Raw genomic sequence first — 113399 nt, 5'->3', positions numbered from 1 at the left:
TCATGGAGCGCGACATCATCCGCGCCTCGGGCGCGACCCAGCCGATCACGACGAACTTCATGGGCGCGTTCCCGCCGGCCGACTACTGGAAGTGGGCGGCCGAGGTCGACGTGATCAGCGACGACAACTACCCCGACCCCAACGACCCCGAGTCGTTCCGCGGGGCGGCGTTCGCCCGCGAGCTGATGCGCGGCCTGAAGCCCGGTGTGCCGTGGATCCTCACCGAGCAGTCGACGAACGCCCTGAACTGGCGACCGACCAACGCTCCGAAGGCCCCTGGCCAGATGGCGGCGATCAGCGCCCAGGCGGTCGGCCGCGGCGCCGACGGCATCATGTTCTTCCAGTGGCGGCAGTCGCGTCGGGGCAGCGAGAAGTTCCACTCGGCGATGGTGCCGCAGGCAGGGCTCGACACCCGCACCTGGCGAGAGGTCACAGAACTCGGCGAGCAGCTCGCCCAGCTGCCCGAGATGCCGGACGTCTCGTCGGGCGCGAAGATCGCGCTCGTCTTCGACTGGGAGAACTGGTGGGCCATCGACGGCCGCGACCACCCGATCGTGCTCGACTACCTGACGCTCGCGCACCGCTGGTACGCGGCGCTGCACCGGCAGAACCTCGCCGTCGACATCGTGAACACCACCAGCGATCTCAGCGCCTACTCGCTCGTCGTCGCACCGCAGCAGTACCTGCTCGGCGACGAAGGTGCGGCGAACCTCTCGGCCTATGTCGAACGGGGCGGAAACCTGTTCGTCTCGGCGTTCAGCGACGTCGTCGATCAAGACGACGCGTTCCGCGAGGGCGGTTTCATCGTCTCGCTGCGGGGTGTTCTCGGAGTAGCTCTCGAGGACTTCGGGGCGCTGGTGCCGCCCGAGTCCGTGCGCTCGGCCGATTCGGCCGGAGAGGTCGCGAGCCACGCCGTGCCCGATGGACCCGGCCAGTCGGAGGCACCGCTCGACGGACCCGCGGGCCGCATCGTCGGACAGTACTTCGCCGAGGAGCTTCTCGTGCAGGATGCCGAGGTGCTCGGCCGCTTCACCGAGGGGCGCACCGCGGGGCGTGCGGCCTTCACGCGCAAGGCCCTCGGCGCAGGACGCGGGTACTACCTCGCGACGATCCCCGACGACGACGGCATGCGCGCGGTGCTGCGCTGGCTCGCCGCCGAAGCCGGGGTGACGGCCGAGATCGAGGGACTGCCCGAGCACGTCGAGATCGCGCGCCGCGGCAGCATCCTCACCGTCATCAACCACAGCGCCGAGCCGATCGCCGTCGACGTGCCGGGAACCGATCTGCTCACGGCGTCGACCGACGCGCACCGCGAGCTCGGCGCGTACGGGTGGGCGTTCATCGACACGAGCGACTCGCCGTCATCGCAGCACTCACAGAAGGAGAACAGCTGATGCAGTACACACGTCTCGGACGAGCGGGGGCGCGCGTGAGCCGCCTGGCTCTCGGCACCATGAACTTCGGTCCGGTGATCGACGAGGACGCCTCGCGCGCCATCCTCGACCGCGCGACCGACGCCGGTATCGACTTCATCGACACGGCCGACGTCTACGGCGGCGGTCGGTGGGGCGACCACCCCGGACAGTCGGAGGAGATCGTCGGACGCTGGATGAACGACCGCGGCAACCGCGACGACCTGATCGTCGCGACCAAGGTGTTCGGCGTGATGGGCCCTCGATCGAACGACCGCGGGCTGTCGGCGGTGCACATCCGCGCATCGGTCGATGCCTCGCTCCGTCGCCTCGGCACCGACCACATCGACCTGTATCAGATGCATCACATCGACCGCGATGTCCCTCTCGACGAGACGCTCAGCGCCTTCGCGACGCTGCGCGAGCAGGGCAAGATCATCTACCTCGGCAGCTCGAACTTCGCCGGCTGGCACCTTGCGCGCGTGCACGAGATCGCCGCGGCCGCGGGCTATCCGGCCCCGGTCACAGAGCAGTCGCTGTACAACCTCACCGAGCGCACCGTCGAGCTCGAGGTCGTGCCCGCCGCGGAGCAGTACGGCATGGGGCTGCTGCCCTGGTCGCCGCTCGCCAGCGGACAGCTCGGCGGCGTGCTGCAGAAGACCGATCGCTCGCGGTCGAGCCTCGACGCGCTCGGCGACCGTCGTCCTGCGATCGAGCGCTACGAGGCGTTCTGTGCCGAGCTCGGCATCCGCCCCGGTGTCGTCGCGATCACCTGGCTGCTGCACCAGCCGGCGGTGACGGCTCCGGTGATCGGCCCGCGGACGATCGACCAGCTCGACTCGGCCGTCGAGGCGCTCGAGGTGACGCTGGACGCCGACACTCTCGCCGAGCTCGACCGCATCTGGCCGGGCCCCGGCGGCACAGCCCCCGAGGCCTACGCCTGGTAGCGAGCCCGCAACGAAGACCGGATGCCGGGGACATGCGCCCCGGCATCCGGTCTCTTCGTTCTAGTAGACGATCACGGGCAGACTGCGCGGGCCGCGGGAGTCCTGCCACGGCTCCGTGCCGTCGAACCGCACCGTGAGCAGGTGAATACCACGACCGAGCTTCGGCACCGAGACCGTGACCCTGCCCTTGTCCGCCGGCGTCAGCTCGACCGTCGCGACGACCTTGCCGCGGTCGTGCACCGTCACGGTGCCCACCGGGGCCGTGTCGTCGTCGGCGGTGACCGTCACCTTCACGGTCGCGCTCTTGCCCGCCTTCACGAGGACGTCCGACGTAGCTCGCACCCGGGTGTCGATCGGCTGCACCTGGTCGTCGACGAGCACGGCGACCGAACGGGCGGGGATCGTCACGGTGCCGGTCGCGGCATCCCAGGTGGTGGTCTTGACCACGGCATCCGCTCCGTTCGCCTGGGCCGGCGGCAGCGCGAGCGAGCGCCCGGCCAGGCCCGCAACCGTCTGCGTGACCGGCGTGGGTGACGAGTTGAACGCGACGAGTGCTCCGTCGAGCTCGGCGTCGGCATCGGGACCCGCCAGGTCGTCGATCTGCATGAGGATCACGCCCGGCGCTGCGGCCTCTCCGCCGTTCGGGAAGGTGACCTTCTGCTGGATCAGCTCGGCGGAGCCGAGACGCAGCAGGTCGACCTCTTCGCGCACCCGCAGCAGATCGAGGGCGGATGCCTCGGCTGCCGCCATGTCGGCGGGAGCCGGCTTGAGCGCGGGGTCGGCGAGCAGCGGCGCCATGATCGGCCACTTCTCGTCATTGTCGGCCGCGGCCGGAAGCCCGGAGCCGAACGTCGACTCCTGCCCCGTCCAGTCGATGCGGTTGAACCAGTCCCCGGCGTTGTAGCTGTTGCGGTCGAGAGACTTCGAGCGCAGCAGCTCGGTGCCGGCGTGCCAGAACGAGGGCGACTGCGAGAGCGTCACGGTCGCCAGCGACAGTGTGTTCATGCGTACGCGGTCGGCCATCGGAGTGTCCGCGGGCAGCTTGAGCACCGAGAGATCGTAGAGCGTCTCGTTGTCGTGCGCGTCGACGTAGTTGATCACCTCGTCGGGCTGGTCGGCATAGCCGGCCGCCGAGCCGCGGTAGTCGATGCCGTCGCCCGCCGTCACCGCGCCGTCGCTCGTGGTGAACGAGAAGTCGCGCAGGTTGCCTGCGAGCCCGAGCTTGACCAGATCGGTCTCGTGTCCGAGGTCGGCGAGCGCCTGCTCGACGGTGCCGTTGATCGGGTCGCCGTTCGGATCGGTGCCGAGACCGGTGCCGAAACCCTGGCGGAACGTCGACGACGAGTCGACCGGGCTGCCGCCGTGCACGGCATCGCGCAGCCGATCGTTGAACGTCCCGATGCCGGTGCCGCCGAGCTGGCCCTGCGTGGCCTGCTCGAACAGGGCGTTGTCGGCGACCTCGCCGAAGTTCCAGCCCTCGCCGTACAGGTGGATCGCGGATCCGTCGACGCCGTCCTTCTTGAGGGTCAGCGCGTCGAGCGCGTCACGGATCGCCTGCATGTTCGTCGTCGAATGGTGCCCCATGAGGTCGAACCGGAAGCCGTCGACCTTGTAGTCACGCGCCCAGGTCACGACCGAGTCGACCATGAGCTTCTCGGCGGCGAGGTGCTCGGTCGCGACGTTCTGGCAGCACGTCGAGGTCTCGACGCCACCTGCTGCGTTGAGCCGGTGGTAGTAGCCGGGAACCACCTGGTCGAGCACCGACTTCTCGGCCTGACCGGATGCAGCGGTGTGGTTGAACACCTGGTCGAGCACGACCTGCAGGTCCATGTCGTGCAGCGCACCGACCATCGACCGGAACTCGCTCACCCGGGCGCCGCCCTCGGCGTCGACCGCGTACGAGCCCTCGGGGGTCGAGAAGTGGTACGGGTCGTAGCCCCAGTTGAACGCATCGGCATCGGCGACGGCCTGGATGCACGCCTGCTGCGCCGAGTCGGCGGGACCGAACGACGCGAGGTCGCAGTCGGGCACGGCCTGTGCCGCTCTGTCTTCCTCGATCGACGCGATGTCGAAGGAGGGCAGCAGATGCACGGTGTTGATGCCGGCATCCGCGAGCTGCCTCAGCTGGTCGGTGCCCGCACTGTCACGCGCGAATGCGAGGTAGGTGCCGCGCTCCTCGGCCGGAACCGTCTCGTCGCTGATCGAGAAGTCGCGGATGTGCAGCTCGTAGATGGCGCGGTCGACCGCGCGCTCGACGACCGGCGCCTCGGCCTTCTGCCACTGCTTCGGCTGCCAGGCCTTGTCGTCGAGATCGATGGCGACCGAACGCTGCGAGTTCAGCGTGAGGGCGGTCGAGTAGGGGTCGGTGACCGGGTTGGTCTCGATCGCGCCGGTGGTCGGAGCGTAGACGACGACCTCCCAGAGGTACTCGTCACCCTTGAGATCCTTCTTGCCCTTGACCGACCAGACACCGGATGCGGAATCCCACGTGGCCTCGTGGTGCACGGGGTCGCCCTCTGCACCCTCGTTCCAGGTGAGCAGCGTCGCGCTCTGCGCGGTCGGCGCCCACAGCCGGAATGTCGGGTTCTTGCCCGAGAACGTCACACCGAGCTCGACGTCGGCGAGGGCAGCGGCGTAGAGGTCGTCGAGCACTCCCGCGATCTGCACTCCGGTGAACGCCGTGAGCGTGCCCGCCTCGTCGCGCTGGGCGACCGCGAGCTGCGTGCGCAGCAGCGCGGGAGCATCCGCATCGGTCACGCGCAGCGCGAGGTAGCCGTCGAGCGCCGGGAATCGGGCGAGCTGCTCGTCGCTCATGCCGCCCTCGATCACCTCGAGCGCGATCGGCTCTGCTCCGGCGACCTCGCCGTCGGCCACGACGAGCGATGCGTCAGCCGAGGAGTGCAGCTGGTAGGCAGCCCTGTCGACCGACCCGAGGGTCGCCGGCCACGCGATCGTCTCGGCATCGACCCAGTGCGCGCGCTGTTCGCCGGCGCCGGGAAGCTGCGGGGTGTCGCTGCCGACCTCGAGGACGTGCGTCGCCAGCGTGTAGCGGAACGACGTCACCGTGCCCTCGGTGGCGCTGAACGAGATGTTCGCGCCGCCCGGCACTCCGTCGGCACCATAGTTCTCGGCCCAGCTCAGGCCGTGCGCGACTTTGAGCTCATAGGCGCCGGTCGGCAGATCCGCGGTCGAGAACTCGTACACGCCGTCACGGTCGCCGTCGGCCATCAGCGTGCCGAGGCAGTCGGGCGACCAGTCGGCTGCGCACCCGAGCTCGTCCTGCAGGGATCCGGGCAGCGTCACGATGGGGCCGTCTGCCGTGGACTGCACGATGTTCGTGCGCGGGTCGAAGTAGAAGGTGATCTGTCCGCCCGCGTGGGTGAGCGTGACGTTCGCACCGTCGGGCACACCGTTCGCTCCGTAGTTGATCGCCCAGCTGCCGTTCACCGCGGCCTTGTACTCGTAGTCGCCGGCAGGCAGGTCGAACGTTCCCGCCCACACTCCGTCGGCACGCAGGGTCAGCTTGGCCTTCTCGCATGCCGGGTCCCAGTCGCCCGCGCAACCCATCTCGGAGTTGAGGCTGCCCGGAACCGTCAGCATGTCGATGGGCGACTCGGGCTCCTCGCCGACCTCGAGCGTCACGGCATTGCCGACCGACGCGTAGGTCGAGGCGGCGGCGTGATTGCCGGCGGCATCCGTCGTCACTGCCCGATACTCGATCAGCGTGCCGTTCGCGAGATCGCGTGTGTCGTGGAAGACCCGGGGATCCGTGTCCTCCGCAGTGCCGAGGGCCTGCCACTCGTCAGAGCCGACGACGCGCCAGGCGAAGCTGGTCTGCGCCCACTGATCGGCGATGTCGGCCTGCACGGCGGACTGCCCGGTGACACCGGCTCCGGCGGTCGGCACGGCTACCTCGACGGATGCCGCCTCGGTCGGCGCCGTGACGGTCGAGTCGGCCTTCCACACCACGGCCGACAGAGCGGGCACCGTGATCGAGGCAGCCGCACCGGCATCCGTCGTGAGGGGTGCAGCGTCGCCGTAGAGCACCTCATACGACGCATCGGCGGTGAGCGTCGCGAGGTCGACCGTCTGCGCGGTCGCGGCGTTGTTCACCGCGACCAGGTACTCGACCTTGTCGTCGGCATCGACCCGAGAGAAGGCGTAGACGCCGGCGCCGGCCGCCGCGTAGCGTTCGATCTGCGCGCCCTCGCCGAGCGCCGGGTTCGCCTCACGGAGTTCGGAGAGCGCGGCGATGTGCTCGTAGAGCGCAGCATCCGTCGCGTAGCGGTCGACGGAGCCGGCCTGCTCGCCGGTGATCAGGTTCTGGTCGGCGTACTCGGCGACCTGAGTGGCGAACAGCGACTGCCTGGCGTTCTTGTCGCCGCCGGCGCCCGTGAAGCCCTGCTCGTCGCCGTAGTAGACGACGGGCTGGCCGCGAGTGAGGAACATGAGCTCGTGCGCGAGCTCGTCGCGCTGCAGCGGAGCATCCGTCGACTGCAGGAAGGAACCGACTCGACCCATGTCGTGGTTGCCGAGGAACGTGGGCAGGGCTGTCGACGACGAATCGGGCGTCGTGTAGCGGTCGTCGCCCGCGAACAGCGACTGCAGCCCCTTGGCCGAGTTGCCCGACGCGTAGCTGACGGCGGAGGACTGGAAGGTGAAGTCGAGGATCGAGTTCATGTCGGTGTCTCGCACGTACGGCGCGAGCTTGACCGGATCGGCGTCGTAGACCTCGCCGAACATGAAGAAGTCGTCGTTGCCCTGCTCGTGGGCGTAGTCGAGGACGTCTGCGGTCCACTTCTCCCAGAACTCGAAGTTCACGTGCTTGACCGTGTCGATGCGGAAGCCGTCGATGCCGAGATCGATCCACTGGTTGTACACCTCGACGAAGCCGTTGACGACCGTCGGGTGCTCGGTCATCAGATCGTCGAGCCCATCGAAGTCGCCGTACGTGACCGACTCGCCCGACCAGGTCGAGTTGCCGCGGTTGTGGTACAGCGTGGGGTCGTTCAGCCAGGCGGGGACCTTGACGTCGGCCTCGCTATCGGCGACCACCGGCGTGTAGGGGAAGCTCGTGGCCGGGTCGAGCTCGGGGAAGCCGTCGGTGCCCGCGTGGTCGGCCGGATCGAACGCCGCGCCCGCGGCATCCGTGTAGGGGCTCGTCGCCTGGTCGATGTAGGAGTACTGACCCTCGGTGTAGTCGATCACGTCGGCCGTGTGGTTCGTGATGATGTCGAAGTACACCTTGATGCCGCGGTCGTGGGCCTCGGCGATCAGCGCCTGCAGCTCTTCGTTCGTGCCGAGGTGCGGGTCGATGCGCGTGAAGTCGGTGATCCAGTAGCCGTGGTACCCGGCCGAGGCGTTCGCCCCCTCGCCCTGCACCGGCTTGTTGGCGAAGCTCGGAGTCAACCAGATGGCCGACGTGCCGAGGCCCTCGATGTAGTCGAGGTTGTCGCGGATGCCGGCGATGTCGCCGCCCTGGTAGAAGCCCTTGTCTGTGGGGTCGAACCCGGTGGTGAGCCTGTCGCCCTCGAGGCCGCCGGTGTCGTTGGAGGTGTCGCCGTTCGCGAAGCGGTCGGTCATCACGAAGTAGAACTGCTCACCGGCCCCGGCCTGGCGCACCGGGCTCGCGATCAGCGCGTCGTCGTCTGCCGTGTAGCCGTCACGCAGGTCGGTCGCCTCCAGGCCGACCCGCTTGAGGGTGTCGTCGTACGTGAAGCGCAGGGTCGTGGGGCCCGCGACCGTGAGGGGGATGTCGTCGGCGCCGCCGTCGAGGCCATACGCCTCGTCCCAACCGTCGTTCAGCGCGACCTTGTACTCGTAGCTGCCCGCCGGTACCTCGAACTCGGCCGAGTAGATGCCCTCGGCGCCCGTGGGCTCGAGCTCGGTCTCGGCGCAGTCGGGGGCCCAGTCGGCAGCGCAGCCGAGCTCGGACTGCAGCGAGCCCACGAGGGCCACGGTGCGATCGGCGGCGGAAGCGGGCGGCGTGCCGAGGATGCCGGCCGTGCCGAACCCCGAGACGACGAGCGCGGTGGCGGCGAGGAGGGCGAGCGGACGTGAAGCGGTCGTCTTCGACCGAGCCGGCTTGAACAAGAGATGCTCCCTGGATGGCGGGCGGACACGACGACGTGTCCGAAGGCTTGCGAGTGAAGCTAGCAGGGCGTCGTTACAGACTGCAAGCGCTTGCAGGGATGCTTTAGCGAAAAGTCATGGGCGGCTGCGACAGCGCTGGCCGAAAGTCGCAAGCGCTTCCAGAGCCCTGAAGTCTGGAGAACGCGGATTTCTCGCCGCGTTCACCACACGGACACCTTCGCCGACTAGAACTGCACATGCGCGGACACAGACTCAGACCGGATCGGGTAGTCACGTCATCCGCGCCTACGGTGAGCGTCTGCTCCCGAAGAGACCCCCGCCGAATCGGGTCGGCGGGGGTCTTCTCTGTCCTGTCTGCTTCGGGTGCGCGCGCTTGGTGAGTCCGTGTGCGCTCCGCAAGTCTGGATTCTCCGGATTCGGACTCTGCTGGCGCACATCGACTCGCCAGGCGTACGCCGGATGCCGGATGCCGGGCCGGATGCCGGTGCGGGTTCGGCGACGGCTGCCGGAGGAGGGTGCGGATGCCGCGGCTACAGGCGTTCTATGATCGTCGCGTTCGCCATGCCGCCGCCCTCGCACGTGGTCTGCAGGCCGAATCGCCCTCCGACCGCGTCGAGCTGGTCGATGAGGGTTCCGAGCAGGCGGGTGCCCGACGATCCGAGAGCGTGCCCCAGGGCGATCGCCCCTCCGCGGGGGTTGAGCTTCGCGGCATCCGCTCCGACCTCGGCGGCCCACGCCAGCGGCACCGATGCGAAGGCCTCGTTGACCTCGTAGGCGTCGAGGTCGTCGATCGTGAGTCCGGTGCGCTCGAGGATTCGCCGCGTGGCGGGGATCGGCCCGGTGAGCATCATGAGCGGGTCGTCGCCGACCACCGAGAACGCATGGAATCTCGCCCGCGGCGTGAGGCCGAGCGCATCGGCCCGCTCGGCGCTCATCAGCAGAGCGGCAGAGGCTCCGTCGGTGAGCGGTGAGGAGTTGCCGGGCGTGATCCGCCAATCGACCTCGGGGAAGCGAGCGGCGAGCGCGTCGGTGCGGAACGCCGGATTCAGCCCCGCGAGCCCCTCGGCCGTCGTGCCGGTGCGGACGGTCTCGTCGGCAACGGCATCCGGTGCCTCTGCGACCGGGATGACGGTGCGGTCGAAGAACCCCTCGGCCCAGGCATCCGCCGCACGGCGATGCGACTCGGCGGCGTACTCGTCGAGCACGGCACGATCGAGGCCCCAGCGCGCGGCGATGAGCTCGGCCGAGACGCCCTGGTTCACGAGGCCTTCGGGGTAGCGCTCACGCAGTCGCGGCGACATCGGGCTTCCGCCGGCTGCCGACGATCCGAGCGGCACCCGGCTCATCGACTCGACACCGCCCACGATGACCGCGTCATATGCCCCGGCCATGATCCCCTGCGCCGCGAAGTGCACCGCCTGCTGGCTCGACCCGCACTGACGGTCGATCGTCGTGGCGGGGATGGTCTCGTCGAAGCCAGCCGCGAGCACGGCCTGACGGGCGATGTTCGACGACTGATCGCCCACCTGGCTCACACAGCCGAGGATCACGTCATCTATCTGCCGCGAGTCGAGACCGTTGCGTTCGAGGATCGCGGCGAGCGCACCAGCAGCCAGATCGACGGGATGCACGCCCGACAGGGCACCCCCCGGTTTACCCCGCCCGACGGGGGTGCGGACGATATCGACCAGGACGGCTTCGCTGCGCGTGCTCATGCGTCCTATTCTCACCCTGTCGTGGGGTTGGGGGCGGATGCCGCTTCGCTGCCCTGCACCGGTCTCGGCCTTGCACATCTGCGAAGGCCGAACTTCCGGCATCCGGCCGTCGCAGGCGCATTCGGCCTCCCGAAGCACCCGGCCTCAGGCATCCGGCCAGAGCCTCGGGATGCCGGCTTCGCGCGCCGCGAAAACGGGCGGTGGCCACCGGCATCCGAAATACAATCGATGGTGCGCCCGCACCCTGGCGCATCCCCCACCGTCGAGGCGCCCGTGACCCGGGCGACCGCACTTTCTGAGGACCCACCATGTCCAGCGAACCCATCACCGTCTCCATCCGCCGAGAGCTCGACCCCGAGCACGTGGCCGAGGCCACTGCCTGGGTGCAGACCGGCGTGAATCTCGCCCACCGGTACCCGGGGTTCCTCGGATCCGGGTGGGTGCGCGACGGCGAGGATTCGCACGTCTGGCACATGCTCTACCGGTTCTCCGACGAGAAGTCGCTCGTCGCCTGGGAGCAGTCCGGCGAGCGCGAGTGGTGGAAGTCGACCGGCGAGCAGTTCGTGCGCAGCGAGCGCGTGCGCCGCCGCAGCGGCATCGAGGGCTGGTTCGACGAGCCGACCACCGACACCATCACCCTCCCTCGGGCCGACGGCTCGACGACCACCGTGGCGATGGTCAGCACTCCCCCGCGCTGGAAGCAGGCCGTGTCGATCTGGCTCGGGTTCTTCCCCCTCAACCTCGCCTTCACCTATGCGATGAGTCCGATCCCCGGCTGGAACGAGCTGCCGATCTGGCTGCGCGTGCTCGCCACGACGGTGGTGCTGACCCCGATCATGACCTACTGGGTGCTGCCCTGGGTCACGCGTTCGCTGCGGAACTGGCTCAACCGCTGAGGCGTCGGCCGGCTTGGCTCGGCTCGGCTCGGCTCGGCTCGCGGCAGGGTGCGGGGGTCGGGTGGTCGGCGCGCTTCGGGGCCAAAAACGCACCGGAAACCGCCGTTTCGGATGCACTTTTGACCACGCACCCCGCCGCGCGAGCTGAGCGCGGGCAGATCAGAGACCGGCGACGGCGGCGCGCAGCGCCTGCTCGACGACAGCGACCCCCTCGGCCAGCGGCCCAGGTCGGCGAACGAGGTGCAGAGTGTTGATCGGCGGGTCCTCGGTCGGCCGCAGGTCGACGAGTCTCCCGTCGGCGAGCTCGTCGGCGATCAGGTAGGTCGGCAGTGCCGTGACACCCGCTCCGGCCACGGCAGCGGCGGCGAGCGCACGCAGATCAGGGAAGACGAGAGCGGGCTCCCGATCGAGACGGATGCCGAAGACGTGCCGCCAGTAGCGCCGCACGATCGGCACGTCGCGGTCGTAGGACAGCAGGGGCACCTCTGCGAGTGAATACGGTGCAAGGCTCGGTGATGGTTCGATGCCCAGCGACGGAGAGGCGACGAGCGCGAACTCCTCGTCGAAGAGCGGCGTGCTCGGCCGCGTGCGCCCTCTCGGACGCACCGCCGAGACCACCAGGTCGAGGCTGCCGACCCTGAGCTGCTCGAGCAGGTCGTCGGCCAGGCCGGTGGTCACCGCGAGCCGCAGCCCGTCGGCGACCGCGGGGGCGAGGGCGGGAGCTGCGACGCGGGCCAGGAACTCCGCGGCGCCCCCCACGCGCACGATCGGCGATTCGGCGGCGGGGCGGGTGCCGAGAGCATCCGCCAGCGCGTCGAGAGGACCGGAGAGCCGAGCGGCGACCTCGTCGGCCCGCGGGGTCGGACGGATGCCGCGCGCATGACGCACGAACAGCGGCTCGCCGACGCTCGTCTCCAGCGCCTGCAGCTGCGACGTCACCGATGACTGCGCGAGTCCCAGTGTGCGCGCGGCCGCCGACACCGAGCCGGACCGGTGCGCGGCGAGGAAGGTGCGCCACAGTCCGAGGTCCCGCAACCCATCGGAATTCCGATTGCTCATATCGGCAATCTATCGGAATCGCTGCCCTACGCTCACGGTTGTCCCGAACATCGCATCCGCACGGCATCCGTCGTCCGATCCCTCTGGAGCAATCATGTCATCCGTCCTCTTCGTCGTCACCGGCGCCCGCACCTGGACCCTCACCGACGGCACCGAGCACCCCACCGGCTACTGGGCCGAAGAGCTGCTCGCCCCATACCGCCTGCTCACCGCAGCGGGCCACGACGTCGTGTTCGCGACTCCGGGCGGCGTCGAGCCGGTCGCCGATGCAGGAAGCCTGGGAGACGGTGATGCCGCTGCGCTCGCGCAGATCCCGGGGCTCTCCACTCCTCTCGTGCTCGCCGACGTCGACGCCGCCGACTACGCGGCTGTCTACTACCCCGGCGGTCACGGCCCCATGCAGGACCTCGCAGTGGATGCCGACTCGGCGGCGCTCATCTCGGCGACCGTCGCCGCCGGCCACCCGCTGGCTGCCGTATGCCACGGTCTCGCCGCTCTGCTTCCGGCGCTCGATTCCACTGGTGAGCCCCTTGTCGCCGGACGCCGCATCACCGGCTTCTCCGACGAGGAGGAGCGCATCGGCGGGCTCGCCGACCGCGCCCCGTTCCTGCTCGAGACGTCGCTGCGCGACCTCGGAGCCGACGTCGATGTGACCGACCCCTGGAGCGATCACACCATCGTCGACGGACAGCTCATCACCGGACAGAACCCGCAGTCGTCGGCATCCGCCGCCCGGGCGCTGATCGCGGCTCTCGCCTGACGCATCGCCGGCGCGGCTCTGGCGCCGCGCCGTACGGGGTCTGTGCGGGGAAGTTTCGCACCGGGGTCTCGGTGCGGGGTCAGTTGCGCACCCAGCGTTAGCTGCGGGGTCAGTTGCGCACCGGAAACGTGCGATCCGGATGCGCTTGTGACCCCGCATGCTGCGGCATCCGCGGCTCACGCCGGCCGCACCCACGCGGGGCCAGTTGCGCACCGGACCCACGCGGGGTCAATTACGCACCGGAAACGTCTGATCCCGGTGCAAAACTGACCCCGCTCCGGACTTCCGATGCAAAACTGACCCCGCACCGGACGTAGGGTGCGAAATCGACCCCGCACCGCCCCGCGCCCAGGCCACGGCACGGCACGGCAGGCCACGGCACGGCACGGCACGGCACGGCACGGCACGGCACGGTATCGCACCTCAGGCGACGCGCCTCAGACGGCGGAGATCCTCCAGGATGCCGCGTGCGTCGCGCCGGGTTCGAGCACGACGAGGTCCGTTCCCGAGTTGAAGGCGTCGGGTGGGCAGGTCATGGGCTCGACCGCGAGTCCGATGCGGTGGATCGCATCGATCCCCGGGTTGTCGGCCGTGTGCACCTGCACCCACGGGCAGCGCTCATCGAACGTCATCGCGACGCCCACTCCGGCATCCGTCACCATACGCACCTCGGCGACACCGCCGTCACGAGCAAGACCCGTGAACGCGTGATCGATGAAGACGTCGCCGATCGGGCGCGCAGCGCGGAAGTCCCACTCCGGATGCTCCGACACCGCCTCGAGACCCACGGGGCTCAACCGGTCGGGGGTGACCGTGAGCACCTCGGATGCCGGCAGAGTCAGCGTCCAGTCGTCCACGCGGCCGTCGGTGCCTGCGACGAGATACGGATGCGGTCCGGTGCCCCAGGGCGCAGCATCCGCCCCGAGGTTGCGCGCCGTGACCGTCTGACGCAGCCCGTCGACGTCGATGCGGTACTCGGTCTCGACCTCGACGCGGAACGGGTAGCCTGTCTGCGGCTCGATCACGGCCGCGAGCACGACGCGGTCGTCGAGCACGAGGCGATCCTCGAACTCGGCCCACGCGAGAAGCCCGTGCAGCGCCTGGCCGCGGGCCGGTTCTGTGAGAGCCAGCTGATGTTCGACGCCGCCGAACGTGTACTTCCCGTCGACGATGCGGTTGGGCCACGGTGCGAGGGTGGTGCCGCGGTACCCGGGCCTGACCTCGTCGGCGTCGAACGGCACGACGAGGTCGCGCCCGTCGAACGTGAGCGCGCGCAGCGAGGCGCCGACGCTCGCGATGACAGCCTCATAGCCGTGCCCCGCGATGCGCAGCTGTCGACCGGAGCGCGGCCGCGCGGCCGTCGCGAGATCCACGGCGGCAGCAGAACCCTGAGTCATCACAGCCCCTGCGCGAGTCGGTAGTAGGCCTGGTTCCACCGGACCTGCTTCTGGAACTCGGGCAGCGTGGTCGCCTCGTCGATCACGAGCAGCTCGACCTCGGCCATCTCGGCGAAGTCGCGGAAGGCCTCGAGGCCGACGGCCGTCGACATGACGGTGTGGTGCGCAGCCCCGGCGGTCAGCCACGCGGCAGCCGAGGTGTTGAAGTCGGGCTGCGGCTTCCACACGGCGCGACCGACGGGCAGCTTCGGCAGCGACTGACGCGGCGGCACGTTCTCGACGACGTTCGCGGTGAGGCGGAACCGGTCGCGCATGTCGCTGAGCGCGACGACGATGGCGGGGCCGGGGTCGGCGGTGAAGACCAGTCGCACCGGGTCGTCCTTGCCGCCGATGCCCAGCGGGTGGATCTCGAGCGTCGGCTTCGCGGTGGTGAGTGACGGCGAGACCTCGAGCATGTGCGCGCCGAGGATCAGCTCGTCGCCCGGCGTCATGTCGTAGGTGTAGTCCTCCATGAGGCTCGCACCACCAGGCAGTCCCGCACCCATCACGTTGGCGACGCGCACGAGGATCGCCGTCTTCCAGTCACCCTCGGCACCGAAACCGTAGCCCTCGGCCATCAGGCGCTGCACGGCGAGACCGGGCAGCTGCTTGAGCGCACCGAGGTCTTCGAACGAGGTCGTGAAGGCGCCGAAGCCGCCCTCTTCGAGGAACGACCGCAGACCGATCTCGATCGCGGCACCGTCACGCAGCGACTGGTGGCGATCGCCTCCGCGACGCAGCTCGGGCACGACCTCGTAGAGCTCTTCGTACTCGGCCACGAGGGCGTCGATCTCGGACTCGGATGCCGCGGCGACGGCATCCGCCAGGTCGTTCACGCCCCAGGTGTTGACCTGCACGCCGAAGCGCAGCTCGGCCTCGGTCTTGTCGCCCTCGGTGACGGCGACGAAGCGCATGTTGTCGCCGAAGCGGGCGAGCTTGAGCGAACGGGATGCCGCGAGGCCGGCGGCCGCACGCTGCCAGGTCGCGATCTCCTGGCGCACGCGCGGGTCGCTCGCGTGACCGACGACGGTCTTGCGCGGCACGCCGAGACGCGTCTGGATGTACCCGAACTCGCGGTCGCCGTGCGCCGCCTGGTTCAGGTTCATGAAGTCGAAGTCGATGTCGGCCCAGGGCAGCTCGACGTTGGCCTGCGTGTGCAGGTGCGCGAGCGGCTTCTGCAGCGCGTCGAGACCGGCGATCCACATCTTCGCGGGGCTGAAGGTGTGCATCCACGCGATCAGGCCGATGACCCGGTCGTCCGCATTGGCCTCGAGCGCGGTGCGCTTGATGGCGGCGGAATCCGTGAGCACGGGCTTCCAGACGATCTTCACCGGAACCTCGCCGGCATCGTCGAGGATGCGAGCGATCTGCTGCGACTGCTCGGCGACCTGCGCGAGCGTCTCGGGGCCGTAGAGGTGCTGGCTGCCGGTGAGGAACCAGACCTCGTAGCCGTCGAGCGAGGTGGAGAGCCTGTTGCGGGTCATGAGTGGCCTTTCATAGTCGGTCGTTGAGCGAGGAGCGAAGCACCGAGACGAAACGTGGTGCGGTGTGCGCTTCGCCTCGCTGCTCTCGCTCAGCGACCGGGAGGGAGAGCGGTGGTCGCGGCGGCTTCGATGGCGAGGCCTGCGCGGTAGTGGTCGAGGTAGTCGGTGAAGCCGGCGACGTCGGCGGGGTCGGGGTCGGCGACCGAGAGGGATGCCGACGCGAACACGTCCTGTTCGAGGTACTCCCCCAACGAGATCGTCTCGGCGTGCGCGAGGTACGACGCGAGCACGGCGATGCCCCACGCCCCACCCTCGGAGGCGAGTTCACCCACTGCGACGGGAGCACCGAGCGCTCCGGCGAGGAAGCGCTGCGCGACCCCGGCGGTGCGGAACATGCCCCCGTGGGCGAACATGCGGTCGAGCTCGACACCCTCTGCGGCGAGCACCTGCATGCCGAGCGCGAGCGTGCCGAACACGCCGTAGAGCTGCGAGCGCATGAAGTTCGCGAGCGTGAAGGCGCTGTCGGGCGTGCGCACGAACAGCGGGCGCCCCTCGGTGAGCCCGGCGATCGGCTCACCGGCGAGGTGGTTGTAGGCGAGCAGACCACCGGCATCCGCCTCTCCGTCGAGAGCCTCACGGAAGAGCGCGTCGAAGACGGCGTCGTCGCTCAACGGCTGCCCGGCGGCGGCCGAGAAGCGCGTGAAGAGACCGGCCCAGGCGGCGAGCTCGCTCGCGCCGTTGTTGCAGTGCACCATCGCGACGGCGTCACCCGCGGGAGTCGTCACGAGGTCGAGTTCGTGATGCACCTCGGCCAGCGGATGCTCGAGCACGACCATCGCGAAGATGCTCGTGCCGGCCGAGACGTTGCCCGTGCGCGGAGACACCGAGTTGGTCGCCACCATGCCGGTGCCGGCGTCGCCCTCGGGCGGGCACAGCGGGATGCCGGGCTGCAGCGCGCCTGTCGGGTCGAGGAGCCTCGCACCCTCCACCGTGAGAGATCCTGCGGCGGCGCCGGCGGGGAGGACTTTCGGGAGCAGGTCTTCGGCGGTCGTCGGAAGGCGATCGGCGACGAGGGAGTCGTACGCCTGCAGCATCCGCTCGTCGTAGTCGCCGGTGGCCGAGTCGATCGGGAACATGCCGGAGGCATCGCCGACGCCGAGGACTCGCTCGCCCGTGAGCTTCGCGTGGACGTACCCGGCGAGGGTCGTGACTGCGTCGAGCCGGGCCACGTGCCCCTCGCCGTCGACGACCGCCTGGTGCAGGTGGGCGATCGACCAGCGCAGCGGGATGTTGACGCCGAGCAGATCGGTCAGCTCCGCCGCCGCCGCACCCGTGTTGGTGTTGCGCCAGGTGCGGAACGGCACGAGCAGCTCACCCTGCGCGTCGAACGCGAGGTAGCCGTGCATCATGGCCGAGATGCCGATCGCGCCGAAGGTCTCGGGGCGCACGCCGTGGTGCTCGTGCGCGTCGGCGATGAGCTCGGCGTAGGCGGCCTGGAGGCCCGTCCAGACCTCGTCGATCGAGTAGGTCCAGAGACCGTCTTCGAGTCGGTTCTCCCACGCGAACGATCCGGTGGCGAGCACCTCGGTGGCATCCGAACCGATCAGGCAGGCCTTGATGCGCGTGGAGCCGAGCTCGATGCCGAGGCTCGTGCGGGCGGCGAGGATGTCGTCGCGGGCCGTGGTCGCATCTGCCGTGTCGCTCATCGTCGGGCGTCCGAGTTCTGTCCGTAGACGTTCTGGTAGCGGTGGAAGAGGCTGTCGATCGCCTCCTGCGGAATCGGGATGAGCGGGCCGGCCTCGCGGGCGTGGTGCACGGTGCGGGCCACGTCCTCGACCATGACGGCTGCCTTCACGGCATCCTTCGCGTCGACTCCGATCGTGAACGGGCCGTGGTTCTGCATGAGCACGGCCCGGCTGCGGTGTCCACTGAGGGTCTGGACGATGCCGCGGCCGATCGAGTCGTCGCCGATGATCGCGAAAGGGCCGACCGGAATCGGACCGCCGAACTCATCGGCCATGGCGGTGATGACGCACGGGATCTCTTCGCCGCGAGCAGCCCACGCGACCGCGAAGGTCGAGTGCGTGTGCACGACTCCGCCGACGGTGGGCATGTGACGGTAGACGTAGGCGTGGGCTGCGGTGTCGCTCGAGGGCGAGCGGTCGCTGCCCGGCGTGCCCGGGATCACGGCGCCGTCGAGGTCGCACAGGATCATGTTCTCGGGGGCGAGGTCGTCGTAGCTCACGCCCGAGGGCTTGATGACGAACAGATCGGCGCCGGGGACACGGCCTGAGACATTGCCGCCGGTCCACACGACGAGGCCGTAGCGCACCAGTTCGGCGTGCAGACGGGCGACGTCCTCGCGGACGGCCTGGATCGATGCGTCGATCTCAGGGGAGAAGACGGGGGCTTCGTTGCTCACGGGTACCTCAGGGTCGTCGGTGGTCACTGTGACCGGTCACAGCAGTGTGTCACGGGGTTCGGCGGGCCGTCAAGATGCGAGTCACAGCGGTCGGCCGTTCACAATTCAGCATGATCGGATCGCTCGCGGTGCCTGCCACCCGGAATCTCGCGGGTTCGGCTGTCGAACGGAGCCGTTCATGCTGACTTGTGCACGCGGCGCGTCACCGCCACCGCATCTCGTGCGGGTCACTTTTGCATCTCCCGCCCCGTGCGGGGTCACTTTCGCATCGGAAACGGCGTGCTCACGTGCGAAAGTGACCCCGCACCTCGCGGGGCGTGCGAGATCGACCCTGCACCCTGGGCGGCCCTCAGCGGGGCGGCGCGATCGACGCCCGGGTCACCAGCACGGGCGCCACGGGTGGAAGGTCGGATGCCGTCGCACCCGCGGCGCCGGCGAGCACCGCAGCGACCGCGCGGCGGGCCAGTTCGCTGAAGTCCTGCCGCACGGTCGTGAGCTTCGGCCAGTAGTAGGCGGCATCGGGGGTGTCGTCGAAGCCGACCACGCTGATGTCGCCAGGCACCGAGAGCCCGGCCTCGTGCAAGCCGCCGAGCAGCCCGAGCGCCATCTGGTCGTTCGCCGCGAACACCGCCGTCACTCCCGACGAGCGGACGGCGTCGACCGCCGCGTAGCCCGAGCCAGCGGTCCAGTCGCCCTCGAACACGGGTCCGGCGGCGAGTCCACGAGCGGCGAGCTCGTCTGCGAATCCCTGAGTGCGGGACTCGGCTTCGAGCCAGTCGGCGGGTCCGGCCAGGTGTGCGATGCGCGTGTGCCCGGCGTCGGCGAGCGCCGCGACGGCGAGCCTCGCTCCGGCCGCCTGGTCGACCGAGAGGCCGCGGGCTCCCCGGTCGGCCGCATGCAGGGTCACGACCGGCACGCCGATGCGCACCTTGTCGAGCGCTTCGAGGGTACGGGCATGCGGTGCGACGACGACGATGCCCTCGACGCCCTGCATCACGAGGTGGTCGACCGCGGCTACCACGGCATCCGCATCCCCCGCATCAGCGAAGGCCGCACTCAGCCAGTACCCCGCCTCGCGAGCCGACGCCTCGAGCGCGGCGATGCTGCGCGAGGGACCGTAGTGCAGCGCGTCTGTGGCGAGCACGCCGAGCGTGCGGGAGCGCCGCGTGCCCAGTGCCCTGGCGGCGTTGTTCATGCGGTAGCCGAGCTCGGTCATCGCGGCGAGCACGCGCTCGCGGGTCTCAGCGGCGACCTCGGGGTGGTCGTTCAGCACCCTCGACACGGTCTGCCGCGAGACCCCGGCGAGCACGGCGACGTCGCGCACTCCGACGGTGCGACGGGACTCGCTGCTCGTGTCACTCACGCCGACGAGTGTATGCCGAGCGGCCCCGGCGCCTCTGCTTCGTGCCACTCTGGTGACATGCGCATCGCACTCACCGGATCATCGGGCAAGCTCGGCAGCGTCGTCGCGAGGGAGCTCCGCGCCCACGGATACGACGTCATAGGCATGGACGTCGCAGGCACTCGCGGCCCCGACTTCGTGCAGGTCGATCTGACGGACTATGGCCAGGTGGTGGATGCTTTCACTGCGGTCGGCGACCGGCACGACGGCATCGACGCCGTGGTGCATCTCGGCGCGATTCCCGCCCCCGGCATCCGCAGCGATGTCGCGACCTTCCACAACAACATGCCCGCGACGTTCAACGTCTTCTGGGCCGCAGTGCGCCTCGGCATCCGGCGCGTCGTCTACGCGTCGAGCGAGACCGTCCTCGGGCTGCCGTTCGATGTGCCACCGCCCTACGTGCCGGTCGACGAGGACTACCCCGCTCGCCCCGAGTCGGTCTATTCGCTGGTCAAGACGCTCGAGGAGCACCTGGCGACCGAGCTCGTGCGCTGGCACCCCGATCTGTCGATCACCGCGCTGCGGTTCTCGAACGTGATGAACCCCGAGGACTACGCAGAGTTCCCCGACTTCGACGCCGACGCGCTGCGCCGCAAGTGGAACCTCTGGGGCTACATCGATGCCCGCGACGGTGCCCAGGCCGTGCAGCGAGCGCTCGAGGTCGCGGCTCCAGGGTTCGACAACTTCATCATCGCGGCCGCAGACACCGTGATGACGCGCCCCAACGCCGAGCTGCTCGCCGAGGTCTTCCCCGACGTGCCGGTCGCCCGCGAGTTCGGCCCGCACGAGACACTGCTGTCGATCGACAAGGCGCGGCGCGTGTTGGGCTTCGACCCGCAGTACTCCTGGCGCGACCACGTCTGAGCCGGCGCGCAGCAGGTTCGAGAGCCGCAGTACAAAGGGATGCTGGTATGCCGGGTCGCTGCCGGTAGCCTCCTCCCATGAAACGGTGTGGTTTCCGCAGAATCGGTCTTCTCTCAGCTCCGGTGCTGGCACTGCTGCTGAGCTCGTGTGCCATGTCACCCGGAACGCACCCAGCACCGGTATCTGTCGCGCAGGAAGCAACACGATCTGATGCCGCTGAGATCCTTCTGTCTCTCGATATCAGTGCTGTCTCGACCATCGTCTTCCAGAACACGACAGACCTCGGCCAACGCTCCGCGGCTGTGGTGACCGGTACCGTGCACCGCTGGCTCGCGGGAGACAAGGTCACCACCGCCGCCGGAACACCCGTCGGTGCAGCCCTCCTCGCCGAAGTCGAGGTCACCGAGGTCACTGTGAAGGACGAGACATCGCTGCAGCCGGGGGACATCGTCTACATTCCCGTGATCTCTCCGTCGTCGGAGCCTCAAGAGGTCGCCGATGCGTTGCCCCGAGACCTCGACGTGGTGGCATATCTCGACGACGAGTTGACCCCAGAACAGCTGCAGGTGTCCGAGGAGTATCGAGTCGAGACAGGCGACGCTGAGGCGGCAGGCAAACCCCGATGGCACCTCGTGAGCCCCCAGGGGTTCATCGTCACCAACCCATCCGACCCTGGCGAACAGATCTGGCCGTTCTTGGGATCGCGCGCAACCGGGGAACTCACCGACGTTCTCCCCGGAGGGCGGTTGGATGGCCTGACTGACGAGCAACGCAAGCTCATCATCGGCTGACGGACGGCGCGGCAGGACCTGACTACACCCGAGAGAGCGCCTCAGCGCCGGGCGATGGTCGATCCGCGGATCACGAGCCGCACCGGCAGGTGGTGCGACCCCTCGCCGATGTCGATGCCGTCGATCGCGTCGAATACCCGTAGCGCGGCCTGACGTCCGAGTTGCTGCAGGTTGGCGTCGATGCTGGTGAGCTCGGGCCTCGCGTTGGTCGCGAGCACCTCCCAGTTGTCGTAGCCGATCACCGCGAGGTCATCGGGCACGGTGCGGCCGAGATCCCGCGCCGAGTCGAGCACGCCGCGGGCGATCTGGTCCGACCCGCAGAACACGGCATCGATGTCGGGATGCCGTTGCAGCAGCATCGCGGCGGCATCACGGCCCCAGTGCTCCGTCCACTCCGAGAACATCGGCTCGCCGACGAGCTCGAGTCCTGCTTCGCCGAGCGCGGCTCTCGCCCCCGCGAGTCGGTCTTGAGCTGCTGCATAGGTCGGGTCGCCCGAGATGTGCGCGATGCGCCGCCGCCCGCAGGCGAGCAAGTGCTCGATCGCGAGACGCCCTCCTGCGTAGTTGTCGGGGGTCAGCGAGAGGTCGCGCGGGTCGTCTGACGGCGCGTACGCGTAGACGACCGGCACGGGGATCTCCTGCCCGAGCGACGGCCGCGGGTCGGTCTGCCGGCCGACCACGATGATGCCGTCGACGCGGCGGCTCAGCAGCTCGCGTAGGTGGTGCTGCTCGCGGATCGCGTCGCCGCGAGCATCGCACAGGAACACGTTGATGCGACCGGCGCCGAAGGCGTCCTCGGCCCCCATCAGAATCGGCAGCATGAAGCGACCCTCGAGATCGCTCGTGAGCAAGCCGACGGTGCCGGTGCGCCCCGCGAGCAGGCCGCGGGCCATCGCGTTCGGCGTGAAGGACAGCTCTTCGGCGATCGACCGCACCTTGGCGCGGGTCGCCGCCGAGACATCACCCCGGTCGTTCAGGGCCTTGGAGGCCGTCGAGATCGACACTCCGGCGCGCGCGGCGACATCGCCGAGGGTCACCGCCCGTGCTGCAGTCGCGTCGCTCATCCCACTCCCTGTTGCTGAAAGGTTATCGGAACGAGGGTTGACGCCCCCGCTGAAACCACGCTATACCTTTTCGAAAGGGTTTTCGTAGATTTCGAAGGACCTGATCTCCACACCACCTCCACACCGGCGCTGCAGTGACGAAGCGCCATATCGCATCCGCTCGAAGACGAGCCCAGAGGAGTCCCCCACCATGATCACCACCCGCACTCACGCCGTGCGCCGAGCATTCGCCGCGGTCATCGCAGCCGGCCTGCTCGTCGGCGGCCTCGCCGCCTGCGCACCCGCCGCCGACGAGGCGTCGAACGAACCCATCCCCGCCGAAGGCACCGACGACGGCACGACCCTGACGCTGTGGACCCGCGCTCCGATCGAGCGCCAGGCCAAGCTGCTGGTCGACGCCTACAACGAGAGCCACGAGAACCAGGTCGAGCTGACGGTCGTCCCCAACGACGACTACGTCGCCAAGGTCGGCGCCGCTGCGGGGTCGGGCGGTCTGCCCGATCTCTTCGCCGCCGACATCGTCTACGTGCCCAACTGGGCGCAGCAGGGCCTGTTCCAGGACATGTCCGAGCAGATCGACGGCCTCGACTTCAAGGACGAGATCAACCCCGGCCATCTTTCGGCCGGCACCGTCGACGGCGCCGAGTACGTGCTGCCGTTCGCGCTCGACCTTTCAATGCTGTTCTGGAACAAGGAGCTGTTCGCCGAGGCGGGCCTCGATCCCGAGAAGGCGCCGGCCACACTCGAGGAGTTCGCCGAGGCGGCCATGGCCGTGCAGGCGCTGAACAAGCCGGACACTTACGGCACCGCGACCGGCCTCAACTGCGGCGGCTGCCTGGTGTTCACCTGGTTCCCCTCGATCTGGGCTTCGGGTGACGAGGTCATGAGCGACGACGGCACCGAATCACTGCTCGACGGAGACTCGGCACAGGCCGTCTACGACACCTGGGCCGAGCTGCAGGATGCCGGGGCGATCCTCCCCAGCTCGACGGACGAGGCCGGCCCCACCTGGACCGCAGCGTTCAGCGAGGGCAAGGTCGGCGTGATGCCGTTCCCGGCAACGCTGCTCCCCTCCCTCGAGTTCGACGCAGGAGTCGCCGGCATCCCCGGTGTCGACGGCGGCGCCTCGACCTTCGTCGGCGGCGACGGCATCGGCATCTCGAAGGACTCTGAGAAGGCCGCGCAGGCCTGGAACTTCCTCGACTGGATGATGTCGGAGGAGGCGCAGGTCGAGGTGCTCGCGAAGGACGGCAACGCCGTCTCGCGCGGCGACCTCGCCGACAACGAGTACGCGGCCGCCGACCCTCGGCTGGTCACTATCAACGAGGTCGCCGCTCAGGGCGACACCCCGGTGGCACTGAACTTCCAGCAGGCGTTCAACGCACCGGGCAGCCCGTGGCTCACGCTCGTGCGCAACGCGGTGCTGGACGGCGAGGATGCCGTGCCGGCCGACAACGAGGAGATCACCGCGATCCTGTCGCAGTGACCCGCCGCGGGGGCGGCGCCGCGCGCCGCCCCCGCATCCACCTCGTCAGTACCCCCGATCGAAAGAGAACGAGATGACCTCGACCGCACCCCCGCTGCGTCGCCGCAGGCCGCGCACCGCATTCGGCGGCCCGGTGCAGGGCTGGCTCTACGCCGCCCCGACGGCGATCTTCGTCGCCCTGCTGTTCATCGTCCCGCTGGTGCTGGTGGTGCAGATGTCGGCATCCGACTGGCCGCTGCTGAGCGGCAATCAGGGCATCAACTTCCCGGAGAACTACACGGATGCGGTGACCCACCGCCTCTTCTGGGACTCGATCCGCTTCACCCTGCTCTACACGCTCATCACAACCGTCATCCTGATCGGCCTGGGGCTGGGTCTCGCCCTGCTGGTGCAGGAGTCGACGCGGTGGAAGGGCTTCCTGCGTACCGCGTTCCTGATCCCGAGCGCCCTGGGCCTGGCATCCGCGTCGCTTCTGTTCTACGTGCTGTACTCCCCCATCGCCGGCCCGTTCGCGAACCTGATGAAGTCATGGGGAATCACCTTCCTCGGCACTCCCGAAGGTGCGCTGTGGTCGACGATCTTCCTGATCGTCTGGCGCTATGCAGGCTTCTACATGCTGCTGATGCTGGTGGGCCTGCAGGGCATCCCCGACGATGTCTACGAGGCCGCGCGCATCGACGGCGCGAACCGCTGGCAGACGTTCCGAGACATCACGGTTCCGCTGCTCAAACCGACCTTCGCCCTGACGACCGTGATGTGCGTGACCGGATCTCTGCTGGCGTTCGAGCAGTTCTACATCCTCACCAAGGGCGGGCCCGACAACAGCACCATGACGGTCGTGCAGCTGATCTACAACGTGGCCTTCCAGGGGCAGAACAGCCTCGGCATCGCCGGCGCCCTCTCGGTGATCGTGCTGCTCGCCCTCATCGTCATCAACGTCTTCCAGCTGCGCGCGTTCCGCCGCACGGATGAGAGCTGAGAATCATGTCCCAGACCCTGACCCGCACGATCGTCGCGCCGAATCATCAGCCCACCGCGCCGCGGTACCGCTCGAAGGCCGCACGCGTCGTCTTCGGCATCCCCTACTGGGTGTTCACGACGGCCCTCGCGGTGATCTTCCTCTATCCCCTGATCTGGACCGGCGTCTCGTCGGTGAGCCCGATGGCGGGCACCAGCCAGACCGACGGCTGGGGCTTCGGCAACTACGCCGCCCTCGGCGAATACCAGGCGGGCATCTGGGTGTACCTCGGCAATTCGCTGTTCGTCTCGGTGCTCACCGTGGCCCTCACGCTGTTCATCTCGCTGCTGGGCGGCTATGCGTTCGCCCGATTCTCGTTCCCCGGCAAGAACGCGCTCTTCCTGCTCACCCTCGCGATCCTGATGGTGCCGTATGCGACCCTCCTGATCCCGCTCTACGTGATCCTCAACGCGGTCGGCCTGCAGAACTCGCTCGTCGGTGTGGCGCTCGTGATCACGATGTTCCAGCTGCCGTTCTCGATGTTCATGATGCGCATCTCGTTCGAGTCGATCCCGCGCGAGATGGACGAGGCCGCGATGGTCGACGGATGCTCCAGCTGGGGCGCCCTATGGCGAGTGCTGCTCCCAGCGGTCAAGCCAGGACTCGTCACGGTCGGGCTGTTCGCTTTCCTCACGGCGTGGAACGACTTCATGGCTCCGCTCATCCTCATCAACGACACGAACCGCATGACACTGCCGCTCGCGGTCGCCAACCTCCGTGGGCAGGTGCAGGGCGTCGTCGACTACGGCGCCACCGAGGCGGGGGTCGTCGTGCTGGCGCTCCCCTGCATCCTGCTCTTCCTGATCCTGCAACGACACTACGTGCGCGGCTTCATGTCCGGCGCTTTCAAGGGATGACCATGTTCGACACCACAACACCTGCCGCTCCCGTGGTCCCCACACGCGGCCGCCTGCGCCCTCTCGGCCTCGACGAGGTGCGCATCACCGAAGGATTCTGGGGTGACCGCCAGGCCGTGAACGGCTCTGCCACGCTCACGCACATCGAATCGCGCCTCGAGTCGGAGGGGTGGCTGCCGAACTTCGACCTCGCCGCCGCCGGCACCCTTCCGGAGGGGCGCCGCGGGCGCGAGTTCGCCGACTCCGAGATCTACAAGTTCCTCGAGGCGATGGCGTGGGAGATCGGGAGGACGGATGCCGCGCCCGATGGCGACCTCGAGCAGCGCCTCCGCCGCGTGGTCGACCGCGTCGCCGCCGCGCAGGAACATGACGGCTACCTCAACACCATGTTCGGGCGTACCGGTCAGCGCGAGCGGTGGGCGGACCTCGAATGGGGGCACGAGCTGTATTGCCTCGGGCACCTGTTCCAGGCGGCCGTCGCCCGGGTGCGCACGAGGCCGGATGCCGACGATGGGCTCGTCGCCATCGCGCGTCGCGCCGCCGACCTCGTGTGCCGCGAGTTCGGCGCTGACGGGCGCGACGCCATCTGCGGGCATGCCGAGGTCGAGGTCGGCCTCGCGGAGCTCGGCCGAGCGCTCGGCGAGCAGCGCTACGTCGACCAGGCTGCGCTCTTCGTCGAGCGACACGGCCGAGGGTCGCTGGGCGAGATCGAGTGGGGGCAGGAGTACTTCCAAGACGACGTGCCTGTGCGCGACGCCGAGGCGCTTCGTGGCCACGCGGTGCGCGCCAACTACCTCGCGTCCGGGGCGACCGACGTCGCGATCGAGAAGTCCGATGCCGAGCTGCTCGGCGCCCTGCGCGGTCAGTGGGATCGCACGATCGAGCGACGCACGTACGTGACCGGCGGCCAGGGGTCGCACCACCAGGACGAGGCGTTCGGCGACGACTGGGAGCTGCCGCCTGACCGCGCCTACTCCGAGACCTGCGCCGGGATCGGCTCGATCATGTTCTCGTGGCGTCTGCTGCTCGCGACCGGTGATGTCAGGCATGCCGACCTCATCGAACGCACCCTGTTCAACGTGGTCGCCACGTCACCGGCCGACGACGGCCGCGCGTTCTTCTACGCGAACACCCTGCATCAGCGCACGCCGGGAACGCCAGCGGATCCGGATGCCACGTCGCCACGCGCCTCGTCGTCGCTGCGCGCCCCGTGGTTCGAGGTGTCGTGCTGCCCGCCGAACGTGGCGCGTACCTTCGCGAGCCTCGGTGCGTATGTCGCCACAGCCGACGACCACGGCGTGCAGTTGCAGCAGTACGCGCCGTCATCCGTGCGCACCATACTGCCCGACGGGCGGATCGTGGCCTTCGACGTGTCGACGAACTACCCCGCCGACGGCGATGTGCGGGTCACGATCGCCGAGGATGCCGAGTTCACGCTCACGCTGCGAGTGCCCTCGTGGGCCGTCGGCGCCGTCGTGCGAGTGCGCTCGGGCGACGGCGAGTCGTCGGAGCGCGCCTCGGTGGGTTCCGTGTCGGTGACGCGAGCGTTCCGCACCGGCGACGTCGTCGAGCTCAGCCTGCCGATCACGGCAAGGGCCACGACACCGCATCCGATGGTGGACGCCGTGCGCGGCAGCATCGCGATCGAGCGCGGCCCCGAGGTCCTGGTCGTGGAGTCGATCGATCTCGGAGCAGATGTCGGCGATGTGGTCGTCGCCGGGGACCCGATCGAGCGAGACGGCAGGGTCGTGCTGCCCGTGCGGCGCCGGTCGACCGATGAGGTCAGCGAGGTTGCTCTCGTCCCGTACCATGACTGGGCTCAGCGCGGTCCGTCGACCATGCGGGTGTGGATCCCGACGACCTGATGACCTTCAGGGGGAGGGTCAGCTCCAGAGGCTGGCGACGCGCGCTTCGGCATCGCGGGTGCGGGCTTGAGCGCGGGCAGCGGCGGTCGCGGCGCTGGTGAGAGCGGTCTGCATGGCGTCGGCGCACTCGGTCCATTCGCGTTGAGCGCGGGAGTACGCCTCTTGGGCGTGCCCGGTCCACAGCTGTCTCAGCCCGGAGGCCTCAGAGTCGAGTTCGTCGAGCAGACCGCGAATCCGATCTGCGGTGTCAGCGAGAACCGCGATCGACTGTGCGAGCGGTTCGTGCTCGACGCGGATGCGCATCAGCTGGCATCCGCTTCAGGCTCGGCCTTCGGCCAGCTCAGGTGGAGATCGCGGAGCTCGTAGGGCTGAGACACCTCGTTCGTGAGGAAGTAGGTATAGAAGACCACGGCTGCTTCGTCGGCAGTAAACACCTCGTGAGGGTAGACCGTGGTGCTGTGGCGACCATTGTCGAAATGGATCACTTCGGTGGGCTCCCCTGTGCGGTCACCGCCGGGCTTGCCGATCGCGTATTGGTGGGCGGTGCCGTCAGGGTCGAGGCGACGCACCTCGAGGGCCAGTGCCTCGGCAGTGCCGGCGCACTGCATGTACTCGTCCCTGAATGGGATGTCCTCGAGGAGGTCCGCACCTTCGGGCGCACGCCACAGACTGTAGGACCAGAACGTGGATCCGTTCATACCCTTCAGCGACGCCCGCAGTTGCTCCGGGTACGGGCGGACGTAGTCAACGAAAGGGCCACGGCTCTCACCATTGATCTGGTCGATATGCGTAGGTGTGCTCATTTCACAGTCTCCAGGACCACTCGGGTGATCTGTATCGTCTTGCCGTTGAGGGTAGCGGTCGCGGGGCGTTCGGGACTGACCGTGCTGTCGAATCCTTTTTGGGCTGCGTCACGGCTGCCGGTGCCGCCCTTGACCTCGATGCCGGTGTAGGTCCCATCGGCATTCTCGTAGAGGCCGTCGTAGTAGCGGCGTTGATCTGACGCCGCGTCGGGCTTGTGACGGTACCCCTCGATGGTCGCACGAACTTTGTCGTGGATGACCTCGACGCTGCGTCTGTCGGCGACTCGATCCAGCCCGATCTTCTCGGTATCGACCCAGGGTCGCTGGCCGTCGCCGTTCCAGTGGCCCTTGATGTCGCGACCCCCGTGTTCGGGGTGCGGTGGCGGACGCTCCACGATGCGGGTGGCATCGTCACCGGTCGCCTCGTTCATCCAGCGGGTGCTGGCGTGCCCGGCCGCTGCGAGGCCCGCTCCGGCGACCCCCACCCCGGCCCACGCGACGCCGCCACCGGGTGCAGCGCCCACCCCGGTGAGGGCGAGGGCGCCTCCGCCGCCGATCATCGTGCCGCCGCCGACGACGAGGGCGACTCCGCCGAGGAGTTCGAGAAGGATGTCGGGGTGGTTGATGAGCGCGTTGCCCATCGAGGCGATGAAGTTCAACTGCTCGATCGCCGGGTTGAGCACGGCGGTCTCGAACATGACCGTGCCGATCGCCCCCGCGACCGCCCAGTTCTTCGCGCTCTCCGCCTGCTTCGGCGCCTCCAGGGGCGCCGCGTCCACCGCCTCATGGATCGCGTTCGCGGCATCCACGGCGTAGCGATCCAGCACGCCCCGCGCGTTGGTCAAGACCTCCACGGCCTGCGCGCGCAGGTCCGCCCCGCCATCGACGAACGGCACGTCCAACTCGACGTGACGCAGGCCGAGGTCGCGCTCCAGCTCCCGCACCTTCACCCGGTGCTCCTGGTGCGAGGCGACCGTCGCGGTCTCCGCCTGCTCCCACAGGTCGATCGCCCGCGCGGCCTCCTCCTGCGCCCACCGCAGAGCATCTCCGTAGGCCGACAGGGCCGCTGCGCCGCTCATCAGGTGCTCGCCGCACCTCTGCCATGACGACCGCACGTACTCGGCCCGCTCGAGGTACTTCTCGTACGGGTACCCCGTCCACGCGGACTCGACCTCAATGCCCCGCAGCCCATCCCGAAGCGTCGTGGCAGCATCGGACCGAGACCGCCACGCCGACGCGACCGTGTGCGCCGCGGCATACGAGCCCGGGATCAATGCGACCGGGTCCTTCGTCATCCCCAACTCGGGCATCAGTAGTCGCTCTCGGCCCAGATCATCTGGTCGAGTTCGCTGCTCGACGCCTCGTCTCCCCGGTCGAACACCTCAGCCGTCTGCCGCAGATTCTCCGCCAGCATGTCGACATCATCGAGACGCCGCCCCAGCGCCGTCGACCAGGTGTCGCCGAACCGGGCCACCGCCGCATCGACCCAGTCCCCGCCCAGCCCCGACGACTGCGCGACCACGGGCGATCCGAAGTCGCCCCGCACCTCCGCGGCCTTCGTCGCGAAAGCTCGGAGCTCGTCCGTCTCCACATCTGCCATCGCACCCCCGGTATGTCCCGAATGACAACTTTACGTCGTCATATGGGGCGCTTTAGGGACGAAGAGTGCTACATACCGGTGTTCAGGGATGCTGCGCGATCGAAGCTCCCCAGCTGCCCGAGATCCCCCGCCGGACCGCGGTCGTCTACCGCTCCCCCAGGCACACAAAGGACCCCCTGTCCACCGGACAGGGGGTCCTTCACGCGATCCGAACCGACAGCTACTCGCGTTTTCGGGTGACCGCCCGCTGCAGCAGCACGAACACGAGCAGGATGCCGCCGGTGATGATCGTGGTCATCTCGGGTGGGATCCCGCCGTCGCGAGTGATCAGCACGTTCATGAGTCCGAGCACCAACGCTCCGATGACCGAGCCGAGCACGTAGCCGTACGCACCGGTCAGCACGGTGCCGCCGATGACCGCTGCGGCGATCGCGTCGAGCTCCCACCCGATGCCGGTGATGTTCTGCGCGGTTCCGAGTCGTGCGGTGTACAGCACCGCCGCAAGGCCGGCCAGGCCACCACTGATCACGTAGACCAGCACCTTGGTGCGCTGCACGGGAAGCCCCATCAGCAGAGCGGAGCTCTCGGAGCCGCCGATCGCGTAGACCGTCCGCCCCGTGCGGGTGCGGTGCAGCACGAAGAACGCGGCGGCCACGACGATCACCGCGACGAGCACCGCGGGGGTGATCACGAGGTCGTTGACCTTGGGGCCGTCGATGATCTTCAGCTGCGTGCCGATCCAGCGGATCGGTGAGTCCTCGCCGAGCCGCTCCGGCTTGGTGCTGAGCAGCGACGCGAGGCCGCGCCCGAGGAACATCATCGCCAGCGTCGCGATGAACGGCTGCACGTTGAAGTACCTGATCAGCACGCCCGAGACGATGCCGAAGAGCATGCCGATGCCGATCATCGCGATGATCACGGCGAACGCGTTCCAGCCGGCGTTCGAGAGCATCACCCCGGCGACCGACGAGACCGCGATGATCGAGCCGACCGACAGGTCGATGCCTCCGGTGAGGATCACGAACGTCAGCGCGACGGCGAGCACGATGAGGTGCGCGTTGTTGATGAGCAGGTTCGACAGCGTGTTGAACTGCAGGATGCGGCCGTAGGCCACCTCCCCGAAGATCACCATGCCGACGAAGATGACGACGGAGGCGATCGTCGGCAGCACGGACGGGTTCGCCGTGATCATGCGGCGCACGCGGTCGACGATGGTCTCGGTCGCCTGCGGAGCGGGGGTGGCGGTCGCGATGCTCATGCGGACACCTCTTCCTTGGCGATGATCTGTTCGACCGGTCGAGCCTTGCGACGTGAGCGGAACCAGCTGCGCACCCGCTGCGACTGCAGCAGGCACAGCGCGACGATGACGATGGCCTTGAACGCCGGCGTCGCCGACGACGAGACGCCGAGATACAGCACGGTCTTGTCGAGTGTGGCGATGAGCAGCGCTCCGACGAACGCGCCGCTGAGCGAGAACTTGCCGCCGGCCAGCGATGCGCCGCCGATGACGACCGCGAGGATCGCGTCGAGCTCGAGCTGATACCCGGTGCGCGAGATGTCGACCGTCATGACGCTGCCGACCGACATGATCCCCGCGATTCCCGCGAGGATGCCGCTCATGATGTATGCCGTGAGCAGCAGGCCCTTCGGCTTGATGCCGGCCATGCGACTGGCCCGGGGGTTGATGCCGATCGCCTCGATCATGAGCCCCAGGGCGCTGCGCCTGACGACCCAGCCGACGGCGATCACGATGAGCACGGCGAGGATGAACACCACGGGGATGCCGATCACGAAGCCGTTCGCGATCCACCGGAACGAGTCGTTCGACGCCGTGGTGTTCTGCCCGCCCGTGATCACCTTGGCGATGCCGCGGCCCGCGAGCATGAGCACGAGTGTCGCGATGAACGGCTGCAGCCCGACATACGCGACGAGCAGACCGTTGACCGCCCCGAGGATGCCGGTGATGACCAGCGCGAGTCCGATCGCGGCGAGCGCTGCGCCGAAGGAGTCGCCCGCGGCGCTGAGGAACTCCATCGAGACAGCCCCGGCGACGGCCATCAGCGAGCCGACCGAGAGGTCGATGCCGCCGGTGGCGATCACGAGCGACATCCCGATCGCGATCATCATGATCGGCGCCGCCTGGCGCAGGATGTCGATGAGGTTGCCGACGAGGTTGCCGTTGTTGGGGTTGATCGAGAGCGCGAGGTAGGTCGGGTCCTTGATGACGTTCAGGGCGAGCAGCGCGAGGATCGCGACGATGCCCCAGAAGAACGGCTTGTGGATCAGATTCCGCCAGATGGTGGTGCCGGCTGACGCGGTCATCGCGCTGCCTCCTTGTCGGTCGTGGGGGCGATGCTATCGGGCACGGCGCCGTCTGTGTCGTCGAGCGTCTCGGCCGCGGCCTTCACTCCGTGAGCGGCGATCACATCGACGATCACCTGCGCGGTGACGTCAGGACCGTTCTGGATCTCGCCGATCTTGCGGTGGTCCTTCAGCACGACGATCCGCTCGGAGAGACGCACGACCTCTTCGAGCTCGGACGAGATGAACACCACGGCGACGCCGTCTTCGGCGAGCTCGGCCACCGCTTCCTGGATCTCAGCCTTCGCGCCCACGTCGATGCCACGGGTCGGCTCGTCGAGGATCAGCAGCTCGGGCTGTGTGGCGAGCCAGCGCCCGAGCAGCACCTTCTGCTGGTTGCCGCCGGAGAGGTTCTTGATCATCCGGTCGGGATCGGCGGGACGCACGTTGAACTGCTCGACATAGCGGTCGACGATCGCATCCTGCTCCTTGCGGCTCATGGGCCGCGCCCAGCCGCGCTCGGCCTGCACCGCGAGGATGATGTTCTCGCGCACGGTCAGGTCTCCGATGATCCCCTCGTCGCGGCGGTTCTCGGTCGAGAAGGCGATGCGGCGAGGCAGCGCGTCGGCGGGTGATCTGAGGTCGACCCGCTGTCCGTGCAGCTCGATCGTGCCCTCGTCGGCGCGATCCGCTCCATAGAGCAGTCGGGCGAGCTCGGTGCGCCCGGAGCCCAGCAGGCCGGCGAAGCCGATCACCTCGCCGGGGCGGATGTCGAGGTCGGTCGCCTCGACCGCGCCTCGTCGCGCGATGCCGGATGCCGCGAGCAGCGGCTTCTCGTCGGCGTCGCGCGGTGCCCGGCGACGGTTGCCGCCCAGCGACTTCAGCGCGTCGAGGTCCTTGCCGATCATCTTCGAGATGAGGGCATGGCGGTCGAGGTCTCGAGTGAGGTACTCGCCCTCGTAGTGGCCGTTGCGCAGCACCGTCAGTCGGTCGCTGATCGCGTAGACCTGATCGAGGAAGTGCGAGACGAAGAGGATCGCGACGCCCTGGTCGCGCAGAGCCCGGATCACGGTGAAGAGACCCTCGACCTCGGCGGCGTCGAGACTGGAGGTCGGCTCATCGAGGATGAGCACCTTGGCCTTGATCGCCATCGCGCGACTGATGGCGACGAGCTGCTGCAGCGCGATCGAGAGCGTCGACAGCGGCTTGCGGGTGTCGAGGTGACCGAGGCCGAGCCGTTCGAGTGCCTCGGTCGCCGCTCGGTGCGTGGCCGTCCAGTTGATGCCGAAGACTCCGCGCGACTCGTGACCGAGCATCACGTTCTCGCCGATCGAGAGGTTCGGGGCGAGGTTGACCTCTTGGTAGACCGTCGAGATCCCGGCATACTGCGCGTCGCCGGCGCCGCCGAAGCTGCGCTCCTGCCCTGCGACGATGATCGACCCGGAGTCGATCCGGTAGACACCGGTCAGTGCTTTGATCAGGGTCGACTTTCCGGCGCCGTTCTCTCCCATGAGCGCGTGGACCTCGCCCTGGAACAGCCGGAAATCGACCCCGTCGAGGGCTTTCACGCCCGGGAACTCGATAGAGATCCCGCGCATCTCGACGATGGGCAGTGCTTCGTTCATCGCTGTCTCTCCGTCCGCAGAGCCCGGGTGGCGCGGTGCTCCTGCCCCACCCGGGCTCGCTGCCTGATCACTCCGGCGTCGGGTTCGGTGCTCGGTCAGTACTTGCGGTCGGCGAGCACGGCCTGCGCCGCCTCGGCGGAGTCGAACGCCTCGCTGGGCACGACGATGTACGAGTCGACGTCCTCGCCCGCGAGGGCCTTCTCGACGACCTCGAGCGCGGTCTCACCGAACAGCGGGTTGTACTCGTGCACGTAGCTGAGCTGGCCGTCGGCGAGCGCCTGCATGGCGTTCTTGGTGCCGTCGATCGTGGCGATCTTGACGTCCTCGCCGACGACGAGGCCGGCCTCCTCGGCAGCCTGAGCCGCACCGAGACCCATCTCGTCGTTCTGTGCGAACACGAGCTGGATGTCGTTGTTCGAGGACTTCAGCATCGTCTCGAAGACGCTCTTGCCCTCTTCCGCCGACCAGTTGGCGGTCTGCGCGTCGAGCTTGGTCAGCGACGAGTCGCCGAGGCCCTCGTCGAAGCCCGTGTTGCGCTCGTTCACGACACCCACACCGGCCGGGCCCTCGAGCACGACGTAGTTGCCGCCGTCGGGGAACGTGGCCGCAGCCCAGGTGCCGACCTCCTTGGCGACCTCGACGTTGTCGGGGGCGATGCGCGTGACGTAGAGGCTGTCGTCGTCGGGCTCGATGCCGCGGTCGAGCAGGATGACGGGGATCTCCGCCTCCTGTGCGCGCTTGAGCGAGTCCTCCCAGCCGGAGGCCTCCGTGGCCGACAGCAGGATGACGTCGACACCCTCATCGACGAACGACGTGAAGGCGTCGATCTGCGATTTCTGGTCGAGGTTGGTGGCGGGGGCGTATTTGAGCTCGTATCCGGCTTCCTCGGTGAAGGTGTCCTGGATGTTCGACTCGTTCGCCTCGCGCCAAGCGCCTTCGGGGCCGACGGCCACGAACCCGACGGTGGTGATCTCCTCCGAGCCTCCGCCGCCGTCGGCGCCGGAATCGCCGGTCGAGCAGGCCGCAAGGCCGATGGTGAGTGCGCCGACTGCTGCCAGGCCGAACGCGACGCGGATGCGCTTCTTCGCGGACATTGTTTCTCCTCTTTGAGATGCCGGTGGTCACTCCGGCAGTGGCGGACCAGTCATGGTCCTGTCGTGATTGCAGGACAGCTGCTTCGCATGTCCTGCGGTGATGTTACCGGGAACATTTTCTGTAACACAAGAGTTCTTTAACAAATCGGCTCAATCAGGACCGAGCAGGATTGTTACCGATCACAGTTCTGCGCTGTGACTCAGTTCGGCCGCGATCATCTCGACCACCGTGTCGACGGTCACGCCCGGACCGTTGCTGAGCTCGCCGATCTTCTCGCGGTCCTTCAGCACGATGATGCGATCGCTCAGCCTCACGACCTCTTCGAGCTCGGACGAGATGAACACGACGGCCACTCCGTCTCCGGCGAGCTGACTGATGCGGCGCTGCACCTCGACCTTCGCCGCGATGTCGATCCCCCGGGTCGGCTCGTCGAGGATCAGCACATGGGGGCGCACCGCCAGCGCCCTGGCGAGAAGCACCTTCTGCTGCGTTCCCCCCGACAGGAGACCGACGGGACGGTCGAGGTCCGCGGGGTCGAGGTGCAGCGCCTCGACGTACGTCTCCACGAGACCTCTCGACTCAGCGTGCGAGAGGGGACGAGTCCATCCACGCAGCGCCTGCAGGGAGAGGATGATGTTCTCGCGTGCCGTGAGCTCGCCGATGATGCCCTGCGTTCCCCGGTTCTCGGCCGACAGCGCGATGCGGTGCCGCAGTGCGGCCGAGGGACTCCGCAGCTGCACCCGTTCGCCGTCGACCCAGAGCTCCCCGCTGTCGGTGCGCACCGAACCGCTGAGCAACGAGGCGAGCTCGGTGCGACCAGACCCCCGGAGTCCCGCGAGCCCCACGATCTCACCCCGCTGGATCTCGACGTCCATCCGCTCCAGTTCGCCGCGTCGCCCCACACCGGACGCCTGCATGGCAGGCTCTCCGTCGTACGCGTAGTGATGGGCCTTGCGCTCGGAGCCGAGCGCTCTCAGGCTGTCGATGTCCTTGCCGAGCATCTTCGAGATCAGATCGGCTCGGTCGAGGTCGCGCGTCGCGTACTCGCCCACGCGTCGTCCACCGCGCAGCACCGTCATGCGGTCGCTGATCGCGAACGCCTGCTCGAGGAAGTGCGAGATGAACAGGATCGCGACCCCCCGTCGGCGCAGGCCCCGGATGACCCGCATCAGAGTGGCGACCTCGGCGACGTCGAGGCTCGAGGTGGGTTCGTCGAGGATCAGCACCCGCGGATCGTCGACGACCGCGCGAGCGAGTGCGACAAGCTGCTTCTGCGCCGGCGTCAGCATCGACAGCGGCGTCTTCGGGTCGAGGTCGTCGAGCCCGAGCCTGGCCAGCGCCTCGGCGGCATCCGCCCTGGTCCTGCGCCAGTCGATGCCGAACCGACCCCGACGCTCTCGCCCGAGCATCACGTTCTCCGCCACGCTGAGGTTCGGGCTCAGCTGGGCCTCCTGGAACACCGTCGCGATGCCGGCTGCCCGGCTGTCGGCGACTCCCGAGAAGCGACGCGGCTCGCCGTCGACGCACACCACGCCCTCGTCGGGAGAGAGCGTGCCGGTGATCACCGCGACGAGCGTCGACTTGCCCGCGGCGTTCTCGCCCATCACGGCGTGCACCTCGCCGGGGAACAGGCGGAAGTCGACGCCGTCGAGCGCGCGCACGCCGGGGAACTCGACCGTGATGCCCTCGAGCCGCACCACCGGCTCGGGACCACGGTCGGATGTCATCGCACCTCCCTGGGTGCGGCCGACGAAGCTCGGGCGACGAGCTCGGTCGGGATGCGGGTGAGCGCCGGGATGTCACGACCCTCGATCGCCGCACGCAGCATCTCGACCACCGCCACGCCCAGCGCCCCGAAGTCCTGGCGCACCGTCGTGAGCGGAGGGATGAAGTGCCGCGCGAGCGGGATGTCGTCGAACCCGACCACGCTGAGGTCCCTCGGCACCTCGAAGCCCCTGTCGTGCAGGCCGTGGATCAGGCCCATGGCCATGTCGTCGTTGGCGGCGAAGATCGCCGTGTAGTCCGGCAGCCGCGTGAGGCCCTTCGCGAAGTCGTAGGCGAAGTCGGCCGACCAGTCCCCGACGACGATCGGCCGTTCGCGGATGCCCCACGACTTGGCCCTCGTGTGGAAGGCACGCTCCCTCGCACGCGCGTCGAGCCAGTCGAGCGGGCCGGAGAGGTGCAGGATGTCGCGGTGCCCGAGCGCGACGAGGTGGTCGACCACTGACGTCGTGCCGGCGTGCTGGTCGATCGAGACCGTGAGGAAGGTCGGGTCGGCGTCGGCCTTGACGACGAGCATGGGCACCGTGATCGCGATGCGCCGCAGAGCAGCCACGGACGACGAGCGGGGCGCGATCACGCACAGCGCATCGACCCCCTGCGTCACGAGGTGGTCGACCGCCTCCTGGGGAGACAGCGCATCGCCCTCGTGCAGAGCGATCGGGGTGACCGAGTATCCGGTGGCACGCGCCGACAGCTCGACGGCCCGCAGGATGCTGGTGGGCCCGTGCGCCACCGCGCTCTCGACGATCACGCCGATGCGCCGGGTGCGCTGGGTGGCGAGCGCCCTGGCGACGAGATTCGGGCGGTAGTCGAGCTCCTCGATCGCCTCGAGGACGCGGCGCTTCGTGTCGGGCTTGATGTTCGGGTGATCGTTGAGAACACGCGACACCGTCATGTGCGAGACGCCCGCGATGGTCGCGACCTGACGGATGTTGGGCTTGTCTGAGCCGACGTTCGCCATGCACACCTCCGTCGGCCGAGCCTCGGAGAATGTTACCGAGAACAACCGGGGTGGTGCAATGGATCCCGCTACAGCCCCAGGCGCTCGAGGTACGGGTTCACGAGTCGGCGCTCGGGGTCGAACCGCCGCGCGAGCGCGGCGAAGTCGTCCCACCGCGAGTAGCGCGAGCGCACCTCTGCGGCATCGAGAGCGAAGACCTTGCCCCAGTGCGGGCGGGCGGTCTCGGGCAGTGCCGCCTCGAGCGTCGGCAGGAAGGCGCGCACGGCCGCCTCGTCGGGCTTCCAGGTGAAGTGGATGCCGACGGCATCCGTGCCCTGCGACGAGCTCAACCAGAGATAGTCGGGGGCGACCGTGCGGATCTCGTTCACGAGCAGCAGCGGCGCGATCTGACCGGCGAGTGTGCGAACCGCCTGGATGGCGGCGACCGCGTCGGCACGGGGCACGAGGTACTCGCTCTGGATCTCGGCACCGGCCGACGGAGTGAACTCGAGCTTGAAGTGCGCGAGGCGCTCGAACCACGGCCCGGGCTGGCCGAGCTGCTCGGTGCACGCGACAGGATCGACGCCGATGATCGGATGCCGCTTGGCGGTCGCCGGTTCTGCCCCAAGTCGGGCGAAGAGGTCGGCACGGGTGTTCTCGCGCGCCTCCGGCTGGCGCTGCTTGACCCAGATCTGGTCGGCGAAGTCGGTGTGCTCCCAGCGCGAGAAGATGCTGACGCTCGTGCCGATGCTCGTCACCTCGTCGAAGTCGGCGAGGATCGCATCCCACGACGGCTGCTCGAACACGTGCTGGGCGACCTCGTAGGACGGCTCGATGTCGAGCGTGAGGTCGACGACGGCGCCCAGCGCACCGAGGCTGACGACAGCGCCCTCGAAGTCGCCATCACCGCGGGCGAGGGTGCGCGTCTCCCCCGCAGGGGTGATGATGGTCAGCGCGCGCACCGCCGAGGCCAGCGAGCCGATAGCGTCGCCCGACCCGTGCGTGCCGGTGGCGACCGCGCCGGCGATCGAGATGTGGGGCAGCGAGGCGAGGTTCGCGAGCGCGAGCCCCTCGGCGTCGAGCAGTGGAGCGAGGTCGCCGTAGCGCAGCCCGCCCGAGACGCGCACTGCGTCACGCGCATCGTTCACCTCGAACACGACGGGCAGCCGATCGAGGGCGATGAGCACGCCGTCTGTGTCGGCGATGTCGTTGAAGCAGTGCCTCGAACCGAGGATGCGCACTGCGCCGCCCCGGGCGAGCAGATGCCGCAGCTCGTCGATCGAGCCGGGGTGCTCGACGGCGGATGCACGGTAGGTGAGGTTGCCGGCCCAGTTGCGTTCGATGGTCATCGGGCCATAGTAGTCAGCGCATGCGGACACAGGACGATGCGGTGGGCTCGCGGGCGAGGCGATGGATAGGCTGACCTGATGACAGCGATGCCACCGCCGCGCGCGACGATGAAAGACGTCGCCGCGCTCGCGGGCGTCTCGCCCAAGACGGTCTCGAACGTCGTCACCGGCACCGTCGCGGTGCGCGAGGAGACCAGACTTCGGGTCGAGGCGGCGATGACGCAGCTCGACTTCGTGCCGAACCTCAACGCCCGTGGGCTCCGCAAGGGCCGCTCGGGCATCATCGCGGTGGCCCTGCCCGACCTCGCCACCGCCTTCTCGGCCGAGCTCATGCATCGCATCGTCGACGCCGCGCATGACCGCGGCCTCGCCGTGCAGATCGAGGAGACCGCGACCGACCCCGAACGCGAGAGGGAGCTCGTCTCCCGGGCTCGCGCGCACCTGGTCGACGGCCTGATCCTGAACCCCATCCGCCTCGAAGACAGCGTGCTGAAGTACGCCGACCGGCTGCCCCCGCTCGTCGTGCTGGGCGAGGTCGAGCAGAACAGAGCCGACCATGTGCGCATCGACAGCCGACGAGCCGCGGCCGATGTGACCAGGCACGTGCTGTCTCGCGGAGCGACGCGCATCGCCGTGATCGGCGCCGACGACGACCCTTCGGTCGCGACGGCGACGGGTCGTCTGCGACTCGAGGGCGTGCACGATGCACTTCGAGAGGCCGGCATCCCCCGCGACTCCGCCCTGGAGATCAATCCGATGCCGTGGTCGATGACGGGTGGGGCGGATGGCGTGCAGACGCTGTTCCGTCGGGGCGTGGCATTCGACGCGATCATCGCCTTCACCGACTCGCTCGCGCTCGGCGCGCTGCACGCCCTGCACGACCACGGCGTGAACGTGCCGGACGACGTCATCGTGACGGGCTTCGACGACGTCGAGTTCTCGCGTTACACGTCGCCGTCGCTCACGACGATCGCCTTCGACCGCCGAGCCTTCGCCGATGCGGCCCTCAGCCTGCTCGAGTCGCGCATGGATGACCGCGCCACCCCGCCGCGGGCGCTCACCCTCTCGCACCATCTTCTCGAGCGCGACAGCACACGGGGCCGCCCGCGCGGCCATCGCCCCTGACGCGCGCCCCCGCGGAGCATCCTGCGCTGGTCGGCCCCACGTCGCACGCGGGTTACAGACCTCGCTCTTGCGTCCTCGATTACATCGATGTAATGATGTACCCCGACCCCGCCCGCTGTCACGAAGGAGTGACGATGACGCCCCCGCTCGATCTGTCTCGGCGGCAGTTCCTGACTGCCGCCTCCGTCACGGCCGCCGCGGCGCTGCTCGCCTGCTGCGCCCCTGGCACCGTCCCCGGTTCGAACACCACGACCCTGCAGTTCTGGCATCTGCTGTCCGGTGGCGACGGCGTGACCATGTCGCAGCTGCTCGACACCGCCAACGAGGCGCAGAGCGCGTACCGCATCCGCCCCACCGTGCTCGCGTGGGGCACGCCGTACTACACGAAGCTCGCCATGGCCGGCGCGGGCGGCCGGGCTCCCGACGTAGCGATCATGCACGCGACCCGCACGGTCGGCTGGGCACCCGGTGGCCTGCTCGACACCTGGGACCTCGACCGACTCGCAGACCTCGGCGTCGACGCCTCGACGTTCCCGAAGCCGATCTGGGAGAAGGGCTTCGTCGGCGAGAACATGTACAGCATCGCGCTCGACGCCCACCCGTTCGTCGCGATGTTCAACACCGACATCTGCGACGCCGCGGGTGTGCTCGACAGCGACGGACGCCTGCAGGAGACATCGTCTCCTGACGAGTTCCTCGACCAGCTGCGCGCCATCGGCGGCCAGGCCGAGGGGCACGCGCTGTCGTACGGCTACCTCGGCGACGGCGCCCAGATGTGGCGCCTCTTCTATACGTTCTATTCGCAGCACGGTGCGGCGATGGAGCTGCCGGCCGGCGGCAAGGCCGTGATCGACAAGGATGCCGCGGTCGAGTCGCTCACCCTCATGCGCACCCTCCTCGACGGCGAGATCGCGCTCGCCCAGGCCGACTACGGCAGCGCGGTGGCCGAGTTCGCGACCGGCAAGAGCGGGATGCTGTTCACCGGCGTCTGGGAGCTGCGCACCATGCAGGCGGCCGAGCTGCCCCTCGATGCCACGATGATCCCCACGCTGTTCGGCACGCCGGCGGTCTATGCCGACTCGCACTCGTTCGTGCTGCCCCACCAGACCAACGCCGATCCCGCGAAGCGCGACCTGACCTACCGGTTCGTCGCCGATATGCTCAAGGGCTCGTTCGGCTGGGCCGAGGCCGGGCACATCCCCGCGTTCCTCCCCGTCACCGAGTCGCCCGAGTACGGCGACCTGATTCCGCAGGCCAACTACGCCGAGGCCGCGCAGCACGTCGTCTACGACCCGACCGCGTGGTTCACCGGCTCGGGATCGAACTTCCAGGCAGAGTTCGGCGCCGCCGTGCAGGGAGTGCTGCTCTCGGGCGACGACCCCGCCGCAGCCATCGACCGGTTCGAGGCTCGCGTGAACACGCTCCTCCGGCAGCCCAACCCGGCCGACCCCGAGGGGACGTTCGCATCATGACCACGGCAACCGACTCCACGCGCACGATCGTCACCGGCTCCAAGGCGGCCGTCCCCGCCCGCCGCGCCGGCTCCCGCAACCGCGAGCAGCTCATCAGCTGGGCGTTCCTCGCTCCCTTCCTCATCGCCTTCGTGCTGTTCCTCGCCTGGCCGATCGTGCACGGCATCATCCTCAGCTTCACCGACCAGTCGCTCACCGGGGCAGGCGGGTCGTTCATCGGCTTCGCGAACTATGCCGAGGCGCTCACCGACCCCAAGATGTGGCAGTCGATGGGCAACACGGTGTGGTTCACGCTGCTGTCGACCGTGCCGCTCGTCGTGATCGCCCTGCTCATGGCGGCGCTCGTCGACCGCGGGCTGCCGGGCCAGTGGCTGTGGCGGCTGTCGTTCTTCATGCCGTATCTGCTCGCCTCGACCGTGATCTCGCAGATCTGGGTCTGGATCTTCAACCCGCAGATCGGCGCGGCCAACAACATCCTCGAGTTCTTCGGCCTCGAGCCGCTCGCGTGGCTGCAGAACCCCGAGACCAACATGCTGTCGATCGTCATCGCCACCGTCTGGTGGACGGTGGGATTCAACTTCCTTCTCTACCTCGCCGCGATGCAGAACATCCCGCCGCAGCAGTACGAGGCGGCATCGCTCGACGGCGCAGGCCCGTGGCGTCAGTTCTGGTCGATCACGCTCCCCCAGCTCGGCCCCGCGACCGTGCTGATCCTCATCCTGCAGATCCTGGCGTCCCTGAAGCTGTTCGACCAGGCCTATCAGATGCTCGGTGGCGTCGCGAGCGACACCACCCGCTCGATCGTCCAGTACATCTACGAAGCCGGATTCGTCAGCTACCGATTCGGCTACTCGGCCGCGATCTCTTACGTGTTCTTCGCTCTCATCGTCATCATCGGCGTCGCGCAGGCTCTGATCATGCGCCGTCGGAAGGAGTCGCAGCTGTGATGTCCACCGCCACACTCACCGAGACCATCACCACGACCAAGCCGCCGCGCGCGCGCCGCTCGCACCTGCCCGGCCAGAAGCCGTTCGGCGCGCTGCGCATCAGCGCCCTCGTCGTCCTGATCATCCTCGCGATCGGCTGGCTGCTGCCGTTCCTCTGGGCGGTCGCCACGGCGTTCAAGACCGAGACGGATGCCGCCAGCGGTGACCCGTCGTGGATCGGCGCGTCCGGGCCGACCATCGAAGCCTTCACGGCGATCCTGTCGCAGGGGAATGTCTACACGTGGGCGTTCAACAGCCTGTGGACCTCGGTCGCCGTGACGCTGATCACGCTGACGATCTCCGCCCTCGCCGCCTATGCGTTCTCGCGCCTCGACTTCACCGGCCGCAAGTGGCTGTTCGTCGTCATCATCGCCTCGATCGTCGTGCCGCCGCAGGTGCTGATCATCCCCCTGTTCTACGAGATGCTCGCGTTCAACATGATCGACACCTACTGGGGTCTGATCCTGCCGCAGGTCGTGGCCCCCGCGATGGTGTTCATCCTCAAGCGCTTCTTCGACGCCATCCCGATCGAGCTCGAAGACGCGGCCCGCGTCGACGGCGCCGGCCGCCTGCGCATCTTCTGGTCGATCGTGCTGCCGCTGTCGCGGCCGATCCTGGCATCCGTCGCGATCTTCGTGTTCATCGGAGCGTGGAACAACTTCCTCTGGCCGTTCCTCGTCATCAACGACACCACGCTGATGACCCTGCCGGTCGGACTCCAGACGGTGATCAGCGCCTACGGCGTGCAGTACGCGCAGGTCATGGCGCAGGCCGTGCTCGCGGCGCTGCCGCTGATCATCGTGTTCATCATCTTCCAGAAGCAGATCGTCAAGGGCGTCGCGACCAGCGGCTTCGGCGGTCAGTAATCCCCCACCCGGCTCGAGAGCCAGAAATCTAGGAGAGCAATGTCTCAGGCCCGCATCACCATCGACCGCGACTTCACCATCGCCGACGTCCCCCGGAGGCTCTTCGGATCGTTCGTCGAGCACATGGGGCGCTGCGTGTACACCGGCATCTACGAGCCGGGGCACCCGCAGGCCGACGAGCGCGGCTTCCGCCAAGACGTGCTCGCCCTGGTGAAGGAGATGGGTCCGACCGTCGTCCGCTACCCCGGAGGCAACTTCGTCTCGGGCTACCGCTGGGAAGACGGCGTGGGCCCGGTCGAGGACCGCCCCGTGCGCATCGACGGCGCATGGCACACCATCGAGACCAACGCGTTCGGTCTGCACGAGTTCATGGACTGGGCCAAGGAGGCCGACGTCGAGGTCATGGAGGCCATCAACCTCGGCACGCGCGGTGTCGAAGAGGCTCGTTCGCTCGTCGAGTACGCGAACCACCCGAGCGGCACCTATTGGTCTGACCTGCGTCGCAAGAACGGCGCGGAGCAGCCGTTCGACATCAAGCTGTGGTGCCTGGGCAACGAGCTCGACGGCCCGTGGCAGATCGGCGGCAAGACCGCGACCGAGTACGGGCGTCTGGCGCAGGAGTCGGCCAAGGCTATGAAGCTGGTCGACCCCACGATCGAGCTCGTCGCGGTCGGTTCGTCGGGCCGGTCGATGCCGACGTTCGGCTCCTGGGAGCACACGGTGCTCACGCATGCGTACGACGAGGTCGACTTCATCTCGATGCACGCCTACTACCAGGAGCACGACGGCGACGCCGAGTCGTTCCTCGCCGAGTCGGTCGACATGGATGCGTTCATCGACGGCGTCATCGCGACGATCGACGCTGTGAAGGCCGCGGGCAAGCACACCAAGCAGGTCGACATCTCGTTCGACGAGTGGAACGTGTGGGACCAGGTGAAGTTCAACGACGTCGAATCGGTCGAGATCGCGAAGGCGGGATGGAAGAAGCATCCGCGCGTGATCGAGGACACCTACAACGTGACGGATGCCGTCGTCGTGGGCACGCTGCTCAACAGCCTGCTGCGCCACGGCGACCGGGTGAAGATCGCCAACCAGGCGCAGCTCGTCAACGTCATCGCGCCGATCCGCTCGGAGGAGAACGGTCCGGCCTGGCGCCAGACGAGCTTCTGGCCCTTCGAGCGCATGGCCCGTCTCGCGAAGGGCCGCATCCTGCGACTCGCGGTGTCGGCTCCGCAGATCGAGACGAAGCGCTACGGCGGCGTCGACTCGGTCGATGCGGCGGCGACGTGGGATGAGGAGACCGGACGCGTCGTGGTGTTCGTCGCCAACCGCTCGCTCGACGAGGAGAGCGACCTGACGGTCGAGCTGCGCGGCCTCACCGGCCTGCGCGTCGTCAACGCCGAGACGCTGACGATCCCCGAGGGCGGAGACCGCCACACCGCGAACCTCGAGACCACGCAGGATGCCGTGCACATGGTGCCGCTCACGGCCGCCGAGGGGGTCGACGGCGCGGTACGCGCGACGCTGCCGCCGTTCTCATGGTCGGTGATCGAACTCGCCTGAGGCTCGCCTCGACCGCAGAAGGCCCGACACCGGACTCCGATGCCGGGCCTTCTTCTGTGTCCACGGCAGACGCGAAGAAGCCCGGTATCGATCCGATACCGGGCTTCTCGGCGAGGGGTTCACGGCCGGGCCGGTCACACCCTCAAGAGGTGATCAGTGTGTTCAGCTCTCGATGAGCTGGCGACGACGGAAGACCAGCAGCAGTCCACCCGACAGCAGCGCGAGCGCGATGGCTGCAGCTGAGAGCGGCACGAGCATGTCGGCACCGGTCACGGCGAGTCCGCCGTCACCGGGTGCGGCTGCACCACCCTCACCGGGAGCAGCTCCGCCACCACCGGCGACCGGTGCGGCGAGAACGGCGAACGCCAGGTCGGTCGGAGCCGACGAGACGCCGTCGATGGCCTGCGTGGCCGAGACCGTGTAGGTACCCGGCTCGAGAGCCGCGCCGAAGTCGACGCTCCATGCGCCGTCCTCGACCGTGGCCGTGAACGTGCCACTCGCTGCGGCGAAGGCGCCCGCGAGAGCAGCCGTGTTCGCCGACGTCGGCTCCGCACCGTTGAGCTTCACGGTGACGGTCGCGCCGTCGATGCCCGAGCCGGCGAGTCCGGAAGGACCGTCGTTGTGGGCGAACTCCGCGCCGTTCGCGACCGAGGTCACGGCCGGCGAGACGGGGCGGACAGCGAACAGTGAGGTGGCCTCAGGTGAGACCTCTTCTTCGCCGTCGATCGTGCGGGTCTGCGTCACGACGACGCTGTGCTCGCCGTACTCGAAGGAGAGTCCGTCGACGGTCCAGGAACCGTCTGCGGCGACCTCGGTCGTGCCGAGCACGTCGCCCTGGTCGTCCGCCACCGTCACGGTGGTGGTCGGCAGGCCGGTACCGCTGACCGCGGTGACGGTCTCGGTGACCGTCGAGCGGTCAGCCGGCGAGGTGATGACAGGCGCGACCAGCGGAGCCGGCACGACGGTCACGTCGATCGTCGTGCTGTCGGAGGAGCTGAGGCCGTTGCGCGCGGTGACCGTGATGGTCTGTGCACCGAGCTCGACGGGTCCGACGAACGAGAAGGCGCCGTCGACGACATCGACCGTCTGGTCGGCGCCGAAGCCGCTGACCGTGACCTCGGTCGCTCCGGGGGCGGTTCCGGTGACTGCCGTTCCCGGCTGCACCTCTGCGTTATCGGTCGGGCTCGTGATGACCGGCGCGTCGAGGTCGAGTGCGACCTCGTAGCCACCCGTCTTGGGGAGCGCTGTCGTGAGCGATGCCGACCAGGTCCACTGCTCCTGCCCTGGCCCAGCCTCGATACCACCCGAGATGAGGCCGACTGCGGTGTTGCCCTGGATGACGGCTCCACCCGAGTCACCGGGACCCGCTTCTGTATTGCTGGAGAAGCCCTGCACCCAGCGGTCCTCGATCTGCAACCACCCATCGACGATGTCGTTGTCATCGATCGCACCGGTCGTGAAACCGGTCGTGCGACCGCTCTTCGACACGGCGCCAGGAACCACGGCGCCGACTGCCTTGACCGAAACTCCGCTGTCTGCGAGCGAGTCATAGGCCGTGGTGGCCGTGGTCCAGTCCGTGACGAATGGGAGCGGGTTCGTACCGGCTACGACATCGATCACCGAGATGTCGGTCGCATTCGTGTCGCCGTTGGAACCCGGAGCGTTGTTCGTGCTGCCGAACTGAGCGAAGCTGAAGGTGCCGAGAACCCTGGGGGTCGCGGGCAGCTCGTCGTCTCCGCCGGCTGCGGGCTGCTCGCTCGGAACGCTCCAGAAGGTTCCGACCATCGTGTTGTTGTCGTCGTCGAGCGCGCAGTGTCCTGCACTCAGCAGCGCCGGGTCACCCTGCGGGCTCCAGGCGGCGAAGCCGACGGAGCAGTTGTACAGGAAGTCGTCCTGATCCAGGCTCAGGTAGCCCTGTCCACCGACGATGTCGCCGTCGTCAAACGCCTTCGGAGTTCCAGCGACCGTCACGACAGTTCCTGTCGGGATGTCAGCCTCAGACGCGAAAGCCTTGACAGCGGCGTCATCGGTCGCGCCATCCTCGGAGATGACGGTGATCTTCCCACCGTCAGCGCCTGTACCGCTGGCCACGAACTCGACGCCATGGTCGTCTGCGGCCTCCGCGATCTTCACGACGTCGGCCGGAGGAGCATCCTGAGTTTCGACGGCAGGAGCCTCGGTCTCGACCGGTGCATTCGTCTCCGACGTCGTGGTCGGAGAGGGCGTCGGGGTCGGCTCTACGCCATCCTCGGCGTATGCCGGTCCCGCCACGAGCAGGCCCGAGAGGGCGATCGTCGTCGCGGCGGTCAACGCGAGTGCGCGCCGCCCCGTGGTTCTGGGCTTCATGTGATGTATGTCCTTGCTGGTCACGGATCGTCAGTCAGTTTCATATCCGGCAGTGTGCGTTGCACACAGAACCGGTCGCCTCCCGGTGGAGGCGTGAACTACGACGCTGGCCCCCCGACAAGCAGGATCCTGTCCGTCGGAACGAACAGGAATCTCTAGAAGAGTACCCAGTAAATCCACAGAATGGGGAAATTGTTTACCGGAATTTCACCCCTTGACCTGGACCTCCTCTGTGCGATACACGCGCACGCGCTGTCGGCTCCGAGAGGGCGGACCGGTCAGCACCGACCGGATCGGGATTGCGATTGTGTTCGCAGGCGGCACCGTTACCATGTCCAGCATGAGCACCCACCGCAGAGCACGAAACCTCGTAGGCCTCGCGATTCTGGGAGCCGTCGCCCTGATGGGCGCGGCCTGCGCGACGGGTGCCCCCGGTGGCGCGCCGACATCGAGCAGCGACCCGAGCAGCGAAGACGACGCCGTCGTCGAGAACCTCGTCGGGCTGTGGGGCGAGGACGCGAAGGGTCAGCCGCACCTCGAGTTCACGGCCGACGGCGAGGTGCACGGCAGCGACGGATGCAACGGCATCACGACGACCTACTCGGTGAACGGCGACCGCGTCGACCTCGCCCGATTCGCCTCGACTCTCAAGGCCTGCCCCGGCGTGGACGACTGGATGCGCGGCATCCGCGCGGTCGAGATCGACGGCGACGTGCTCGTGATCAAGGATGCCTCCGGCGCGGAGCTGGGCAACCTCTCGCGCGCGAGCTGACACGACAGCGCCCGTCGCGACGTTTCGTCTCGCTCCGCTCGCTCAACGAACGGCACCCCCGGTCGTTGAGCGAGGCGCGAAGCACCGCGACGAAACGGAGTCAGTCGCGCACGTGCCGCTCGTCGACGCCGTTGTAGAGCGACAGCGGGCGGATCAGGGCGTTGGCGCCGGCCTGCTCGATCACGTGCGCCGTCCACCCCGTCACCCGCGCAGCGACGAACAGCGGCGTGAAGGTGAGGGTGTCGAAGCCGATCAGGTTGTAGGCAGGGCCGGACGGATAGTCGAGGTTGGGGTAGATGCCCTTGCGCTCGACGAACTCCGACTCGAGCGCGTCGTACAGCTCGGCCACCTCGGCGCGGTCGTAGTGCTCGACGAGCGTGTCGAGAGCGGCCTTCATGGTGGGCACACGCGAGTCGCCGCTCTTGTAGACGCGGTGGCCGAATCCCATGATCTTGCGCTTCTCGGCGAGCGCGTTGTCGAGCCACGGCACCACGTTCGATGCCTCGCCGATCTCGTCGAAGATGTGCAGCACGGCCTCGTTGGCGCCGCCGTGCAGCGGACCCTTGAGCGCGCCGATCGCTCCGACGACGGCTGAGTAGAGGTCGCTGAGCGTCGACGTGATCACTCGGGCGGTGAACGTCGAGGCGTTGAACGAGTGCTCGGCATACAGGATCATCGAACGGTTGAACGCATCGACGACCACCGGATCGGGCTCTTCACCGAATGTCATCCAGAGGAAGTTCGCCGAGTAGTCGAGGTCGTCTCGCGGCTCGATGAGCTCTTCGCCACGGCGACGACGCTGACCGTAGGCGACGATCGCCGGCAGGGCCGCGAACAGACGGATGCTGCGCTCGAGGTTCTGCTCGGGGCTGCCGCCGGCATCGAGCACCGATCCGCCCGCGTTCGGGTCGGAGGCGCCGATCAGGCTGACCGCCGTGCGCACCTCGTCCATCGGGTGCGCCTCGACGGGCACCAGGTCGATCGCCGCCCTGACGTTGTCGGCGAGCGCGCGGTGCTCGCGCTCGGTCGCGCGGAGAGCGGCCAGCTGTGCGGCATCCGGCAGCTCTCCGTGCCAGAGCAGGTACGCGACCGCCTCAAAGGGCTGCGTCGCGGCCAGCTCCTGCACGGGGTAGCCGCGGTAGAGCAGGCTGTTCGTCTCGGGGTTGACCTTCGAGATCGCGGTCGTGTCGACGACGACCCCGGCGAGGCCCTTCTTGATGTCCGGCTCGGTCATGCTCACTCCTTCGTGACGGTGAAGCCTGCGACGCCCGAGTCGAACTTCGTGTAGGACTCGTAGTCGATCAGGTCGTAGAGATCTGCACGGTGCTGCATCTCACCGAGCTTCGAGGTGAGATGCCCCTCCTCGCCCAGCGTATCGAGCGCACGGCCCGCCGCGCCCATCGCGATGCGCAGCAGCGACACCGGCCAGATGACCATGTTGACGCCGGCATCCCGCAGCTGGTCGACCGAGAAGAGCTCGCTCTTGCCGAACTCGGTCATGTTGGCGAGGATCGGCACGTCGAGCGCGTTCGCCATGGCCTCGAACTCGGCGAGCGTGCGCATCGCCTCGGGGAATACGGCATCGGCTCCGGCATCCACCAGCGCCTTGGCGCGGTCGATCGCGGAATCCAGACCCTCGATAGCCCGGATGTCGGTGCGGGCCATGATCAGGAAGTTCGGGTCGCGACGTGCGTCGGCGGCCGCACGGATGCGGCGGATCGCCGTGCGCTCGTCGACGACGCTCTTGCCGTCGAGGTGGCCGCAGCGCTTCGGGTTGATCTGGTCTTCGATGTGCGTGCCGGCAAGGCCCGCGTCCTCGAGCTCCTGGATCGTGCGGGCGACGTTCATCGGCTCACCGAATCCCGTGTCTGCATCGACGATCGCGGGAATGTCGGTCATGCGCGCGATCTGCTTCGCCCGCCCCGCGACCTCGGTCAGCGTGGTGAGGCCGATGTCGGGCACGCCGAGGTCGGCAGACAGCACGGCGCCCGAGATGTAGACGCCGTCGAAGCCCTTCTGCTCGATCAGTCGGGCGCTCAGCGGGTTGAAGGCGCCGGGGAACCGCAGCAGCTCGCCGCTCGCGAGTCGCTCGCGGAACAGGCGGCGCTTCTCGGCCGGCGTGACATGGGAGTACAGCATCAGAACAGGCCCTTCGGCGCCGGAGCGCCCTCGAGCAGACCCGGGCGCGCGATGATCGACAGCTCGCCGACCTCGGCGGCCGTGAGCTCGGGCAGGCGCTGCACGAGCTCGAGGAAGCGCTCGATCTCGGCGGGCTCCAGCACCGGCTGTGCCAGCAGACGGAACTTCGCGATGTAGTTCTCGCGGGCGAACGGACGGGCGCCGAGCGGGTGCGCGTCGGCGACGGCGATCTCGTCGACCACGGTCGTGCCGTCGGTCAGGCGGAACTCCACGCGACCACCGAACGCCTTCACGTCGGGGTCTTCGGAGTGGTAGCGACGCGTCCACTCGGCATCCTCGGCCGTGGTGATCTTGTGCCACAGTGCGACGGTGTCTTCCCGACCCGCACGCTCGGGAGCGTACGAATCGACGTGGTGCCATCCGCCGTCCTGCAGCGCGACCGCGAAGATGTACGGGATCGAGTGGTCGAGCGTCTCGCGCGATGCGGTGGGGTCGTACTTCTGGGGGTCGTTCGCGCCCGAGCCGATCACGTAGTGCGTGTGGTGGCTGGTGTGCAGCACGATGGACTCGATGTTGGCGGGGTCGCGCAGCGCCGGGTTCTCGGTGCCGAGCTTGCGGGCGAGGTCAATCCACGCCTGCGCCTGGTACTCGGCCGAGTGCTCCTTCGTGTACGAGTCGAGGATCGCGCGCTTCGCCTCGCCCGCGGCGGGCAGTGGCACCTCGTACGCGGCGTCCTTGCCGTCGAGCATCCAGGCGATCACGCCGTCTTCGCCCTCGTAGATCGGGGCGGGGCTGGTCTGTCCGCGCATCGCACGGTCGACCGCCTCGACGGCGAGCTTGCCCGCGAAGGCCGGGGCGTGCGCCTTCCACGTCGAGATCTCGCCCTTGCGGCTCTGGCGCGTGGCGGTGGTGGTGTGCAGGCCCTGGCCGACGGCCTGGTAGATCGTCTCGACGTCGAGGCCGAGCAGGGTGCCGATGCCGGCGGCGGCCGACGGGCCGAGGTGGGCGACGTGGTCGATCTTGTGCTTGTGCAGGCAGATCGCGCGCACGAGGTCCATCTGGATCTCGTAGCCGGTGGCGATGCCCCGCAGCAGCGCGCGACCGTCGGCCTGCACGTGCTGGGCGACCGCGAGGATCGGCGGGATGTTGTCGCCGGGGTGCGAGTACTCGGCCGCGAGGAACGTGTCGTGGTAGTCGAGCTCGCGCACGGCCACCCCGTTGGCCCACGCCGCCCACTCGGGGCTGGTGCGGTGGTCGAGTGCGGCGCCGAAGACCGTGGCGCCGATGCCGCCGGTCGAGACGGGGTGGCTGAACGCCTGGGCGCGGGTGGCGTTGATCGGCCCGCGGGTGAGGGATGCCGCGGCGACCGACGCGTTGTCGATGATGCGGTTGATGATCATGTCGGCGACGTCCTGCTCGACCTCGACCGGGTCGGCGGCGACCTCGGCGATCTTCCAGGCGAGCTGGTCTTCGCGTGCGAGGTTCTCGTCGCTGCGGTGGACGCGGACGTGGTGGGTGATGGTCATTTCACACCTTCGGGGTTGGCTGTCAGGGAGTCGAGGATGCCGGCGAGTGCATTGTGCAGGTGCACGTGCGTGGCGTGGGCGGCGAGGTCGCCGTCTCGGTCGGCCAGCGCTGCCGCGATCGTGCAATGCTCGGCGGCCGAGGCGGCGAGGCGGGCGGGCTTGTCGCGGGCCATGCGGCGCACCCGCACGAGGTGGGTGCGCACAGTGCGCAGCGCCGAGGCGATGTAGTCGTTGTCGACGGCCCTGTCGAGAGCCGCGTCGAAGCGGGCGATGAGGGCGTAGTAGGCATCTCGCCCCTCGTCGGCTGCGAGGTCGACGTGCGCGAACTCGTCGGCGAGGGCGGCGAAGAGGTCGGCGTCTCCGCGCTGTGCGGCCAGCCGGGCGGAGGTCTCCTCGAGCGCACGGCGGATCTCGAACAGCGCACGGATGTCATCGGCATCCAGGTCGGCGACCACGGTCACGCGCGGGGACTGCTGCACGACCAGGCCGTCGGCCGCGAGTCGGCGCAGGGCCTCGCGCATCGGCGTGCGACTGATGCCGAGGCGGGTGGACTGCTCGACCTCGCCGAGCACGAAGCCGGCGGGGAGAGTGCCCGACTGGATCTCCTCCAGCAGTGTCGCGTGGGCTCGATCGCTCGCGCTGATGCGATCGGCGACGGAACTCATACCTCCAGTGTATACATAAGCGCGACTCGTAGCACCTGAGGTGCATCTTCGACCGCTTCACGTATACATAGAGCGCCGGCAACGACGACCTACCGCTGCGGTGACCCCACGGCATCCGGAATCGGCTCGACGAACTCGGCGGGCCGCGGCTCGCCGAGCTTCACGACCACCACTCCGACCAGCACGAGCGCACCGCCGAGCGCCTGCAGCAGGTCGGGCAGCTGTCCGAGCAGCAGCCAGCCGAACAGCAGCGCGGCGACGACCTCGGAGAGAGCGACGAAGGATGCGAGGCGCGAGCCCAGCATCCGAGTCGAGGCGATGCCCAGCACGTAGGCGAGCGCAGTGGCGATGAGGCCGATCGCGAGCACCGGCACGAACCACGGCACGGTTCCGAAGCGGTACGTGATGTCGTCGGTCGTCCAGGCGATGGGCAGGATGCCGACGAGGCCCGCGATCGTCAGTGCCACGGCGCCGAGCAGCAGCCCTCCCCCGGCGAGCGCGATCGGCGGCAGGCCCGTGTCGGCCTTGGCGGAGAGCAGGAAGTACGTCGCGGCGCCGACCATGGCTGCGAGCGCCCAGAGAATGCCGACGACGTTGACCTCTGCACCGGTGATGATGTCGAGCATCAGCACGAGACCGACGAAGGCGATGGCCGCGCCGATCACGCTGCGCCGACTCGGGCGCTCCCCCCTGCGGAGCCACAGCCAGAGGATGACGGCGATCGGCGCCGTGTACTCGATGAGCAGGGCGAGGCCGACGTCCATCACCGCGACGGCCTGGAAGTAGCAGAGCTGAGTGGCGGTGACGGCGAGCAGTCCGTAGGCGGCGACCATGCCCGCGTTCTTCCTGAGCACTCCCCACCGGCCCCGGAGCGAGAGGATCGTGGGCACGAGCAGCACGAGCGCGGCGACCCACACCCTCGCGGTCACTGCCGCGCCGGGGGTCCACCCCGCGTCGATGAGACCTCGAGCCCAGGCGCCGGACATGCCGAACGCGAAGGCCGCGCCGATCGCCAGCGGCAGCCCGAATCGCACCCCCGGCACGCTGATGTCATTTGCAACCTTGCTCATGACAGGTGACGCTACTCGCGTGGGATGTAAGGTGTCAACATGAACTTCACCGATGACACGGAGGAGGCTCTTCGCTCGGCCGTCTGGCTGGTGAACTCGGCGGAGGACCCCGAGACGCTCGGGAACCTCGTCGACTACGACGCCTTCCTCGCGGACTTCCCCTATTCGGGTCGACTCGATCGCGATGAGGCCGAGCTCGCCTCGCTCCGAGACCTGCGCCCGCGTCTGCGTGCCATGCTGCTCGCACCCCGCGACGAGATGGCTGAGCACGTGAACGCCGCCCTCGCCGAGGCTCACCTCGCCCCGAGACTCGTGCGCCACGACGGAGTCGACTGGCACCTGCACGCGGTGGCCGACGAGCGCCCGCTGGCCGAGCGCGTGCTGATCGAGACCGCCATGGCGCTGATCGACGTCATCCGATCCGATGAGGGCTCACGCATCTCCATCTGCGCCGACGACACGTGCGAGGCGCTGGCCCTCGACCTGTCGCGCAACCGCTCCAAGCGGTTCTGCTCGACGACCTGCACCAACCGCAACGCGGTGGCTGCGTATCGCGCCCGCCGCACCCGGAGCGACACTCACTCATGACCTTCACCTCTCCCGACGACGCCTGGTTCCCCGATGCCGCCTTCGACGCCAGTTACGGCCACACGTTCGAGACGCTGCGCGGGATCGCTCCGATCGCACCGCCCGAGGGCTTCGCGAAGCGCTGGATGCGGTGGCGCGACGAAGCGCGGCAGGTGGATGCCGCCCCGGTCGTTCTGTCGGTCGATTCCGCAGCGGGCCGCCGCGTCTCGGTGATCGAGCACTCGGGTGCCGACGGAACGCGCCTGCGCGCGTGGGTCGTCGAACCCGTCTCAGGTGCCGCGCGCATCGGCGTCGTGCACAGCCACGGGTACGGAGGACGGGAAGCGATCGATCTCGCTCGCGTGCCCGATGATGCGGCCGCAATCTTCCCCGTCGCCCGAGGTCTGCCCACGCTCAACGCCGGCGTGGGCGCCCCCGAGCCGATCGCCGAGCACGTGCTCGCCGGCATCGACGACCCCGATCGCTACGTGCTGGGTCTGTGCGCCCGCGATCTGTGGCTCGCGGCCGACGCGCTGCTCGCCCTGACCGGCGATGCTCCTCTCTACTACGTGGGTGAGAGCTTCGGCGGCGGCATCGGCTCCCTCGCCCTCCCCTGGGACGACCGCCACACCGGCGCGACACTGCTCATGCCGAGCTTCGGCCAGTACGACGAATGATTGGCCGTGCACTGCTTCGGCAGAAGCGAGGTTGTGCGTGCGTACGTGGTCGCTCACCCCGAGGCCCGCGAGGTGCTGCGCTGGTTCGACGCATCGAGCGCCATGACGTTCACGCAGATACCGGTGCGCGTCGAGGTCGCGCTGTGGGATCCGTACGTGCCGCCCCAGGGCCAGTTCGCGGTGGCGAACGCCGTCGGCGATCTCGACCTCGAGGTGCTGCCCGCAGGGCATGCGGACTACCCGGGGTCGGATGCCGTCAGGGCCGCGGCGATCCGCCACGGCCGCGCGCACCTCGAACGCGTTCTCGGAGCGAGCTGAGTCCGGCAGAGTGAGATGCCGAACCGGCCGACGTCGAACGTCTCGCGGCACTTCGGGATGCTCCGTCGGACGGCCAGTGAGGCGTCACTCGCCGCGCAGCCAGCCCAGGAATCCACCGCGGCGCGGGCGGGGCTCGTCCACCGGCACCGCCGACCGCTGCCCGACGCGGTAGAACTCCTCTGCATTGCGCCACATGATGGCGTCGACGTCGTGCCTGCGGCGCTCGGCCCACGCGATCACGGCATCCGCCCACCGGCTGCGCGCCGTCGGCTGATAGGTCGGCGAGCCGTCTTCCGGAGCATACGGGTCACCCTCCTCCGCAGGACCGATGACCGAGACCGGCCAGTCGCTGCCCCACATGAGCCGCTCGACTCCGAACGCGTCGGCCGCGGCATCGAGGAACGGATCCAGCTGCTCAGCCGACCAGTCCCCGCCGGCCTCCGCCGGAAGACCCGACAGCTTGCACCACGTGTTCGGATGCCGTGCGAGGTCGTCGAGATCGCGCACCCACTCCATGGTCGGCACCACGGGAGCATCCGCGGTGCCCACCTCGGGCTTGCCGAGGTGATCGAGCACGATCCGCAGTTCGGGCACGGCCCCGGCGAGGCGGGCGATCTCGGGCAGCTGCGCCGCGCGCACGCACGCGTCGAACGTCCACCCGCGGGCTGCGAGCTCGCGCGCACCGGTCACGAACGCGGCCGACACCGCGAGGCCGTCGGGTTCGATCTGCAGATCGTGGCGCACGCCGACCACGAGCGGCTCAGCAGCGAGTCCCTCGAGGTGCGCGGTGGTGTCGGTGCCGCGGTCGAGGCGCGCTCCCGCGACGATGCCGACCACGCCCACCTCATCGGCCTGTTCGACGACCCACCGCACCTCGGCGAGGAAGTCGTCTTCGATCGTCCCGGCCTGCACGAAGACCGACTTCTCGACCGTGGCGACGTCGATCGGCGAGTGCTCGATCTCGAGCGCAGCGAACTCCCACGCGAGCGGTCCCTCGAGCCACGTGTAGGTCAGAGTCGAGGGCGACCACAGGTGCAGGTGCGAATCGAGTACGCGCATGCCCCCATTGTGCCGCCTGCCGCGCAACTCGGGTCCCCTCGGGCACGACCTGTCGTTACAGGTTCGGATTCGGCTACTGTACTGACACCCGTGGAGGCTGCCGACGCACCCCGCATCGACGACGATCAGGAGCGCCATGACATCCGCCACTTCGCCCGATCGCACCGGCGTCGTCATCGTCGGCAGTGTGAGCGCAGACGTGACGACCTTCTCGACCCGGCTCCCGGCCCGTGGCGAGACCATCCTCGGAGACGAGTTCACCCTCATGCTCGGCGGCAAGGGCGCGAACCAGGCCGTCGCGGCCGGGCGCTCGGGAGCCCGCACGAGCTTCGTCGGATGCGTCGGCGACGACCTCTTCCACGACCTCGTCGTCACCGGGCTGAGCGGGGCCGGCGTCGACCTCACGCACCTTCGCACGGTGCCCGGCCCGACGGGCATCGCGCACATCCGCGTCGATGCCTCGGCGCAGAACGACATCGTCATGGTGCCCCTCGCCAACGCGGCCCTCAGCGCCGAGCAGATCGATGCGGCGCTCACGGCCCTCGCGCCGACCACGTCGGTGCTGCTCACCCAGCTCGAGACCCCTTCGGCACTCACCGCGCACATCACGTCGCGCGGACGCGAGCACGGCATGACCGTCATCCTCGACCCGGCACCGGCCGCTCCGCTCGACGACGCGGTGTGGGCGAACATCGACATCGTGACCCCGAACGAGACCGAGGCCTCGGTGCTCAGCGGCATCGAGGTGACGGACGCCGACTCGGCCGCGCTCGCCGGACGCTGGTTCCTCGACCGTGGCGTCGGCGCGGCCGTGATCACGCTCGCGGGCCAGGGCTCGTGCGTCGTGACAGCGGCCGGAGCATCCGTCGTCCCGCCTTTCGCGGTCGACGCCGTCGACACCACGGCAGCGGGCGACGCGTACGCCGGGTACCTCGGTGCTGCGCTGGCGAACGGCCTGGAGCTGACGGATGCCATGCGCATCGCCACCGCGGCCGGCGCCCTCGCCGTCACCAAGCAGGGCGCATCGCCGAGTCTGCCGCTGCGGGCAGAGGTCGAGGCGTTCCTGGCCGCACGAGAAGTCCACTGACGTGGACCTCGGCCCTGCTGCGGCTGCGCAGCGTGAGTCGCGCCGCCGAGTTCGCCGGGGCCGCTAGCCTGGCGGAAGACGACACGCCCCTCGGGGTGACGTGAGCGAGGGGGAGACACGATGGTCGATTCGAACGAGCCCGGTCCCGAGCCGGTGATTCCGCCGCCTCCGCCCGGAGCACCGGGCGCTTTTCCGGCATCCGTCCCCCCGGGCATCCCGCTTGCACCCTCGTTGAGTGGGCCCCCCGCGCCTCCTGCCGGTCCGGCCGTGCCGCCACCGCCTGCATCCGCGGCGCCTCCCGCGCCGCCACTGCCCCCGTATGCGTCGGCCGCCTACCCTCCACCGCAGCAGGGCGGTCAGCCTCAGGGTGCCGGGTACGGCGCCGGGTATCCGATGTCGACGTTGCCACCCGACCCGCCGAAGTCCTCCGGTCGGACTGTCGGCATCGTGTTGGCCGCCGTGGGTGCGTTCGTCGTGCTCATCGTCGTCGGAATTGCGGTGGTCGTGGGGCTCCTGGTGGCGTCACGTTCGCCGGAGCCGGTGTCGGCCCCTGCGCCGGCCGTGACGGCAGCACCGACCGCTCCCTCCGACGACACGGATGCCGAGGAGCCGCCGTCCGACGACTCGGGTGACGCCGATGCATCCGGAATAGCCGACGTTCTCCAGGCGAAGATCGACGAATACAAGCGCCTGCGCGACAGCGGCGCGCTGTGGGAGAGCATCCCCGACACCGAGTTCAACCGCACCGCCGTCTCTGCCTTCCTCTACTTTCTGACCGACATGAAGGTCGCGACGATCTGGGGTGTCGACGACGCGCAGGCGCAGGAGTACGAGGAGCGGATGACGATGCTCGAGGAGCGCCTGCTCGCTGAGCAGCCGCTCGGCGACGACATCCAGATCACCCTCGAAGACGAGGTCTTCACCTACGACGGCGAGACGGGCGAGGGCGGCTACACCGCCAGGTAGAGGAGCGTTACGCTCGAGGGATGAGCGACTGGACCAGCACCGCGATCGCCCTGCTGGAAGCCGACGCGAACCGCAGCGCCGACACGCACCTGCACCTCTTCCCGCTGCCGCCCGAGTGGGGCATCGATCTGTACCTGAAGGACGAGTCGGTGCACCCCACCGGGTCGCTCAAGCACCGTCTCGCGCGCTCGCTGATCCTCTACGGGCTCGTCAACGGACGCATCACCGAGCACTCGACGCTGGTCGAGTCGTCGAGCGGCTCGACCGCCGTCTCCGAGGCGTACTTCGCGCGGATGCTGGGACTGCCGTTCGTCACCGTCGTGCCGCGGTCGACCAGCCAGGAGAAGATCGACCTCATCGAGTTCTACGGCGGCCGCTGCCACTTCGTCGACCGCGCAGAGGACATGTCTCCTGAGGCCCAGCGTCTCGCGTCCGAATGCCACGGGCACTACCTCGACCAGTTCACGTACGCCGAGCGCGCGACCGACTGGCGCGGCAACAACAACATCGCCGAGAGCGTGTTCAGCCAGCTGTCAAAGGAACGGCATCCGATCCCCCGCTGGATCGTGGTGGGCGCGGGCACCGGTGGCACGAGCGCGACGTTCGGCCGCTATGTGAAGTACCGCCGCCACGAGACCCAGATCGCGGTCGTCGACCCCGAGGGCTCGGCGTTCTACGACGGGTGGGCGGGAACCGTCGACCCGCCTGCCGGACGCCCGAGCCGCATCGAGGGCATCGGCCGGCCGCGCGTCGAGGCCTCCTTCGTGCCCAGCGTGATCGACGAGATGATCCGCGTGCCCGATGCGGGGTCGATCGCCGCGATCCGGATGCTGCGCGAGCGCACCCTGCACCTCGCCGGCGGCTCGACCGGCACCAACCTCTACGGGGCGTTCCAGCTGATCGCACGCATGCGCGCGGCGGGCGAGACCGGCAGCATCGTCACCCTGATCTGCGACAGCGGCATCCGCTACGCCGGCACGTACTTCAACGACGAGTGGGTCGCAGGTCAGGGCTGGGACCTCGCCCCGCATCGCGCCCGCCTCGACCACTTCCTCGACACCGGGGTGTGGGTCGACTGACCCGGTTCACAACTCAAGAGATCCGGACGCGCCATATCCGCGAACACGGTTTCGCGGGCTCCCACCGCTCGATCGACCCCGGGCTCCTCCTTCGGAAGTCGGCTTCACCCCGACTGGCCGAACCTGATCGGGGCGTTGCCGCCCGTCGCCTGAGCGCGGCGGGCGGCGGCGATCTCCGTGTATTTGATCAGGAGTGTCGGGGTGTCCAGCTTCACCGCCATGCGGAAGTCGTCGCTCACCGTGAGCACCCCTTTCACCCTGTCGTCTTGCGTGTGCACGAGGGGGAGCTCGATCAGTTCACCGTCCGCGAGAGCTGCCCCGGTGAATCGGTAGCTGTCGACGCTGCGCCCCCAGATGGGCAGCGAGAGCGGGAACGCGAGTCGTGCGGCGAAGTGCTCGACGTTGAAGGAGTTGCGGGGGATGTCCTGCACCGGAGTCTCACTCCGGCGGGTGTGCGTGTAGCCGTCGTAGTCGTCGACCAGCTCTCCGCCTGCTCGGTGGAGGGTGTAGACGAGATCCCTCGGTGACGCATCGATGAGGAAATTCTCCACCGGCGAGTCGATCCCCTGCCGGAGAGCGACCCGGGCTCGACACGACGGAATCAGAGGCCCGGACATCAGCAGGGCCATCGCGCGTACGAAGTGTTCGCTGGTGTGGGGATCTGCATCCTGCGGCGCCATCCGCCCACACTAGCCGCGCGCCCTCCGACGAGAGGATTGGTCCGGACTCCCGAACGCACCTACGCTGGCGGCATGACTACTCTCATCCTCACTGTCGCGGGTGCCGATCGTCCGGGTCTCGTCGCAGCCGTCGCCGATGTCGTCGATGCCCACGGCGGAAACTGGGAGAACAGCTCGCTGGCCGAACTCGCCGGAACCTTCGCCGGGGTGATCGAGGTCTCGGTCGCTCCCGAGCATTCGGAGGGGCTGCAGACAGCACTGCGCGAACTGCAGGGCCAGGGGCTGCTGACTCTCGCCGTCCTGACCGGCGCACCCGCTGCGGACGCCGACGATCAGATGCTCGAGATCCGGGTGCTCGGCAACGACCGGTCCGGCATCGTCCGCGAGGTGTCGAACGTGCTGAACGCGCATGACCTGAGCATCGAGGAGCTGGCGACCGAGACCCGGGATGCCGCGATGGCCGGCGGACGCCTGTTCGAAGCATCCGTGATCGCGCGGGTGCCCGACTCGGTCGACCTCGACGCGCTGCGCCGCGACCTCGAGCGCATCGCCACCGAGATCCAGGTCGACATCACCCTCGCCTGACGTGCCGGGGTCCGCCGCACAGCGCATGGGATTCCTGGCCGTCCTCGCACGGGTGAACGCCGCTCACCCGTGGTCGCACAACGACGCGTACGCGAGGTTCGTACTCCGACATGCCCGAGGGGTGCGCCGTCGCGGCGGCGACACCGCCGTCGATGTGGGCTGCGGCACCGGGAATCTGCTGAGCGCCCTGTCGGAGATCTTCCCCACCGCGATCGGCATCGAACCTGATCCGGATGCCGCGGATGCTGCCGCCCGCCGGTTCAGTGCAGATGCGGTCCAGATCGAGAGGCGGCCCTTCGGATCCGAGCCCCACCGGGCGTATGACCTGATCGCATTCGTCGCATCCCTCCACCACATGCCCCTGCGCACGGCGCTCCAGGATGCCCGCGAAGCGCTGCGCCCCGGCGGTCGCGTGGTGATCGTCGGCGTGGCCCGGGAGACATCGACGGACGCCCTGCGTTCCGGCGCGTCACTTCTCCTGAACCCGCTCGTCGGGCTCGTGCGCCACCCGAAGCGCGCCACGAGACCTCCCGCGCACATGCAGGCACCGAGCACCGCAGCCACGCTGTCCTTCGACGAGATCCGCACGATCGCCGGCGAGGTGCTGCCCGGCATCCGGATGCGCCGGCGCCTGTTCTGGCGTTACACCGCCTCCTGGCAGGCGCCGCTCTGACGCGGCACGACTCCGGGCCGATCCGGACCGGACCGTCGAATAGGCTCCGGGCATGGCCGAAGGAATCAGCATCGCGATCGCGGACCGCCTCACGCAGAGTGACCTGCAGCGGATCGAGGCGCTTCTCCCCCAGCTCTCACCGACCGCCCGATTCGACTCGGAACGCGTGCGCTCGCTGCTCGAAGCGCAGAACGCCGACCTCTTCGTCGCACGCGAGTCAGGCCGGATCCTGGGAATGGCCACGCTCGTGACCGTGCCCCTCGTCACCGGATGGCACGGCAGCATCGAAGACGTCGTGGTCGATCAGAGCACCCGCGGCCGAGGCATCGCACGCCTGCTGCTCCAGGCGATCATCGACGAGTCCCGACGGCGGGGACTGCCGAAGCTCGATCTGACATCCCGTCCGTCTCGCGAATCGGCGCTGCGCCTCTACGAGTCGGTCGGCTTCGTCCGTCGGAACACGAACGTGCTGCGCTTCGGCTCTCCATCGATCTGAGAGACAGCCCGATCAGCGGACGTCGTGGCGATCTGCGGGCGAATCGGCGGGATCGACCCGCAGATCGGGGCACGGGCCGCAGATCGGGACACGCCCCGCTCGGGTCCCCGCTCACTCGGCCGCAGGCGCAGGCTCGTCCGTCTCGGTGTAGCGCCGCACCCAGTACTCGGTCTGGGCGACGTGGGCGGATGCTGCCGCAGAGGCTGCGACGGGGTCTGCCGCCGCGAGCCCTCGCAGGATAGCCCGGTGTCCCGCGTCCGAGTGCAGCTTGAGCTCGGCGGCGTCGCCGGCATCCGGAATCCGATAGGCGCGCGATCGCGAGCGCAGCACGTCGATCAGGCTCGTGAGCGCGTCGTTGCCGGCGACCTCCGAGATCGTCATGTGGAACGTGTGGTCGAGACGCGAGTGGTCCTCGAAGTCATCGCTGGCCTCGATCTCGTCGAGCACCGCGCTGAGGGCGTCGATCGTCGCCGGGTCGATGCGGGCCGCGGCGAGCGCGGCGGCATGCGGTTCGAGCACGCGACGCAGCTCGGTGAGTTCGAGCACGCCTTCCATGGGCAGCAGGCCGACGGTGAGCGAGAGGCTGCCGATCAGGTCGGCGGCGCGCAGCTCGCTGACGTAGCTGCCCGAACCGTGGCGGGTCTCGAGCACCCCGAGCGCGGCCAGCATGCGGATGGCTTCGCGCAGCGATCCTCGCGAGACGCCGAGCGTCTCGCACAGCTCGCCCTCGCTGGGCAGACGGTCGCCGGGGCGCAGCGCACCGTCGGCGATCAGCGCACGCAGCCCGTGCAGAGCCGTATCCAAAGCGCTCATCGTGATCCTCTCTGACACCGGCCACTCCCCTGCGAGTCTGTCGGACCCGCGCTCTTCACCAAATTCGTATGACAACTATGTTTCGTGTTCATCTTTTCATAGCCATATCGGACCCGCTGTGGCAAAGTTGTGCAACAACTCCCCCGACGCACCGACGAGGACCGATGCCCGCACCACTCTTCCCCGCACCGCTCACGCTGAACTCCGGCATCCGAGCCCGTGATGCGTGGCCGCTCGATCCCGACGTGATCCACCTGAACCACGGCTCTTTCGGCGCTGTGCCCACCGCGGTCGTCGAGCAGCAGGATGCGCTGCGGCGCCGAGCCGATCTCAGCCCGGTCGAGTGGTTCCCCCGTATCGCCGAGCGGGTGCGCGCCGCCCGAGAGCGCACGGCCCCGTTCCTCGGTGCCCACGCCGAGGACAGCGTCTTCGTACCCAACGCCTCGGCCGCGGCCACCGTCGTGTACAACGCCCTGCATCTCGAGCGCGGCGACGAGATCCTCGTGACCGACCAGGGCTACGGCGCGATCACGATGGGGGCGCAGCGCCTGGCCCGCCGCTTCGGCGCATCCGTCCGGGCCGTCGAGCTGCCGCTGCTCGCCTCCGACGACGAGGTCGTGCAGCTCTTCGCCGACGCGCTCACGCCCCGCACCCGCCTGATCGTCGTCGACCAGATCACCTCGCCCACCGCGCGAATGCTGCCCACCCGACGCATCGCCGAGCTCGCCGCCGAGCGCGGCATCCGCACTCTGGTCGACGGCGCGCACGCTCCCGGGCTCGTCGCGGATGCCGCCGCAGTCGCCGGCGGCGACTGGTGGTTCGGCAACCTGCACAAGTGGCCCTGCGCCCCACGCGGTTCGGCACTGCTCGTCACGACCGCTCCCGACCGCGATGACCTCTGGCCGCTCATCGACTCGTGGGCCGCGAACGAGCCCTACCCTGAGCGCTTCGACACCCAGGGCACGATCGACGCGACGACCTACCTCGCCACCCCCGCGTCGATCGAGTTCATCGAGCGCGAGTTCGGCTGGCACAACGCACGCCAGGCGATGGCCCAGATGGCGGATGCCGGAGCCGAGATCATCGCCGAGGGCCTGCGTCCCTACGGCGACGAAGACCCCCTGACGCCGCTGCCCTCCCCTGTGCCGTCGATGCGCCTCGTACGCCTGCCGCTCGGACTCGGCTCGACCCGCGAGGAAGCCGACGCCCTGCGCATGGATCTGCTCGACGAGACGGGCGTCGAGACCGCGTTCACCAGCTTCCGCGGCGTCGGCTACTTCCGCCTCTCGGCACACCTCTACACCGAGGCGTCGGACTTCGAGGCCTTCGTCGAGCGCTGCATCCCGCAGATCCTCCGCCGCGCCGGCATCCGCACCGCCGACTCGATCATCGTCACCTGACCCGCTCCGCCCACCACCCGATCCACAACCACCCGACCCACCACCATCACCAACTGAGAGGCACCTCGTGAAGAAGAACAGAATCTTGACGACCGCCGCGAGCATCGGCACCGTCGCCGCACTCGCGCTCACCGGCTGTTCCGCAAGCGGCGGCGAATCCGCCGACGGCACCGTCACCCTGCAGATGGTCGAGAGCCTGACCAACCCGACTCGCACCGATCTGCTTCGCGGATTCCTCGATGACTTCGAGGCGGAGAACCCCGACATCAAGGTCACTCTGGTCTCGCCGCCGACCGAGCAGGCCGACGCGAAGATCCAGCAGATGCTGCAGTCGGGCAAGGGCGTCGATGTGCTCGAGGTCCGCGACATCACCGTCGGCCCGTTCGCGAACAACGGCTGGCTGCACGACATCTCGGGCGACCTCGAGGAGTGGGACGGCTGGGACGCCCTGACCGACAACGCGCAGGCCGCGTCGGTGGCCGCCGACGGCAAGAGCTACTTCGTGCCCTACGGCTTCTACGGGCTGTCGCTCTTCTATCGCACCGACCTGGTCGAGGAGGCGGGCTTCGACGGCCCGCCGCACAGCTGGAAGGATCTGCTCGAGCAGGCCAGCGCGATCCAGGACCCGTCGAACAACATCTACGGCTACGCCTTCCGTGGCGGCCCGAACGCGAACAGCAACGTGGTGGCGGCGATCGAGGCCTACACGATCGACGGCCTCGACGTCGATGACGCCTTCCTGATGGAAGACGGATCCACGATCTTCGCCGCCCCCGAGGCTCAGGAAGCCGTCGACGACTACTTCGATCTGTTCAAGGAGGCATCCCCGCCCTCGGCCGTCTCGTGGGGCTATCCCGAGATGGTCGCCGGCTTCACGAACGGCACCACGGCGTTCCTGCTGCAGGACCCCGAGGTCATCGCGACGGTGCAGGACTCATCGCTGACCGAAGACCAGTGGGACACCGCCCCACTGCTCGTCGGCCCGTCCGGCAAGGCCGCGCAGCCGCTGGCCGTCGCCGGGTGGGGCGTCGCCGAGAACAGCGAGCACCAGGATGCCGCGGTCAAGCTCGTCGAGTTCCTCTCGTCGGCCGAGCCCGCGACCGAGTTCGCCCAGGCCAACAGCCTCGTGCCGATCATCTCGGAGGCGGCTGACGACGAGTTCTATTCGACCGGCCCGTGGACCAGCTACGTCACCATGACGGAGGACCCCGAGACGTACGTCAACGTGCGCCAGCCGCGAGGGGTCAGCTGGTGGACCGAGTGGATGCAGAAGTCCGACCAGGACGTGCAGAACGTGCTGCTCGGCAACATGTCGACCACCGAGCTGCTCGAGTCGTGGGATGCCTTCTGGACCGAGAAGTACGCTGCGGAAAAGGGCTGATCCGTGACCCGGACCACTCTCGAAGGGGGCTCCGTCGGCACCGCCGGCGGGGCCTCCCCGGCATCCCGCCGGCGCCGCCCGTTCCGTGGCCGCCACGCGCTGACGCTGCTGGCCTTCATGGCCCCGGCGATCGTGTTCGTGTGCTGGTTCACCTACTGGCCCATGCTGCAGGGTGCACGCATGGCCTTCCACGACTGGAACCTGTGGGACCTCACGTCGACTCCCTGGGTGGGATTCGACAACTTCGTGACCGTCTTCCAGGACCCCGCGTTCCCGGTCGTCGCGTGGAACTCCGTGCTCTGGGTCGTCGGCTCGCTCGTGCCTCAGCTGGTGATCGGCTTCCTGATCGCGCTTGCGCTGCGCAAGCGGTTCCGCTTCCGCGGGCTCTACCAGGCGCTCGTGTTCTTCCCGTGGGCTGTCTCGGGCTTCCTGATCGGCATGCTGTTCCGCTGGATGTTCAACGCCGAGTTCGGTGTCGTGAACGACCTGCTCATGAAGGCAGGCTTCATCGACGCCCCGCTGCCCTGGCTGGCCGATCCGAAGCTCGCGATGTTCGCGGTCATCGTGGCCAACATCTGGTACGGGGTGACGTTCTTCGCGATCATGATCCTCGCGGCGCTGCAGTCGGTGCCCGATGAGATGCTCGAGGCCGCGAGCCTCGACGGCGCAGGCAAGGTGCGCCAGCTGTTCTCGATCATCATCCCGTACATCTCGATGACGCTGCTGCTGACGATCCTGCTGCGTATCATCTGGATCTTCAACTTCCCCGACATCATCTACGCGATGACCAACGGCGGGCCGGCGAACCAGACGCACATCATCACGACGTGGATGATCAACTACACGCAGCAGGGCAACTACGGCATCGCGAGTGCGATCGGACTCATCGTCGTCGCGTTCCTGTTCGTGTTCTGCGCGTTCTACCTGATGGCGATGCGGAAGGTGCAGCGATGACCATCACCGGCACAACAGTCACCGAGACCCGGCGTCTCACCGTTCCCGACATCGCCAAAGCTCCCCGCCCGAAGAGGAAGGTGTCGGTCGGCGGCGTCGTTCGCGTGGTCGGGCTCCTGCTCTGGCTCGTGATCACCCTGTTCCCGCTGTATTGGATCGCACTGACGTCGTTCAAGTCGCCGGGCACGATCAACTCGTTCCCGATCGAGTACTGGCCGAGCGAGCCGTCGTTCGACAACTACGTCAGCCTGTTCCAGCAGAGCTCGTTCGGGGTGTTCCTCGCCAACTCGGCTCTCGTGGCCACGATCGCCGGTGCGGTGGCGACGCTGATCGCACTGCTGAGCGCCTACGTGATCGCCCGGTTCGAGTTCCGCGGCAAGGGCACGGTGCTGGTCGCGTTCCTGCTGACGCAGATGATCCCGGCGTTCATCGCACTCGGACCGCTGTACTCGATGATGACCGACCTCGGCCTGGTCGACACCAAGCCCGGCCTCATCCTCGTGTACATCGCGGTCTGCATCCCGTTCTCCACGGTCATGCTGCGCGGGTTCTTCGAGAACGTCCCCGACGCCCTCGAAGAGGCGGCGATGATCGACGGATGCTCACGATTCGGCGCCCTGTTCCGGGTGCTCGTCCCGGTGATGACCCCCGGCATCATCGCGGCGTTCATCTTCAACTTCGTCAACTGCTGGAACGAGCTGTTCCTGTCGGTCGTGCTGATGAACACCGATGCCAACCGCACGGTGCCCTCGGCGCTGAACGGCTTCATCTCGACGTTCAACATCGACTGGGGTTCGATGAGCGCCGCCGCCGTGCTCACGATCCTGCCGACCATGGCGATGTTCGCTCTCGCGAGCCGCTGGATCGTGCAGGGCCTCACGGCCGGAGCGGTCAAGGAGTAGCCCCTCCCCGCGCATGACGAAGGCCGCCGTTCATCACGAACGGCGGCCCTCGTCATTCATGCCCTTAGACCAGGCGGGCCTTCGGCGACATCGAGTACGTGGCCTCGGGGTCACTGTTGACCGTGTCGCCCAGCGCGGTGTCGATCGCGGCGAGAGTGTCGGCGTCGAGCGTCACGCCCGAGGCCTTGACCGTCTCGGCGAGCTGCTCGGGGCGCGAGGCGCCGACCAGGGCCGCTGCGACGTTCTTGTTCTGCAGCACCCAGGCGATCGCGAGCTGCGGCATCGACAGGCCCGCCTCTTCGGCGATCGGCTTGAGCTTCTGCACCGCGGTGAGGATGTCGTCCTGCAGGAAGCTCTTGATGAACTCCGCACCGCTGTGCGGGTCGGTCGCACGCGAGCCGTCGGGCACCGGCTGACCGGGCAGGTACTTGCCCGACAGCACGCCCTGCGCCATCGGCGACCAGACGATCTGCGAGATGCCGAGCTCTTCGGAGGCCGGCACGACCTTGCCCTCGATCACGCGGTGCAGCATCGAGTACTGCGGCTGGTTCGAGATGAGCTGCACGCCGAGCTGCTTCGCGAGCGCGTGACCCTCCCGCAGCTGCTCTGCGGTCCACTCCGAGACGCCGATGTAGAGCGCCTTGCCCTGACGGACGACGTCGGCGAACGCCTGGAACGTCTCCTCCAGCGGGGTCTCGTAGTCGAAGCGGTGCGCCTGGTAGAGATCGACGTAGTCGGTGCCGAGTCGCTTCAGCGAGCCGTTGATCGACTCGAGGATGTGCTTGCGGCTCAGCCCGGTGTCGTTCGGACCCTTGGGACCGGTCGGGAAGTAGACCTTCGTGAAGATCTCGAGCCCCTCGCGACGCTGGCCTTCGAGAGCCTTGCCGAGCACGACCTCGGCCGCGGTGTTCGCGTACGTGTCTGCCGTGTCGAATGTGGTGATGCCGGTGTCGAGCGCCGCGTGCACCGTCTTGACGGCGGCGTCGTCGCCGACCTGTGAGGCGTGCGTGACCCAGTTGCCGTAGGTGATCTCAGAGACCTTGAGACCGCTGTTGCCGAGATAGCGATAGTTGACCATGCAACAACGCTACCGGCCGCTACAGACACCGGGGCCCGATCATCGTGACCGGTCTCAGACCCGGGGCTCGACCAGCTGCTCCTGCTCCTCGAGCGTCTGGGCCTGCGCACGCTTCTCCGCGAGCTCGCGCTCCTCGGCCAGCGCCCGCTCCTGCGCCGCCTGCTCAGCCTCTTTGCGCTCGGCCCGCGTCTGCGGCTCGGCAGGCGCAGCATCCGTCTGAATGCCCTCCGACTGCACGGTCACGATCGCCCGCCCTGTCGCGGAACCCTTCGGCCGTGACCTTGTCGAGAGCGACCTGCCTGCGGATCGCGGCGGCCTTCTCATAGAGCGACGGGTCGCCGTACGACGTGAGCACCTTCACGAGCACCGGCAGCAGCTCGATCATGAAGAACAGTGCGGCGATCAGGATGTGCGCCCACAGGATCGTCGGCTCCTTCTCGCTCAGCCGGTTGAGTCCGCTGATCTGGCTGAGCAGCCCGATCGCGCCCGCGTTTCCGGATGCCACCGACTCGGCACGCGCGTTGTAGGCGGCGAGCGCGGTGTCGTAGCTGTCACGCGCAGCGGGCAGCTGCGACTGCGCCTCCTCGCGGTTCTGCGTCTCCGACGTGCTGGTGTTCTCCTTGGCGGCGGTGCCCGCAGCGGCGAGCTCCTCGTTGGCGGTGCGCAGCTGCGCGGCGAGCGCGTCGTAGGTCTGCTGCGCCTCGGCGAGCTGGGCCTCGGCGGCGTCCGAGCTCGCACCCTCGCCGTTCACACCGGTGCAACCGGGAACCGTGCCGGCACCCTCGCCCGTGAGCTCGCACTGATACAGGATGCGCGCCTGGTCGATCACGGCCTGCTGGGCGGTCATCTTGGCGGTGAGGTCGTCGACCGTCGCCTGAGCGGCGGATTCCGTCGCCGACGACGAGTCGGTGCCGGCGACGATTCCGGTGGCCGCCTGGTTCTCGAGCTCGGCGACGCGGTCGGATGCCGCGTCCAGCGCCTTCTTCTCGGGGCCCGTCTCCAGAGCCTCCTGATCGGACTGCGCCTGCGTGATGTTCGTCGCGGCGACCTCGCGGGCGATGTCGTTGTGGAAGATCTGCAGCACGAGCGGCTCTGCCACGACGAAGCCGATGATCGCGGCCATGATCACTCGCGGGATCGCGAGCCCGATGAGCTTCCAGACGTTGCGCGTCGACGTCATGGTCGACGTCAGGAACCGGTCGAGATTGAAGATGATCAGCGCCCAGACGACCGCCAGTGGCACGGCCAGCCAGATCGCGGCCTGCACTCCGGTGGTCAGCGCGAACAGCATCGAGATCGCCGAGACCAGTGCGGTGCCGGCGAGCACGAAGAACATCTGCACGAACCGCGGGGTCTCGCCGGGAACCCGGTCGAGGATCTCGCCGTCCGCTCCGCCGAGGATCGCGAGCTTGCGCAGTCGCGAACCAGGCTCGCGCGGCGCACGCTCGCGCGGCTGCCGGGGCTGACGGCGGGGCTTCGGCTCACGCATGGGCGCGGCAGACGCCGCAGCACCCGGCTCCGCGCCCGCTTCCGGCTCACTGCCGCGCCTGGGGTCGACCGTGTCCGGCGCCTGCAGATCGGCGCCGGTGGGCTCGTACGCACGAAGGAAGTCGAGGTCATCCGTGTCAGCGTTCGGGTCGCTGTCGAGGATGATCCGACCCTGCGAATCGAACCGTCCGGGGCGGTGAGCGGAATAGGGCATTCCGACAATCTACGAAAGGTCGCCTGTGGAAAACGTGCACGAACCCTGTGTTTATGCCTCTGCAGGGGCCGCTCGCAGCGGCACGGAGGATCAGCGCGGGAGCATGCGAGTGAGCGCGTCGGCGCTCGCGGCGAGGGCATCATCGAGCGAGAAATGCCCCGCGGCGCACAGCGTTCCGAGCCCGTGCACGAGGCCCCACACACCGGTCACGCTCTGCTCATCGAGCCCCGCGGCGACGGATGCCGCCCCCAGCAGCTCTTCGAGCTCGACGATCAGCGGGGCCATGGTCTCGCTCGGTTCGCCGGGGATGCAGACCGTGGGGTCGTAGATGACGTCGAAGCCGTTCGCGTGCTCGACCGCGTATCGGATGTACGCGCCGCCGCCCTCGATCACGGCGGATGCCGGGTCGGATGCTCCCTCGATCGCCACGCGCACCGCGGCGACGAGGTCGGCCATGCTCCGCTCGGCGAGCACCTTGAGCAGCCCACGGCGGTCGGAGAAGTGGTGGTACGGAGCGTTGTGGCTCACATCTGCGGCGCGGGCGACCTCGCGCAGGCTGATCTCTCCCGCAGGTTTCTCGGCGAGCAGCTGCATCGCCGCCGCCTCGAGAGCGTGGGCGAGGTCGCCGTGGTGATAGCCGGATCGAGAACTTGACACAAGCAACATTGTTGCCTATCTTGACAGTGTCCACCAGTTCTTGACACTGTCAACATAGGAGTCCGCATGTCTTCCGCCCTGATCATCGACGGCCACCCCGACGCCCGCTCCCTCACCGCTGAGCTCGCCCGGCGCTATGCCGCGGCGCACGGAGATGCGCGTATCCTCGCCCTGCGCGATCTCGATTTCGATCCGTCGCTGCGCTTCGGCTACCGCCAGCGCATGGAGCTCGAGCCCGACCTGGTCGACGCCAAGCGCGCCATGGCCGAGGCCGCGACGGTCGTCGTGTTCACGCCGCTCTGGTGGGGATCGGTGCCTGCCCTGCTCAAGGGCTTCTTCGACCGCGCACTCCTCCCGCAGCAGGAGTACCGCTACTCGAAGCTCGGTCTGCCCGAGGGGCTGCTGCCCGCGCGCAACGGTCGGCTGTTCCTGCTCGCGGACACCCCGTGGTTCCTCACACCGTTCACCGGGCTGCCCGCACAGACGCACGTCGCCCGTGGCACGCTGCGCTTCTGCGGCGTCCGCTCGGTGCGCACGACCCGGATGCTGGGCGTCAAGGACGCGAGCCCCGCGCGCATCGAGTCCTGGCTCGCACGCGCCGAGTCACTGGGTCGTCGAGACGGCCTCCGCGATCGAGGTCGCGGCGCAGAGACTCAGGCCATCGCGGCCGAGGCCGCTTCGTCCTCGGTCGTCGCGACGAGCTGACCGCACGCACCGTCGATCTCCTTGCCGCGGGTGTCGCGGAGGGTCGTCGGGATGCCGGCATCGTTGAGCCGACGCACGAACTCGTTCTGCACCGAGGGCTCCGACGAGGTCCAGATCGAGCCGGGGGTCGGGTTCAGCGGAATCGGGTTGACGTGCACCCATCCACGGCCGCGCTCGTTGAGCTTGTCGGCGAGCAGGTCGGCACGCCAGCCATGGTCGTTCATGTCCTTGATCAGCGCGTACTCGATCGAGACGCGACGGCCCGTCTTCTCGTAGTAGTACCGAGCGGCGTCGAGAGCCTCGTCGACCTTCCAGCGCGAATTGACCGGAATCAGCTCGTCGCGGAGGTGGTCGTCGGGTGCGTGCAGCGAGAGCGCGAAGGTCACCGGGATGCCCTCGTCGGCGAGCTTCTTGATCGCCGGCACGAGTCCGACCGTCGACACCGTGATGCCGCGAGCGCTCATGCCGAGCCCATCGGGCTGCGGGGCGACCATCGAGCGCACCGCGTCCATCACGCGCTTGTAGTTGGCGAGCGGCTCACCCATGCCCATGAAGACGATGTTCGAGACGCGCTCCATCGAGTGGTCGTCGGACTTCTTGCCACCCAGACCGCCGTCGGCGATCAGGCGGTTGGCGCGCACGATCTGCTCGATGATCTCGGCGGTCGACATGTTGCGCGTGAGACCCGCCTGGCCGGTGGCGCAGAACGGGCAGTTCATCCCGCATCCGGCCTGCGACGAGACGCACAGCGTGATGCGGCCGGGGTAGCGCATGAGCACCGACTCGACCAGCGCGCCGTCGTGCAGGCGCCAGAGGAACTTGATCGTGTCTCCGCGGTCGGTCTCGAGGCGACGGACCTCGGTGAGCAGCGGAGGCAGCATGCCGGCCACGAGCTGCTCGCGAGTGTCGGCCGGAAGATCGGTCATCTCGGCGGCATCCGACGTGTAGTGGCGGAAGTAGTGGGTCGAGAGCTGCTTCGCCCGGAATCCGGGGAGGCCGAGCTCCTTGACCTTCTCGATGCGCTCGGCGGGCGTGAGGTCGGCGAGGTGCACCGGCGGCTTGCCGCGCTTGGGGCTCGCGAACTGCAGCAGCGGCCGCCCCTCGGCATCCTTCTGCTGGGTCCACCCCTCGGTCGCAGGGCGCACCTGCGGAGTCTTGGTGGAACGGACGGCTCCCGAACGGGACGACGCGGGTGCCGTGGCGGGGCGCGTCTCGCGCGTGCGGGGAGTCTCGGTCATACCTCCAGGGTACGCGGTGCCGGGTGGGAAGGCCCTGGGGCCGGGGCACGCGCATCCCTAGACTGAGCGGATGGACATCATCATCGCTGTCGGCGCGGTCATCGCAGCTGTCGTCGTCGGCGTGGTGATCATCGGCGCAGCACTGCGGTCGATGCGTCCCCGGTCTCCCGAGCCCCACGTGTTCACCCCGTCGCCGACGATGGCCCGCTCGGTGGCCTCCTCCTCGACGTCGACCGCCTCGGCGTCGCAGCTGACCCCCGCGGCGATCGCCGAGATCGACCGACTCGTAGCCTCGGGGCACAAGATCCACGCCATCAAGCTCTACCGCCAGCACACGGGCGTGCGCCTGCAGGAGGCGAAGGACCGGATCGACCACTGGTCCGTCAGCACCACGGCTCCACATCTCGCGGCCGTGTCGAACGCCTCGGCCGTGCACTCGTCGATCACCGCGACGCCGTCGTCGGTGCGCGGCGCGCTTCCGGCATCCGTCTCATCCGAGGTCGACCGCCTCGTGTCCGCAGACCAGAAGATCCACGCGATCAAGCTCGTGAGAGAGCACACGGGTCTCGGGCTCAAGGAGTCGAAGGACGTCGTCGAGGCCTGGCCGCGCCCGCGTCGGCTGTAGTCACAGGTTGCGGTCGGGGAGAATGGATGCGATCCCCCATTGAAGGAGCACCGATGCCCGACCGTCTCTCCCGTGCCCGCGCCACCGGCGTCCTCGCCGTGCTCCGCGCGCCCTCTCCTGAGCTCGCGCTCGAGGCGTCAGAGGCGATCATCCGCGGCGGCGTGACCGGCATCGAGGTCACCTTCTCGACACCGGACGCACCCGCCGTGATCCGCGAGCTCATCGCACGCCACGGCGATGCCGCCTACATCGGCGCGGGCACCGTCACCACTGCCGAGCAGGCCGCACTCGCCGCCGACGCCGGCGCGGAGTTCCTGGTGAGCCCCGGCACCCTCCCCGCACTGACCCGCGCGATGCTCGACACGGATCGCGTCGTGATGACCGGCGCCATGACCCCGACCGAGGTCATGGGCGCACTCGAACTCGGTGTCGACGTCGTCAAGATCTTCCCCGCCTCGCTCGGCGGCCCCTCGTACCTCGGCGCGCTCCGGGGTCCATTCCCCGATGCCCCGCTGATGCCGACCGGCGGCGTCAGCCCCGACAACCTCGCCGAGTGGTTCCGCGCCGGTGCAATCGCGGTCGGCGCGGGCGGCGACCTCGCGAACAGCGCCTCGCTCGCGGCATCGGACTGGGCCGACATCGAGCAGCGATCGGCGCGCTTCGCCGCCGCACTCGCGGCATCCCGCGGCTGATGTGATCGAACTCGCACCCCTCGCGTGGGCCGCGCTCGGCCTCGCCGCGGTCACGATCGGCATCTCGAAGACGGCGCTGCCGGGCGGCAGCATCCTGGCGATCGCCCTGTTCGCGACCGTGCTGCCCGCGCGCACGTCGACCGCCGCGATGCTCCTGCTGCTCATCGTCGGCGACGTGTTCGCACTCATCACCTACCGCCGCCACGCGCACTGGCCGACGCTGCTGCGGCTGGCGCCCGCCGTGCTCGCAGGACTCCTGGCGGGCTTCGCGTTCCTCGCGATCGCGGGCGACGGCATCGTGCGGCGCGCTATCGGCGTGATCCTGCTCGCGATGATCGCCATCACCCTGTGGCGACGGTGGCGGCAGAACCGGGCGGCGGATGCCGTGACCCCCGTGCCCGGCGGCATCGTGCTCTCCGGCGTCTACGGCACGCTCGGCGGGTTCACGACGATGGTCGCGAACGCCGGCGGACCCGTCATGTCGATGTACTTCCTCGCGACGCGCACGCCCGTGCAGGTGTTCCTGGGCACTTCGGCGTGGTTCTTCGCGATCATCAACCTCGTGAAGATCCCGTTCCTCGCAGGACTCGGCCTGTTCGACCGACACGTGCTGCTGATGGATGCCGTGCTCGCGCCCCTCGTCGTGCTCGGCGCGCTCGGCGGCATCCGCCTGGCGAAGCGCATGAATCAGGTGCTGTTCGACCGCATCGTGATCGCCCTGACGATCGCCGGCGCCGTCTACCTGCTCTTCTGACTCGCGCCCCGGCGTCAATCGAGGAAGATGTCCGGGAACAGCCGGTCGTCAGGAGTTCCGGGCACGGCGGCGTACTTCGAGAAGTCGGTGACGCCGTCGGCTTCGAGCACGTCCTCGACGATCAGCGTCTGGCCGGTGTACTCGGCCGCGGGCTTGAGCAGCACCGCGTAGGCGGCGTCGGCATAGATGTCGGGGGTGCGGCTCGCGGCCATGACCTTGTCGCCGCCGAGCAGGTTCTGCACTGCGGCGGTCGCGATCGTCGTGCGCGGCCACAGTGCGTTCGCGGCGATGCCGTCGCGGGCGAACTCCGCCGCGAGACCGAGCGTGACCATCGTCATGCCGAACTTCGCGAGGGTGTAGCCGGTGTGCGCGCCGAGCCACTTCGGCGTGGGGTTCAGCGGCGGCGACAGCGACAGGATGTGCGGGTTCTCGGCGTCCTTGAGAATCGGCACGGCGGCGCGCGACAGCATGAAGGTTCCTCGCACGTTCACATCCTGCATGAGGTCGTACTTCTTCGCGCCGAGGTCGAGCGAGCGCGACAGGTCGATGACGCTCGCGTTGTTGATGACGATGTCGATGCCGCCGAACTCGCCCTGCGTCTTCATCACGGCCTCGGTGATGTCGTCGTCGTCGCGCACGTCGCCCACGATCGGCAGCGCCTGGCCTCCGGCGGCCCTGATCTGCTCGGCTGCCGAGTGCACCGTGCCCTCGAGCTTCGGATGCGGGGTGTCGGTCTTCGCGAGCATCGCGATGTTCGCGCCGTCGGCGGCTGCGCGCAGCGCGATCGCGAGGCCGATGCCGCGGCTTCCGCCCGACATGAGGATGGTCTTTCCTGCCAGTGACATGGAGTCTCCTTGGAGCGTGGGGGCTGCGGGTTACTTCGGCGCCATGCGAATGGCACCGTCGAGACGGATCGTCTCGCCGTTGAGGTAGCCGTTCTCGACGATCTGCTGCACGAGGGCGGCGTATTCGTCGGGGCGTCCGAGGCGCGAGGGGAACGGCACCTGCTGGCCGAGCGAGTCCTGCGCGGCCTGCGGGAGGCCCATCAGCATCGGCGTCTCCATGATGCCCGGGGCGATGGTGCAGACGCGGATCCCGTAGCGGGCGAGCTCGCGAGCGACCGGAAGGGTCATCGCGTGCACGCCGCCCTTCGAGGCCGAGTATGCCGGCTGACCGATCTGACCGTCGAAGGCCGCCACACTCGCGGTGTTCACGATCACGCCGCGGTCGCCGTCGTCTGTCAGATCGTTCTTCGCGATCACGGCGGAGGCCTGCGAGAGGACGTTGAAGGTGCCGACGAGGTTGATGCGCACGATGCGCTCGAAGTCGGCGAGCACGGCGGGGTTGCCCTCACGATCGAGCACCTTGGCCGGCGGGGCGATGCCGGCGCAGTTGACCACGATGCGCAGCGGGGCTGCCGCCTGAGCTGCGGCCACGGCCGCGGCGGCATCATCGGCGCTCGTGACATCGCCGCCCGCGAAGACTCCGCCGAGCTCGTCGGCGATCTCGGCTCCGGCCGACGACGGCAGGTCGAGGATCGTGACGACGGCGCCAGCGGCGGCGAGGGTGCGTGCGGTGGCGAGGCCCAGACCGGACGCACCGCCGGTGATGAGAGCACTCGAGCCCTGGATCTGCATGCGGTTCTCCTTCGAAACGTGTGCGACTCAGTGTCAGTTTAGCTGATTCCGAGTTTCAGGTGACACGTGAGGAGCGTGGCATCCGTCGACAGTGTCGATCCCGAGCCTACGCCGCGCACGCCGAAGGGACGGAGCCATGCCGGCCCCGCCCCTTCAGAGCGACTCGCGAGATCAGACCTCGATCTGCGCGGCGATGCCCTTCAGCTTGTGACGTGCGAGCGCGAGGTTCGCCGACGCGCTGTTGAGCACGAGGTAGATGAAGAGACCGTTCGCGCCCGTCGTGTTGAGCACGTTGATCAGGTGGTACTGCGAGCTCAGGGTGATGAGGATGTCATCGATCTCGTCGGTGACCCCGAGGTCTCGCATCGTGGCGAGCTTGGCGCGCACGACGTTGGAGTTGCCGGCCGCGGCGATCCCCAGGTCGAACGAAGGGTTTCCGCCCTGGGCGAGTGCCATGCCGCTGCCGTAGTCGACGATCGCGGCGCCGGTGGCGCCCTCGATGGCCAACAGCTGCTGCAGGGCGTCGTCAAGTGAACTCATGTTGTACTGCTCCTCAATGGTGATGCGTGCGCTCTCGACGGTGCCGTCGGGCGCGGATGGCTCAGCGTCTCCACTCCAGATCCACTCCACGAACTGGTCGAGATCCCGTTCGCCGGATTCCTGCGACGACGCCGCCGGAGCCTTCGGCAGCCCGGCGGCGGTAGTCTGAGCGGCGTCCGACCCGGGGGCCCCGGATGCGGACGAGGCGGCGTCGGCATCGCTGCCGTGCCGCCGCCACCACTGCGACCGAGACGAAACGCGCACGAAGACCTCTGTGTGTCGAGTGGGATGGATGATGCGGTCGCCGACGGCGACCGGGACTGAGACTAACCGCGGATGACCCCCGAGAACCGGGAAAATACGTGCATACCGATATACGTTTAGACACGAAGCGAGCGACCCATGAGCATCCCTTCCGCCACGACGGCGATCCCACCGATCGTGCTGTCTCTGGCCGCGGGCGCCAGCCTGACCCCGGTGTGGCTGAACGGCATCGGCGGGCTCACATTCCGCACTGACGACGGGCGCTACATCAAGTGGGGACCGCACGACGCCGAGGCGAACATGCGCGACGAGGCAGAGCGGATGCGGTGGGCGCGGCAGTGGATCCCGGTTCCCGAGGTGCTCGATCAGGGCGAGGATGACGCTCACGAGTGGCTCGTCACCGCGGCGCTACCCGGGCACAGCGCCGTCGATCCCCGCTGGAGCGACGACCCCGAGACCGCGGTGCGCGCCGTCGGCGCCGCTCTGAGGGCGATGCACGACTCGCTGCCCGTCGAGCAGTGCACCTGGGCGTGGGACCCTGCGTGGCGGATCTCGAACGCCGCAGAGCGCGGCGTCACCGTGCCCGCCGACCTGCACGAGCCCCCGCCGGTCGACAGGCTGGTCGTGTGCCACGGCGACGCCTGCATGCCCAACACCCTGCTCGACGACGCCGGTCGACCGCTCGCGCATGTCGATCTCGCCGCTCTCGGCACAGCCGACCGCTGGGCCGACATCGCCGTCGCCTCGATGAGCACCGAGTGGAACTTCGGTCCCGGCTGGGCGGACGCGCTCATCGAGGCCTACGGAGCCGCCCCCGATCGGGAGCGCCTCGAGTACTACCGTCGGCTCTGGAACGAGACCTGAGGCTCAGGCATGAGCCTCAGGTCTGACGCTCATGCCCGCGTGCCGCCTTCTGCGGCATCCGACCGCGGCTCCTCGTGCAGAACCACCCGGATCTCGGCGATCCGCCGGCGGTCCACGGCGGTGACCCGGATCGTCGCACCGGGCACCTCGACCGAGTCTCCGACCACCGCGAGGCGTCCGAGCATCTCCATCACGAAGCCGGCGACCGTGTCTGAGGCACCTCGGGGCAGGGCGATGCCGGTGATCTCAGCGAAATCCTGCAGATTCAGGCGTCCGTCGAGCGCTCCGCCGGCATCCTGCATCCGGTCTTCCGTGTCGTACTCGTCGAAGATCTCGCCGACGACCTCCTCGACGAGGTCCTCGAGGGTCACGATGCCGTCGGTGCCGCCGTACTCGTCGACGACGACTGCGATCTGGTGTCCGGCGGCGCGCATGCGGGTCAGGGTCGGCAGCACGCCCGCGGTCGACGGCACGTACTCGACCGGGCGCATGAGGCCCAGCACCTCGCGCGTCGAGTCGTCGTGCGCGGCTTCGAAGAGGTCGCGCACGTGCACGAAGCCCACGATGTCGTCGAGCGAGGCGTCGATCACCGGGTACCGCGAGAACGGCAGCTCCCTGACCTGCGTGATCGCCTCGGCCAGCGTCGCCGCACCGTCGAGTGCGACGACCTCGGGGCGCGGCCGCATGACCTCGCTCACCTGGCGGCCGCGCAGCGACAGCACGTCGTCGAGAATCCGACGCTCGTCGTCGGGGAGGCTTTGATGCGTCGCGACGATGTCGCGCAGCTCCTCGTCGCTGAGCTCGTCGGCGGCCTTGTTCGGATCGCCGCCGAGCAGGCGCACCACCGCGTTGGTCGACACCGAGAGCAGCCAGATGACGGGGCGCATGACCGTGGCGAAGCCGTCGAGCACCGGCGCGACGGCATACGCGAACTGGGCATTGCGCTGGATCGCGAGGCGCTTGGGCACGAGCTCGCCCAGCACGAGCGAGAGGTACGCGATCACCAGCGTCAGCAGCACGGTCGACAGCGTCAGGGCCAGCGGGCCCGCGACTCCGAGGTTCTCGAGCAGCGGCGCGACCGACGGGGCGATCGAGGTCGCACCGTATGCTGCCGACGCGAAACCGGCGACCGTCACGCCGATCTGCACCGCAGAGAGGAAGGTGTTCGGGTTGCGAGCCAGACTCGCTACCTTCTCTCCCCGCCTGCCGCGAGCCGCGATGGCGTTGATCTGACTCTCGCGCAGGGTGACGAGCGCCATCTCGGTGGCGGCGAACACGCCGCCGACGAGGACGAACACGAACACCAGTGCGATGTTCACCGCGAGGTCGCCCATCAGCGGGTCACCTCGAGCGGTGCGGGGGTGCCCGAGGTCATTCGGGCACCGGGTCTGTCAGGGTCTGCGGACGCGTCTGAGCGGCGCGACTGGTTCACGAGTGTTCCTTCTGTGTGTCGGTGGTGAGGGATGCAGAGGTGGAGCTGGCGGAAGCGGCGGCGGCTGCATCGTCGTCCGCGACCGGCGAGGATGCCGCGTCGAGCGCATCGCGCTTGTCGTCGCGTCGCGTCTTCATGAGGCTCGCGATGGTGGCGACGGCGATGGTCGCGCCGATGAAGACCAGAGAGAACCAGATCGGGATCTCGGGCACCCAGAGCAGCGGCTCGCCGCCGTTGATGAACGGCAGCTCGTTGACGTGCAGGGCGTGCATGACGAGCTTGACGCCGATGAAGGCGAGGATGACCGCGAGACCCTGGGCGAGGTAGACCAGGCGCTGCAGCAGACCGCCGATGAGGAAGTACAGCTGACGCAGACCCATGAGGGCGAACGCGTTGGCCGTGAAGACGATGTACGCCTCTTCGGTCAGACCGTAGATCGCGGGGATCGAGTCGACCGCGAAGATCAGGTCGACGAAGCCGATCGCGATGATCACGAGGAACATCGGGGTGAAGAAGCGCTTGCCGTCGCGCTTCACCGTGAGGCGGTCGCCGTTGTACTCGTCGCTCACCGGCAGGATGCGGCGCACGAAGCGCATGAAGCGGCCGTTGGCCGGGTCGGAATCACCGTGCGCGAACGCCTGTCGGTAGGCGAGGAACAGCAGCAGGGCGCCGAAGAGGTAGAAGATCCACGAGAAGTTCTCGATCAGCGTGGCACCGAGGGCGATGAAGCCACCGCGCATGATGAGCGCGATCACGATGCCGATCATCAGCACCTTCTGCTGATAGATCCGCGGCACGGCGAAGCCGGTCATCACGATCAGGAAGACGAAGAGGTTGTCGATCGAGAGCGCCTTCTCGGTGAGGTACCCGGCGAAGTACTCTCCGCCGTAGGTCCAGCCGGACACGGTGCCGATGCCGACGCCGAACAGCAGCGCGAGGCCGATGTAGAAAGCCGACCAGCGCGCGGACTCGCCGATGGTGGGCTCATGCGGCTTTCGCACATGGGCGAAGAACTCGTACACGAAGAAGGCGATCGTGACGGCGATCGTGATGATCCACACGAGAGGCGTGATGTTCAAGGAGGTCTCCAAAAGACGAGGCGTGACGATGTCGACGCCAAGGTCTTCTCCATTCTCGCGGACGAGAACCGGGGACCCGGGATGCAGGGACATCCGTAATGACGAGCCGCCCGTGGTGGAGTACTCCCCTTGGGTTCACTAGATGCTAGCGAATACATCGGCATCTCAGCTATGAGAAAGCTGAATGGGCACTGTGGGTCGGCCGCTTCCCGCCGCCTCAGGCGGTCGGACCGAGGATGAAGTTCCAGGCCCCCGTCAGCACGGCCACCGTGATCGCGACCACCGGGATCACCGCCGCGACGACCACGAGCGCCGTGTCGCGTCGGTCCCACCTCGACTCCCGCGCCCACGAGCGTCGGCCGGTGCCGCCGAAACCGCGAGCCTCCATGGCGGTGGCCAGCGAGGATCCGCGCCGGATGGCCAGCACGAACAGCGCGAAGGCCATGCCGAACGCTCGGCGCACGCGTCCCTCGTCGGCGACTCCGCGGGCTCTTCGCGCGAGTGACAGTGCACGCCAGTCGTCGGCGAGCAGGCCCAGCATCCGCATCCCGGCGAGCGCACCGACAACGAACCGCGCCGGCAGCCTGACCCGCTGTGCCAGGTCGTCGGCGAGGTCGGTGGGATCGACCGTGACGAAGAGCACCACGGCGGGCAGTCCGATCGCGAGGACCCGCACGGCGGTCGCGGCGGCGAGGGTGAGCGAACCGTCGCTGACGCGCATGACCAGCCACTCGAAGTGCACCGTGCCGCTGGTCGCGCCGTAGAGCGCGATGGTGACTGCGCTCAACGGTGCAGCGATCCACAGCACGGCGGTGCGGGTCCAGAACTCCTTGGCCCGGAGTCCTGCGAGAAGGAGCAGCGGGATCTCGAGCAGCAGGGCGACGGATGCCGAGACGACGTCGATCGTCAGCACCAGGGGCAGCGCGATCAACAGTGCGGCGGCGAGCTTCGCCAGGGCTGAGCGGGGGGCGATCGGCCCCGTTCTTTCGACGCGGGCGGTCAGCGGATCGATCATCGGTCGACCTCGCCGACCTCGAGGCGCCGCGCGTGCAGGGCCTCCAGCACGGCCTCGTCGTGGCTGATCGCCACGATCGCCGTGCCCTCATCGCGCAGGCGTGCGATCAGGCCGACGAGCTCGGCCCAGGTCGTGGCATCCTGCCCGAAGGTGGGCTCGTCGAGCACCAGCATCCGCGGCCGTGTGGCGAGTGCCGCCGCGACAGTGAGCCGCCGCTTCTCCCCTCCCGACAGCGTGTACGGGTTGGCGCCGGCCAGCGAGGTGAGGCGCAGCCGTTCGAGCAGATCGTCGACGCGGGCGGCGATCTCGGCGTCGGAGAGCTTGAGCGCCCGCGGTCCGACCGACAGCTCGTCGCGCACGGTCTTGGCGAGCAGCTGGTGCTCGGGTGTCTGCATGACCGATGCGATGCGGGTGAGCAGGGCGCGAGACGACCAGCGGATGGGGTCGGCGTTCTCTCCCGCGGCGAGCGCAGGCAGAGCCGAGACCCGGCCGCCCTCGGCCGGGATGAGTCCCGCGAGCGTGAGTCCGAGCGTCGATTTGCCCGCGCCGTTCGCGCCGGTCACGCCGAGCACCTCGCCGGCGCGCACGTCGACGTCGAACGGACCGGCGACCGCGAGCCCGCGCCTCCGGGCGACCGTGAGGCCGCGCGCTGCGAGCAGGGTCTCTCCCGGCGGGCGCGCAGGCGCGGGTGGCACGGCCGGCGGGTGTCCGGGAACCCACACGCCGGATGCCGCGAGCTCGGCCCCTCGCGCACCGAGGACCTCGTCCGGGCTGCCATCGGCGAGCACGACCGTGCCCTCCGGTTCGGCGCCGAGCACGATCACTCGGGTGACGAGCGGCAGCCAGACGTCGATGCGATGCTCGATCACCACGAGGGTGGCACCCGTGGCGTCGAGGGCGGCGGCGACGGCATCCCGCACGTCCCGCACTCCCTCGGGGTCGAGATTCGCCGTCGGCTCGTCGAGCAGGATGGCGCCGGGGCGCATCGCCAGCACGCCGGCGAGTGCGAGACGCTGCTTCTGACCGCCCGACAGCGCCGCCGTCGACCGATCGAGTGCGACGTCGAGCTCGACCGCATCCAGCGCCGCCCGCACCCGCTCCCAGATCTCGTCGCGGGGGACGCCGAGGTTCTCGCAGCCGAAGGCGACGTCGTCGCCGACCCTGGCGAGGATCGTCTGGGTGTCCGGGTCCTGCAGAACCATGCCGACCCGACCGCGTGCCTCGGTGGGCGGAACGCCGTCGACGAGCAGCCCGCCGTGCGTCTCGCCCTCGTCGGCGCCTCCCAGCACCCCACCGAATCCCTGCAGCAGGGTCGACTTGCCGGAGCCCGAGGCACCCAGCAGCAGCACCCGCTCGCCGGGTTCGATGCGCAGGGCGATGTCGCGCACCGCCCAACGCAGTCGCGTCGCGTACCGCCACCCCCAGCCGCGGGCTTCGAGGGTGGCGGGCGTCAGGGGCGAGCTCACACGCGTGCGGTGACCTCGCGGCCGGCGGCGAACCGGCTGAGGGCGCCCGTGGCTGCGAGTCCTCGGGCGATCAACCACGCGCCGAGTCCGGCGATGACGGCACCCGAGATGGTCGTCGACACGATGTACACAGTGGTGAAGAGCGTGTCCGCACCGGCGTACCAGAGGATGCGGTCGTTGATGCCGCACGCGAGTCCCGCTCCGGCACCCGCCAGCATCGCGACGGGCAGACGCCAGACTCCGTAGAGGAACACGAGGAAGATGAGCTCAGCTCCGAGTCCCTGTACGAGGCCCGAGACGATGGTGAGCGGACCCCACGCGTTGCCGACGAGGGCCGAGATGATCGCGGCGACCAGCTCGGTGTAGAGCGCGGCACCCGGCTTGCGGATGATGAGGCCGCCGAGCACACCGGCGATCAGCCAGGGGCCGGCGAGCAGGCCCTGCACGCCGGGGAGCAGGGGGGTCAGGATGCTGCTCGGCACCTCGTAGCCGACGTTCCAGAGCAGGAAGATCAGCGCGCAGGCGACCGCGATGACGCTGGCGACGACGATGTCGACGACCCGCCAGCGCCAGAGCTCGGGGCGACCGAGGCCCTTCGAGGCGCGCGAGACGGATGCGGATTCCGTGGTGGATCCGGACGTGGATGTACTCATCAGTGACTCCTCCCTGCGCTGGCATTACCCAGATCAGGTTCGACGGTCGAAGCGCGATTCGCTCCCTCTCAGCCCGGCTCGCCGGACTCCCGTGGTTGTTCTGACGATCTTACCCAGTGCCGACACTCGCGTCTGCTCCTGTTGCAGCGACACGGAACTCTGCGGGAGTTCGGTACCGTGAGGAGGTGACCGCTCCTGATTCCGCCGAGGCCACCGCCTCCGCCGTTCCTGCGGGCGACGCGTCGACGCCCGATGCGTCAGCGCCTGCGGGTCCGACGGCTGATGCGTCGGTGCCTGAGACGTCAGCGCCTGCCGGTTCCGCGGCTGATGCGTCGGGGCCTGCCGGTTCCGCGGCGGCGCTGCCTGAGGCAGACGTCTCAGCGGCCGTCGCGACGGATGCGGCGCCCGAATCGGATGCGGATGACGAGGCCGCTGCGATCTTCGCTCCTGACACGACTCCCGACACGGCTCCCGAGGCCCAGTGGGCCGAGGGCACGAGCGGTGGGACGCCGCTGACGTGGGTCGACGCGGTCGAAGTCGCTCGACACCCGGCGACCGAGGCGCTCGATGACACCCCTCCCGCGGCGAGCGGCGGCGCACTTCTGACCGGAGCGCACCTGCGCCCGGCGATCACCCGCCCCGGCGTGCTGGTCCCGCTCGGCGTTCTCGTCGGATTGCTCGGCACCTATGTCGGGTCGGCCATGCTGTGGCCGCTGCACGAGGTTGCGCCGACCGTGCAGGCGGTCGAGCTGACGACGATCGCCGCGCCCGCAGCCGCCATCACCTGGCCCGCCCAGGGAAGCGCAGCCGTGGGAATCGGCGGCATCGGCACGATGTCGTCGTCGCTCGATGCCGCGGCGATCGCGAGTGTCACGAAGGTCGTCTCGAGCTTGATGGTGCTCGATCGGATGCCCCTCGCCGTGGGCGAGCAGGGCCCGGAGTTCTCGTTCACCCGGGCAGACAACCTGGCGTACTGGGACTACCGCCGCTCCGACCAGTCGGCACTCGACGTGCCCGTGGGCGGCACGCTCACCGAGTTCCAGCTCCTGCAGGGAACGCTGCTCGGTTCGGCGAACAACTACATCGATCGTCTCTCCCAGGAGATCTGGGGGTCCCCGTCGGCGTTCACTGCCGCGGCGGAGGTGTGGCTGCGCGACCGCGGCCTCGACGACATCACGATCGTGACCCCGTCGGGGTTCGACGATCGCAACAGGGCCACGCCCGAGTCACTGGTCGCGTTGGCCGAGCTGGCGATGCAGAACCCGGTGTTCGCCGGCATCGTCGGCACCCCGTCTGTCGATCTTCCGGGCGCGGGCACCGTGGTGAATACGAACGGGATGCTGGCGGATCCCGGCGTGGTCGGCGTCAAGACCGGCACTCTCGGCGACAGCTGGAACCTGCTGACCGCGAAGGTCATCACGCTCGACGACACGACGGTGCACCTCTACGCGTCCGTACTCGGCCAGGCCGATGATGCACAGCGCCTCACCGAGACCCGTTCGCTGTTCGCTCAGGTCGAGACGGCGCTCGAGCAGCTGCCTCCCGCTGTCGCGGCCGGCACCGTCGTCGGCACGGTGACGACTCCGTGGGGCGCGACCACCGATGTGGTGACGGATGCCGATGCCGACATCGTGCTCTGGAACGGCGCGACGGCCGAGGCTTCGACGGACTTCTCCCTCGGCGACAACCGCGAGTCGGGCGACGAGGTCGGCACGATGACGAGCGCCGGACCCTTGAACACCGTGACGACGTCGCTGTCGCTCGCAGACGACGTCGATGCACCGAGCCCGTGGTGGCGCCTGACCCATCCGCTCGAACTGCTCGGCATCACGGCAGCGCAGCGCTGAGATCGAGGCGCAGGCCCAGGCCCAGGCCCAGGCCCAGGCTCAGGCTCAGGCTCAGGCTCAGGCTCAGGCTCAGGCTCAGGCTCAGGCGACAGCAGAATGCCCCGCCCCCGGGATGAACGGGAGGCGGGGCATCGTGCTGAGCAGGCCGCGTGCTGACCAGGCCGCGTGCGGATCGGTCCTCGTGCGAATCAGACCTTGTGGCCCCCGTCGTCTGAACGCTCGACGACGGACTGTGCCGCGGCTGCTTCGGCGGCGGGAACCTGCGCACCCACCGAGACCCCGACCTGTGCTGCCGCAGCCGCTTCTTCGGCGTCGCCGCTCACGACGACAGGGGTCGAGCCCGTGAGCGCGTCCTCTGCGTCGATGTCGGTGGCCGCCTGCTCGAACTGCGACTGGTAGAGACGCCAGTATGCGCCCTGGGCGGTGATGAGCTCGTCGTGCGTGCCCTTCTCTACGATGTCGCCGTGCTCCATCACGAGGATGAGGTCAGCATCGCGGATGGTCGACAGACGGTGAGCGATCACGAACGACGTGCGTCCCTGTCGCAGCGCCGCCATCGCGTGCTGCAGCAGCACCTCGGTGCGGGTGTCGACCGCCGACGTCGCCTCGTCGAGGATCAGGATCGACGGCTGAGCGACGAACGCTCGCGCGATCGTGATCAGCTGACGTTCACCCGCCGAGACATTCGACGCGTCCTCGTCGAGCACCGTGTCGTAGCCCTCGGGGAGGGAGCGCACGAAGCGATCGACATACGTCGCCTTTGCCGCCTCGAGAACCTCGTCGTCGGTCGCGGTGGAGCGTCCGTATCGGATGTTCTCGCGGATGCTGCCGGCGAACAGCCACGGGTCCTGCAGCACCATGCCGGTGCGTGAGCGCAGCTGCTCGCGCGTGACCTCGGAGATGTCCTGACCGTCGAGCAGGATCCGCCCGCCGTTCAGTTCGTAGAACCGCATGATGAGGTTGACCAGCGTCGTCTTGCCGGCTCCGGTCGGACCGACGATCGCGACCGTCTGACCGGGCTCGACCCGGAACGAGAGGTCGGTGATGAGCGGGCGCTCGGGTGTGTACGAGAACGCGACGTTCTCGAACTCCACGACGCCCTTGCCGTCGGCGAGCTTCGGAGCATCGACAGCGTCGGCCTCCTGCTCTTCGGTGTCGAGCAGCTCGAACACCCGCTCGGCGGACGCCGTTCCTGACTGCACGACCGCGGCCATGCCACCGAGCTCCGAGAGCGGCTGCGTGAACTGCTGCGAGTACTGGATGAATGCCTGCACGTCACCGAGACGCAGCTGCCCGCTCGCGACCATGAGGCCGCCGAGCACAGCGATGCCCACGTAGGTGAGGCTGCCGACGAAGGTCATCGCCGGCATGATGATGCCGGAGAGGAACTGCGCCTTGAAGCTGGCCTGGAACAGCTCCTCGTTCTCGTCCTTGAACTTCTCGAGCGCATCCTGCTCGCGACCGAATACCTTGACCAGCGCGTGGCCGGAGAAAGCCTCTTCGACGCGGGCGTTCAGACGACCGACCTTGCGCCACTGGGTGCCGAAGGCCTTCTGCGACCGAGGGCCGATGACACCGAAGATCACGCCCATCAGCGGGAGTGCGACCAGCGCGACGAGCGCGAGCTGCCACGAGATCGAGAACATCAGCACGAGCACACCCACGACCGTGAGCACGGCCGTGATCGCACCCGACAGCGACTGCTGCATCGTCTGCGTGATGTTGTCGATGTCGTTGGTCACACGCGAGATCAGGTCGCCGCGCTGCACCTTGTCGAAGTACGACAGCGGCAGCCGGTTGATCTTCGCCTCGACCGCTTCGCGCAGGCGCCACATGGTGCGGACCATGATGACGTTGATCACGTAGCCCTGGAGCCAGCTGAGGAAGGCGGCCGTGACATAGATCGCCAGCACCGCGATGATGATCCACCGCAGCGCGTCGAAGTCGACGCCGTCACCGACCCGGAAGCTGCCGAGTGCCGCGACCTGGTTGGCGAAGTCGTCTCGTCCGTCCTGCCGCAGCCCCGCGACCACATCCTCCTGTGAGGTGCCCGCGGGGAAACCGGGGAAGTCTCCGTTCGCCTGAGCGAGCTGCACCGAGATGAAGCCCTTGTAGATGAGGTTCGTGGCCTCGCCGAGCACCTTGGGCGCGGCGACCGTGAGCACGACGCCGACGGCACCGGCGATCGACACGAGGATGAACCACACGGCCGACGGCTTGAGCAGCCCGATCATCCGACTGAAGCTCTTGCCGAAGTTGTCGGCCTTGCCCGGTGCGACGCTGTCCCAGCCGCCGCCGTCCTGGCGCGCCTTCTCGGCGAGCTCGGCTTCGTACTTCTCTTCCTCGGTCATCTCGGGCTCGACCGCAGTGGTCGCGGCCGAGGCCTTGGCCGCGCGACCACGGCGGGTCTTGGAGGTGTTCTGCTCGCTCATGCGTCCACCCCCAGCTGCGATTCGACGATCTCTCGGTAGGTGGTGCTCGTCTCGAGGAGCTCCTCGTGCGTGCCGACGCCGACCATGGTGCCCCCTTCGAGCACGACGATGCGATTCGCATCGGTGATGGACGAGACGCGCTGCGCGACCACGATCTTGGTCACGTGCGGCAGCTCACGCCAGAGGGCTTGCCTCAACCGGGCGTCGGTGGTGAGGTCGAGAGCCGAGAACGAGTCGTCGAACACCAGGATCTGCGGCTGACGCACGATCGCTCGGGCGATCGCCAGACGCTGACGCTGTCCGCCCGACACGTTCGTGCCGCCCTGGGTGATGCGCGATTCGAGGCCCTGCGGCATCTCCTCGACGAAGTCACGACCCTGCGCGATCTCGAGGGCGTGCCAGAGCTCTTCGTCGGTCGCGTCCTCCCGGCCGTAGCGGAGGTTCGACGCCACCGTGCCGGTGAAGAGGAACGGACGCTGCGGGACCAGACCGATCGTCGCCCACAGCGACTCGACGTCCGCCTCACGGACATCTGCGCCGCCGACGAAGACCGCCCCGCCCGAGACATCGAAGAGCCGCGGGATCAGCGACACGAGTGTCGTCTTGCCGGCACCCGTCGAACCCACGATCGCGACGGTCTCGCCGGGCTCGGCCGCGAAGCTGATGCCCTTGAGCACCGGAGAGTCGGCCCCGGGGTAGGTGAACTCGACATCGTCGAAGGCGACCGAACCGGGGGTCGGGAAGTCGGTGACGCCGTTCGCCGGGCGTTCCATGCTCGACTGCGTCTCGAGGACCTCGCCGATGCGCTCGGCCGAGACCGCGGCGCGCGGGATCATGATCGCCATGAAGCTGGCCATGATGACGCCGCCCATGATCTGGCCGATGTACTGCATGAACGCGAAGATCGTGCCGACCTGCACCGTGCCGCTGTTGACCTCGATGCCGCCGAACCACACGACCGCAACGATCGTGACGTTGAGGATCAGCATGAACAGCGGGAACAGCAGGACGAACAGCGAGCCGACCTTGCGGCCGACCACCATGATGTCGGTGTTGGCACCGCGGAAGCGCTCTTCTTCGATGCTCTCTCGCACGAAGGCTCGCACCACGCGCACGCCGGTGAGCTGCTCGCGCAGCACGCGGTTCACGGTGTCGAGTTTGCCCTGATAGCTGCGGAACAGGGGAACCATGCGGCTGACGACGAGCCCGGCGACGATAAGCAGCAGCGGCACGGACACCGCGATGAGCCAGCTCAGACCGATGTTCGTCTGCACGGCGAAGATGATGCCGCCGATCGCGAGCAGCGGCGCGGTGACGAGCATGGTGGCGCCCATCATCGCGAGCATCTGCACCTGCTGCACGTCGTTCGTGTTGCGAGTGATGAGTGAACCGGCACCGAACTGCGACACCTCGCGCTCGGAGAATCCGCTCACCTTGCCGAAGACGTCGGCGCGGATGTCGCGCCCCGCACCCATCGACGCACGGGCGGCGAAGTAGGTCGCGATGACCGAGGCGATGATCTGCCCCAGCGAGACGGCGAGCATGAACAGTCCGGTGCGCCAGATGTAGGCGGTGTCCGACTGGGCGACGCCCTTGTTGATGATGTCTTCGTTCAGGCGCGGGAGGTAGAGGGTGGCGAGCGCGCTGGCGAACTGGAACACCAGGACGGCCGCGAGCAGCCACTTATAGCGGGCGAGATAGCGGAGGAGGATTTTTCCCAGCACAGGCGGACTTTCTAGGAAGGATGAGTCGGCGGATCTCCCGACGGGCGGACGCAGGCCGAGGATCGCGCACAAGCAAGAGTGGCATGAACTTCGGACATTCGTATCCCCCGATGGGTGGACCTTCGCTGACAGCGAACCATTTCACGCGCGGCCAGCGGTTTATGCACCGCGGCGAACAACCACGGATATACCGAAATGTCTCAGAAGAGCGAGCGTTCGGGCACGAAATGCCGAGCCTCGGCACCGGCATCCGACGGGAGTTCGGCGATCGTCGCCGGGTTCCACTTCGGGTTGCGGTCCTTGTCGATGAGCTGGGCGCGGATGCCCTCGACGAGATCGGGATGCCGCATCACGAACCACATCACGCGGCGGTACTCGCCCTCGAGCGCGGCTCGCAGGTTCGGGAGTCGACGCGCCTCCCTGACGGCGTCGAGCGTGACCGCCAGTCCGGTCGGGGCCAGGCTCTCGAGCAGGTCCGCGGTCGTCGCGGCATCCGCAGCCTCCTCCGCACGCAGTCGCGACACGATCTCCGCGGTCGTGTCGGCCGAGAACGCGCGGTCGATCCAGTCGCGTGAGGCCGGCAGCGCAGACGGCTCCGGAGTCTCGTCGAACAGCAGCACGATCTCGGCCGGCCCGGTCGGGTCGGCACGATAGGCGAGCGCCTCGCGCAGTGCATCGAGTCGATCGGACGGCACGAAGTGGTCGGCGAAACCGAGCAGCACGGCATCCGCTCCGTTCATCGTCGAGCCGGTGAGTCCGAAGTACTCGCCGAACCGGCCGGGCGTGCGCCCCAGCAGCCACGTGCCGCCGACGTCGGGGGTGAATCCGATGCGCGTCTCGGGCATCGCCAGCTTCGAACGCTCGGTGACGATGCGGATGGCCGCGTGACCCGAGAGGCCGACGCCGCCGCCCATCGTGATGCCGTCGGCGATGGCGACGATGGGTTTCGGGTACTCGGCGATCATCGCGTTCAGCGCGTACTCGGCGCGGAAGAACTCGGTGGTCTCCTCCGTGCGTCCTGCCACGATCTGCCCATGCAGTCCGCGAACGTCTCCCCCGGCGCACATGCCACGCTCGCCCGCGCCGTCGATGACGACGATCTGCACATCGGTGTCGTGACGCCAGTCCTCGAGCGCCTGCGTCAGCAGCTGGATCATCCCGGGGTCGAGCGCGTTGATCGCTTCCGGCCGGTTCAGTGTCAGCCGGCCGAGGGCTCCTTCGGTGCGGACGAGGACCCGGGGAGCTGCGCTGGATTCGGTCACGGGTGCCAGGCTACCCGGTGGACTGACCCTTGCATCCGGCGGCGTTTGTAGGGTAAATGCACGATCCTGCGGCTTTTCCGGCAGGATAGACAGAACTGCCCACTGCAACGAGAGGTCGCAGATGCCCGACGGACAGGTGCTCGAGTTCACGCACGTCACGAAGCGCTTCAACGACGTGACGGCGGTGTCCGACTTCTCCGCGAGAGTCGAGCCCGGTGTCGTGACCGCTTTCCTCGGCCCGAACGGCGCCGGAAAGACCACCACCCTGCGCATCCTCCTGGGGCAGGTGCGCGCCACGAGCGGCACCGCCACGATCGGTGGAACCGCGCATTCAGAGCTGCGCCACCCGCTGCGCACGATCGGCTCCGTCCTGGAGGAGACCGCGTACCGCCCCCGCCGCTCGGCCTCACGCCAGTTGACGATCGCGGCCAAGGCCAACGGCATCCCGCTCTCGCGCGTCGACGAGGTCCTCTCGCTGGTCGGTCTCGAGCACGAAGCCGAAGGTCGCATCGGCAGCTTCTCGCTCGGAATGCGTCAGCGGCTGAGCGTGGCGCACGCGCTGCTGGGCGATCCCGGCGCTCTGGTCTTCGACGAACCGGCCAACGGCCTCGACCCGGAGGGCATCCGCTGGATCCGCCTCCTCCTGCGCCGCCTCGCAGACGAGGGCCGCACGGTTCTCGTCTCCTCTCACGTGCTGAGCGAGATCGAGCAGGTCGCAGACCACGTGCTCGTGCTCTCGAAGGGTCAGCTCGTGCTCTCGAGCGGCATCGAGAAGCTCGCCGACCCGTCGGCAGGATCCGTCGTGGTCGACGCGGTGGATCGTGCCGCGCTGAAGTCGGCGCTCTCAGCGGCCGGCCTCGAGGTCGAGGTGCTCCGCTCGGGTCTCACGGTTCGCGGCAGCAACGCGGGTGCGGTCGGCGCCATCGCGGCATCGGCGGGCATCGCCCTCGCCACTCTCGTGCAGCGCGGCCCGACCCTCGAAGACGTCTTCATCGAACTCGTCCGCGGCGGCAGGCTCGCACCGCAGGCCATCACCGCCGCGCCGGTCGTCGAGGCCGAAACGCCGGTCGCCGAGCCCGCAACGCCGGTCGAGGGGGACGAGACGCCGGTCGCGGAGGCCGAATCGCCGGTCATCGGGGGTGCGGCGGCATCCGAATCCTCGACCGCCGATTCCGCCGAGACGCGCTCCGACGCCGCCGACTCCGAGACCTCCCCGGCTGAGGATGTCTCCGAGTCCGACGCAGCCGCGCCTGACTCCTCCGACTCCGATGCAGCCGCGCCTGACTCCTCCGACTCCGATGCAGCCGCGTCAGACGCCGCCCGCGCGGCAGCCGATGCGGCTGATGCCGAGGCCGACGACGCGGCGGATGCTGCAGATGCCGCTCGTGATATCGAGTACGCCGCGGCGGAGCTCCGCTACGCAGCGGACGCCTCGGATGCCAACGACGCAGAGGATGCGGCCGACGTCGCCTCCGAGGCAGCCCATGCGGGCGACGAAGACGCCCCCGGCGATGCGGACTCGACTGGCGGATCGACCGACGCGGAGACGTCTGCCGACCCTGAGGCGGAGAGCACCCGACCGTCGTTCGACGACATCCTGTTCGGCACGGCACCGGCCGACGGTGCCGACGCTCCTGTCGCCGCGGACGCCGATGCTCACATCGCTGACGACGTTGCCGACGCTCCTGCTGCCGAGGACTCCGACACGGCCGCGAACGAGGACGGCGACGACGGGCACTCCGGAGTCGAGTTCTTCGCCGAGGTGCAGGAGTCCGACGAGTCGGAGGAGGCTTCCCCTCGCGAGGACGACCCTCGCTCGGCGGCCGTCACCTCGATGCTCGCCGCCGCCGCGCGCGCGTACTACGAGGACGAACCCAAGGACTATCCGCTCGGAGAGGCCGACGCATCAGCGGAGGCTGAGACAGGCGCGGAGGCGGAGACGGACGCGGATGCCGCTCCGGAAGCGGACCACGGCCACGACGGTGAGCAGCACGAGGGCGAGCACCACGAGAGCCACGAAGGTGAGCAGCACGAGCACCACGAGGGCGAACACGACCGTCCCTGAGATCAGCTGAGCGGGCCTCGATGCGAACGCCCTCCGTGCCGTAAGGCTGCGGAGGGCGTTCGCTCGTTCAGGGTCTCTCAGGCGGGTCGCGGGCGGATCACCGGACGGCGACTCCCCTTCGACACCGGCGTCGGCGACGTCGCCACGATCTCCTCGACGTCCGCCGGCTCATCCGAGACGTCGAGTCGGAGCGCCTGGGTCAACGCGAGGCCGTGACTCGTCGTGAGTATCAGCCGTCGGTACTGCGCGTCACCCGAAAGATCGATGACCACGCTGGGACGCCGGCGGCGGATGAGGACGAAATCGACGCTGCCCGCGGCCTTCCACGTTCCTGCGGCGAGCACGCCGGGGATGTGCGTTCCGGGATTCGGCACGCCACGCAACCAGGTCCACGCGTCGTCGATCAACTGGACCTTGGTGATGGTGTCGCGCACGAGCCGCACATTGTCACGGTGGAAGCTCGCGGCACGCTCGATCGGCGAGAGCACGATCTCGAGTTGCGTCTGGTCCAGCAGCAACGTCACCATGCGTCCAGTCTGCCAGCGGCACCCTTCCAGATGTCTGTGTCTTGTTCACAGGAAGGCAACGATCCGTTGTCGGTTCCCACGATTCCACCCCTCTTCTATTCCAATGTTCTGCTCGACATTCGAACAAATCTACTAGAGTCGAAGCATGATATCCGCCACCGATCCCGACCTCGAGCAGCGCGCTGAGCTGCTCAACTTGTGGGTCGAGAAGCGGAGACAGATCGCTGCCCTCGAGGCCGAGGCGTCTGAACTCCTGGCCGAGCGGATGCGTCTGAGCCAGTCGGACTCCGACGAGAGCCCGTTCCATCGCGATGCCATCCACCGATCGATGATCGCGGAGTACTCCGCGGCAGGCCGCATGACCCAGGGCAGCATCGAGTACGCCTTCACCGATGCCTGCTTCCTCGACGCCAGCCACCCCGGCGTGCGTTCTGCTTTCAGAATCGGCAGCATCACGGCCGCCCATGTCCGCGAGATCGTGCGCGCCGCAGGGGTGGTCCGCGAAGCCGTCAACAATGGGCGAGCGGATGCCGACGTGCTGCCCCTGTACGACACGGTCGCCGTCATCGTGGCGGAGCGCGAGACTCCCGCCCGCACACGAGTGCACCTACGAGAGCTGGCCGCCACGCTGGCAGGATCCACTGTCACCGAGCGTCATGCGCGCTCGAAGTCTGAGCGCACCGTCACCGTGCGCCCGGCAGGCGACGGCCTCGCCGTGCTGACGGTCGTGCTGCCCGAGCATCTCGCGACGGCGATCCTCGACCGCCTCACCCGACTGGCGCACGCCGTGATCAGTGGACGGAACGACCGTGAGCCGGCACTCGAGCCGATGGACGACGGCGAGAATCCGATCTATCCGGAAGACATCGCGCAAGACGACCCGTCGCGCGACGACTATGCGATCTTCGGCGACGGGACCTTCACGACCGACCCGACCGAACCCACCGTCGAGCGCATCCCGGCCGACACTCGCACGATCGATCAGGTGCGGGCAGACCTGCTGATCGACCTCCTGCTCGCCTCTGATCCGAGCGCAGCGAACGGCTCAGGACTCGACAACATCCACGCGCGCATCCACGTCACGGTCGCCGCCACCACGCTCGCGGGCTGCGACGATCGCCTCGCGCAGCTCGACGGACACGGGCCGCTGCCTCCCGACATCGCACGCGATCTCGCCGGTCGCAACAGCGGATGGTCCCGGCTGTTCCTCGATCCGACGGGACTGGTCGTCGAGACCGATACTTACCGTCCCACGGAACCCATGCGACGGTTCCTCCGTGCGCGCGATCAACACTGCCGGTTCCCCGGCTGCAGGATGCCGGTGCATCGGTGCCAGGTCGACCACACCTTCGATCACGCGAAGGGCGGGCGCACCGAGATCCACAACCTCGCCCATCTGTGCGCGCGACACCATGCACTCAAGCACCCCGACGTCGCCGACGACCATCGCTGGACGGCGCAACAGCTTCCCGACGGCACGATCGACTGGTTCAGCCCACTCGGCCGCACCTATCGGGACTCGCCACGACGACGAGTGATGTTCGTCTGAGGTTCTTAGACCCCGCGAGCAGCGGCAGCAGCCTCGGCCGCGATAGGCAGCGCCGCTTCGATGCGCTGAAGCTCTTCCTCGCCATGCGCGGCGGTGAGGAACCAGGCCTCGAACACACTCGGCGGCAGCGCGACTCCCTGCTCGCGCATCGCGTGGAAGAACGGCGCGTACCGGAACGACTCCTGAGCCTGCGCCTCGGCATACGTACGGGGCGCCGAAGCCCGGAAGGAGGCGCTGAAGAGGTTCCCCGCGTGTGCGACGGCGTGGGCGACGCCGGCGTCCGCGAGAGCGCCCTCCAGAGCGCTGGAGACCCGGGATGCGGCGGCGTCGACGGTCGCGTAGACCTCGGGGGTCGCCAGGCGCAAGGTCGCGAGGCCGGCGGCGACCGAGAGCGGATTACCCGACAGTGTGCCTGCCTGGTACACCGGCCCCAGAGGAGCGAGCAGATCCATGACTTCAGCACGTCCACCGAGCGCGGCCAGGGGCATGCCGCCGCCGACGACCTTGCCGAACGTGAAGATGTCGGGCAGATAGTCCTCGCCGGCCGCAGCCTGGAGCCCCCAGAAGCCTGCGGGGTGCACGCGGAAGCCCGTCAGCACCTCGTCGAGGATCAGCAGGGCACCATGCGCATGGGCAGTCTCGGCCAGCAGCCGGTTGAACCCCGGCAGCGGCGGAACCACGCCCATGTTCGCGGCTGCGGCCTCGACGATCACCGCCGCGATGCGGTCACCGTGCTCGGCGAACACCGCGGCCAGCGCGTCGGGGTCGTTGTAGTCGATCACGAGGGTCTGCGCGGCGATCGGCGCGGGCACCCCCGCAGAGCCGGGCAGAGCGAGAGTCGCGACGCCCGAGCCGGCCGCGGCGAGGAGACCGTCGGAATGCCCGTGGTAGTGACCGGCGAACTTGACCAGCAGGTCGCGTCCGGTCGCACCGCGCGCGAGTCGGATGGCCGTCATGGTGGCTTCGGTGCCGGTCGATACCAGCCGCACTCGTTCGACGGGCCGGATCTCTCCGAACCGCACTCGGTCCGCGATCAGCTGAGCGAGCTCCACCTCGCCCTCGGTCGGGGCACCGAACGAGAGTCCTCGTGTGGCTGCCTCCTGCACGGCGGTGACGACCTCAGGGTGCGCGTGGCCGAGCAGCGCCGGTCCCCACGACGCGACGAGGTCGACGTACTCGTTGCCCGCGGCATCCGTGACCGTCGCACCCTTCGCCGAGGCGAGGAAGCGCGGCGTGCCGCCGACAGAGCCGTACGCACGCACCGGCGAGTTCACACCACCGGGAATCACCGTGCGGGCAGCGGAGAACAGGTCGTCATTGCGGTCGGTCACAGCACACTCCTCAGCGATGCGCGGAACTCTCCCGCCATCACCTCCAGGCTAGTCGGCAGACCTGAGGGAGGGACTCAGACGACCCCGCCACGAGCGAGGCGATGAAGCGCTGTCAGGCGCGCAGCCAACGCGCGGCCTCGGTCGCCCAGTAAGTCAGGACGACATCGGCACCGGCGCGGCGGATCGAGAGCAGCGACTCGAGGATCGACGCGCGGCGGTCGATCCAGCCGTTCGCCGCGGCGGCCTCGATCATCGCGTACTCGCCGGAGACCTGGTATGCCCACACCGGAATATGCACGGTATCGCGCACCTCGCGCAGCACGTCGAGGAAGGCCATGGCCGGCTTCACCATGACGATGTCGGCGCCCTCCTGCTCGTCGACGACAGCCTCCCGCACACCCTCGCGTCGGTTGCCCGGGTCGAGCTGGTACGTGCGACGGTCGCCCTTCAGCTGCGAATCCACGGCCTCACGGAACGGGCCGTAGAAAGCACTCGCGTACTTCGCGGCGTAGGCGAGAAGCAGCGTGTCGGTGAAGCCCTCGGAATCGAGCGCCTCGCGGATGACGGCGACCTGGCCGTCCATCATTCCCGACAGGCCCAGCAGCTGAGAGCCGGCTCGAGCCTGAGCGAGCGCCATCGACGCGTAGCGATCGAGAGTCGCATCGTTGTCGACCGAGCCGTCTGCCGCGAGCACGCCGCAGTGACCGTGGTCGGTGAACTCGTCGAGGCACAGGTCGGTCTGCACGACGAGGGCATCCCCGACCTCGGCCGCGAGCGCCTCTGTGGCCACGTTCAGAATGCCTTTCGGGTCGTCGGCACCCGAGCCCTGAGCATCTCTGACGGCCGGAACTCCGAACAGCATCACACCGCCGACACCCGCCTCGGCGGCCTCGACTGCCGCGGCCCGCAGAGAGTCGAGCGAATGCTGCGCGACGCCGGGCATCGACCCGATCGGGGCAGCCTCGGTGATCCCCTCGCGGACGAACAGCGGCAGCACCAGCTGCCGCGGCTCGAGAGAGGTCTCCCGCACCAGGCCACGGACGGCAGGAGACTGCCTCAGGCGACGCAGTCGGACATCGGGGAAGCTCACGGCGCCAGCTCGTCCGCCGCGTGCGGAAGGGTGTAGCTCGACACGGCATCGATGAGCGCGTCGACCGTCTGGCGGTCGGCGACGACCGTGATCGGCAGACCCGCCCTGTCGGCATCCTTCGCGGTCCGCGGACCGATCGCCGCCAGCAGGGTCTCATCCGGGATCAGGGGGAACTGCTCGCGCACCTGCTCGGCGACCGAACCGCTCGTGATCAGGATCGCGTTGATGCGTCCGTTCTCGACGTCGCGCTTGATGCGGTCGGTGACCGGCACGCCGACGGTTCGATAGGCGACGACGCTGTCGACGTCGTGACCGGCCTCCTGCAGCAGGACGCTGAGCACGGGCTTCGCGATCTCGCTGCGCAGAGCCAGGATGCGACGCGGCTCGGCCTCGAGGGCGATGAGCTGCTCAGCCATGCCCGCCGCCGAGTTGTCTTCGTCGGGCACCATCGCTACTTCGTACCCGACCGCCTGCAGAGCGGCCGCGGTGGTCTCGCCGACCGCCGCGATCTTCGTGCGACGCGGCACCACCGCGCGGTGCGCGAACATCACGTCGACGGTCGTCGCGCTCGTCACCGTCAGCCAGTCGTACTCTCCGGCGGCCAGCCGGGTCAGTGCCACGTCGAGCGCGGCCTGATCGGTGGTGGCCGCGAAGTTGATCAGCGGCGCGACGACGGGCACCGCTCCACGCGAACGCAGACTGGCGGCGACGCCGTCGCCCCACGGGCCTCCGCGGGGTACGAGGATGCGCCAGCCGTCGAGCGGCCGGTCCTGCTTCGAATTGGTCATGATGAGGAATGCTCTCGGGAGACGAGGTCGGCCGCCCCTTGCTCGAGCAGCCGATGGGCGACAGACAACCCGAACTCGCGTGCTGTGCGCATCGGGTCTGCACCATCGGCAGCATCCGCTCCATTGCCGCTGCCGTTCCGACGAATATACTCCCCGTTCAGAGTCTCCGTGACGTCGAGGCCGATCCGGCGGCCGCCGTCGGTCGAGTAGACCACCGTCCTGACACGGATCTCATCGCCGTTGACGACAGCATGAGCGGCCATCGGGGCCTGACATCCGGAGTCGAGTCCTTCGAGGATCCCGCGTTCGACCGTGATGGCCAGCCGGGTGTCGTGGTCGTCGATTTCAGCGAGGGCGGCGAGCAGCTCAGCCGGAGCGTCGGAGCGCGTCTCGACCGCGAGCGAACCCTGTCCGGGAGCGGTCGGCCACTCGGAGAGACCCAACTCCTCGCGGTGAAGCGGCGAGTCGGTCCCGAGGCGCGACAGACCGGCGGCAGCGAGGATGACGGCATCCAGCTCGCCGGATGCGACTCGCTGCAGACGTGAATCGACGTTGCCGCGGATGTCGACGACCTCCGCGTGCGGAGCCCTGCGGTGCACCTGAGCGATGCGACGGGGAGACCCTGTGCCCACCTTGCTGCCGGAGCGCAGCTGGTGCAGCGGGGTGCCTCCGCGCGTGATCGCGACATCACGTGCGTCCTCACGCACCGGAGTGGCCGCGATGACCAGCCCCTCGGGGATCGCCGTGGGCAGGTCCTTGAGCGAGTGCACCAGGAAGTCGCACTCCCCGGCGAGCAGCGCCTCACGCAGACGTGTGGCGAAGATGCCCTGGCCGCCGATCTCCGACAGCGACGCACGATTCGTGTCGCCTTCGCTGGTGATCGGCACGAGCTCGACGGGCCGACCCGAGATCTTCTCGAGGGCGGCGGCGACATGACCCGACTGCGCCTGCGCCAGCGCGCTGCGGCGGGTGCCCAGTCGGATCGGGACGGCTGTGTGACTCTGAGTGCTCATCGTCGACCTACTGCAGCACGTCCGCGATCTCGTCGAACCGGAGGCGACGGCCCGTGTAGAACGGGATCTCCTCCTTCACGTAGAGACGCGCGTCGGTGTAGCGCAGGTCACGCATGAGGTCGACCAGCTCGGTGACCTCATCGGCTTCGAGCGGCAGGATCCACTCGTAGTCGCCCAGGGCGAACGCGGCGACCGTGTTGGCGATGACGCCCGTGAACGCGGCCCCCTTGCGACCGTGATCGGCGAGCATCTTGCGGCGCTCCTCCTCCGGTGCGAGATACCACTCGGGCGTGCGGACGAACGGGTACAGGCACAGCCAGTCCTTGGGGTCGACTCCGCGGAGGAACCCCGGCACGTGCGCACGATTGAACTCGGCATCGCGGTGCACACCCATGACGTTCCAGACGGGCAGCAGGGTGCGCAGCAGCTCGGTGCGCCGCAGGCGCCGCAGAGCCTTCTGCAGGTCTTCCGCGGTGTCTCCGTGCAGCCACACCAGCAGGTCGGCGTCGGCCTTCAGGCCTGAGACGTCGTAGAAGCCGCGTACCGTGACGCCGGAGTCCTCGATGTAGGAGACGATCGTCTCGAGCTCCGTGGAGTCGGACTCGGTGACCGCGATATCGGGGTTTCGTCGCCAGACGGCCCAGAGGGTGAAGCCGGACGGGTTCTCTTCGCGTGCATCGGACATGGATCCAGTCTGCCCCCTTTGTGAATCACTCGCGAACGCGAGTCAGGATGCGAGGATTCGCCTCCGGTCAGCGAGAGAGAGCGCGGGCGATCGCCCAGACGGCTCCGCCCACGATCACGGCGACTCCCACCGCCCCGGCGACCGCCGCGGCCGGGTTGCGGTCGGCGAACACCCGTGCCTTCGCCGCAGCGCGCTTCGATGCCTTGTCGATCCGCCGAGGGAAGTTGCCCTTGACCTCGATCGCCGCGAGCGCGGCCTTGAGCTCGGCGCGGGCGGACTGCACCGGGTCGACGATCCCTGCGGGGACGGCCGTCTTGGGCAGCGGCCTCGTGATCTCAGAGTTCGTCATAGCCGGCTTCCTTCACGAGTCTGATGTCCTCGCCCACCGCCTGGGCGGGGTTCTTGCGAGCGAGCACCTTGCGGAACTTCAGGATGCCGAGCAGCGCGAACAGCAGCACGGCGAGGATCAGGATTCCGAACACGGCCAGCGCGGAGAGCCAGACCGGCCACCACGACGACAGCCCGGCGATCGCGAAGACCAGGATCACCGGAACGGCCCAGAACAGGAAGAAGAGAGCGACGAGGAACCAGACCGAGCCGATCCCTGCGTCCTTGGCGGTCTTCGAGATCCACGTCTTGGCTGCATCGATCTCGGCCTTGACGAGGCTGCTGATGAGTTCGGGAAGATCGCCGATCAGGGACAGCAGGCTGTCCTCGGCACGATCGCGGTATCCGCGGGGCATGTCAGCTGCCAGACTTCGCGGCGGTGGAGCGCGGGGATGCCGGCTTCTTGGCCGCAGGCTTCTTCGCGTCGTCCTTCTTCGCGGCGTCCTTGACCTCTTCGACGGCGTCTTCGGTGGCGTCGACGATGTCGTCAGCGGCCTTGCGGCCCGCAGCGACAGCGGAGTCGAGGCGCTGGCCGGCGGTCTTGTCTCCGCCGCTCGCCGACTTGACGACCTTCTGCACGCCGGTCCAGATCGCACCGGGCACTGCCGCAGCCTTGTCGCCGACGTAGCCCTTGACCTTGTCGACCTGATCCTGCACCTGGTCGAGGTTCCAGACCTTCAGCCACTGCGTCTTGATCTGCTCGTAGCGCTCGCGGCCTGCACGGGTTCCGAGCACGTATCCCACGCCGATTCCTACGACGAGTCCGATCTTCCCCTTCATGGGGTCTCCTCACGTTGTTCCGGTGTGAACGCCTGGGGCGAACCGACGGCGCGGAGCCGCCTGCCAGGTGTCCAGCGTAGCCCCGTATGCCGATTTCGGCATCTGTCAGGCAGAGGGTTGACAGCAGAGCGACTTTCGGGTCGGCCTCAGCGGGCGCGTCGCGCGCGGGAGCGCGGCCGACGACCCCCGACACGCGCGGGTCAGTCCCAGAGCAGCGATCGCCGCAGCCGATCGGCTTCTTCTCGCGCGTCGGGGATCACCTGCGCGAGCCCGGTGCCCGCGAGCCACGCACCCACCGCTGCAAGGCCGGGAACGCCCTGGATCGCCGATCGTGCCGCCTCTCGTCGCTCGCCCGAGCCGATGATCGACGCGGGCTGCGACTGAACGAACCGCGAGCGGTGCGAACCGATGAGATCGTCGGCCGCGAGCGGGACGCCGAGGAGAGCGGATGCTTCGCGGAGCGCGAGACGCGCGGCCTCGTCATCGTCGAGGCCTGCGGTCGCTGCCGGTTCTCCCTGGGCGCCGAACGAGACGCGCACCAGGTGCCGATCGCCGGCGGCCGCCCGGAGCCACTCCCACTTCGCCGTCGAGTGCGTGAGCGCCTTCGCGGTGTGGCTGCCGGGGACCGTCAGGACGCCCGTGCCCCGAGGTGCGCCCTGCAGCGCAGAGGCCTGCAGCAGCAGCGTCACGATCTCGATCTCCGGCGCATCCGCCACCGCGGTCTCGGCGAGGGCAGGTGCGGTGTTCTCGAGCAGACTCCGCGCCACCGCCTCCGAGGTCGCCAGCACGACGCCGTCGGCGGCGAACTCGAACTCCTCCGCGGCCGCGTCCGCACCAAGGACAGCATCCGCATCCGCATCCGCGAGCGGTTGCCCCTCGGCACGCACGGTCCAGCTCGAAGCGGACCGCGTGATCTCGGTCACCCGCACGCCCGTGCGGACGACGCCGCCGAGCTTCTCGATGTCGGCGACCAGTGCGTCGATCAGGACCATCATGCCGCCGGCGAGGCCCTCGACGGCAGCACCGGGCGCCTGCGCCGCAGTGGCCTGCGCCGCACGCGCCGCGCTCTCGTCACGCAGAGCCTGCACAGCGCCCGACAGTGAACCGACGCGCGTGAGGGCGGCGTTGAGCCCGGGCGCAGCGATGTCGACATCGACGTCTTCGGGCGACGCCGAGTACACGCCCGTCGTCACCGGAGCCACCAGCCGGTCTCGCACCTTGACTCCCATGCGCGAGGACACCAGCTTGCCGAGACTCTGGTTGTGGCCGATCGTGAGAGGCGGGCGCACGCGGTCGAGGTACGCACGCCACACACCGGACCAGCCGATGATGCGCCGCACGTCCTCCTGGAACGGATTGCTCGGGATGCCGAGGATGCCGCCGACCGGCAGCGGTGCGGCTCCGACGCCGGGGATGCCCGCCAGCCAGGCGCTGCCGGCCGCGGGGGCGACGATGCGATCGGTGAGACCGAGTTCGGTCAGGAGAGCGCGGACTCGGCCGCCCCTGGTCGCATAGCTCTCCGCCCCGGCGTCCACGACGACGCCGTCGATCTCGGCCTGACGGATCGCGCCGCCGACGGCATCCGACGCCTCGAGCACCGTGACGTGCATGCCGACCTTGACGCACTCGCGAGCCGCGATCAGTCCTCCGACGCCTCCGCCGATGACGATGATGTGGCGCGTGACCGCGCGGGCTGCCAGAGTCGCGGACTCGGCTGGGGACGACTCACTGTTCGCGGGGTTCGACGGCATGCGTCAATCCTTTCACTCGCGACCCGGACGCCTCACCGATCGCGGCCGGAAAAGCGGACACAGTGCGGAGAACCATCGGCGTGCTCTGGCGCGGTGGCGCGGCTCAGGCCTCTGCGGCCGCGGTGGCGGCGCGTCCGGAGCCGCGCTTGCGCACCTCGCGGAGCACGATCTGCTCGGGGCACACCGTCGAGAGGAAGTCGCCGACCGAGAGCGCGAGACGCTCGCCGACGAGTGAGTACAGGATGCGGTTGGCATCGCGGCGCTCGCTGACGAGGCCCGCCTGCCGAAGCACGCTCAGGTGTCGCGAGATGGTGGGGCCGCTCGCCGAGAAACGCGAGGCGATCTCGCCCGCCGCGAGCTCGCCGTCCTTGAGGTCCTGAAGGATCTGACGACGCGTCGGATGGGCCAATGCCGCGAAGATGTCTGACGCGCTATCTGTCATGTTTGCAATATAGCACTCGTGCTAGATACCGCTCGGTGGAGCCGCGGTAGGGCGCGCAGGCGGTCAGATCGAGTGCACCAGCTCGACGATGCGGGTGAGCTGATCGGGGTCCGTCTCGGGCGGAACGCCGTGTCCGAGATTGACGATGTGGCCTCTGGCCGCGCGCCCTCGCTCGACCACGTCACGCACGTGCGTCTCGAGAACCGGCCACGGCGCCGAGAGCAGCGCCGGGTCGATGTTGCCCTGCAGGGAGACGTCGGGTCCGAGGATCGCCGCGGCCTGGTCGAGAGGCAGGCGCCAGTCGACGCCGACGCCGTCGGCGATTCCGCCCAGGCGCATGTCATCGAGGAAAGGGCCGGTGCCGACGCCGAAGTGGATGCTGGGCACGCCGATGCCGTCGAGCGCGACCTTCGAGTGCGGAGCCACGAATGCGCGGTAGTCGGCGGTGCTCAGTGAGCCCGCCCACGAGTCGAACAGCTGGACCACGGATGCTCCGGCGTCGCGCTGGATCTCGAGGAACCGGCGCGAGACCTGCGCGAGCCACCCCGCGAGACGATTCCACGAGTCGGGGTCGGCGTGCATCATGGCGCGGGCGCGCAGGTGCTCCTTCGACGGGCCGCCCTCGACGAGGTAGGCGGCCAGCGTGAACGGGGCACCGGCGAAGCCGATCAGCGGGGTGTCCCCGAGCTCTGCGGTGACGATGCCCACGGCCTCGGCGATCGCGGTGCCGTCGAGCGAGAGAGGATCGATCGCCGTGATGCGATCGACATCGGCCGCGGTGCGCACGGGGTTCGCGAACACGGGCCCACGGCCGGCTTCGATCTCGACCTCCACGCCGGCCAGGCGCAGCGGAATCACGATATCGCTGAAGAACACCGCGGCGTCGACGCCGTGGCGTCGCACCGGCTGCAGAGTGATCTCGGCGGCGAGGTCAGGTGTGAGGCACGCGTCGAGCATGCGTGTTCCGACCCGCAGCTCGCGGTACTCGGGCAGCGATCGGCCGGCCTGTCGCATGAACCACACGGGGGCATGCTCGGGTCGGGGGCCGGTGAGGGCGCGCAGCAGCGGAGCGTCGGAGAGGGCCATGCCTCCATCCTCCCATCCGCCCCTGGGCCGACCTGCATGAAGCCTCAGGTAGAATCGAACGGTGCTGCTGGTTGTCACGGCGAGTCACAAGACCGCCCCCTTCGAATTGCTCGAACGCCTGAGCCGCACCCCCGATGACGTCGCCTCCACGGTCGTGGACATGGCGTCCTGCGTGCAGGGTGCGGTAGTTCTTGCTACCTGCAACCGCTTCGAGGCCTACGTCGAGATGGACGAGCCCGTCACCGCAGCAGGTGCGATCGGCGTCGAGGCCGTGCTCGAGGCCGTCGAGGCGTCAACGGGCATCCGCGCCACCGAACTCGACGGCGCCTACGAGGTGCACTCCGGCCGCCGTGTTGCAGAGCACCTCTTCTCCGTCGCTTCCGGGCTCGAGTCCGTCGTCTCCGGCGAAGGCGAGATCGCAGGCCAGGTGCGCCGAGCACTGAAGGCCGCGCGCAAGGAGGGCACCACCTCCCCCGAACTCGAACGCCTCTTCCAGCGGGCCAGCCAGGCGCAGCGCAAGGTCAAGAACGTCACGGCGCTCGGCCGCGCCGGCCGCTCACTCGTGCGTCTCGCTCTGGAGCTCGCCGACAGCCGCATCGTCGACTGGTCGACTGAGCGCGTGCTGCTCGTCGGCACCGGCGCCTATGCGGCCGTCACCCTCGCGACCCTCCGCGAACGCGGAGCCGTCAACATCTCGGTGTACTCGCCCTCGGGTCGCGCAGAGAAGTTCGCCGCGAAGCACGGCATCCGTGCGGTCTCCGCGGAGGACTACGCGCGCGTCGCCTCGCGATCGAGCCTGCTGATCACCTGCACGACGACGGCCGCTCCCGTGCTCACTCCCGAGCACCTGCAGGCGCCGACCGGCATCGCTCCTGAGGGCTGCCCCGTGGCATCCCACAACCAGATGGTCGTCGACCTCGGCATGCCGCGCAACGTCGACCCCGCTGTCGCCGCCCTCGAGGGCGTCGCCCTGCTCGATCTCGAGACCATCAGCCTGCACGCACCGCTCGAGGAGCTGCAGGCGACGGATGCCGCGCGCACCGTCGTGCGCGAAGCAGCCGACACCTTCCACGTCGTCGGCAGCCGGCAGAGCGTCACCCCATCGGTCGTCGCGCTGCGGTCGCACATGTTCGCGCTGCTCGAGTCCGAGATCGCCCGAGCGCGGGCCCGGGGCGACGACGACGGCAAGGTCGAGCAGGCCCTCCGCCACCTGACCGGTGTGCTGCTGCACGTGCCGACCACGCGCGCGCACGAACTCGCCGCCACCGGACGCGCAGACGACTTCGCCGCCGCGCTCTCGACGATGTACGGCATCGAGCCGATCGAGCCCGCGCAGGCCTCTGACGCCGACGACGCCGCGACCGCCTGAGGGACTCACCCTCACTGCACGAGAAGTCTCCGCGGAGACCTCTCCCCCGGCTCCGGGGATCTCGCCTCGGACGCCTGCACGCATCGCCCGTGCTTCATATCGTCGAACCATGACAAAGCCCATCCCCGCGCGCAGACTGGGAGGATGCTCGTGGATCCCGATGTGATCAGCATCATCGTTGCCCTCTTCGCCTTCAGCGCGACCGTGCTCGGCGGGGTCTCGAGGATGCTCGCGAAGCAGTCGAAGGCACTGGACACCCGCTTTCACAGCATCGATGAGAGATTCACGAATGTCGAGACGCAGATCACCGATCTCCGGGTCGAACTCAAAGGCGACATCGCCGAACTCCGCACAGAGCTCAAAGGCGACATCGCCGAACTCCGCACAGAACTGAAAGGCGACATCGCCGAACTCCGCACAGAACTGAAAGGCGACATCGCCGACCTGCGGGTCGAGCTCAAGACGGAGATCGCTGACGTCAAGACGGAGCTCAAGGCCGACATCGCCGATGTGAGGGTGTCGATCGCACGCCTCGAGGGTCCGCTCCCGAAGCTGCAGCGCATCTGACTCCGCTGCCATCATCGGGGGTGCCAGACTGGAGGTATGGCCCTTCACATCACCGGAGACACCGCCGCTGACGCTCTGCTCACGAACAACCCGCTCGCGCTTCTGGTCGGGATGCTGCTCGATCAGCAGGTCCCGATGGAGACGGCGTTCGCGGGACCGCTCAAGATCGAGCAGCGCACCGGCGCGGCCGACGCCACCGCGATCGCCCGCATGGACCCCGACGAGTTCCTCGAGGCGTTCAAAGCGACCCCGGCCGTGCATCGATTCCCCGGCTCGATGGCGGCGCGCGTGCAGACGCTCTGCCAGGAGCTCGTCGATCAGTGGGGCGGAGACGCCTCGGCACTCTGGACCGAAGGCGACCCGTCGGGCTCCGAGGTGCTCAAGCGCCTCAAGGCTCTGCCCGGCTTCGGCGAGCAGAAGGCGAAGATCTTCCTCGCGCTGCTCGGCAAGCAGTACGGGTTCACCGGCGCGGGGTGGCGCGAGGCCGCGGGCGACTACGGCGTCGAGGGCTCGTATCGCAGCGTCGCGGACATCGTCTCGCCCGAGTCGCTGGCCAAGGTGCGCGAGCACAAGAAGGCCATGAAGGCCGCGGCGAAGGTGAAGGCATGAAGCCCACCGGCGATGACGTCGCCGGACTCATCGCCCGATCCACTCCGGCGGTCCGCCGTCGGGATGCCGAGACGCTGACCGCCCTCATGCAGGAGATCACGGGCCGCGACCCTCAGACCTGGGGCACGATCATCGGTTTCGGCAGCTGCCACTACAGGTATCCGACCGGCACCGAGGGCGACAGCGGCCTGCTCGGGTTCGCCCCGCGCAAGACGGCGACGACGATCTACCTGTTCGACGGCGTCGACGCCCACTCCGAAGCGCTCGAGAAGCTCGGCCCGCACACCACGGGCGTCGGATGCCTCTACATCAAGGATCTCGAGAAGATCGATCTCGACGTGCTCCGCGGCATCCTCGAGCGATCACTGGCCTGGGTCGAGGCGGGCGGCACTGATCAGGTGCAGCTGACCGTCACCGGCTGACGAGAGAGGCCCGCCATCCTCTCGGACAGCGGGCCTCTCGTTCGGATCGTCCGAGCGTCAGGCGCCCTTGAGACGCTCGGCCAGGTACTCGTGCAGCTCGTCGATCGAGACGCGCTCCTGCGCCATCGTGTCGCGGTCGCGCACGGTGACGGCGCGGTCGTCGAGCGAGTCGAAGTCGATCGTGACGCAGAACGGCGTGCCGATCTCGTCCTGTCGGCGATACCGGCGACCGATAGCACCCGCGTCGTCGAAGTCGACGGCCCACGAGCTGCGCAGCGTGTCGGCGACCTCGCGCGCGAGCGGCGACAGTCGCTCGTTGCGGCTCAGCGGCAGCACGGCGGCCTTGACCGGTGCGAGACGGGGGTCGAGCTTGAGCACGGTGCGCACGTCGGTGCCGCCCTTGGCGTTCGGCACCTCCTCCTCGCGGTACGCGTCGACGAGGAACGCCATCATGGCGCGCGTGAGGCCGAACGACGGCTCGATCACGTACGGCGTGTAGCGGTCGCCCGTGGCCTGGTCGAAGTAGGTGAGGCTCTGACCTGACGCCTCGCTGTGGCTCGACAGGTCGTAGTCGGTGCGGTTCGCGACGCCCATGAGCTCGCCCCACTCCTTGCCCGCGAAGCCGAACTTGTACTCGACGTCGATGGTGCCGGCGGAGTAGTGCGCGCGATCGTCTTCGGGCACATCGAACTGCCGCATGTTCTCGGGGTCGATGCCCAGGTCGATGAACCAGTTCCAGCAAGCCTCGACCCAGTGCTCGAACCACTGCTGCGCGTCGGCGGGCGGCGTGAAGAACTCGATCTCCATCTGCTCGAACTCGCGCGTGCGGAAGATGAAGTTGCCGGGGGTGATCTCATTGCGGAACGCCTTGCCGACCTGGCCGATGCCGAACGGCGGCTTCTTGCGGCTGGCGGTGAGCACGTTCGAGAAGTTCACGAAGATGCCCTGCGCGGTCTCGGGGCGCAGGTAGTACAGGCCCGACTCGTCGTCGACGACACCCAGGTACGTCTTGACGAGACCGGAGAACGACTTGGGCTCGGTGTACTGGCCCTTGGTGCCGCAGTTGGGGCACGGCACGTCCGCGAGGCCGTTCTCGGCCTTGCGACCCTTGCGCGCCTCGAAGTCCTCGATGAGGTTGTCGGCACGGAAGCGCTTGTGACAGCTCAGGCACTCGACCAGCGGGTCGGTGAAGGTGGCGACGTGACCGGAGGCCTCCCACACGCGCTTGGGCAGGATGATGCTCGAGTCGAGCCCCACCATGTCGCCACGGCCGCGCACGAACGTCTGCCACCACTGGCGGCGGATGTTCTCCTTGAGCTCGGTGCCGAGGGGCCCGTAGTCCCACGCGGACCGCGAACCGCCGTAGATCTCACCCGCCTGGAAGACGAACCCGCGGTGGCGGGCAAGGGCGATGACCTTGTCGAGACGGGACTGTTCGGCCACGGTGGCTCCAATGGTCGGCTGTGGGAAAGCCCGTGATCACGGGCACGTCAATCTTATCCGCGACCGGTTCGCGTCAGGACCCTGGCCGGGTCGGGGCCGCCCCCTCAGGCGGTGAAGAGGTAGCCCTTCTCGACATCGAACCCTGAGAGCGTCAGGCCGCTGCTCAGCAGACCCTCCATCTGCGCTCGCAGACGCATGCGCCACTCGTGTGCGGCGTCCGGATCCTCGACGCGCATGGTCTCGATGTCCGAGGGGATCTCCAGCGTCTCCGCGACCGCATCGGATGCCGGCGACTTGGCGATGTCGGCGAGCGCCCACTCGACGTCGAGCCGGTCGCTCTCGTCTCCGGCATCCCCTCCGCCGAAGATGCCGTAGCGGTTCACCGAGTACCCGGTCACACGGGCCCCGAGAACCGTGAGGAAGAAGTGCGCGTTGCGGGCGACGAGCGGGTCGAAGGTCCAGGTGATGCGGCCGACGTCGCGCGAGAACGCCCACTGGCGCTGGTGCTCCTTGAGCTCCCGCCCCCAGCCGCGTCCGCGGTACTCGGGCAGCAATGCCGTGATGTGCGAGTGCATCGCGCGGCGTCCGGGGGCACCGAAGAAGGCGATCGAGGCACCCACCATCCGCTCTTCGCCGCTCTCGGCGTCGAAGAGTCCGACGACATAGTTGCCCGACTGCTGCAGCGCTCGCAGAGTGCCGGCGTCGATCACACGCTCGGGGCCGCGGATGGAGTCGAGCAGGCCCTGCGCGGCGATGATGAGTTCAACGGTGTCCAGATCACGAATGGTTCGCACGCCCCCAGTCTGCCCCTCCGGTCGCAGATATCGGAATCGAACACGTGCGAGTGGGCTGGGAATCACGTCGCGACCGGGCGTACCGTGGAGTAATGGCATCCAGCGATACGACGGCCGAGAAGTCCGACACCCGGTTCTTCGGGCAGCCCTGGGCGCTCGTCCACATCTTCGGCGTCGAGATGTGGGAACGTTTCAGCTTTTACGGCATGCAGGGCATCCTGCTCATCTACCTGTACTTCTCTGTCACCGAGGGAGGCCTCGGACTCTCCCAGGCCGTCGCGGGCGGGATCGTCGGTGCCTACGGCGGGTCGGTCTACCTCTCCACCATCCTCGGCGCGTGGATCGCCGATCGGATGCTGGGCTCGGAGCGCGTGCTGTTCCTCAGCGCGATCGTGATCGTCGCCGGACACATCGCCCTCGCCCTTCTCCCCGGGTTCATCGGGGTCGGCGTGGGTCTCGTGCTCGTCGCGCTCGGCTCGGGCGGCCTGAAGGCGAATGCGACCTCGGTCGTCGGCACCCTCTACAGCGCAGACGACACCCGTCGGGATGCCGGATTCTCGCTGTTCTACCTCGGCATCAACCTCGGCGCCTTCATGGGTCCGATCCTCACCGGCATCCTGCAGTCGTCCCTCGGATTCCACTACGGGTTCGGTCTCGCCGCGATCGGCATGACGCTCGGACTCGTGCAGTACTCCTTCGGCCGCAAGGCGCTGCCGGACGAGGCACGACGCGTGCCGAACCCGCTGCCGTCCTCGCGCTACCCGCTCGTCGCGATCATCGCGGTCGCAGCGGTCGCCCTCATCGCGGTGCTGGTGCTCATCGGAGTGATCAGAGCCGACAACCTGGCGTCCATCGTCATCATCGGAACGATCGTCGCGACGGCGGCCTACTTCGCGGTCATCCTCAGCAGCCGCCGGATCGACGGCACCGAGCGTTCGCGCGTCTGGGGGTTCCTGCCCCTCTTCGTCACGAGCGTCGCCTTCTGGTCGCTCTACCAGCAGCAGTTCACCGTGCTCACGGTCTACTCCGACGAGCGCCTCGACCGCAACATCTTCGGATTCGAGATGCCCGTCTCGTGGGTGCAGTCGATCAATCCCGTGTTCATCATCATCCTCTCCGGCGTCTTCGCGGCGATCTGGACCCGCCTCGGCCGCCGTCAGCCCTCGACTCCGGTCAAGTTCGCACTGGGCGCGATGATCATGGGCGCGGCATTCCTGCTGTTCCTGCCCTTCGCGGGCGGTGGCGCCAACCCCACCCCGTTGATCGCGATCGTCGGCATCCTGTTGGTGTTCACGATCGCCGAGCTGCTGATCTCGCCGGTCGGTCTGTCGGTCACCACGAAGCTCGCCCCGAAGGTGTTCCACACCCAGATGGTCGCCCTGTTCTTCCTGTCGATCGCGCTGGGCACGGCGATCTCGGGTTGGCTCGTGCAGTTCTACGACCCGACGAACGAGGTGCCCTACTTCTCGATCCTCGGCGCCATCGCGATCGTGGTCGGCCTCGGACTGCTCTTCGCCGTCAAGCCGGTGCTGCGGCTGATGAAGGGCGTGAGCTGACGATCACGGCACGGGCGCTCGCGCCTCGGGTGTCTCAGACGCCGATAGCCTGAAGCGATGGGAGAGAACGATGATCGCGCGCGCAGAAGACTCTCCCGAACATCACCGAAGTGGGCGATCGTCGCGGTCCTGGCGTTCGCCGGGCTCTGCTCGTCGTTCATGTTCACACTGGTCGTGCCGCTGCAGGCCGAGCTTCCTCGACTGCTGAACGCATCCCGCGAGGACACCACGTGGGTCGTCACGATCACGCTGCTCGTCGCCGCGGTCGCCACCCCGATCTCGGGCCGACTGGGCGACATGTACGGCAAGCGCCGCGTCGTGATCGTGCTGCTCGGGCTGCTGATCCTCGGGTCGCTGATCGCGGCGCTCTCGGGCTCGATCGTCGGCGTGATCATCGGCCGGGCGCTGCAGGGTGCGGTGACCGGTGTGGTCCCGCTGGGCATCGCCATCATGCGCGACGTGCTGCCGCCCGAACGTCTGGGCACCGCCGTCGCCCTGATGAGCGCCACGATGGGCGTGGGCGGCGCGATCGGGATGCCGGTGGCCGCCCTGCTCGCAGTGAACGCCGACTGGCACTGGCTGTTCTGGCTCGCGGCCGCTCTCGGCGTCATCGGCCTCGCCCTCGTGCTGCTCGTGATCCCCGAGGACGTGCTGCGATTCCCCGGACGCCTCGACGTGATCGGCGCGATCGGACTCGCGATCGGCCTCACCGGCATCCTGCTGTTCGTCTCTCGCGGCGCCGAGTGGGGCTGGACGGCTCCGCTGACGCTCGCGTGCATCGTCGGCGGAGTCGGCGTGCTGCTGGTGTGGGGCTGGTATCAGCTGCGCACCACGGATCCGCTGCTCGATCTGCGCGTCGCGGCGCGCCCCGCCGTGCTGTTCACCAACATCGCCGCGATCGGCATGGGCTTCGCGCTGTTCGCGTCGAACGTGACATTCCCGCAGCTGCTCGAGGGCCCGGCCGCCTCGGGTGCCGGTTTCGGACTCGACATGGTCTCGGCCGCACTCATCATCATGCCGGCGGGCCTGGTGATGATGGTGATCTCGCCGCTGTCGGGCTGGCTCGAGCGCACCGTCGGCCCTCGCCCGCTGTTCACCGTCGGCGCCGGCGCGATCGTGCTCGCCTACGTGTTCGTGCTGCTGTGGTCGAGCGAGGTCTGGCACATCCTCGTCGGCAACCTGCTGATCGGCGTCGGCATCGGATTCACCTTCGCCGCCATGCCGATGATCATCATGCGATCGGTGCCCGCGAACGAGACGGGCGCATCGAACGGACTGAATGCGCTCTTCCGCTCGATCGGCACGTCGAGCGCCTCCGCCGTGATGGGCGGGGTGCTCGCCGCCATGAGCATCGACGTCGGCGGTGTCTCGGTGCCCACACGGGCGGCGTTCGATCTGTGCTTCTGGCTGGCGATCGCAGCCGGCATCGTCGCCCTGGTCCTGTCGCTGTTCATCCCTCGGCAGCGTTCGACAGAGCAGCACCCGTCATTGCCGGGGTGACGCCCGCCTGGCCTCAGTGCGTGTACTCCATGAGCTCGACCCCGAGCACGCGGAAGGCATCGTGTGCACGCAGCCGGTGGGTGATCGACAGGTCGTCGAAGCAGACGATCAGCGAGTAGGCGACACCTGCGCGGGGACCGGCGAGCACGCCGGCCTCTGCCCGCACACCGCGATCGCGGCCCGTCTTGTTGATGAACAGCAGACCGTGCGCGTCATGGTCGTGAGCGAAGGGGTCGAGGCCCGTTGACGAGGCCACCAGACTCAGGTCCTGATTCAGACTGAGCCACTCGGACACCTGGGCGCTCACAGATGCACCCACCACCTGCGAATTGACGAGTGCCGAGAACAGCCCGGCGAACTCGCGCGCCGACCCGACCGCGACCTGCGGGGCGTCATCGGGGCCACGTTCGTCGCGGAAGCGATCGAGAAGAGCCGTGCGGCGGAGTCCGAGGGCCTCGATGCGCTCACGCACGCGATCGTGGCCGACCCGCTGCAGCAGGGCGTTGACCGCGATCGGGTCGCCGGCTGTCGCTGCGAGCACGGCGAGGTCTTCGAGCGGCAGTGCGGGCGCACGCAGGTGTCGCCAGAGTCCCGAGGTCGACACCGCCTCGACGGCGGAGCGCTCGACGATCTCGAGCGGGTCGAGGGTGCCCGCCTCGAACGCGGCCGCCACCTCGATGAGCAGGGGCACGACGCCGAGCCCGGCGACCGGCATGGTCACATGGTCATCACCCGAGAGGACGTGC

At 68.6% G+C, this 113399-nt stretch carries 103 protein-coding genes and 1 riboswitch (2 of these 104 only partly in view); of the genes, 43 read left to right on the top strand and 60 right to left on the bottom strand.

Translation table 11 applies throughout. The features are described from left to right. Both ACLKOY_RS13400 and ACLKOY_RS13395 read left to right on the top strand, forming a co-directional pair. On the top strand, positions 1 to 1394 hold the 3' portion of the coding sequence (locus tag ACLKOY_RS13400; protein WP_436454049.1) for a beta-galactosidase. 667 nt of this gene lie to the left of the window's left edge; 1394 of the gene's 2061 nt are visible here — the last part of the coding sequence; its start codon lies off the left edge, out of view; it ends in the stop codon at positions 1392 to 1394. Next, the gene (locus ACLKOY_RS13395; RefSeq protein ID WP_436454048.1) at positions 1394 to 2359 is read left to right on the top strand and encodes an aldo/keto reductase; all 966 of its coding nucleotides are present in this window, start codon (positions 1394 to 1396) and stop codon (positions 2357 to 2359) included. Before ACLKOY_RS13400 ends, ACLKOY_RS13395 begins: the two co-directional genes overlap by 1 nt. Before the next feature lie 60 nt (positions 2360 to 2419). Here the strand turns inward: ACLKOY_RS13395 and pulA are convergent, their stop codons facing one another. Together pulA and ACLKOY_RS13385 are read right to left on the bottom strand one after the other, a co-directional pair. Then, entirely contained in the window at positions 2420 to 8452 is a 6033-nt protein-coding gene (pulA, locus tag ACLKOY_RS13390; protein ID WP_436454047.1) for a pullulanase-type alpha-1,6-glucosidase, read from the bottom strand. 530 nt (positions 8453 to 8982) lie between these two features. Continuing rightward, positions 8983 to 10167, bottom strand: a complete 1185-nt coding sequence (locus tag ACLKOY_RS13385; protein ID WP_436454046.1) for a thiolase family protein — start codon at positions 10165 to 10167, stop codon at positions 8983 to 8985. 308 nt (positions 10168 to 10475) lie between these two features. Between ACLKOY_RS13385 and ACLKOY_RS13380 the strand changes: the two genes are divergently transcribed. Next, positions 10476 to 11063, top strand: coding sequence for an antibiotic biosynthesis monooxygenase (locus ACLKOY_RS13380; RefSeq protein WP_140038214.1), 588 nt, complete (start codon positions 10476 to 10478; stop codon positions 11061 to 11063). Positions 11064 to 11222: 159 nt separating this feature from the next. Here the strand turns inward: ACLKOY_RS13380 and ACLKOY_RS13375 are convergent, their stop codons facing one another. Beyond that, positions 11223 to 12122 (bottom strand): LysR family transcriptional regulator, encoded by a 900-nt coding sequence (locus ACLKOY_RS13375; protein ID WP_436454045.1) that lies wholly within the window; start codon positions 12120 to 12122, stop codon positions 11223 to 11225. Between the two features lie 94 nt (positions 12123 to 12216). On the opposite strand from ACLKOY_RS13375, the gene ACLKOY_RS13370 reads away from it, so the two are divergent. Beyond that, positions 12217 to 12882: a type 1 glutamine amidotransferase domain-containing protein gene (locus tag ACLKOY_RS13370; RefSeq protein ID WP_436454044.1), complete on the top strand. Its 666-nt coding sequence runs from the start codon at positions 12217 to 12219 to the stop codon at positions 12880 to 12882. A 437-nt stretch (positions 12883 to 13319) separates the two neighbouring features. Here the strand turns inward: ACLKOY_RS13370 and ACLKOY_RS13365 are convergent, their stop codons facing one another. The 5 genes from ACLKOY_RS13365 to ACLKOY_RS13345 form a co-directional block, all read right to left on the bottom strand. Further along, positions 13320 to 14279 (bottom strand): aldose 1-epimerase family protein, encoded by a 960-nt coding sequence (locus tag ACLKOY_RS13365; protein WP_436454043.1) that lies wholly within the window; start codon positions 14277 to 14279, stop codon positions 13320 to 13322. Beyond that, positions 14279 to 15802 (bottom strand): L-arabinose isomerase, encoded by a 1524-nt coding sequence (gene araA, locus ACLKOY_RS13360; RefSeq protein WP_436454042.1) that lies wholly within the window; start codon positions 15800 to 15802, stop codon positions 14279 to 14281. Before araA ends, ACLKOY_RS13365 begins: the two co-directional genes overlap by 1 nt. An 89-nt stretch (positions 15803 to 15891) precedes the next feature. Then, positions 15892 to 17508 carry a xylulokinase gene (locus ACLKOY_RS13355; RefSeq protein ID WP_436454041.1) on the bottom strand — a complete coding sequence of 539 codons (1617 nt, stop codon included), beginning with the start codon at positions 17506 to 17508 and terminating at the stop codon, positions 15892 to 15894. Further along, positions 17505 to 18224, bottom strand: coding sequence for an L-ribulose-5-phosphate 4-epimerase (locus tag ACLKOY_RS13350; protein WP_436454040.1), 720 nt, complete (start codon positions 18222 to 18224; stop codon positions 17505 to 17507). Before ACLKOY_RS13350 ends, ACLKOY_RS13355 begins: the two co-directional genes overlap by 4 nt. A gap of 349 nt (positions 18225 to 18573) precedes the next feature. Beyond that, complete coding sequence (locus tag ACLKOY_RS13345; RefSeq protein ID WP_436454039.1) at positions 18574 to 19587, bottom strand: LacI family DNA-binding transcriptional regulator; 1014 nt, start codon at positions 19585 to 19587, stop codon at positions 18574 to 18576. A gap of 57 nt (positions 19588 to 19644) precedes the next feature. Here ACLKOY_RS13345 and ACLKOY_RS13340 point away from each other — a divergent pair, with 57 nt between their 5' ends. Beyond that, positions 19645 to 20490, top strand: a complete 846-nt coding sequence (locus ACLKOY_RS13340; protein ID WP_436454038.1) for an NAD-dependent epimerase/dehydratase family protein — start codon at positions 19645 to 19647, stop codon at positions 20488 to 20490. 305 nt (positions 20491 to 20795) lie between these two features. Further along, a complete protein-coding gene (locus tag ACLKOY_RS13335; RefSeq protein ID WP_436454037.1) occupies positions 20796 to 21281 on the top strand; it encodes a hypothetical protein in 486 nt (161 codons plus the stop codon). A gap of 41 nt (positions 21282 to 21322) precedes the next feature. Here the strand turns inward: ACLKOY_RS13335 and ACLKOY_RS13330 are convergent, their stop codons facing one another. Further along, on the bottom strand, positions 21323 to 22345 hold the full coding sequence (locus ACLKOY_RS13330) for a LacI family DNA-binding transcriptional regulator (protein WP_436454036.1): 1023 nt from the start codon (positions 22343 to 22345) through the stop codon (positions 21323 to 21325). A gap of 190 nt (positions 22346 to 22535) precedes the next feature. On the opposite strand from ACLKOY_RS13330, the gene ACLKOY_RS13325 reads away from it, so the two are divergent. From ACLKOY_RS13325 to ACLKOY_RS13310, 4 genes are all read left to right on the top strand, one after another. Further along, positions 22536 to 23831 carry an ABC transporter substrate-binding protein gene (locus ACLKOY_RS13325; protein ID WP_436454035.1) on the top strand — a complete coding sequence of 432 codons (1296 nt, stop codon included), beginning with the start codon at positions 22536 to 22538 and terminating at the stop codon, positions 23829 to 23831. Positions 23832 to 23904: 73 nt separating this feature from the next. Further along, the gene (locus ACLKOY_RS13320) at positions 23905 to 24810 is read left to right on the top strand and encodes a carbohydrate ABC transporter permease (RefSeq protein ID WP_436454034.1); all 906 of its coding nucleotides are present in this window, start codon (positions 23905 to 23907) and stop codon (positions 24808 to 24810) included. Between the two features lie 5 nt (positions 24811 to 24815). After that, the gene (locus tag ACLKOY_RS13315) at positions 24816 to 25706 is read left to right on the top strand and encodes a carbohydrate ABC transporter permease (protein ID WP_194762532.1); all 891 of its coding nucleotides are present in this window, start codon (positions 24816 to 24818) and stop codon (positions 25704 to 25706) included. Next, positions 25703 to 27571 (top strand): glycoside hydrolase family 127 protein, encoded by a 1869-nt coding sequence (locus tag ACLKOY_RS13310; RefSeq protein ID WP_436454033.1) that lies wholly within the window; start codon positions 25703 to 25705, stop codon positions 27569 to 27571. Before ACLKOY_RS13315 ends, ACLKOY_RS13310 begins: the two co-directional genes overlap by 4 nt. Positions 27572 to 27589: 18 nt before the next feature. Here ACLKOY_RS13310 and ACLKOY_RS13305 read toward each other — a convergent pair whose 3' ends face one another. The 11 genes from ACLKOY_RS13305 to ACLKOY_RS13255 form a co-directional block, all read right to left on the bottom strand. Further along, positions 27590 to 27874 carry a WXG100 family type VII secretion target gene (locus ACLKOY_RS13305; protein ID WP_436454032.1) on the bottom strand — a complete coding sequence of 95 codons (285 nt, stop codon included), beginning with the start codon at positions 27872 to 27874 and terminating at the stop codon, positions 27590 to 27592. Further along, positions 27874 to 28374, bottom strand: coding sequence for a hypothetical protein (locus ACLKOY_RS13300; protein ID WP_436454031.1), 501 nt, complete (start codon positions 28372 to 28374; stop codon positions 27874 to 27876). Before ACLKOY_RS13300 ends, ACLKOY_RS13305 begins: the two co-directional genes overlap by 1 nt. Beyond that, the gene (locus ACLKOY_RS13295) at positions 28371 to 29684 is read right to left on the bottom strand and encodes a putative T7SS-secreted protein (RefSeq protein WP_436454030.1); all 1314 of its coding nucleotides are present in this window, start codon (positions 29682 to 29684) and stop codon (positions 28371 to 28373) included. The genes ACLKOY_RS13300 and ACLKOY_RS13295 overlap by 4 nt, the downstream gene beginning before the upstream one ends. After that, positions 29684 to 29974: a type VII secretion target gene (locus ACLKOY_RS13290; RefSeq protein WP_436454029.1), complete on the bottom strand. Its 291-nt coding sequence runs from the start codon at positions 29972 to 29974 to the stop codon at positions 29684 to 29686. Before ACLKOY_RS13290 ends, ACLKOY_RS13295 begins: the two co-directional genes overlap by 1 nt. A gap of 220 nt (positions 29975 to 30194) precedes the next feature. Then, positions 30195 to 31232 carry an ABC transporter permease gene (locus ACLKOY_RS13285; protein ID WP_436454028.1) on the bottom strand — a complete coding sequence of 346 codons (1038 nt, stop codon included), beginning with the start codon at positions 31230 to 31232 and terminating at the stop codon, positions 30195 to 30197. Beyond that, positions 31229 to 32296 carry an ABC transporter permease gene (locus ACLKOY_RS13280; protein ID WP_436454027.1) on the bottom strand — a complete coding sequence of 356 codons (1068 nt, stop codon included), beginning with the start codon at positions 32294 to 32296 and terminating at the stop codon, positions 31229 to 31231. Before ACLKOY_RS13280 ends, ACLKOY_RS13285 begins: the two co-directional genes overlap by 4 nt. Further along, positions 32293 to 33900, bottom strand: coding sequence for a sugar ABC transporter ATP-binding protein (locus ACLKOY_RS13275; protein WP_436454026.1), 1608 nt, complete (start codon positions 33898 to 33900; stop codon positions 32293 to 32295). The genes ACLKOY_RS13280 and ACLKOY_RS13275 overlap by 4 nt, the downstream gene beginning before the upstream one ends. 95 nt (positions 33901 to 33995) lie before the next feature. Further along, entirely contained in the window at positions 33996 to 34994 is a 999-nt protein-coding gene (locus ACLKOY_RS13270; RefSeq protein WP_436454025.1) for a substrate-binding domain-containing protein, read from the bottom strand. 180 nt (positions 34995 to 35174) lie between these two features. Then, positions 35175 to 36722: a sugar ABC transporter ATP-binding protein gene (locus ACLKOY_RS13265; RefSeq protein WP_436454024.1), complete on the bottom strand. Its 1548-nt coding sequence runs from the start codon at positions 36720 to 36722 to the stop codon at positions 35175 to 35177. After that, a complete protein-coding gene (locus tag ACLKOY_RS13260; protein ID WP_436454023.1) occupies positions 36719 to 37738 on the bottom strand; it encodes a LacI family DNA-binding transcriptional regulator in 1020 nt (339 codons plus the stop codon). The genes ACLKOY_RS13265 and ACLKOY_RS13260 overlap by 4 nt, the downstream gene beginning before the upstream one ends. A 68-nt stretch (positions 37739 to 37806) precedes the next feature. Next, entirely contained in the window at positions 37807 to 39066 is a 1260-nt protein-coding gene (locus tag ACLKOY_RS13255; RefSeq protein ID WP_436454022.1) for an FAD-binding protein, read from the bottom strand. A gap of 78 nt (positions 39067 to 39144) precedes the next feature. Between ACLKOY_RS13255 and ACLKOY_RS13250 the strand changes: the two genes are divergently transcribed. From ACLKOY_RS13250 to ACLKOY_RS13230, 5 genes are all read left to right on the top strand, one after another. Further along, entirely contained in the window at positions 39145 to 40191 is a 1047-nt protein-coding gene (locus ACLKOY_RS13250; protein WP_436454021.1) for a LacI family DNA-binding transcriptional regulator, read from the top strand. A gap of 134 nt (positions 40192 to 40325) precedes the next feature. Further along, entirely contained in the window at positions 40326 to 41663 is a 1338-nt protein-coding gene (locus tag ACLKOY_RS13245) for an extracellular solute-binding protein (RefSeq protein WP_436454020.1), read from the top strand. Next, the gene (locus tag ACLKOY_RS13240) at positions 41660 to 42610 is read left to right on the top strand and encodes a carbohydrate ABC transporter permease (protein ID WP_436454019.1); all 951 of its coding nucleotides are present in this window, start codon (positions 41660 to 41662) and stop codon (positions 42608 to 42610) included. Before ACLKOY_RS13245 ends, ACLKOY_RS13240 begins: the two co-directional genes overlap by 4 nt. Then, entirely contained in the window at positions 42610 to 43515 is a 906-nt protein-coding gene (locus ACLKOY_RS13235; protein WP_363575429.1) for a carbohydrate ABC transporter permease, read from the top strand. The genes ACLKOY_RS13240 and ACLKOY_RS13235 overlap by 1 nt, the downstream gene beginning before the upstream one ends. A gap of 39 nt (positions 43516 to 43554) precedes the next feature. Beyond that, positions 43555 to 45078: an alpha-N-arabinofuranosidase gene (locus ACLKOY_RS13230; protein ID WP_436454018.1), complete on the top strand. Its 1524-nt coding sequence runs from the start codon at positions 43555 to 43557 to the stop codon at positions 45076 to 45078. Between the two features lie 162 nt (positions 45079 to 45240). Here ACLKOY_RS13230 and ACLKOY_RS13225 read toward each other — a convergent pair whose 3' ends face one another. Continuing rightward, entirely contained in the window at positions 45241 to 47424 is a 2184-nt protein-coding gene (locus ACLKOY_RS13225) for a S1 family peptidase (RefSeq protein WP_436454017.1), read from the bottom strand. A gap of 340 nt (positions 47425 to 47764) precedes the next feature. Between ACLKOY_RS13225 and ACLKOY_RS13220 the strand changes: the two genes are divergently transcribed. After that, complete coding sequence (locus ACLKOY_RS13220) at positions 47765 to 48196, top strand: META domain-containing protein (RefSeq protein ID WP_436454016.1); 432 nt, start codon at positions 47765 to 47767, stop codon at positions 48194 to 48196. Between the two features lie 100 nt (positions 48197 to 48296). Here the strand turns inward: ACLKOY_RS13220 and ACLKOY_RS13215 are convergent, their stop codons facing one another. The 5 genes from ACLKOY_RS13215 to ACLKOY_RS13195 form a co-directional block, all read right to left on the bottom strand. Then, positions 48297 to 49430, bottom strand: a complete 1134-nt coding sequence (locus ACLKOY_RS13215) for a bifunctional 2-methylcitrate synthase/citrate synthase (protein ID WP_436454015.1) — start codon at positions 49428 to 49430, stop codon at positions 48297 to 48299. A gap of 2 nt (positions 49431 to 49432) precedes the next feature. Beyond that, on the bottom strand, positions 49433 to 50335 hold the full coding sequence (gene prpB, locus ACLKOY_RS13210; protein WP_436454014.1) for a methylisocitrate lyase: 903 nt from the start codon (positions 50333 to 50335) through the stop codon (positions 49433 to 49435). Next, on the bottom strand, positions 50335 to 51861 hold the full coding sequence (locus ACLKOY_RS13205) for an MmgE/PrpD family protein (protein WP_436454013.1): 1527 nt from the start codon (positions 51859 to 51861) through the stop codon (positions 50335 to 50337). The genes prpB and ACLKOY_RS13205 overlap by 1 nt, the downstream gene beginning before the upstream one ends. Beyond that, complete coding sequence (locus ACLKOY_RS13200; RefSeq protein ID WP_436454012.1) at positions 51858 to 52526, bottom strand: GntR family transcriptional regulator; 669 nt, start codon at positions 52524 to 52526, stop codon at positions 51858 to 51860. Before ACLKOY_RS13200 ends, ACLKOY_RS13205 begins: the two co-directional genes overlap by 4 nt. 89 nt (positions 52527 to 52615) lie before the next feature. Further along, complete coding sequence (locus ACLKOY_RS13195; RefSeq protein WP_436454011.1) at positions 52616 to 53596, bottom strand: EamA family transporter; 981 nt, start codon at positions 53594 to 53596, stop codon at positions 52616 to 52618. 39 nt (positions 53597 to 53635) lie between these two features. Between ACLKOY_RS13195 and ACLKOY_RS13190 the strand changes: the two genes are divergently transcribed. Genes ACLKOY_RS13190 through ACLKOY_RS13180 form a run of 3 tightly spaced genes read left to right on the top strand, consistent with a single transcriptional unit; the run spans position 53636 to position 55158 of the window. Further along, a complete protein-coding gene (locus tag ACLKOY_RS13190; RefSeq protein ID WP_436454010.1) occupies positions 53636 to 54184 on the top strand; it encodes a CGNR zinc finger domain-containing protein in 549 nt (182 codons plus the stop codon). Then, positions 54181 to 54840, top strand: coding sequence for a hypothetical protein (locus tag ACLKOY_RS13185; RefSeq protein ID WP_436454009.1), 660 nt, complete (start codon positions 54181 to 54183; stop codon positions 54838 to 54840). The genes ACLKOY_RS13190 and ACLKOY_RS13185 overlap by 4 nt, the downstream gene beginning before the upstream one ends. 33 nt (positions 54841 to 54873) lie before the next feature. Beyond that, positions 54874 to 55158 (top strand): hypothetical protein, encoded by a 285-nt coding sequence (locus tag ACLKOY_RS13180; protein WP_436454008.1) that lies wholly within the window; start codon positions 54874 to 54876, stop codon positions 55156 to 55158. A gap of 84 nt (positions 55159 to 55242) precedes the next feature. On the opposite strand, the gene ACLKOY_RS13175 is transcribed toward ACLKOY_RS13180, so the two are convergent. Beyond that, complete coding sequence (locus tag ACLKOY_RS13175; RefSeq protein ID WP_436454007.1) at positions 55243 to 56217, bottom strand: amidohydrolase family protein; 975 nt, start codon at positions 56215 to 56217, stop codon at positions 55243 to 55245. A gap of 136 nt (positions 56218 to 56353) precedes the next feature. Here ACLKOY_RS13175 and ACLKOY_RS13170 point away from each other — a divergent pair, with 136 nt between their 5' ends. From ACLKOY_RS13170 to ACLKOY_RS13160, 3 genes are all read left to right on the top strand, one after another. Continuing rightward, positions 56354 to 57304 (top strand): ribokinase, encoded by a 951-nt coding sequence (locus tag ACLKOY_RS13170; RefSeq protein WP_436454006.1) that lies wholly within the window; start codon positions 56354 to 56356, stop codon positions 57302 to 57304. 393 nt (positions 57305 to 57697) lie between these two features. After that, positions 57698 to 58270, top strand: coding sequence for a hypothetical protein (locus tag ACLKOY_RS13165; RefSeq protein WP_436454005.1), 573 nt, complete (start codon positions 57698 to 57700; stop codon positions 58268 to 58270). 20 nt (positions 58271 to 58290) lie between these two features. Next, positions 58291 to 59349 carry a PLP-dependent cysteine synthase family protein gene (locus ACLKOY_RS13160; RefSeq protein WP_436454004.1) on the top strand — a complete coding sequence of 353 codons (1059 nt, stop codon included), beginning with the start codon at positions 58291 to 58293 and terminating at the stop codon, positions 59347 to 59349. A gap of 104 nt (positions 59350 to 59453) precedes the next feature. On the opposite strand, the gene ACLKOY_RS13155 is transcribed toward ACLKOY_RS13160, so the two are convergent. Next, positions 59454 to 59900, bottom strand: coding sequence for a hypothetical protein (locus tag ACLKOY_RS13155; RefSeq protein WP_436454003.1), 447 nt, complete (start codon positions 59898 to 59900; stop codon positions 59454 to 59456). Between the two features lie 201 nt (positions 59901 to 60101). Here ACLKOY_RS13155 and ACLKOY_RS13150 point away from each other — a divergent pair, with 201 nt between their 5' ends. From ACLKOY_RS13150 to ACLKOY_RS13140, 3 genes are read left to right on the top strand one after another with little or no spacing between them, the layout of a single operon-like run. Continuing rightward, positions 60102 to 60614 (top strand): glycine cleavage system protein R, encoded by a 513-nt coding sequence (locus tag ACLKOY_RS13150; RefSeq protein WP_436454002.1) that lies wholly within the window; start codon positions 60102 to 60104, stop codon positions 60612 to 60614. 1 nt (position 60615) lies between these two features. Beyond that, entirely contained in the window at positions 60616 to 61287 is a 672-nt protein-coding gene (locus ACLKOY_RS13145) for a class I SAM-dependent methyltransferase (protein WP_436454001.1), read from the top strand. A gap of 52 nt (positions 61288 to 61339) precedes the next feature. After that, positions 61340 to 61783, top strand: a complete 444-nt coding sequence (locus ACLKOY_RS13140; RefSeq protein WP_436454000.1) for a GNAT family N-acetyltransferase — start codon at positions 61340 to 61342, stop codon at positions 61781 to 61783. Positions 61784 to 61894: 111 nt separating this feature from the next. On the opposite strand, the gene ACLKOY_RS13135 is transcribed toward ACLKOY_RS13140, so the two are convergent. After that, on the bottom strand, positions 61895 to 62596 hold the full coding sequence (locus ACLKOY_RS13135) for a FadR/GntR family transcriptional regulator (protein ID WP_436453999.1): 702 nt from the start codon (positions 62594 to 62596) through the stop codon (positions 61895 to 61897). A 164-nt stretch (positions 62597 to 62760) separates the two neighbouring features. Between ACLKOY_RS13135 and ACLKOY_RS13130 the strand changes: the two genes are divergently transcribed. The 4 genes from ACLKOY_RS13130 (at position 62761) to ACLKOY_RS13115 (ending at position 67233) form a co-directional block, all read left to right on the top strand. After that, the gene (locus tag ACLKOY_RS13130) at positions 62761 to 63996 is read left to right on the top strand and encodes an aminotransferase class V-fold PLP-dependent enzyme (RefSeq protein ID WP_436453998.1); all 1236 of its coding nucleotides are present in this window, start codon (positions 62761 to 62763) and stop codon (positions 63994 to 63996) included. Between the two features lie 67 nt (positions 63997 to 64063). Further along, complete coding sequence (locus tag ACLKOY_RS13125) at positions 64064 to 65377, top strand: ABC transporter substrate-binding protein (RefSeq protein ID WP_436453997.1); 1314 nt, start codon at positions 64064 to 64066, stop codon at positions 65375 to 65377. Positions 65378 to 65380: 3 nt separating this feature from the next. Beyond that, complete coding sequence (locus tag ACLKOY_RS13120) at positions 65381 to 66331, top strand: sugar ABC transporter permease (RefSeq protein ID WP_363575471.1); 951 nt, start codon at positions 65381 to 65383, stop codon at positions 66329 to 66331. After that, on the top strand, positions 66328 to 67233 hold the full coding sequence (locus ACLKOY_RS13115) for a carbohydrate ABC transporter permease (RefSeq protein ID WP_436453996.1): 906 nt from the start codon (positions 66328 to 66330) through the stop codon (positions 67231 to 67233). The genes ACLKOY_RS13120 and ACLKOY_RS13115 overlap by 4 nt, the downstream gene beginning before the upstream one ends. A gap of 64 nt (positions 67234 to 67297) precedes the next feature. Here the strand turns inward: ACLKOY_RS13115 and ACLKOY_RS13110 are convergent, their stop codons facing one another. The 4 genes from ACLKOY_RS13110 to ACLKOY_RS13095 form a co-directional block, all read right to left on the bottom strand. Further along, positions 67298 to 68311, bottom strand: a complete 1014-nt coding sequence (locus ACLKOY_RS13110; protein ID WP_436453995.1) for an aldo/keto reductase family protein — start codon at positions 68309 to 68311, stop codon at positions 67298 to 67300. A gap of 54 nt (positions 68312 to 68365) precedes the next feature. Beyond that, the gene (locus ACLKOY_RS13105; RefSeq protein WP_436453994.1) at positions 68366 to 68554 is read right to left on the bottom strand and encodes a hypothetical protein; all 189 of its coding nucleotides are present in this window, start codon (positions 68552 to 68554) and stop codon (positions 68366 to 68368) included. Further along, the gene (locus ACLKOY_RS13100; protein ID WP_436453993.1) at positions 68475 to 70013 is read right to left on the bottom strand and encodes a DUF4407 domain-containing protein; all 1539 of its coding nucleotides are present in this window, start codon (positions 70011 to 70013) and stop codon (positions 68475 to 68477) included. Before ACLKOY_RS13100 ends, ACLKOY_RS13105 begins: the two co-directional genes overlap by 80 nt. Positions 70014 to 70103: 90 nt before the next feature. After that, positions 70104 to 70670 (bottom strand): TetR/AcrR family transcriptional regulator, encoded by a 567-nt coding sequence (locus tag ACLKOY_RS13095; RefSeq protein ID WP_436453992.1) that lies wholly within the window; start codon positions 70668 to 70670, stop codon positions 70104 to 70106. Between the two features lie 66 nt (positions 70671 to 70736). Between ACLKOY_RS13095 and ACLKOY_RS13090 the strand changes: the two genes are divergently transcribed. After that, on the top strand, positions 70737 to 71375 hold the full coding sequence (locus ACLKOY_RS13090; protein ID WP_436453991.1) for an NAD(P)H-dependent oxidoreductase: 639 nt from the start codon (positions 70737 to 70739) through the stop codon (positions 71373 to 71375). On the opposite strand, the gene rlmN is transcribed toward ACLKOY_RS13090, so the two are convergent. Then, positions 71324 to 72613: a 23S rRNA (adenine(2503)-C(2))-methyltransferase RlmN gene (gene rlmN, locus ACLKOY_RS13085; RefSeq protein ID WP_181164248.1), complete on the bottom strand. Its 1290-nt coding sequence runs from the start codon at positions 72611 to 72613 to the stop codon at positions 71324 to 71326. The two genes, ACLKOY_RS13090 and rlmN, sit on opposite strands and share 52 nt — an antisense overlap. A gap of 70 nt (positions 72614 to 72683) precedes the next feature. On the opposite strand from rlmN, the gene ACLKOY_RS13080 reads away from it, so the two are divergent. The 3 genes from ACLKOY_RS13080 to ACLKOY_RS13070 are packed head-to-tail and all read left to right on the top strand — an operon-like array spanning position 72684 to position 74684. Continuing rightward, positions 72684 to 73238, top strand: coding sequence for a ribosomal protein L7/L12 (locus tag ACLKOY_RS13080; protein WP_436453990.1), 555 nt, complete (start codon positions 72684 to 72686; stop codon positions 73236 to 73238). Between the two features lie 53 nt (positions 73239 to 73291). Then, on the top strand, positions 73292 to 73930 hold the full coding sequence (locus tag ACLKOY_RS13075) for a bifunctional 4-hydroxy-2-oxoglutarate aldolase/2-dehydro-3-deoxy-phosphogluconate aldolase (protein WP_436453989.1): 639 nt from the start codon (positions 73292 to 73294) through the stop codon (positions 73928 to 73930). A gap of 1 nt (position 73931) precedes the next feature. Continuing rightward, positions 73932 to 74684 (top strand): sulfite exporter TauE/SafE family protein, encoded by a 753-nt coding sequence (locus ACLKOY_RS13070; protein ID WP_436453988.1) that lies wholly within the window; start codon positions 73932 to 73934, stop codon positions 74682 to 74684. A 14-nt stretch (positions 74685 to 74698) separates the two neighbouring features. Here the strand turns inward: ACLKOY_RS13070 and ACLKOY_RS13065 are convergent, their stop codons facing one another. The 3 genes from ACLKOY_RS13065 to ACLKOY_RS13055 form a co-directional block, all read right to left on the bottom strand. Continuing rightward, positions 74699 to 75529, bottom strand: a complete 831-nt coding sequence (locus tag ACLKOY_RS13065) for an SDR family oxidoreductase (protein WP_140038269.1) — start codon at positions 75527 to 75529, stop codon at positions 74699 to 74701. 30 nt (positions 75530 to 75559) lie between these two features. Next, entirely contained in the window at positions 75560 to 76321 is a 762-nt protein-coding gene (locus ACLKOY_RS13060) for an SDR family NAD(P)-dependent oxidoreductase (RefSeq protein ID WP_436453987.1), read from the bottom strand. Between the two features lie 171 nt (positions 76322 to 76492). Beyond that, a complete protein-coding gene (locus ACLKOY_RS13055) occupies positions 76493 to 77125 on the bottom strand; it encodes a hypothetical protein (RefSeq protein WP_436453986.1) in 633 nt (210 codons plus the stop codon). Between the two features lie 138 nt (positions 77126 to 77263). On the opposite strand from ACLKOY_RS13055, the gene ACLKOY_RS13050 reads away from it, so the two are divergent. Next, positions 77264 to 77989: a phosphotransferase gene (locus ACLKOY_RS13050; RefSeq protein ID WP_436453985.1), complete on the top strand. Its 726-nt coding sequence runs from the start codon at positions 77264 to 77266 to the stop codon at positions 77987 to 77989. 29 nt (positions 77990 to 78018) lie between these two features. Here the strand turns inward: ACLKOY_RS13050 and ACLKOY_RS13045 are convergent, their stop codons facing one another. From ACLKOY_RS13045 to ACLKOY_RS13025, 5 genes are all read right to left on the bottom strand, one after another. Next, positions 78019 to 79323: a hemolysin family protein gene (locus ACLKOY_RS13045; RefSeq protein WP_436453984.1), complete on the bottom strand. Its 1305-nt coding sequence runs from the start codon at positions 79321 to 79323 to the stop codon at positions 78019 to 78021. Positions 79324 to 79417: 94 nt separating this feature from the next. Beyond that, entirely contained in the window at positions 79418 to 80500 is a 1083-nt protein-coding gene (locus ACLKOY_RS13040; RefSeq protein WP_436453983.1) for a TerC family protein, read from the bottom strand. A 217-nt stretch (positions 80501 to 80717) separates the two neighbouring features. Then, on the bottom strand, positions 80718 to 81515 hold the full coding sequence (locus ACLKOY_RS13035) for an energy-coupling factor transporter transmembrane component T family protein (protein ID WP_436453982.1): 798 nt from the start codon (positions 81513 to 81515) through the stop codon (positions 80718 to 80720). Then, on the bottom strand, positions 81512 to 82981 hold the full coding sequence (locus ACLKOY_RS13030; protein ID WP_436453981.1) for an ABC transporter ATP-binding protein: 1470 nt from the start codon (positions 82979 to 82981) through the stop codon (positions 81512 to 81514). Before ACLKOY_RS13030 ends, ACLKOY_RS13035 begins: the two co-directional genes overlap by 4 nt. Further along, positions 82978 to 83634 carry an ECF transporter S component gene (locus ACLKOY_RS13025; RefSeq protein ID WP_436453980.1) on the bottom strand — a complete coding sequence of 219 codons (657 nt, stop codon included), beginning with the start codon at positions 83632 to 83634 and terminating at the stop codon, positions 82978 to 82980. Before ACLKOY_RS13025 ends, ACLKOY_RS13030 begins: the two co-directional genes overlap by 4 nt. Continuing rightward, positions 83628 to 83737, bottom strand: a riboswitch (TPP riboswitch). It overlaps the preceding gene by 7 nt. 82 nt (positions 83738 to 83819) lie before the next feature. Between ACLKOY_RS13025 and ACLKOY_RS13020 the strand changes: the two genes are divergently transcribed. Beyond that, on the top strand, positions 83820 to 85481 hold the full coding sequence (locus ACLKOY_RS13020; protein WP_436453979.1) for a D-alanyl-D-alanine carboxypeptidase: 1662 nt from the start codon (positions 83820 to 83822) through the stop codon (positions 85479 to 85481). A 188-nt stretch (positions 85482 to 85669) separates the two neighbouring features. On the opposite strand, the gene ACLKOY_RS13015 is transcribed toward ACLKOY_RS13020, so the two are convergent. The 3 genes from ACLKOY_RS13015 to ACLKOY_RS13005 all read right to left on the bottom strand — a co-directional run bounded on the left by ACLKOY_RS13015 (position 85670) and on the right by ACLKOY_RS13005 (position 90899). Further along, positions 85670 to 87913: an ABC transporter ATP-binding protein gene (locus tag ACLKOY_RS13015; protein WP_436453978.1), complete on the bottom strand. Its 2244-nt coding sequence runs from the start codon at positions 87911 to 87913 to the stop codon at positions 85670 to 85672. Beyond that, positions 87910 to 89637: an ABC transporter ATP-binding protein gene (locus ACLKOY_RS13010; RefSeq protein WP_140038277.1), complete on the bottom strand. Its 1728-nt coding sequence runs from the start codon at positions 89635 to 89637 to the stop codon at positions 87910 to 87912. The genes ACLKOY_RS13015 and ACLKOY_RS13010 overlap by 4 nt, the downstream gene beginning before the upstream one ends. Before the next feature lie 200 nt (positions 89638 to 89837). After that, positions 89838 to 90899 (bottom strand): enoyl-CoA hydratase/isomerase family protein, encoded by a 1062-nt coding sequence (locus ACLKOY_RS13005; protein ID WP_436453977.1) that lies wholly within the window; start codon positions 90897 to 90899, stop codon positions 89838 to 89840. Between the two features lie 121 nt (positions 90900 to 91020). On the opposite strand from ACLKOY_RS13005, the gene ACLKOY_RS13000 reads away from it, so the two are divergent. Then, complete coding sequence (locus tag ACLKOY_RS13000; protein ID WP_436453975.1) at positions 91021 to 92964, top strand: ATP-binding cassette domain-containing protein; 1944 nt, start codon at positions 91021 to 91023, stop codon at positions 92962 to 92964. 77 nt (positions 92965 to 93041) lie between these two features. Here ACLKOY_RS13000 and ACLKOY_RS12995 read toward each other — a convergent pair whose 3' ends face one another. Further along, complete coding sequence (locus tag ACLKOY_RS12995; RefSeq protein ID WP_140038279.1) at positions 93042 to 93491, bottom strand: hypothetical protein; 450 nt, start codon at positions 93489 to 93491, stop codon at positions 93042 to 93044. Positions 93492 to 93636: 145 nt separating this feature from the next. Between ACLKOY_RS12995 and ACLKOY_RS12990 the strand changes: the two genes are divergently transcribed. Further along, entirely contained in the window at positions 93637 to 95040 is a 1404-nt protein-coding gene (locus tag ACLKOY_RS12990) for a DUF222 domain-containing protein (protein WP_436453974.1), read from the top strand. A gap of 5 nt (positions 95041 to 95045) precedes the next feature. On the opposite strand, the gene ACLKOY_RS12985 is transcribed toward ACLKOY_RS12990, so the two are convergent. The 11 genes from ACLKOY_RS12985 to hemE form a co-directional block, all read right to left on the bottom strand. Next, a complete protein-coding gene (locus ACLKOY_RS12985; protein ID WP_436453973.1) occupies positions 95046 to 96371 on the bottom strand; it encodes a glutamate-1-semialdehyde 2,1-aminomutase in 1326 nt (441 codons plus the stop codon). Positions 96372 to 96483: 112 nt separating this feature from the next. Continuing rightward, positions 96484 to 97461, bottom strand: coding sequence for a porphobilinogen synthase (hemB, locus tag ACLKOY_RS12980; protein ID WP_436453972.1), 978 nt, complete (start codon positions 97459 to 97461; stop codon positions 96484 to 96486). After that, complete coding sequence (locus ACLKOY_RS12975; RefSeq protein ID WP_363575523.1) at positions 97458 to 98249, bottom strand: uroporphyrinogen-III synthase; 792 nt, start codon at positions 98247 to 98249, stop codon at positions 97458 to 97460. The genes hemB and ACLKOY_RS12975 overlap by 4 nt, the downstream gene beginning before the upstream one ends. Beyond that, complete coding sequence (gene hemC, locus ACLKOY_RS12970; RefSeq protein WP_436453971.1) at positions 98246 to 99262, bottom strand: hydroxymethylbilane synthase; 1017 nt, start codon at positions 99260 to 99262, stop codon at positions 98246 to 98248. Before hemC ends, ACLKOY_RS12975 begins: the two co-directional genes overlap by 4 nt. 7 nt (positions 99263 to 99269) lie before the next feature. Continuing rightward, a complete protein-coding gene (gene hemQ, locus ACLKOY_RS12965) occupies positions 99270 to 99947 on the bottom strand; it encodes a hydrogen peroxide-dependent heme synthase (RefSeq protein WP_436453970.1) in 678 nt (225 codons plus the stop codon). A 67-nt stretch (positions 99948 to 100014) separates the two neighbouring features. After that, positions 100015 to 100296: a hypothetical protein gene (locus tag ACLKOY_RS12960; protein WP_363575528.1), complete on the bottom strand. Its 282-nt coding sequence runs from the start codon at positions 100294 to 100296 to the stop codon at positions 100015 to 100017. Beyond that, positions 100283 to 100690 carry a phage holin family protein gene (locus tag ACLKOY_RS12955; RefSeq protein WP_140038286.1) on the bottom strand — a complete coding sequence of 136 codons (408 nt, stop codon included), beginning with the start codon at positions 100688 to 100690 and terminating at the stop codon, positions 100283 to 100285. The genes ACLKOY_RS12960 and ACLKOY_RS12955 overlap by 14 nt, the downstream gene beginning before the upstream one ends. Before the next feature lies 1 nt (position 100691). After that, a complete protein-coding gene (locus tag ACLKOY_RS12950) occupies positions 100692 to 101114 on the bottom strand; it encodes a hypothetical protein (RefSeq protein WP_140038287.1) in 423 nt (140 codons plus the stop codon). A 200-nt stretch (positions 101115 to 101314) separates the two neighbouring features. Further along, the gene (gene hemG, locus ACLKOY_RS12945) at positions 101315 to 102865 is read right to left on the bottom strand and encodes a protoporphyrinogen oxidase (RefSeq protein ID WP_436453969.1); all 1551 of its coding nucleotides are present in this window, start codon (positions 102863 to 102865) and stop codon (positions 101315 to 101317) included. A 103-nt stretch (positions 102866 to 102968) separates the two neighbouring features. Further along, positions 102969 to 103307: a metalloregulator ArsR/SmtB family transcription factor gene (locus ACLKOY_RS12940; RefSeq protein WP_436453968.1), complete on the bottom strand. Its 339-nt coding sequence runs from the start codon at positions 103305 to 103307 to the stop codon at positions 102969 to 102971. Positions 103308 to 103370: 63 nt separating this feature from the next. Further along, the gene (gene hemE / locus ACLKOY_RS12935) at positions 103371 to 104393 is read right to left on the bottom strand and encodes a uroporphyrinogen decarboxylase (protein ID WP_436453967.1); all 1023 of its coding nucleotides are present in this window, start codon (positions 104391 to 104393) and stop codon (positions 103371 to 103373) included. Between the two features lie 61 nt (positions 104394 to 104454). On the opposite strand from hemE, the gene ACLKOY_RS12930 reads away from it, so the two are divergent. From ACLKOY_RS12930 to ACLKOY_RS12915, 4 genes are all read left to right on the top strand, one after another. Further along, positions 104455 to 105762 carry a glutamyl-tRNA reductase gene (locus tag ACLKOY_RS12930; RefSeq protein ID WP_436453966.1) on the top strand — a complete coding sequence of 436 codons (1308 nt, stop codon included), beginning with the start codon at positions 104455 to 104457 and terminating at the stop codon, positions 105760 to 105762. 144 nt (positions 105763 to 105906) lie between these two features. Continuing rightward, positions 105907 to 106329: a hypothetical protein gene (locus tag ACLKOY_RS12925; RefSeq protein WP_436453965.1), complete on the top strand. Its 423-nt coding sequence runs from the start codon at positions 105907 to 105909 to the stop codon at positions 106327 to 106329. A gap of 36 nt (positions 106330 to 106365) precedes the next feature. After that, the gene (locus ACLKOY_RS12920) at positions 106366 to 106938 is read left to right on the top strand and encodes an HhH-GPD-type base excision DNA repair protein (RefSeq protein ID WP_436453964.1); all 573 of its coding nucleotides are present in this window, start codon (positions 106366 to 106368) and stop codon (positions 106936 to 106938) included. Next, positions 106935 to 107360, top strand: coding sequence for a DUF1801 domain-containing protein (locus ACLKOY_RS12915; protein ID WP_436453963.1), 426 nt, complete (start codon positions 106935 to 106937; stop codon positions 107358 to 107360). Before ACLKOY_RS12920 ends, ACLKOY_RS12915 begins: the two co-directional genes overlap by 4 nt. 57 nt (positions 107361 to 107417) lie before the next feature. Here the strand turns inward: ACLKOY_RS12915 and ACLKOY_RS12910 are convergent, their stop codons facing one another. Together ACLKOY_RS12910 and ACLKOY_RS12905 are read right to left on the bottom strand one after the other, a co-directional pair. After that, entirely contained in the window at positions 107418 to 108803 is a 1386-nt protein-coding gene (locus ACLKOY_RS12910) for a glycine--tRNA ligase (RefSeq protein WP_436453962.1), read from the bottom strand. Positions 108804 to 108907: 104 nt separating this feature from the next. Continuing rightward, positions 108908 to 109597 (bottom strand): GNAT family N-acetyltransferase, encoded by a 690-nt coding sequence (locus tag ACLKOY_RS12905; RefSeq protein WP_363575549.1) that lies wholly within the window; start codon positions 109595 to 109597, stop codon positions 108908 to 108910. 92 nt (positions 109598 to 109689) lie between these two features. Between ACLKOY_RS12905 and ACLKOY_RS12900 the strand changes: the two genes are divergently transcribed. Continuing rightward, entirely contained in the window at positions 109690 to 111153 is a 1464-nt protein-coding gene (locus ACLKOY_RS12900) for a peptide MFS transporter (RefSeq protein WP_436453961.1), read from the top strand. Between the two features lie 57 nt (positions 111154 to 111210). Further along, complete coding sequence (locus ACLKOY_RS12895) at positions 111211 to 112653, top strand: MFS transporter (protein WP_436453960.1); 1443 nt, start codon at positions 111211 to 111213, stop codon at positions 112651 to 112653. Between the two features lie 13 nt (positions 112654 to 112666). Here the strand turns inward: ACLKOY_RS12895 and ACLKOY_RS12890 are convergent, their stop codons facing one another. Continuing rightward, positions 112667 to 113399, bottom strand: the 3' portion of a protein-coding gene (locus tag ACLKOY_RS12890; RefSeq protein ID WP_436453959.1) for a serine hydrolase. It continues 191 nt past the right edge of the window; 733 of the gene's 924 nt are visible here — the last part of the coding sequence; its start codon lies beyond the right edge, outside the window — the gene reads right to left on this strand; the stop codon is at positions 112667 to 112669.

The organism is Microbacterium sp. K2, from assembly GCF_051365005.1.
GTDB classification, from domain to species: domain Bacteria; phylum Actinomycetota; class Actinomycetes; order Actinomycetales; family Microbacteriaceae; genus Microbacterium; species Microbacterium foliorum_B.
Note: the sequence above shows the minus strand (reverse complement) of the source record. Positions and strands in the feature narration are given on the sequence as shown.

Excerpts from the sequence above, each read along its gene's own strand:
- ACLKOY_RS13395 (WP_436454048.1), top strand. The coding sequence starts at position 1,394 with ATGCAGTACACACGTCTCGGACGAGCGGGGGCGCGCGTGAGCCGCCTG.
- ACLKOY_RS13385 (WP_436454046.1), bottom strand. The coding sequence starts at position 10,167 with ATGAGCACGCGCAGCGAAGCCGTCCTGGTCGATATCGTCCGCACCCCC.
- ACLKOY_RS13380 (WP_140038214.1), top strand. The coding sequence starts at position 10,476 with ATGTCCAGCGAACCCATCACCGTCTCCATCCGCCGAGAGCTCGACCCC.
- ACLKOY_RS13375 (WP_436454045.1), bottom strand. The coding sequence starts at position 12,122 with ATGAGCAATCGGAATTCCGATGGGTTGCGGGACCTCGGACTGTGGCGC.
- ACLKOY_RS13370 (WP_436454044.1), top strand. The coding sequence starts at position 12,217 with ATGTCATCCGTCCTCTTCGTCGTCACCGGCGCCCGCACCTGGACCCTC.
- ACLKOY_RS13365 (WP_436454043.1), bottom strand. The coding sequence starts at position 14,279 with ATGACTCAGGGTTCTGCTGCCGCCGTGGATCTCGCGACGGCCGCGCGG.
- araA (WP_436454042.1), bottom strand. The coding sequence starts at position 15,802 with ATGACCCGCAACAGGCTCTCCACCTCGCTCGACGGCTACGAGGTCTGG.
- ACLKOY_RS13355 (WP_436454041.1), bottom strand. The coding sequence starts at position 17,508 with ATGAGCGACACGGCAGATGCGACCACGGCCCGCGACGACATCCTCGCC.
- ACLKOY_RS13340 (WP_436454038.1), top strand. The coding sequence starts at position 19,645 with ATGCGCATCGCACTCACCGGATCATCGGGCAAGCTCGGCAGCGTCGTC.
- ACLKOY_RS13330 (WP_436454036.1), bottom strand. The coding sequence starts at position 22,345 with ATGAGCGACGCGACTGCAGCACGGGCGGTGACCCTCGGCGATGTCGCC.
- ACLKOY_RS13325 (WP_436454035.1), top strand. The coding sequence starts at position 22,536 with ATGATCACCACCCGCACTCACGCCGTGCGCCGAGCATTCGCCGCGGTC.
- ACLKOY_RS13320 (WP_436454034.1), top strand. The coding sequence starts at position 23,905 with ATGACCTCGACCGCACCCCCGCTGCGTCGCCGCAGGCCGCGCACCGCA.
- ACLKOY_RS13315 (WP_194762532.1), top strand. The coding sequence starts at position 24,816 with ATGTCCCAGACCCTGACCCGCACGATCGTCGCGCCGAATCATCAGCCC.
- ACLKOY_RS13310 (WP_436454033.1), top strand. The coding sequence starts at position 25,703 with ATGACCATGTTCGACACCACAACACCTGCCGCTCCCGTGGTCCCCACA.
- ACLKOY_RS13305 (WP_436454032.1), bottom strand. The coding sequence starts at position 27,874 with ATGCGCATCCGCGTCGAGCACGAACCGCTCGCACAGTCGATCGCGGTT.
- ACLKOY_RS13300 (WP_436454031.1), bottom strand. The coding sequence starts at position 28,374 with ATGAGCACACCTACGCATATCGACCAGATCAATGGTGAGAGCCGTGGC.
- ACLKOY_RS13295 (WP_436454030.1), bottom strand. The coding sequence starts at position 29,684 with ATGCCCGAGTTGGGGATGACGAAGGACCCGGTCGCATTGATCCCGGGC.
- ACLKOY_RS13290 (WP_436454029.1), bottom strand. The coding sequence starts at position 29,974 with ATGGCAGATGTGGAGACGGACGAGCTCCGAGCTTTCGCGACGAAGGCC.
- ACLKOY_RS13285 (WP_436454028.1), bottom strand. The coding sequence starts at position 31,232 with ATGAGCATCGCGACCGCCACCCCCGCTCCGCAGGCGACCGAGACCATC.
- ACLKOY_RS13280 (WP_436454027.1), bottom strand. The coding sequence starts at position 32,296 with ATGACCGCGTCAGCCGGCACCACCATCTGGCGGAATCTGATCCACAAG.
- ACLKOY_RS13275 (WP_436454026.1), bottom strand. The coding sequence starts at position 33,900 with ATGAACGAAGCACTGCCCATCGTCGAGATGCGCGGGATCTCTATCGAG.
- ACLKOY_RS13270 (WP_436454025.1), bottom strand. The coding sequence starts at position 34,994 with ATGTCCGCGAAGAAGCGCATCCGCGTCGCGTTCGGCCTGGCAGCAGTC.
- ACLKOY_RS13265 (WP_436454024.1), bottom strand. The coding sequence starts at position 36,722 with ATGACATCCGACCGTGGTCCCGAGCCGGTGGTGCGGCTCGAGGGCATC.
- ACLKOY_RS13260 (WP_436454023.1), bottom strand. The coding sequence starts at position 37,738 with ATGGCGAACGTCGGCTCAGACAAGCCCAACATCCGTCAGGTCGCGACC.
- ACLKOY_RS13255 (WP_436454022.1), bottom strand. The coding sequence starts at position 39,066 with ATGACCATCGAACGCAACTGGGCCGGCAACCTCACCTACCGTGCATCC.
- ACLKOY_RS13250 (WP_436454021.1), top strand. The coding sequence starts at position 39,145 with ATGACAGCGATGCCACCGCCGCGCGCGACGATGAAAGACGTCGCCGCG.
- ACLKOY_RS13245 (WP_436454020.1), top strand. The coding sequence starts at position 40,326 with ATGACGCCCCCGCTCGATCTGTCTCGGCGGCAGTTCCTGACTGCCGCC.
- ACLKOY_RS13240 (WP_436454019.1), top strand. The coding sequence starts at position 41,660 with ATGACCACGGCAACCGACTCCACGCGCACGATCGTCACCGGCTCCAAG.
- ACLKOY_RS13235 (WP_363575429.1), top strand. The coding sequence starts at position 42,610 with ATGTCCACCGCCACACTCACCGAGACCATCACCACGACCAAGCCGCCG.
- ACLKOY_RS13230 (WP_436454018.1), top strand. The coding sequence starts at position 43,555 with ATGTCTCAGGCCCGCATCACCATCGACCGCGACTTCACCATCGCCGAC.
- ACLKOY_RS13225 (WP_436454017.1), bottom strand. The coding sequence starts at position 47,424 with ATGAAGCCCAGAACCACGGGGCGGCGCGCACTCGCGTTGACCGCCGCG.
- ACLKOY_RS13220 (WP_436454016.1), top strand. The coding sequence starts at position 47,765 with ATGAGCACCCACCGCAGAGCACGAAACCTCGTAGGCCTCGCGATTCTG.
- ACLKOY_RS13215 (WP_436454015.1), bottom strand. The coding sequence starts at position 49,430 with ATGACCGAGCCGGACATCAAGAAGGGCCTCGCCGGGGTCGTCGTCGAC.
- prpB (WP_436454014.1), bottom strand. The coding sequence starts at position 50,335 with ATGCTGTACTCCCATGTCACGCCGGCCGAGAAGCGCCGCCTGTTCCGC.
- ACLKOY_RS13205 (WP_436454013.1), bottom strand. The coding sequence starts at position 51,861 with ATGACCATCACCCACCACGTCCGCGTCCACCGCAGCGACGAGAACCTC.
- ACLKOY_RS13200 (WP_436454012.1), bottom strand. The coding sequence starts at position 52,526 with ATGAGTTCCGTCGCCGATCGCATCAGCGCGAGCGATCGAGCCCACGCG.
- ACLKOY_RS13195 (WP_436454011.1), bottom strand. The coding sequence starts at position 53,596 with ATGAGCAAGGTTGCAAATGACATCAGCGTGCCGGGGGTGCGATTCGGG.
- ACLKOY_RS13190 (WP_436454010.1), top strand. The coding sequence starts at position 53,636 with ATGAACTTCACCGATGACACGGAGGAGGCTCTTCGCTCGGCCGTCTGG.
- ACLKOY_RS13185 (WP_436454009.1), top strand. The coding sequence starts at position 54,181 with ATGACCTTCACCTCTCCCGACGACGCCTGGTTCCCCGATGCCGCCTTC.
- ACLKOY_RS13175 (WP_436454007.1), bottom strand. The coding sequence starts at position 56,217 with ATGCGCGTACTCGATTCGCACCTGCACCTGTGGTCGCCCTCGACTCTG.
- ACLKOY_RS13170 (WP_436454006.1), top strand. The coding sequence starts at position 56,354 with ATGACATCCGCCACTTCGCCCGATCGCACCGGCGTCGTCATCGTCGGC.
- ACLKOY_RS13165 (WP_436454005.1), top strand. The coding sequence starts at position 57,698 with ATGTCGACGTTGCCACCCGACCCGCCGAAGTCCTCCGGTCGGACTGTC.
- ACLKOY_RS13160 (WP_436454004.1), top strand. The coding sequence starts at position 58,291 with ATGAGCGACTGGACCAGCACCGCGATCGCCCTGCTGGAAGCCGACGCG.
- ACLKOY_RS13150 (WP_436454002.1), top strand. The coding sequence starts at position 60,102 with ATGACTACTCTCATCCTCACTGTCGCGGGTGCCGATCGTCCGGGTCTC.
- ACLKOY_RS13140 (WP_436454000.1), top strand. The coding sequence starts at position 61,340 with ATGGCCGAAGGAATCAGCATCGCGATCGCGGACCGCCTCACGCAGAGT.
- ACLKOY_RS13135 (WP_436453999.1), bottom strand. The coding sequence starts at position 62,596 with ATGAGCGCTTTGGATACGGCTCTGCACGGGCTGCGTGCGCTGATCGCC.
- ACLKOY_RS13130 (WP_436453998.1), top strand. The coding sequence starts at position 62,761 with ATGCCCGCACCACTCTTCCCCGCACCGCTCACGCTGAACTCCGGCATC.
- ACLKOY_RS13115 (WP_436453996.1), top strand. The coding sequence starts at position 66,328 with ATGACCATCACCGGCACAACAGTCACCGAGACCCGGCGTCTCACCGTT.
- ACLKOY_RS13110 (WP_436453995.1), bottom strand. The coding sequence starts at position 68,311 with ATGGTCAACTATCGCTATCTCGGCAACAGCGGTCTCAAGGTCTCTGAG.
- ACLKOY_RS13100 (WP_436453993.1), bottom strand. The coding sequence starts at position 70,013 with ATGCCCTATTCCGCTCACCGCCCCGGACGGTTCGATTCGCAGGGTCGG.
- ACLKOY_RS13090 (WP_436453991.1), top strand. The coding sequence starts at position 70,737 with ATGTCTTCCGCCCTGATCATCGACGGCCACCCCGACGCCCGCTCCCTC.
- rlmN (WP_181164248.1), bottom strand. The coding sequence starts at position 72,613 with ATGACCGAGACTCCCCGCACGCGCGAGACGCGCCCCGCCACGGCACCC.
- ACLKOY_RS13080 (WP_436453990.1), top strand. The coding sequence starts at position 72,684 with ATGGACATCATCATCGCTGTCGGCGCGGTCATCGCAGCTGTCGTCGTC.
- ACLKOY_RS13075 (WP_436453989.1), top strand. The coding sequence starts at position 73,292 with ATGCCCGACCGTCTCTCCCGTGCCCGCGCCACCGGCGTCCTCGCCGTG.
- ACLKOY_RS13065 (WP_140038269.1), bottom strand. The coding sequence starts at position 75,529 with ATGTCACTGGCAGGAAAGACCATCCTCATGTCGGGCGGAAGCCGCGGC.
- ACLKOY_RS13060 (WP_436453987.1), bottom strand. The coding sequence starts at position 76,321 with ATGCAGATCCAGGGCTCGAGTGCTCTCATCACCGGCGGTGCGTCCGGT.
- ACLKOY_RS13050 (WP_436453985.1), top strand. The coding sequence starts at position 77,264 with ATGAGCATCCCTTCCGCCACGACGGCGATCCCACCGATCGTGCTGTCT.
- ACLKOY_RS13045 (WP_436453984.1), bottom strand. The coding sequence starts at position 79,323 with ATGGGCGACCTCGCGGTGAACATCGCACTGGTGTTCGTGTTCGTCCTC.
- ACLKOY_RS13035 (WP_436453982.1), bottom strand. The coding sequence starts at position 81,515 with ATGATCGATCCGCTGACCGCCCGCGTCGAAAGAACGGGGCCGATCGCC.
- ACLKOY_RS13025 (WP_436453980.1), bottom strand. The coding sequence starts at position 83,634 with ATGAGTACATCCACGTCCGGATCCACCACGGAATCCGCATCCGTCTCG.
- ACLKOY_RS13015 (WP_436453978.1), bottom strand. The coding sequence starts at position 87,913 with ATGAGCGAGCAGAACACCTCCAAGACCCGCCGTGGTCGCGCGGCCAAG.
- ACLKOY_RS13000 (WP_436453975.1), top strand. The coding sequence starts at position 91,021 with ATGCCCGACGGACAGGTGCTCGAGTTCACGCACGTCACGAAGCGCTTC.
- ACLKOY_RS12995 (WP_140038279.1), bottom strand. The coding sequence starts at position 93,491 with ATGGTGACGTTGCTGCTGGACCAGACGCAACTCGAGATCGTGCTCTCG.
- ACLKOY_RS12990 (WP_436453974.1), top strand. The coding sequence starts at position 93,637 with ATGATATCCGCCACCGATCCCGACCTCGAGCAGCGCGCTGAGCTGCTC.
- ACLKOY_RS12975 (WP_363575523.1), bottom strand. The coding sequence starts at position 98,249 with ATGACCAATTCGAAGCAGGACCGGCCGCTCGACGGCTGGCGCATCCTC.
- hemC (WP_436453971.1), bottom strand. The coding sequence starts at position 99,262 with ATGAGCACTCAGAGTCACACAGCCGTCCCGATCCGACTGGGCACCCGC.
- hemQ (WP_436453970.1), bottom strand. The coding sequence starts at position 99,947 with ATGTCCGATGCACGCGAAGAGAACCCGTCCGGCTTCACCCTCTGGGCC.
- ACLKOY_RS12960 (WP_363575528.1), bottom strand. The coding sequence starts at position 100,296 with ATGACGAACTCTGAGATCACGAGGCCGCTGCCCAAGACGGCCGTCCCC.
- ACLKOY_RS12955 (WP_140038286.1), bottom strand. The coding sequence starts at position 100,690 with ATGCCCCGCGGATACCGCGATCGTGCCGAGGACAGCCTGCTGTCCCTG.
- ACLKOY_RS12950 (WP_140038287.1), bottom strand. The coding sequence starts at position 101,114 with ATGAAGGGGAAGATCGGACTCGTCGTAGGAATCGGCGTGGGATACGTG.
- hemG (WP_436453969.1), bottom strand. The coding sequence starts at position 102,865 with ATGCCGTCGAACCCCGCGAACAGTGAGTCGTCCCCAGCCGAGTCCGCG.
- ACLKOY_RS12940 (WP_436453968.1), bottom strand. The coding sequence starts at position 103,307 with ATGACAGATAGCGCGTCAGACATCTTCGCGGCATTGGCCCATCCGACG.
- hemE (WP_436453967.1), bottom strand. The coding sequence starts at position 104,393 with ATGGCCCTCTCCGACGCTCCGCTGCTGCGCGCCCTCACCGGCCCCCGA.
- ACLKOY_RS12925 (WP_436453965.1), top strand. The coding sequence starts at position 105,907 with ATGCTCGTGGATCCCGATGTGATCAGCATCATCGTTGCCCTCTTCGCC.
- ACLKOY_RS12920 (WP_436453964.1), top strand. The coding sequence starts at position 106,366 with ATGGCCCTTCACATCACCGGAGACACCGCCGCTGACGCTCTGCTCACG.
- ACLKOY_RS12915 (WP_436453963.1), top strand. The coding sequence starts at position 106,935 with ATGAAGCCCACCGGCGATGACGTCGCCGGACTCATCGCCCGATCCACT.
- ACLKOY_RS12900 (WP_436453961.1), top strand. The coding sequence starts at position 109,690 with ATGGCATCCAGCGATACGACGGCCGAGAAGTCCGACACCCGGTTCTTC.
- ACLKOY_RS12895 (WP_436453960.1), top strand. The coding sequence starts at position 111,211 with ATGGGAGAGAACGATGATCGCGCGCGCAGAAGACTCTCCCGAACATCA.